Here is an 83,332-nt window from a genome sequence, read left to right on the forward strand (position 1 = left end):
AATATTTTTCATTAAAAACTAAAAAGTATTGATTTTCAAACACTTATACCTGAAATTAAATTTCAAATCATAAGCAATAGTTAAATCCGTTTTTAACTGTTTATTTTCCTTAAATTTACAGCTATCAAAATTAAACCCAAAATTATGCCAACCGACTGTATCAGCTACCAAAACTCAGGATATTTCTCGACTTTGATACACGATTATTTAGACCAAAAACCGGAATTAAAACCGCTATATAACCATTTTCCAACACTGGAAAACTTTGAAAAACAAATCATTGAAAAACAACAGAATTTTGATAATAAAAACCGGATTCCGTTAGTTTCTGTCTTAAAACAACAATATGCTTCAATTGATATTTCTGATTTTACCAGACAAAATATTGAACTTTTAGCTCACGAAAATACGTTTACAGTTACTACCGGGCATCAGTTAAATCTTTTCAGCGGGCCTTTGTATTTTTTATATAAAATCATCTCCACAATAAACCTTACCAAAGAATTAAAATCAAAATATCCTGCTTATAATTTTGTTCCAATTTACTGGATGGCGACGGAAGATCATGATTTTGAAGAAATTAATTATTTTAATTTTAAAGGAAAAAAATTCCGCTGGAACAAAGAAAGTTATGGTCCTGTTGGAAGATTATCTACCGAAGGTTTAGCTGAATTTTTAGAAATTTATGCTTTAGAACTAGGATCAAGTACTAATGCAAATTTCTTAAAAAAAACATTTGAAGATTCCTATCTCAAGCACGACAATCTTGCCGATGCCACCCGTTTTCTGGCCAATAGTTTATTTGCCTCTCAGGGATTAGTAATTATAGATGCAGACAATGCCGATTTAAAACGTGCTTTTATTCCGTATGCAAAAGAAGAATTGTTAAAGCAGACTTCATTTAAAGCAGTTCAGGAAACTATAACTAAACTAAAAGATTATACGGTTCAGGTAAATCCAAGAGAAATCAATTTATTTTATATCGAAGATAACCTGCGTGAGCGTATTGTTTTTGAGAATGATAAATTTATAGTAAATAACACCAAAACTTCTTTTACAAGAGATGAAATTCTAAAATTATTAGAAAACAATCCGGAGAAATTCAGTCCAAATGTAATTATGCGTCCGTTATATCAGGAAATCATACTTCCTAACCTATGTTACATTGGCGGAGGCGGGGAAATTGCCTACTGGCTCGAATTAAAATCTTTTTTTGATGCTGTAAACATAACTTTTCCAATGGTTTTGGTTCGAAATTCTGCTCTTTTAGCCACAGAAAAGCAGGCAAAAAAAGCAGATCATTTAGGTTTAACCTGGAAAGATTTATTTACAGAGCCAACCCGTTTAGTAAATACCATAACACATAAGATTTCAGAATTTCCAATTGACTTAACACCTCAGAAAGAAATTCTTGAGAAACAATTTCAATACTTATCCGAATTAGCCCAAAAAACGGACAAATCTTTTAGCGGTGCAGTAAAAGCACAGGAAGTTAAACAGAAAAAAGGATTGGAGAATCTTGAAAAACGTTTATTAAAAGCACAAAAAAGAAAACTGCATGATCAGTTAGAACGAATTACAGATCTGCAATGTCAGCTATTTCCAAATAACAGCCTGCAGGAACGTCAGGCCAATTTCTCTGAATTTTATTTAGAAAAAGGCGAACAATTAATTCCATTATTAACTCAAAAATTAAGACCTTTAGAAACTAATTTTTCGATCATAACAATATAATTAGCATATAATACCACAATAATTCAGGATAAAATAACCACTCCGTTCTGAATTATTGTTTCTTAAACCAAATAGCGAACTTTTAAAATTTATTAACTAACCAATTTACCCAAACCAATGGTAAAAGAACGCTTAATTTCGCTAGATGTCTTTCGCGGACTCACTATTTTATTAATGACAATTGTCAACAATCCCGGAGATTGGGGACATGTTTTTCCGCCACTTTTACATGCCGAATGGCATGGTTGTACACCAACCGATTTAGTCTTTCCGTTTTTTATTTTCATTATGGGAGTTGCAGTGCCTCTCGCAATGCCGGATAAAAAATATGATGACACCACTTTCAGCAAAATTCTTATTCGTTCATTACGAATGTTATGTTTGGGGATTTTCTTTAATTATTTTGGTAAAATTCAGTTTTTTGGTCTGGAAGGCATTCCACTTCTAATTATCAGATTATTAATTACAATAGCAGTTGGCTATGCACTGATGGGTAATTTTAGTTCCAAGCTAAAAAACATCTTCGCTTTCTCAATATTATTTATTTACCTCTTTTTGGCTTACAGCGGTATAGAAGCGTATCATGATGTACGTCTTCCGGGGGTTTTACAGCGAATTGCAGTTGTATATTTTGTTGTTTCTCTTTTGTATCTAAAAACATCTCAAAAAACACAAATCATTACAGGAGTTGTGTTATTACTAGGATATTGGGCAGTTATGACTTTGATTCCCGTTCCCGGAATTGGTGAGGCTAACTTAGAAAAAGGAACCAATCTGGCTTCATGGCTCGATAGCATTATCTTAAAAGATCATATGTATAGCGGTACCGTGACATGGGATCCGGAAGGAATTTTAAGCACAATTCCATCCATTGTAAACGGAATTATCGGTTTGCTAATTGGTCAGCTATTACAACAAAAAATAGCAAAAACTACTATTGCAAAAAAAATGGCATTGGCAGGAATTGCTCTGATTATTGGTGGTTTAGTTTGGAATATTGTTTTTCCGATAAACAAATCAATATGGACCAGCAGTTATGTTTTATACACAACCGGCCTGGCGACAGCAGCACTTGCAATCTTGTATTACATCATTGATATTGCAGAATACAAAAAAGGATTTAAATTATTTTTAATCTGGGGAGTCAATCCAATGATTGTATTTTTTGCCTCACAGATTATTCCGCAGTCTTTGGTAATGATTCAGTTCGAAAATCCACACAAAACCGGAAAACAAATTAATCTTCTGAGCTATTTGTACGAATATGGAATTGCTCCGTTTTTCAGCAATCCGATGATGGCATCGTTTGCCGGAGCATTGGTTTATGTGGCAATCTGGACCTTTATATTGTGGATATTTTATAAAAATAAACTAATATTCAAAGTTTAAATATTTTAACCGAATAAGTAATCTGGTTTAATAAAACTTTTTCTTAGCTAAAACACTATTCTTACATGTTTTAATTATGAATTTATTAAAATCAATTGATAAAAAAAGTCTACTTTTGCACAAAATTAAAAATAAGTAATAAAATGGCAACAAATAGAACTTTTACAATGATTAAACCAGATGCTGTTGCAAACGGACACATCGGGAATATCTTAGCAATGATTACAAATGGAGGATTTAAAATCGTTTCATTAAAATTAACTCAATTAACTGTAGCTGATGCTCAGGCATTTTATGCGGTTCACGCTGCAAGACCTTTCTACGGAGAATTGGTAGAATTTATGTCACGCGGACCAATTGTTGCTGCTATTTTAGAAAAAGAAAACGCAGTAGAAGATTTCAGAACTTTAATTGGAGCTACAAATCCTGCTGAAGCTGCTGAAGGAACTATTCGTAAAGCATACGCAACTTCTATTGGAGAAAATGCAGTTCACGGTTCAGACAGCGACGAAAATGCTGCAATCGAAGGTGCATTTCACTTTGCCGGAAGAGAGCAATTCTAATCTAAATTTGAGATTTGAGAGTTCCTATTTTAGCTGAACTTTAAAATAAAAATGCCGTTTCAAAATTTTGAAACGGCATTTTTATTTTTATTTAAACGTGAACCTTAAAATTATCTCAAAACGACTTCTTTAACCACATCACGTCTTAGTTCTTCATTGATCATCTTAATGATTTTCGACTTTCCATGACTTAATTCATCTCTTAAAACAGAAGATCCAAGTTCTACATAAAGTGTACTTCCCTTTAAAACAACATTCCTTGTATAGGTATTTACACCACTTCCCATTAATTGCTTCCAGGCATCACGTACGTCGATCTGATCCATTCCGGGCTGCAGCTTATTCGTCTGAATAATTTGCTGTAGCACTGCTCCAATTGTACTTTCGTTATTTAGTCTCTTTGCCATCTTTCAAAATGTTTATTGGTCCAGCTTTTTTATAATGATATTCTTTATTCTCAGTATTTTTAACCACCAATTCATCATCAGACAAGGTAATCAATTCTTCACTCCATTTTGCATAATCTGTCTTATAATCTAAATAAACTTTCTCACCCGCAAAACGTACCGAAACATCCTCATAAGTATCTGTAGTCAAAAAAGTACCATCAAGCTGCGCCATTACTTTTGTTCTGGTTCCTTTATTTCCTTTTATCTTAAAGAAATCAAAGTTTTCATTCATTCCGTACACCTTCTCTTCACCTTTATCAAAAACAACTTTTGTAATTTCCCAGTATCCATTTAGTTTTTCAATATCTGTCGGTTTAATTTCCTGTTTGCATCCCACAAACAAAAGAGACAAAACCAAAATCATAAAAGTATTTTTCATAAATAGAATTATTTTAAGGAGCTGGTACCTACTGTCCGCTGTATTCCCGATAAACAAAAACTACGGCTAAAAAGCCTTGTTTTTTTTTATCGGGAGATGCCGCTTCCATCAGGGCTAGGGCTCCGTTTTCAAAAGAAGTTTTTATTTCAATCACAAAGTTACTCTTATAAAATTTTCAAAAGAAATAAAATTTCATAAAACCCATTAAACTATTTCGATGTTTCAGAAAAGCAGTAATTGGATAATTCTCAATTCACGCGTACAAGAATCTAAAAATGATTCTTTCGTAAATTCAAAAATATTTTTCGTTAAGGGATATTGCAACCGCTATCAACTTTATTACTAAAGCCAAAACAAATTTCTCCAAAAATATGGGAAGATTTCTACAGATGCAATCAAAATTGTTTCCTCAAATACGTGTTTAGTAGTGTGTACAGACGATACGGTTTGGGAATTAAAAAAACAAAATCAGGGTTTTAAAGAAAATATGATTATCTGTTTTTTATTCTTTTAAGCATTCCCATAAAAAAGAACACCAAACCCAACACTAACAAAATGTAATAGAAAGACAAGCTTTTGTCTTTTAGAACATTTGCTAAAACAAAACTTATTACACTTGCAAAATAAAAAGTAACAGGTGTTATATTTTTTAAACTCATTCTGATTATTATTTTCTTATTTAAAGAAACTATCTACAAATTCATATTTATTAAAAACCTGTAAATCTTCAATACCTTCACCAACTCCAATATACTTTACCGGAATCTGGAATTGATCTGAAATACCAATTACGACACCACCCTTAGCAGTTCCGTCTAATTTTGTAACAGCCAGAGAAGTCACCTCTGTAGCAGCAGTAAACTGTTTTGCCTGTTCAAAAGCATTTTGACCAGTTGAACCATCCAAAACCAAAAGTACATCATGAGGTGCATCTGCTACTACTTTCTGCATAACACGCTTTACTTTGGTAAGTTCGTTCATCAAATTGATTTTATTATGCAGACGTCCGGCAGTATCAATAATTACAATATCAGCATTTTGAGCCACGGCTGACTGCAAAGTGTCAAATGCAACAGAAGCAGGATCACTTCCCATTTGCTGTCTGACAATCGGCACATCCACCCTGTCTGCCCATACTTGTAGTTGATCGATAGCAGCAGCACGAAACGTGTCTGCAGCTCCTAAAACAACTTTATACCCTGCTTTCTTGAACTGATAAGCCAGTTTACCAATTGTTGTAGTTTTTCCGACTCCATTGACTCCAACCACCATCAAAACGTATGGTTTCTTGTCTTTTGGAATATCAAATTCAGTAGCTTCGCCTCTGTTTGTTTCAGATAACAAAGCACCTATTTCATCGCGAAGAATCTGATTTAGTTCGTCTGTTCCTAAGTACTTATCTTCTGCTACACGTTTTTCAATTCTTGAAATTACTTTTAATGTTGTATTTACCCCAACATCCGAAGCAACCAGAATTTCTTCCAGATTATCTAATACATCGTCATCAACTTTAGATTTTCCGGCTACGGCTTTACTTAACTTTGAGAAAAAAGTAGTTTTTGATTTTTCAAGACCTTTGTCTAAAGTCTCTTTTTTATCAGTAGAGAATAATTTTTTAAAAAAACTCATTTTTTTGTAGATTATTTGATTATCCGACTTCTGAATTATCAGAAATCCAAATCTTTAAAGAAAGCCAATTGTTACTCCTTCAAATTTATAGACAAATATAGGTAATAAAAAAGCTACTTCCGAATGAAAGTAGCTTTTCTATATAATGTAATTGTAATTATTTCTTTTTCAAGAATTCATCAACTTCTTCAGGAGCCATAATAGATTCTACGAATGTATATGCACCAGTTTTAGGAGATTTCACCATTTTGATGGCTTTTGATAATCTCTTAGAAGATGTTTGTAACGATGCTACGGTTTTCTTTGCCATGATTCAAATGTTATTTGAAGCTTTTATAAAACTCTCATGGCTAAACCATTCGAGATTTACAAAAATCTCTAATTATTACTTAATTTCTTTATGAACAGTTACTCTTTTTAAGATTGGATTAAATTTCTTAATCTCTAATCTGTCCGGAGTATTTTTTTTGTTCTTAGTTGTAATATATCTAGAAGTTCCTGGAACACCAGAAGTCTTGTGCTCAGTACATTCTAAAATTACTTGGATTCTATTACCTTTCTTTGCCATCTTGCTATATATTTATTTAGGAAAAGATTATTTGATAAATCCTTCTGACTGTGCTTTTTTCAAAACAGCAGTGATTCCATTTTTATTAATTGTTTTTATCGTAGATGCTGCTACTCTAAGAGTAATCCATCTATCTTCTTCTGGAAGATAAAAACGCTTTTTAACTAAGTTTACAGAAAACTTTCTCTTAGTTTTGTTCATAGCGTGAGAAACGTTATTTCCTACCATCGCTCTTTTACCTGTAAGGTCACAAACTCTTGACATTATACTTATCTTTTATCGTTATTCAAAATCAGGGTGCAAAGAAAAGAAAAATAAACCATTGTAGCAAAAAATTATTGCACAATTTTCAAAATTTCTTTCTGTAATATTTCCAAACTCTTAATGGTCGCTCTATCTATCACTTTTTCACGTGGTTGGCCAAAGTTAAACTCTTCGGTAATTACACCATTTGGTGTAGCCAAAGCAATAAAAACTGTCCCAATTTCAGCATCTGAGTCTCCTTTTGATGGTCCAGCGTTGCCAGTTGTAGCAATTGAATAGTCTGTTTTGAGTATCTCTTTCACATTCAAAGCCATAGCGGTTGCAACCTGCGCACTTACTACAGAATATTGATCTACCAATTCCTGCGACACCCCAAGAACATTAACCTTCACCTCTGTTGCATACGAAACAATACTTCCCTTGAAATAATTTGAAGCTCCCGGAACAGCCGATAAAATTGAGGCAATTTTTCCTCCTGTAAAACTTTCAGCCGTAGAAATAGTTTTGTTTTCTTTTGCCAAAAGTTTCCCTACAACAGATTCAATCGTTTCATTTTCTTCGTAACCTACTATTATATCATGAATTATAGCATCCAGTGATTTTATATTGGCTTCAAGTGCCTCTTCCAGCATCTCTTTATCAGTTCCCCTGGCAGAAAGTCTTAAACGCACTCTCCCCGGATTTGGCAGATAAGCCAGTTTAATAAAATCAGGAAGATTATTTTCCCAGTTCTCAATACGTTCCGCAACCAGACTCTCACCCTGACCGTAAGTCAAAATTGTTTTATGAATAATATAGGGACGTTTGTATTCGCGAACAATTTTAGGAATTATTTCTTCTTCGATGAGATACTTCATTTCATAAGGAACTCCGGGAAGGGAAATAAATACCGTATTTTCTTTTTTCATCCACATACCTGGCGCAGTACCAACTTTATTATGCAAAACGGTACAAGTTGAAGGCACTAATGCCTGATCTTTATTTAATTGTGAAATCGGGCGTTTATAAAAACCTTCTATCAGCTCTGTGACATGAGCCAGTACATCCGGATTTACCACTAATTCATCATCGAAATATTCGCAAAAAGTTTTTTTGGTTACATCATCTTTTGTCGGACCTAAGCCACCTGTTATAATAACCACATCTACTTTGTTTTGCAACTGGGCAAAAGTGTCTAAAATGTGTTTTTTGTCGTCACTTATCGAAATCATCTCGGTAACCTCAACTCCAATTTTGTCTAATGATTTTGCTATAAAGCCTGAATTGGTATCTACGATCTGACCAATTAAAATTTCATCACCGATAGTTATAATAGTTGCTTTCATACGATAATTTTGTTTTCTGCTGCAAATATGCAGGTCGTTATTAGAAAGTAGGCAGTTGTCGCGAAGATTGCATGAGAGGGGCAGAAACAGCATCCTTTGCGACAAAGAAGCGTTTCATTGATATAAAAGTTTTTCGTGGAAAAGATCCAGAGTTTCAGAAATCCGTTACAACCTTATTTTTAGCCTTTTTAAAATTAAGCCAAAAATAAGGTCACACTCGAATTTTATAAATCAAAATCTTTTTTGATTTCTTTGATTGCTTCTTTTACCTGTATTTTTATACTTTTAAAAGTTTCGACAATCTCTTTTTTCTTTCCTTCTGCTTTTGTCCAGGCTTCGACTTGAAGGATTTCTTCAAACGCAACATTTAAACCCATTAGATCTAAAGTTGGTTTTATTTTATGTGCATAAGAATAGGCATATTTATGATCCTTTTTCTTAATCCCTTCTTTGATTTGTTTTAAATCTTCAGGAACTTCTGTAACAAATAGTTTTAGAATTTCGTTTACAAATTCAGGGTCGTTATCTGAAAGTGCGTAAACTTTCGAAAGGTTGTACTTTAAGGCCATTATTTTACTTGTATTCTAAATAATTTTTTATCTTCTAAAAATCCTTCCAAAACGTCGTTTGGTTTTACAGACGCAACTCCTTCGGGAGTTCCTGTAAAAATAATATCGCCAATTTTTAATGTAAAATATTGCGATACAAACGATACTAATTCATCAATTTTCCAAAGCATAAAGCTTGTATTTCCTTTTTGAACCGTCTTGGAATTGTTTGTAAGTTCAAAATTAAGATTTTCCATAGAAACAAAATCTGTTTTTGGCAAAAATTCACCGATGACTGCAGAGCCGTCAAATGCTTTTGCTTTTTCCCAGGGAAGGCCTTTTGCTTTTAATTTATCCTGTAAATCCCTGGCAGTAAAATCAATACCTACACTAATTTCGTCATAATACTTATGCGCAAATTTCGGTTCAATATATTTTCCTACCTTATTAATTTTAACAATTATCTCAATTTCGTGATGAATTTCCTCAGAAAATTCGGGAATGACAAAAGGGTGCTGCTTTAATAAAACAGCAGAATCCGGTTTCATAAAAACAACAGGTTCCGTAGGCCTTTCGTTCTTTAATTCCTCAATATGATTGGTATAATTTCTACCGATACAGATTATTTTCATTCTTTTTAAGGTACTGAGATTCTAAGCCCCTAAGATCCTAAGAAATCAAGCTTAAAAAAACTCAGAACCTTAGAACCTTAGCAACTTAGAACCTTATTTCGTGTTTAATCTTCTTAATTTAATGGCTGTCAAAACCTTTTTGGTATATAAGGGAAAATCGGCATTTTGGATCCAGCTGTAGTATCCCGGTTCTGTTTCTAAAACCTTTTCAACTTTAGCACCTTTATGTTTTCCAAAAGTAAAAATCTCTTCATTATCTTTATCAAAAGCAATCATTCCGGCAAAATCAGCTATTTTTTTACGGGTTGTAAACTCCGACAATGATTTCATATCATTTTCTAATTCAGGGTAACGATCCAGTTGCGCTTTCAGGATTTCATAAGTCGCCATTGTGTCTGCCTCTGCCGAATGGGCATTTTCAAGGCTTTTTCCACAATAAAATTTCAATGCCGCACTTAAGGTACGCTCTTCCATTTTATGAAAAATAGTCTGTACATCGACAGAAACCTTATTTTTCATATCAAAGTCAACTCCGGCACGAAGTAATTCTTCTGCTAATAAAGGAATATCAAAACGATCTGAATTGAATCCTCCCAAATCACTGTCCTTAATCATATTATGAATTTGCGGTGCCAGCTCATTAAAAGTAGGCTCGTTTGCCACTTTTTCATCTGTAATACCGTGAACAGCTGTAGTCTGAGGGGGAATTGGAATTGTTGGATTAACTAACCAAGTTTTACTTTCTTTATTTCCGTTTGGAAAAACTTTAAATATTGAAATTTCTACTATTCTGTCTTTTCCAATATCAATTCCTGTAGTTTCAAGATCGAAAAAGCAAATTGGTTTATTGAGTTTGAGTTCCATTTTTGATTTTTATAAGTTTACAAATATAATTTTTAAAGCTGAATTTCTCCCGTTTTTTTTATAAAGTTGAAGATTTCTGTCATGATTTCTACAAAGTGACAAAAGAAAAACCCTTTCAACATTTAAAATGTTAAAAGGGCTAAATATCTATAAAACAAAACGTTTTAGAAATCTCTTTCTACATCAAAAGCTTCTAAATATTCTGCAACTCTTTTTACAAAACTTCCTCCCAGTGCACCGTCAACTACCCTGTGATCATAAGAGTGTGACAAGAACATTTTCTGACGGATTCCGATAAAATCGCCTTCAGGAGTTTCAATAACCGCCGGTACTTTACGAATAGCACCAAGAGCTAAGATTCCAACCTGAGGCTGGTTGATAATTGGCGTACCAAAAACACTTCCAAATGTTCCTACGTTTGTAACGGTATAAGTACCGCCTTGTGTATCGTCCGGTTTAAGTTTTCCTGTTTTTGCACGGTTACCTAAGTCATTTACTGCTTTTGCCATTCCGACAAGGTTTAACTGATCGGCATTTTTGATAACCGGTACAATTAAATTTCCGTTTGGCAGGGCCGCAGCCATTCCTAAGTTTATATTTTTCTTTTTGATGATATATTCGCCATCTACAGAAATATTCATTCCCGGAAAATCTTTCAGAGCTTTTGCAACAGCTTCCATCATAATCGGAGTAAAAGTAAGTTTCTCCCCTTCTCTCTTTTCGAAAGCCGTTTTAACTTTATCTCTCCATTTTACGATATTGGTCACATCAACTTCAATAAATGATTGTACGTGAGCTGAAGTTTGTACAGAAGCGACCATATATCCTGAAATCAGTTTACGCATTCTGTCCATTTCGATGATTTCATCACCTCCGTTTACAGATACCGGAACTGTTTGCTGGCTTTTCTGAGCAACTGGCTCAACTGCTTTTGCCACCGGAGTTTTTGATTCTGCTGCTTTTGGCTCTTCTGCTTTGGCGGCTACTGTTTCGTTAACCGTTTCCTGAACCGCTTTTGGCGCTGCAACAACACCTGATTTACGATCTTCAATATATTTTAAAATATCTTCTTTTGTAACACGTCCGTCTTTTCCTGAACCCTGAATATTTTCAAGTTCAGTAACCGAAACACCTTCTTCCTTTGCAATATTTTTTACTAGCGGAGAGAAGAATTTGTCTGATCCCGAAGTTTCCTGAGCGAAATCATTTGGCGTAGCTGTCGTTTCCTGAGCTGCTTCAATTGTTTTTTCGATTTCTGCTGCTTCAGCCGGAGCCGGTTCGTCCTCAATAACTTTATCAACCAAAAATGACGACGATATTTCAACACCACCTTCTGTTTCGATAATTGCAATTGTCTGTCCAACCTGAACTAAATCATCTTTGCCAAATAATTTTTCGACCAAAGTTCCTGATACTTCGCTTGGTACCTCACTGTCAACCTTATCGGTTGCAATTTCGAGTACAGCCTCATCAGCTTCAATTTTGTCTCCAACTTCTTTCAACCAGTTTGTAATAGTTGCTTCAGCTACACTTTCTCCCATTTTAGGAAGCTTTAATTCAAATCTTGCCATATTGTTAACCTCAAGGGTGATTTTGATTTTCAGATTGCGAAATTACTGAATATTTTATATATAAATTACACTTAATATAATTTTTACTCGATTTTTATAGTTTGCCCTCTGTCATTTCTTGAATTACTTCCAATAATAAAATTTGCGTTTTTGGGGAAAATTTTAAAAGTAATGTCCTTTTCTTTAAGCGTTTCTATGATTTTGATACAATTTCTAAATGAAATGTATTGATTATCCAAAATAATCTCTACGTGTTTTCCTTTAGAAATCAGGGACGAATTTACCATTTTTTCTTTTTTGAAATCGAAAATAACTACTTTATTTTTAAGAATTGAAGACAATTTTTCATACAATTTACTATCCGAAGAATAGAAAACATAACTTTCCGGCAGCGGTTTGTCTTTTGTTTTTCCCTGGAACATTTTAACAAATGAAAAAAACAGAATTCCGATTTTAATAAAAATAGAAAAAAACAATGATTCCCTGAAATGCTTTTGGTAAAAAAACGTCATCGCTTCCTGAAAACGTTTCATATATTTTTCATCTTTTATAGTACTTTCACCTTTATAGTGCAAAACTGTCGCTTCATGAAAATAATAATTTTTCTTCTGCTTCAGTAAGGCACGATACGAAAGATCAATATCGTCTGCATACATAAAACAATCTTCATCAAAACCTCCTAATTCAATATATAAATCACGCTGCATGAACATAAAAGCACCGACAAGAATAGCTACATTTCCTGTTTCGTTTTCTGAAATGTGCTGTGCGTAATACTGATTAAAAAGTTTCCATTTTGGGAAAATTTTATACAAGCCAAAAATCTTAGTAAAAGAAACCCAGGGTGTCGGAACCCCACGCTTGCTTTCGGGAAGAAATTTTCCTGTTCCGTCGATTAATTTACACCCGATAATCCCCAGGCTGGTTTGCCTTTCGGCGAAAGCCAAAATTTTAGAAAATGTATCTTCGGCAACAACTGTATCGGGATTCAGAATACAAATATACTTTCCGCGTGCCAGGGCAACTCCTGTATTATTTCCTTTTGGAAAACCAAAATTTTCATTATTCTGAATCAGTTTTATATTCGGAAAACGTTCTTTCATCATCAGGCAACTATTATCAGACGAATTATTGTCTATTACAATAATTTCGCTGTCAATGGCAGAAAGTGCTTCCTGAACACTTAAAACACACTGTTCCAGAAAATAGCGAACATTATAATTGAGAATAATAACTGATAATTGCATAGAAATCCTAACCTTTTGATTTTTTGGAAAGTTAGAAATTTTCGGCTAAACCCAATCGCAAAGACCAGTCGTTTTTACTGAGTCCGAAATCTAAAACTAAATTACTGTTGTTTTGTTTGTTCCATTTGATGCGTAAACCTGTACCCACAGCGGGATTAAATTTGGTAAATTTATAGGTGTCCAATTTTGAAACTGAGGAAATATTGGTAAAAAATACGGCTCCAATAAAACCGTTTTTAGTAATATCTGTTCTGTATTCGGTTTCAAAATACAAAAGGGCATTACTGCGGTATCTGTTTTTGGTAAAACCTCTTCCTGTTTTTCCTTCTCTATCCCACCCTATACTGGGCAAATCAAGATAATGGGGTTTGCCTGAAAATGTAGACCAGTAAAAAGCCCTTGAAGCCCAAACGCTATGTTTTTCTTTACTAAAAGAATAATATTTTCTGGCATCGAGATAAAGTGACTGCCATTTATCTCCATCAACCCCGCTTGTGTTTATTCGAAAATCGGCTTCGAGATAAAAACCCTGTTCCGGATTAATTGTATTTTCCCTGGAATCATATAACCCCTGAAGAGCAAATCCTAAGGAAGTTTCATCCGTAAAATCTCCATCCATATATTTTACATAATCCGTTTCTTGTTCTATATAAGATTCTTCAGAAATATTTTTATAATTATCTAACAAAAAACCCAAACCCAATCGGTAATTACCAAACACTTTTCTGTTGACAAACTGATAGAATCTCCATTGCTGGTAATCTAAAGTCGACATTTCTTTGTCGGTGTTATGTTCTCCCAGTCCATAAGTAAGTTGAGGATAAATCATATATCGATAATCGCCAATAAAATTCCATTTGTTATTTTTTGTATAAATATAAGTTTGAAGCGGAAAGACATATTGATTTGAAAAACTGAAATAAGGAGAAAAAGTTACCTGTGACATTTTTGTTTTTTATAATCGTCTCCCAAATAGAAACTCGTCAAAAAAGAAACTACCAATCCTGTATTTGAGCTTACACCAACCGGGACGGGCAATAAAGAGAAAGCAAGCTTTTTATTCTTATAGTTTATGGAATCATTTTTTTTAAAGATCTTGTACAAAACATCCCGTATATCTTTTTTATCCATAGGAATGCTGTCATTCTGAGCGTGACAAAATGAAATTAGAAAAAATAAAAACAAAAAGAATTTTACTTTTAACTCATTCATTAAAAACGATTTACAATTAATATTATAACAAATTTAGAAAAATATTGTGCGAAAAATAAGTCAGTAAAATGAATTTATTTTTAGAAGAGTATATTTGAAAAAGAATATAAATTTTTGATTATGATTCGGTTATCTATTCTGTTTTTGGTTATTCTATCTCTTTCGGGCTTTATTGACAAAGATTCTTCAGATCTTGTAAAATCCAATTATTGGTATATTGCCGGTCCGGCAAAAGAAACTCAGGAAACTATTAATGTAATCCGCGAGAAAGAACATCTTGTTCGGGTAACTGCCAAAGATTTTCCAGTTGGTGAAATTGAACTAAATGTCATGATTACACCCTCAGAATCAAATGACGGCGCAGCAACAAACCTATCAGATAAATCAAAATGTATAATTATAACTTATAAAACTAACCAACTTATAAAACTTCAGGCACGCGAAGGAAATGAAGAAGGAACCGGCTGTATGCACGGAGGTTCGCACCCAAGAGTTGATTTGCCGGCATCTCCTGAAAAATTTACAACCACAAAAATTCCCTGGACAAATTTTAGACAAGACGGTTTACCAGACGGAAAACTTTTGAACATTAAAAATCTCTGCAAATTCAATTTTGTCAACTATACTCCTGTCTCCGGCTTTTTTCTGGAAATAAAATCGGTTAAAGTTGAACTTTGAAGGTGAATTTGTTTCAGGTTTCAGGTTTCAGGTTATCACCTCAAACCTGATTTTTTATAATTGCATCTGAATCTTGTACTTATTACAGATTTTCATAACCAGTAGCATAATGGTAGAAAATACCAGTGACCAGATGATTCCCGGAACTCCTTCACGGAAATAATCCGGAATTATATGCAGGTTAAAAGCGGAATTAAAATAATAAATTACGCCCGGCAAAATATAAATCAACAAAGGGTTTGCGGCTGCCGGCATAAAGAAATTACTCCATTTCGTTTGTTTTTTAATTTCCATTAACCAATAAAGAAAGTAAAATAAAACGGTACAAATGGCAGCAGAAAACATAGTCCATGACGGAGTTCCTTTTATTTTTGAGATTCCGTAATAAGGTCTCAAAAAACAAGCCGTAGCAAAGAAAAGCAATGCAAAACCTATTACGGGCCAATTGATTTTCGGAGCAATTTTTCTATCAAAAAACAGTAACGAAATTATAACTCCGGCCGTAACCAAAGAAGCATGAGCCAAATGTCCGGCAATAAAACTAAACAAGAAATTTTGTTTAATAGCCAGTCCTTCTGTCAGGTTTACTGAATTGGCAATAACACAAATAATCAAAAACAAAATCATTGCCCATAATTTTCCGGAAACCAGCCAATAATATACTACTGTTATAAGATAAGCCCAGCCAATCAGACCTAGAATTCCCCACCATTTTGGTGTCATTCCGATTTCTCCCGTGTCCTGAACATAGAGAAAATAAAGTGCCATTAAAACCAGCATCCCGCCATATTGCAAAGTGTATTTTAACCAAACCGGAAAATCCTTTGGGTATTTATTCCAAATCGGAATGGGCATTGCATAAGCCAAAAGTCCCCAAAATACAGGAGTAATTATCATTTTTGATGCATCGTAACCATATTCGGCATTGACCATAAAAACGCCAATAATTATCAACGCCAAAGCTCTTTTTAAGGTGTGGGTCCAGATTATCCTGGTGCTGTCTCCTTTTAGTAATCTGGCATTAAATGCAAAGGGAACAGACATCCCGACAATAAATAAAAACGAAGGAAAAACTACATCAACAAAAGTCATCGCGTCTGCATCTGCGGGCATGTGCCTCATCCATTGCGGTACATTTTTTACGCTTGCGAGTTCATTTACAAAAATCATTACAAAAATCGTAATTCCACGTAAAGCGTCTATCGAAATAATCCTTTGATTGTATAAATTTTCTTTTATTTTCATAAATTATTACATTTTTAATAATGTCAAATATAATATAATTATAAAACGGGAAGTTACATTGTTACATTAATTTCAAAATCTGAAATCTGTATAAATATTTTTTCAAAACAAAATCTATTTCATTTACTTTTGCCGCATGTTATCATTTCTAAAATCCAAACCACGTTTAAGAGAGCTGCTGTCCGATAATTATATCGACATTCATTCGCATCTCTTACCGGGAATTGATGACGGGGCAAGAAACATTTCTGACACTATAAAGCTGGCAAAAGCCTTTCAGGAAATTGGATTTTCTCAATTTGTGACTACCCCTCATATCAAAAATCATTTTTGGGATAATTCTGCTGAAACAATCATTGCAAAACAAAAAGAAACTGCCATTGTATTAGAAGAAAATAACATAACAATCCCGTTTAAAACAGCATCAGAATATTTTATGGATGATTGGTTTGAAAATCATTTTAAGACTGAAAAACTCCTTACCATAAAAGATAATTATGTCCTGGTTGAAATATCGTATATAAGTCCGCCCGCACAGCTTCATAAAACCCTTTTTGATTTGCGCGTTGCAGGTTATACGCCCATTTTAGCACATCCTGAAAGATATTTGTATTATCATAAAAACTTCAATGAGTACGAAAAACTAAAAAAATCGGGTTGTTTGTTTCAATTAAACTTATTGGCGACAATGGGATATTATGGAAATGAAGTTACCAGGATTACAGAAGAACTTCTGAAAAAAGGAATGTACAATTTTGTTGGTTCTGATGTGCATCATCGCAGCCACATACAAGCGTTTGACCAGAAAATAAAAGTGAATAGTATTGCTGCTCTTAAAGAAGTAATTAAGAATAATGAGATTTTTAAATTCTGATTAATAGGCGTTCTCTTCACCTTTAAAAATGTTAATGATAGTTCGCACTATAATTTTTATATCCAATAATAAACTCCAGTTTTCGATATACCAGATATCATAATCTACTCTGTTTTCCATATCGCTAAGTTCTTTGGTTTCACCACGAAAACCGTTGACCTGTGCCCAGCCTGTTATTCCGGGTTTTGTATATTGGCGTACTAAATAATTATTTATCAGTTCACTATACTCCTTTGCAAGATTGACCATATGAGGCCGTGGCCCTACAACCGACATATCGCCCCAAAAGACATTAAAAAACTGCGGTAACTCATCAATACTGGTTTTGCGGATAAAAGCCCCAAATTTTGTAATTCTGCTGTCGCCTTTTCCTGCCTGTTTTTTATGCGCCAGATCATTCAGATACATACTTCTGAATTTAAAACACATAAAAGCCTGGTTGTCGCGGCCTGAGCGCTGCTGCCTGAAAAATACTGGCCCAGGGGATTCTAATTTAATAATTAGGGCAACGATTGGCAGAAGCCACGGAAAAATTAATAGTATAACCGCTGTCGAAAATAGAATATCAAAAACTTTTTTTACAAGCCGGTTTGAAGCAAATTCTAATGGTTCCGGACGAAACATCAATACAGGCGTATTTTCATAAAAAGTCACTTCTACTTTACTTGATTTTGTGTAGAGCTGAAAATCAGGTATAAACTTGATTCTCACCATATTTTGTTCACATATCTTGACCAGTTTATTAATTATTTCGACTTTGTCAATATGAAGGGCAACATAAATTTCGTCTATTTTTTCTTTTATGATAAAATCCTCAATACTATCAAATCCACCTAAAATTGCGCCTTCAAAATCAGGAGAAACTACTTCTTTATCATCAAAAAAGCCTAAAAAACGATATCCGTAAGTTAAATCTTTGGCCAATATTTTACGCATTCTTTCTCCTGTATCATTGGCTCCAACGATAATAATCTTTTTAAAATTATATCCTTTTGCCCTGATTTCTTTTAAAGCTTTCATCAATAAATAACGGGAAATCATAATCAGCAAAAAGAAAAACAGATAAAAATACAGCAATCGGAGTCTGGAAATATCTGCGTATTTAAGAAAAACTACAAAAATTGCCACCAGGGCGGCGTGAATGGTAATTTTATTAATTGTCCGTTTTAATATCGATTCTATACGCTCGATGCGGATCATCCGGTATGAATTTCTAAAAAGCAGCAATCCGATCCAGATTAGGTTCATCAATAAAATAACTGTTTTTTCTTCTCTTGACGAAAGTTGCTCTAAACTGCCAAACCTGGCCAAAGCCGAAAGATTGATTGAGGCATTTAACAATAACACATCAAAACACACAAACAGTAGTTTGAAATAACGGGAAAGACGGTAATGTGATATTTTTTGAGAAATTTTCATATTTAGGATCTGTGGTCATTCTAAGTAAATTCTGACCTAAGCATTATGAATGCAAAATAACATTTTAATTATATTTTTTAATGTTATTTTAAAATCAATTTATTTTAAAACTTTACTTTTAAGTAATTCGAATTTAAAACACAGGAAATGAAAACAGTCTTTTTATTCTTTTTCTTATTAACCGCAGTAAGTTACGGGCAAATTTTGGGCTGTACAGATCCTCTTTCTGTAAATTATAATCCGGAAGCGACAATAAATGACGGAAGTTGTTTGTACAAATCCGTCAAATTAAAACCTGAATACTCAGTCAGGTTAAGCGATTCTGTTAGAGAAACTTCCGGGCTTACTGTTTTTGACCATTTATTATGGACGCATAACGACGATCATGACACCACTTTATACGGGTTGGATTCTTTGGGAAAAATCAGAAAAAAAGTAATACTGCAAAACGTAATTAATCATGACTGGGAAGAAATTTCGCAGGACAGTACACATTTGTACATTGGTGACTTTGGAAATAATTACAAAGGAAACCGGACCGATTTACATATTTTTAAAATTGAGAAAAAAGATTTTTTAACCGGAAATCCCGTTATCGACACCATTTCATTTTCATATTCTGACCAAACCGACCTTAAACCTCAAAAAAGAAATACAACCAATTTTGACTGTGAAGCTTTTATTATCACAAAAGACAGTATTTATTTATTTTCGAAACAATGGATTTCTTCTAAAACGGCTGTTTATGCTTTACTAAATCAATCCGGAAGACAAATTGCGCAGTTTAAGGAAACTCTTAATACAGAAGGTCTGGTAACCGGAGCGGCTTATTTAGAAGCAAAAAAGCTTATTGTACTTTGTGGTTATTCCAAAACCGGAAAAACGTTTCTATATCTTTTGTATGATTTTAAAAATCATGATTTCTCAACCGGAAACAAACGAAAAACAGACCTTAGACTTCCTTTCCATCAAATTGAAGGAATTGCCACCAATGACGGATTACATTATTATATAACGAATGAAAAATTAGTCCGTCAGCCAATTTTGAATGTTCCGCAGCAGATTCATTATTTGGATTTGAGTTCTTTACTAAATTCGTATCTCCATAAATAATTCGCAAATCGCAATTTATTAGCTTACTTTTGCAAAAAAGTTGTGTTTTTAAAACATTCATGACTTATCATTTATAACTCATAATTTACAAAGTGAATTACTTATCTGTAGAAAATATATCAAAGTCATTTGGCGAAAGAACGTTATTTGACAACATTTCGTTCGGAATCAATAAAGACCAGAAAATTGCCTTTATTGCTAAAAACGGTTCCGGAAAAACAACTATCATGAGTATTATCAATGGTTTGGACGAACCGGATACAGGTCAGGTTGTTTTAAGAAAAGGAATCAGAATGGCTTTTCTTTCGCAGGACAATAACCTGCAGGAGGAATTGACTATTGAAGAAAGTATTTTTGCTTCAGACAATGAAACTCTGAAAATTATTGAAGCCTACGAAAAAGCATTAGAAAATCCGGATGACGAAGAAGCGTACCAAAAAGCTTTTGACGGAATGGATCAGCATAATGCGTGGGATTTTGAAACGCAGTACAAACAAATTCTGTTCAAACTAAAACTGGAAGATTTTAAACTAAAAGTAAAAAATCTATCCGGAGGACAAAAAAAACGTCTTTCATTGGCTATCATTTTGATCAATCGTCCTGATTTATTGATTTTGGATGAGCCAACCAACCATTTAGATCTTGAAATGATCGAATGGCTTGAAAGTTATTTTGCCAAAGAAAACATTACGTTGTTCATGGTAACGCACGACCGTTTCTTCTTAGAACGTGTTTGTAATGAAATCATCGAACTTGACAACGGAAAATTATATCAGTACAAAGGAAATTATTCTTATTATTTAGAGAAAAAAGAAGAGCGAATTACTTCTGAAAATGCCAGCGTTGACAAGGCTAAAAACTTATTTGTAAAAGAATTGGAATGGATGCGACGTCAGCCAAAAGCGAGAACAACAAAATCTAAATCGCGTCAGGATGATTTTTATGTAATTAAAGAAAAAGCACAAAGCCGTAGAAAAGAAAATAAAGTCGAGCTTGAAATCAATATGGAACGTATGGGAAGCAAAATTATTGAGCTTCACAAAATTTCCAAAAAGTTCAAAGATCACGTTATTCTGGACAATTTCAGTTTTGATTTTCAGCGTGGTGAAAGAATCGGAATTATTGGTAAAAACGGAACCGGAAAATCGACTTTTCTTAATCTTCTGACCGGAACACTACCGCTTGACAGCGGGCGTGTTGTAAAAGGTGACACCATAAAAATTGGTTACTACACACAATCCGGAATCAACCCGAAACCAAATCAACGTGTTATAGATATTATTAAAGAATACGGCGAATTTATTCCGCTTGCAAAAGGAAGAATGATTTCGGCTTCGCAATTATTAGAGCGTTTCCTTTTTGATGCCAAAAAACAGTATGATTTCGTAGAAAAATTAAGCGGAGGCGAATTAAAACGTTTGTATTTGTGTACCGTTTTGATTCAGAACCCAAACTTTTTGATTCTGGATGAGCCAACAAACGATCTGGATATTGTAACGCTAAACGTCCTTGAAAGCTTCCTTTTAGATTATCCGGGATGTTTATTGGTAGTTTCGCACGACCGTTATTTTATGGATAAAATTGTTGATCACTTATTTATCTTCAGAGGAAAAGGCGAAATCGAAAATTTCCCGGGAAACTATTCTGATTTCAGGGCGTATGAAGACAGCGCGGATGTTGCGCAGAAAGAAGAAAACAAAGCTGAAAAGAAAGACTGGAAACAAAATAATCCAACCGGAAACTTGTCTTTTAACGAGCAAAAAGAATATCAGAAAATCGAAAGAGAGATTAAAGATCTTGAAATTGAAAAAACCAAAATCGAGCAATTATTTTCTGATGGAAAAGTAGCCGATGCCGATATTGAGAAAAAAGCAAACGAATTACAAAATATCATCAAAAAAATAGATCAGAAAGAAGAACGCTGGTTTGAGCTTTCGGCTAAGATTGAAGGATAGATTATATTTAAACTTAAATAATTTAAATCCCAATAAACATTTTAAAGTGTTTATTGGGATTTTTTATTTTGCACAATTATCAAAAAACATCTCTTTTTTTATTTGAAATGTTAAAATTCATATGTAAGAATTTAGAATAATTATATAAACGAAAATAAAGTTGTTTGACGAGATTTGTAGAAGTGAAACAAATTCACAATCTAAATATATATAAAATGGAAAATCTAAATAACCCAGACGGAACAAGACGCCAGATATTAACAGGAATGTTTTCTGATCGCGAAAGTACAGAGAGAGCTTACAACACTTTAAATGACAGAGGATATTCAAAAGATGAAATCAATCTTATCATGTCAGATGAAACAAGAAAAAAACATTATTCAGACCATGATGATCACTCAGAACTTGGTACAAAAGCAGCTGAAACTGCGGGAACTGGATCTGCAATTGGAGGAACAATAGGAGCTATTGTTGGAGTTATCGCAGCTTTAGGAACAAGTCTTGTTATCCCGGGATTAGGATTAATCATTGCAGGACCACTAGCAGCTGGATTAGCAGGTGCAGGTGCAGGTGGTATTACGGGAGGTTTGATTGGTGCTTTGGTAGGATCTGGAATTCCTGAAGACAGAGCTAAGCTATATGAATCCGGAATCAATGATGGGCATGTAGTTCTGGGAGTTCACCCTCGTAATAATGAAGATGCTGAATATTTCGAACAAGAATGGAAATCAAATAAAGGAGAAAATATTTATCGCTAATTTGCTGATAATTCATTCAAAAGAGCCTGATCTAAAAAAATAGATCAGGCTCTTTTTTTGTTTGTTATTTTTAAAGTTCAGGAATAAAAGTCAAAAAAATTACCATTTGACTTTTGACAATTCTTAGTATCTTCGTAGCCACTTTGCTACTTTTTTATGCTATTTCAAATAAAATCCTATATCAAATTTCTTTGGAACTCCAAGAATGAACATGCAGTACATTCTCCGTTTGTATTTAATTTACTGACGAAATGTTTTTACGATAAAAAATCTAAACCGGAATATTTAGTTTTAAAAAATTATCGAAGATCCCTTTTAGAAAATAAAAATTTTATTGAAGTAACCGATTTTGGTGCGGGTTCGAGAGTTTTCAAATCCAACACCAGACAAATTTCTAAAATTGCAAAAACGGCGGGAATTTCTCCAAAACGCGCTGAATTATTATTCCGAGTTGTTCGTTATTTTCAGCCGGAATCCGTTTTAGAAATTGGAACTTCCTTGGGGTTGGCAACTTCTGCCCTGGCCTTAGGCAATCCGAAAGCAAAAGTAATTACCTTAGAAGGCTGTCCTAATACGAGCTCTGTTGCCAAAAATCAGTTAGAAGATTTCAATTATCAAAATGTAAATCCAATAATAACGGAATTTGAAAGCTATTTTAAAAATATTCAAAGAGAACTAAAAACTGAGACTGAGAACTTCGACCTTATTTACTTCGACGGCAATCATTCTAAAAAAGCAACTTTAGCTTATTTTGATCTTTTATTACCAACCATAACCAATGATTCGGTTTGGATTTTTGATGATATTCACTGGTCACCAGAAATGGAAGAAGCCTGGGATAGCATTAAAAACCATCCGAAAGTAAAAGTAACAATTGATACTTTTCAATGGGGATTTGTATTCTTTAGAAGAGAACAGCCGAAAGAGCATTTTGTGATTAGAACATAATATATCAAATTGCCAAAACCGAAACAATAACACAATTATTCCTATATTTGACAAAAATCAAATACAAAATCAATGCACTCTATTCTCAAAAAAACACAAAAAAAAATACTAATTCAAGTCTGTTTAACAGGACTACTATTTTCATTTAATACAGTTGTAAATGCTCAATTTTTAACACAGACATTATCTTCCGATTTAAATACATTCGCTAATGATCTCGCTATTTATATTCCTACTACGCTAAATACTCCTTCAAATTATGGTACTGTTTTAGCTCTTAGGCATTGGGCAGGGCCAGGAACATCTGATTGGAGAAGTCAATTAGCATTTAGTACTGAAAATGATTTTTACTATCGACAATCAACAAATACTACAGGATCTGTTTGGACTCCATGGAAAAAAGTTTACAATTCTGGCAATTTAAACAACAGTCAAACAGATTTTAACGCAAACCGTCTATTTGCAAAAGAATTAACAATTTCACAAACCCAGACAAACGTACTTTTATCTGCAACCGGAAATTCATATATAAATTCAGGAAATTTTGGAATAGGAACAACTAATCCAAAAAATAAACTTGATGTAAATGGAACTATTCATTCAAAGGAAGTAAAAGTTGATATGAATGACTGGTCAGATTTTGTTTTTAAAGAAAACTACAATCTGCCAACCCTTTTAGAAGTAGAAAAACACATTATCAATTATGGCCATTTAGAAAATATCCCAAGTGAAAAACAAGTCATCAAAAATGGTATAAATTTAGGAGAAATGGATGCTAAACTTCTACAAAAAATTGAAGAATTAACATTGTATATCATAGACTTAAATAAAAAACTTGAACTTCAAAATCAAGAATTGAATGCTATGAAAAGAAAAATAGGAAATCTATAATTCAGTCATAAAAAAATGGCAACCATTGCTGATTGCCATTTTTCCTAATTATTACAATTTTTTTATTTTTTAGCGTCTTTGTTTTCTTCAGATTTAGCTCCCATTCTGTTTACAGTATACATTGGAGCAAATTTCACTTTTAAACCTGCAATTTTTCTGTTATCCTCAGAAGTAAGACCTTCTTTTTCTACAGTATTTTTACGGCTGTCAAGTGCTTCATAAAGCAATTTGATTTCATCCCAGTCTTCACGTGAATAACTGTCTTTATTATCTTCAACTGTATGAACAAATTGTTGGTATACACTATGAATATTTTGGGCATTTACCCATGAAAAACTCATATCTTCTCCAATTTTTCCTTCTCCAAACAATGCATTACGCAATTGTTGTTTAGGACTTGGCGCTGGTGGGGCAAAAACGGTGGTCATTTCATTTTTGAACTCTTCGTATTTTACTTTGCTTTCGTTTATTTTTTCTGTTTCAGCAGTGTTATCTTTAAGATCTGCAAGTGCCAATTGAGCATTTTCTGCTCTTCTGTTGTATTCAGCATCAACATCTTTCCAGGTTGCTTTCAGATCCTCTGCTTTTACATTTTTAACTGAATCGACGTAGGTTACATAAGAGTCGATTGCTTTTTTTGCATTTTCCTGTTTCTCATCTTTACACGATGTAAAGCTTAAAGCAATTAATGCCAATCCAAATACAATTTTTATGTTTTTCATAATTTTGATTATTAAATGTTACAGAACAAATATAGTTAAAAAATTAAATAAACGTAAATTATTTATAAAAATTTAATATTTATTTTGAATTAAATTTAATAAAAAATACAAAATATGATAATTATATAAAAAGTATGTAAAATCATATAACACTAATTTTAATAAAATAAAATATACTTTTTATAAACATCTTTAATATGCCATAAATTAATATTCGGTGTAACATAAATCAATTCCCGGCTACTCATCAGAATATTAAAAAGTGTTTTGTACTTTTAAAACCAAAATTGTAAAACGAATGGCAAATCCATTAATTAAAATAACTGACATCAAACGAAATTTTGCTCTTGGGAACGAAATCGTGTATGTTTTAAAAGGAATTGATTTAGAAATAAAAAAAGGAGAGTATGTTGCCTTAATGGGCCCTTCAGGATCCGGAAAGTCAACTCTGATGAATTTGTTAGGATGTCTGGACACACCAACTTCTGGTCACTATGTTTTGAACGGAAAAGATGTCAGCCAGATGAAAGATGATGAATTGGCCGGAATTAGAAATACAGAGATTGGTTTTGTTTTTCAAACGTTCAATCTTTTACCAAGAACAACTGCTTTAGACAACGTGGCTTTACCTATGATATATGCAGGGTATTCAAAGTCTGAAAGAAACGCAAGAGCTACAGAGGTTTTAAAGCAGGTAAATCTTGCCGACCGAATGGACCACCAGCCGAATCAGCTTTCGGGAGGACAACGCCAGCGTGTCGCCATTGCCCGTGCTTTAGTAAACAAACCGTCTATTATCCTGGCCGATGAACCAACGGGAAACTTAGACAGTAAAACGTCTGTAGAAATCATGAAGCTTTTCGGAGATATCCACGCACAGGGAAACACCGTAATTCTGGTAACGCACGAAGAAGATATTGCGGCTTATGCACATCGTGTAATTCGTTTAAGAGACGGACTAATTGAAAGTGACACAACTAAATAATTTTAGATTTCTGATTTTAGATTATTTTCTAAATCTAAAATTTAGGTTGCAACATTTCAATCTAAAATCACAAATCTACAATCTAAAATCACCATGAAAGTATATACAAAAACAGGGGACAAAGGCACTACAGCACTTTTTGGTGGTACCCGTGTTCCTAAAGATGACATACGAATTGACAGTTACGGAACTGTCGATGAACTCAACTCCTATATAGGACTGATTCGCGATCAGGAAATGAATTCTCATTATAAAACTATTTTAATCGAAATTCAGGATCGTCTTTTTACTGTTGGCGCCATTTTGGCAACTCCTCAGGAAAAAGAAGTGATGAAAAACGGAGAACTGAGATTAAAAAATCTTGGGATTATAGAGTCAGATATCGAATTATTGGAAAATGAAATTGATACTATGGAAGATACACTTCCGCAAATGACTCATTTTGTTTTACCGGGCGGACATCCAACCGTGTCACATTGTCATATTGCGCGTTGTATTTGCCGTCGTGCTGAGCGTCTTGCTGTCCGTTTAAGCCATAATGAACATGTTCCTGAAATCGCAATTAAATACTTAAACAGACTTTCTGACTACCTTTTTGTCTTGGCACGGAAGTTGTCCTCAGACTTAAAAGCGGATGAAGTGAAATGGATTCCCAGAAAATAATTTTTCTGTAAATTCCAAAACTTTAAAATCCCAAATTTCAAGGAAACAATTAAAAAATTCTGCGAATCTAAATCATAAAAAACTTCCATATTTTAAGATTTCACGCTCCTTTTTTGGAATTTGGAATTTAAAAAATTGGATTTTAAAGGGGACGTTCTTAAATTTTCTTAAAATAAATCAAAAATTACTTGTCTTTTTCAGTAAAAAAATTATTTTTGCACAAACTAAACAGATAACAGATGTATTGGACATTAGAATTAGCATCTTATTTAAGTGATGCGCCATGGCCTGCTAACAAAGACGAACTTATAGACTACGCTATTAGAGCTGGTGCTCCATTAGAAGTAGTAGAAAACCTTCAGTCAATCGAAGATGAAGGCGAGATATATGAATCAATGGAAGAAATTTGGCCTGATTATCCAACAGACGAAGATTATCTTTGGAATGAGGATGAATATTAAAAAATAAACCAAAGAAAAAGTCTCTCGTTAAGGAGGCTTTTTTTTTGGTTCAAATACATATATTAAAATAATAAAGAAATATAATAAATCATGAGTTTCATAAACAGTATTATTAAAGTCTTTGTAGGTGATAAGTCACAGAAAGATGTCAAAGCTTTACAACCTTACTTAAATAAAATTAAAACATTCGAAACCAGCCTGATGAGTTTATCTAATGATGAACTGAGAGGAAGAACTGTTTATTTTAAAGATAGAATTAAAGAAGCCAGAGCTGAGAAAGATGCTAAAATTGCTTCGCTTAAAGCGGAAGTAGAAAACATCGAAGACATCGATAAAAGAGAAGATCTTTATGATGCTATTGATGCTCTTGAAAAAGAAGCTTACGAGATTTCAGAAAAAACTTTACTGGAAATTCTTCCGGAAGCGTTTTCTGTGGTTAAGGAAACGGCACGTCGTTTTAAAGACAATTCACATATAGAAGTTACTGCCACCCCGAGAGACCGTGAGTTTTCTGCAACAAAATCGTACATCACTATTGATGGTGAAAAAGCGATTTGGGCCAACAAATGGAACGCTGCCGGAAAAGATATTACCTGGGACATGATTCATTATGATGTTCAGTTAATTGGAGGTATGGTTCTTCATGAAGGTAAAGTTGCCGAAATGCAAACGGGTGAAGGAAAAACTTTGGTTGCTACACTTCCATTATACCTAAACGCTTTAACCGGAAACGGAGTTCACTTAGTAACAGTGAATGACTATTTGGCAAAACGTGATAGTACCTGGAAAGCGCCTTTATTCGAATTTCACGGTTTAACTGTTGATTGTATCGATAATCACCAGCCAAGTACAGAACAAAGAAAAAAAGCATACGACGCCGATATCACTTACGGAACTAACAATGAGTTTGGTTTTGACTACTTAAGAGATAACATGGCACACTCGCCAGCTGATTTAGTACAGAGAAAACACAACTTTGCTATTGTCGATGAGGTCGATTCTGTATTGATCGATGATGCTAGAACACCTCTTATCATTTCAGGACCGGTTCCTCAGGGAGATCGTCATGAATTTAATGAACTGAAACCAAAAATTGAAAACTTAGTTGCACAACAACGTCAGTTAGCAAATGGTTTCTTAGCTGAAGCTAAAAAACTAATCAAAGAAGGAAATACTAAAGAAGGCGGATTCTTATTATTAAGAGCTTACAGAAGTTTACCTAAAAATAAAGCATTGATTAAATTTTTGAGTGAAGAAGGAATTAAACAATTGCTTCAAAAAACCGAAAATCAATACATGCAGGATAACAATCGCGAAATGCACAAAGTAGATGAAGCTTTGTATTTTGTAATTGAAGAAAAAAACAATCAGGTTGAATTAACTGATAACGGTATCCAATACCTTTCAGGAGATACAGATCCGGACTTTTTCGTACTTCCGGATATTGGAACTGAAATCGCTGCTATCGAAAAACAAAAATTAGATAAAGACGCTGAAGCTGAAGCAAGAGAAAGATTATTTCAGGATTTTGGTGTAAAAAGCGAGCGTATCCATACCCTTACACAACTTTTAAAAGCGTATGCTTTATTTGAAAAAGATGTAGAATATGTGATCATGGACAACAAAATTATGATTGTCGATGAGCAAACAGGCCGTATCATGGATGGACGTCGTTATTCTGACGGATTACACCAGGCGATCGAAGCAAAAGAAAATGTAAAAATTGAAGCTGCTACACAAACTTTTGCAACCGTTACATTACAGAATTATTTCAGAATGTACAGCAAATTAGGTGGTATGACGGGTACAGCTGTTACAGAAGCCGGAGAGTTATGGCAGATTTACAAACTGGATGTTGTTGAAATTCCAACCAACCGTCCAATCTCAAGACAAGACAAAGAAGATTATATCTACAAAACGACACGTGAGAAATTCAACGCTGTTATTGAAGACGTTACCGAATTATCAAATGCAGGAAGACCTGTACTGATCGGAACAACTTCTGTAGAGATTTCAGAATTATTAAGCCGAATGTTGAAAATGAGAGGCGTTACACATAACGTTTTGAATGCTAAAATGCACAAACAAGAGGCGCAAATCGTAGAAGAAGCAGGTAAAGCCGGAGTTGTAACCATTGCAACAAACATGGCTGGTCGTGGTACCGATATTAAATTATCTCCGGAAGTAAAAGCTGCAGGAGGTTTAGCAATCGTGGGTACAGAACGTCATGATTCCCGTCGTGTTGACAGACAGTTACGTGGTCGTGCAGGACGTCAGGGAGACCCGGGAAGTTCACAATTCTACGTTTCTCTTGAAGATAACCTGATGCGTTTATTCGGTTCTGAAAGAGTTGCCAAAGTAATGGACAGAATGGGATTACAGGAAGGTGAAGTTATTCAGCATTCTATGATGACTAAATCTATCGAACGTGCTCAGAAAAAAGTAGAAGAAAACAACTTTGGTGTTCGTAAACGTTTATTAGAATATGATGACGTTATGAACTCACAACGTGAAGTAGTTTACAAACGTCGTCGCCACGCTTTATTTGGTGAGCGTTTGAAACTGGATATTGCAAACATGCTTTATGACACTTGCGAGCTGATCGTAAGCAACAATAAAGTGGCAAATGATTTCAAAACTTTCGAATTTGATTTGATCCGTTATTTCGGAATCACTTCTCCAATTTCAGAAGCAGATTTTACAAAATCAACTGATATTGAAGTTACAGGAAAAGTTTATAAAGAAGCTTTGGCTTTTTACACTGAAAAAACAGAAAGAAGTGCCAGAGAAGCTTTCCCAATTATCAAAGGAGTTTACGAAGAACCAAACAATCATTTTGAAAGAATTGTAGTTCCGTTTACAGACGGAATCAAAACTTTGAATGTGGTAACTGATTTGAAAAAAGCTTATGATAGCCAGGGAGACCAATTAATTGCTGATTTTGAGAAAAACATCACATTATCGATTGTTGATGAAGCATGGAAAAAACATTTACGTAAAATGGACGAATTGAAACAATCTGTTCAATTAGCTGTTCACGAACAAAAAGACCCATTGCTTATCTACAAATTAGAAGCTTTCAACTTGTTTAGAGGAATGCTGGATAACGTAAATAAAGAAGTTATTTCATTCTTATTCAAAGGTGATTTACCTGCTCAAAACGTTCCTGAAATTCACGAAGCAAGAGAAGTTCGTCAAAAAGAAAATTTTAAATTAAGTAAAGACGAAATTCCAAATAGCGAAGACAGTAATCGTGAAGCCGGAGAAACGCAGCAACGTCAGGTTACGGAAACAATTGTCAGAGATATGCCAAAAATCAACCGAAATGATACTGTAACAGTTCAGGAAGTTGCCACCGGTAAAACTGAAACAATGAAATACAAAAAAGCAGAAATTCTTCTAGCTGCCGGAACATGGGTTCTTGTTAAGGAATAATTTCTAACTTAAGATCATATTTAAACCTAACAGGTTAAAACCTGTCAGGTTTATCAAATTAAAATCCCCATTTACTAAAGTAATTGGGGATTTTTTTATTAAATGACAAAAATCATAATACGAAATAATAATAAAAATGTATTTTTGCTCCTGTAAACAATGAATCAGTCTTGAAACGATTTTTTATCATATTGCTATCCTGTGTGCTATTAGTTCCTTCTTTTGGCAACTTCTTTGTTTATACTTCTTTCAAATTAAATCAAAAAGAAATTTCGAAAACCATCTGTGTACAGCGAAAAATGATTAACAACACCTGTAACGGTCGTTGTGAACTTCAAAAAAGCTTAAAAAAATACGCCGATAACGAAAAGAAAATGCATGACAGTCTGAAAGAAAAATCAGAACTTGTCTATATTCAGAATGCAATTACATCTCAATTTGTTTTAGTAACTCCAATTGAGTCTAAAACTAAAATCTTTGACTTATCAGATACAAAACCTGTTTCATTTTCGGAAGCTTCTTTCCGACCTCCATCCTGTTTTATATAATTTTTTTTAATACCATTTCAATTTCATATTGAAATCATTTCGTTGTTTCATAACAATGAAATAGTGCTTGCGCACAACTACAATTAAATTCAATTATATAAAATTCTCAAAATGAAAAATATACTTTACAAAGCAGTATTAATTTTAGTAATCAGCATATTTACAACCGCATGTTCAAGTGATGATGAAAAAGAAAGTGCCGACACAACCGGAAAAATAGGTTTAAAATTTGACAATGCTTTTGGAGACAATGATCTTATTCTCGAAACTCAAAGCAATACAACATCGGGTAATGAAGTTTTAAAAATCAAACTGGTTCGTTACATTGTTAGCAATATTGTTTTAACCAAAGCAGATGGAACGACCTTTACCTACCCAAAATCCAAAAGCTATTTTATCGCGGATGAAAATTCTGAAGCAGGATACAAATTTGAACTTACAGATGTTCCGACGGGAGATTACGTTAAAGTAAAATTCGGAATTGGTGTTGATAAAGAACAATGGCAATTAGGTGCTTCAGGTCAGGGCGATTTTCTTGCTCAGGCACAAGCTGCTGATATGCTTTGGAACTGGACTGCAGGTTACAAATTTTTCGCTTTAGAGGGAACTTTCACTTCTGCAACTGTTACGTCTGCATCACCATTTATGATTCATACAGGCCAAACAGGAACAGATTACAATTATACAGAAGTTACCTTAGGTCTTCCTACCAAAGCACTTGTTAGAACTAACATAAGCCCTGATGTACATATAATTACAGATTTATCAAAAGTTTTTAATGGTCCGAACAAACTTAAACTTACGGATTATAATGCTGAAGGAATGGGTGCTATGATAATGGGCGGAACTGCACTTCCGTTAATTACTGCCAATATTGCTACAATGTTTAAAGTTGATCACGTACATAACGACTAATTTCTTTTTAAGTTATAAGGTGTTTTTAGCAATTAATCTTCATTTTCATGAGATTTCAAATTATGCTAAAACTTTTTACATCACAAAAACATTATATCATGCTGAAAATAAAATATTTTCTGTTGTTGATTCTTCCGTTATTACTGAGCTGTTCGAGTAATGATGACGATGAGTATGTCAATATTCCTTTGGATTTTAAAATACCTTCTAATTTTCCTGATTTAGCATACAATATTGCTCAAAACCCACCAACAGAAAAAGGTTTTGAATTAGGAAAAAAATTATTTTACGACGGACGTCTTGCTTCTGACGGAATAGTTTCGTGTGGATTTTGCCATATCCAGGCCAATGCTTTTACACATCATGGCCACACAGTGAGTCATGGTGTGGGTGATGCTTTGGGAACCAGAAATACGCCTCCAATACAGAACTTAGCATTTCAGACCACTTTTATGTATGACGGAGTTGCTAATCATTTGGATTTACAGCCTTTGATTCCCTTAACGAGTGCAATTGAAATGAACGGTGATCTGAACGCTATTCTAAAAATGATGAAGGCTGACAAAGATTATCCAAAACTATTTGGACAAGCTTTTGATGATGGTGCAATTACTACAGAAAACATGCTGAAAGCACTTTCGCAGTTTATGGTAATGATGGTTTCATCGAATTCCAAATTTGATAAATTCAGGCGTAATGAAGCCGGTGGCACTTTTACAATAGATGAACTTGCAGGATATGACCTATTCAAATCAAAATGCGCTTCCTGTCATGCTACTGATCTTATGACGGACAATTCGTTTAGGAATAATGGTTTAGCAGTAAATCCAAAAGTGAATGATGTCGGACGTTATAAAGTAACAGAACTGGCTTCTGATTATTATAAGTTTAAAGTGCAAAGCTTACGAAATGTAGAAATGTCTGCTCCTTATATGCATGACGGCCGATTTGGAACTCTGGAAGCTGTTCTAAATCATTATGCATCGGGCATTGAAGATTCACCGACTTTGGACCCGCTTTTGAAACAAAATGGAAAATTTGGAATTGCACTTTCTGAAAACGATAAAAAACAAATTATAGCATTTTTGAAAACGCTGACCGATAATCAATACTTGACCGATAAACGTTTTTCTGAATTCTAAAAATAATTAAAATGAAAAAAATAATAACAACAATAATGCTTTTGGCTGTTTTATCAGCTTTTAGCTTTACTGAAAAAGACAGTATTTCGACTTTTACTTTTCAACGTCTTGCCATGATGGAAGATTTTGACTGCGATGCCTGCGGTTGTTCTGCTAGTGGCGGTAGTATGGGATTTAGTTCTATGCTGAATAATAATTTTGTGGGACTTCGATATTTCAAGCAAAATTATACAAGCCGTGACGGGATTTTCGCCAATTCTCCATGGATTGATGAGAATTTCAATACCGTTCAGGCCTGGGCGAGAATACCCGTGACAGAAAAAATCCAGATTTCAGCTTTGGTTCCGTATCATTTTCATGAAAGAAAATTAACAGCCGGAACTCAAAATATTGAAGGCTTGGGAGATATTACAGTTATGGGGCTTTATACTGTTTATGAAACTCAAAAAGACAGCACCTTTTTTACTCATAAATTGAATATTGGTGGAGGTGTTAAAATGCCAACCGGAAAATTTAAAGAAATTAATAATCTGGGAAGCATCAACCAAAGCTTTCAGTTAGGAACAGGAAGCTGGGATTTTCCTCTGGTTTCTGAGTATGTAATCAAACATGATAATTTGGGTTTAAATACAACTCTGAATTACATTTTTAAAACCAAAAACAGTAAAAACTATCAATATGGTGATCAATTCAATTATGCCGGAACATTCTTTTATCTCTTTGATGTCAATTCTTTTCAGATTGTACCACAGGCAGGTTTAGCTGGCGAAGTGTATAAAACGAATGTACAGCACGGATTGGATGTACCGAATACTGAAGGTGATATTTTGTTTGGAAAATTTGGTATGGAAGCTGGAAAAGATCGCTTTTCTATTGGTGTAAATGCGATGTTACCGATTAATCAAAACCTGTCTAATGGAAATATGGAAGCCAATTACAGATGGAGCATTAATTTAAATTATACCCTTTAAAAAATTAAACCTTAACAAAGAAACCAGTTGAAAAGATTATTTATCATATTTCTTTCCTGCATGCTATTAGTGCCTTCATTTGGCAGTTTCTTTGCGTACACTTCATTTAAGCTGAATCAGGAAGAAATTTCGAAGACAATCTGTGTCCAGCGAAAAATGCTTTTTAATAGTTGCAACGGTCGTTGTGAACTTCAGAAAAGTTTAAAAAAATATGCTGATAATGAAAAAAGAATGCACGACAACCTAAAAGAAAAAGCAGAAGTTGTTTACATTCAAAACATTGGCGTTATTAATTATGAGTTGGTTGCAACAATCGAATATGAAGTAAAGCTTTTTGCTTCGTTCGACAAAAAACCAATTGCCGTTTCCAATTCAACCTTTCATCCTCCATCCCGTTTTATATAAATTTTAGTTTCATTTTTCAGTAGAAAACTGAAAAATATTTTTTGGCTTAATGTCAAAAACAGCGTTACATTTTAAAATTTACATAATTCAGAATGAAAAAAATATACTTCATCCTATTAATCATAGGACAATGTGTCTTTTCTCAGAATAAAATCGAAAAAGACACCACCAAATCCCAGGAACTGGAAAACGTATTTGTGACCGCTAACCGTACGGCAACTTTGCGTAAAGAAACTCCGGTTGCCATTAGCAAATTGACAGCAAAAACGATAAATGAAGCCAAAGCAACTGCGGTTTACGAAATTATCAATAAAACACCGGGTGTATTAATGGTCAATTTAGGAAACGAACAGCACATGATGTCGATTCGCCAGCCCATGACCACAAATGCTTATTATTTGTATTTGGAAGATGGCTTACCAATTCGCCCAATGGGAATTTTTAATCACAATGCTTTATTAGAAATAAATCAGTTCAATCTTCAGAGTATAGAGGTTGTAAAAGGCCCGGTTTCTTCTTTATACGGTCCTGAAGCGGTTGGAGGGACAATCAATCTGATTTCACTAAAACCACCTGTTGATCCGGAATTCAAGTTTGGAGTTCAGGCAGATAATTATGGTTACAGAAGATTTCAGGCAGCAGGCGGGGCAACTGTCGGAAAAGTTGGCTTTCATATTGCCGGAATTTCAAGTCTTCAGGAAAACGGCTGGATGACCTATTCAGATTATAACAAAGACAATCTGAATGCCAGAATCGATTACAACATCTCCCCTTCTACCCGACTGATTAGTAATACGATGTACGGAAAATATTATTCAGATATGAGCGGGAGCGTCAATGAAGAAGCGTTTAATCACAGAACATACAAAAGCACAACTGACTTTACTTATAGAAAATCAGATGCTTTAAGAACCCGATTAACCCTTGAACATGACTGGAATGATAAATCAAGCAGTTATCTTACCACTTATTTGCGTGATAATAAACTGGGGCAAAATCCATCATACGGAATAAAATGGAGCCCGACGGTAAACCCGACAACTGCCAAAGGAGAAATAAATTCGAATAACTTTAAAAGTTATGGTGCCATTGGACAGCATACCCAAAAATTTGATTTTCTGAACGCTAAAATCGTTGCAGGCGCATTATATGACTATTCTCCGGTAACCTACTGGTCTTATGTAATTGATTTAAAGGCAAATTTAAATCCGGGAGAAGCAGGAAAACAAACGGTAGATTCTTATGAAATTATTGCTGAACATCCAGATTCTAAATTAGCCGATTATACAGCAGATATTTATAATTATGCAGAATATGCTCAATTTAGTTTTAATCCATTTGAAAAATTAGTTATCACAGTTGGCGGTCGTTATGACAATATGAAAATTAATTATAACAATGCTTTGGACAATTCTACAGGAAGCAAAGTCTACGATAAAACAACTTATAAAACAGGTTTAAATTACAATCCATTTGATTTTGCAGGGTTTTATGGAAATTATTCACAAGGTTTTGCTCCTCCGGGAATTACTTCAATTTTCAGGACAAAACCCGGAACCGGCGGAACAACAGGAGTTCCTGCTGATTTTTATTATAATCTGGAACCCGCAACTTTTGATAATTATGAAATTGGCGGATGGCTTTCCTTCTTCGAAAATAAATTAAATATTGACTACGCTTTCTATTATATGGAAGGAAAAAATGAATTGTTAAGTATCAAACTTCCGGATAATTCTACCGATTATCGTTCTGCCGGAGAAACACGTCACAAAGGAATTGAATTTGGTGCTTCATACAGACCATCAAAACAATTCAATATTCGCCTTGGCGGAACTTATGCGCAACATACCTATATTGATTTTAAACTTTCAGACAAACCGTCAGATCCGGTTCAGGATTTAAATGGAAAAGAAATGCCTGCGGCTCCGAAATGGTCCGGAAATTCTGAAGCAACGTACTATCCAAACTGGCTTCCCAATTTTAGGACTTCAATCGAATGGCAGTTGGTCGGAAGTTATTACCAGGATCAAATCAATACGGTAAAATATGACGGATACAATTTGTTTAACGCCAGAATTGGCTATCAGTGGAAGAAAATTGAGATTTACGGAAATGTACTGAACCTAACAGATAAATTATATGCTTATAATGTTTCCAGAGCCAATACAACGGGTGCACAGCCAACTTATACCGCAGCAGCACCGAGAACTTTTGTTTTTGGAATCCAGTATAATTTTTCATTAAAAAAATAGCAATGAGTAAAGAAAAAAACAAAAAGATTTCTAAAAAGAAGGATTCCAAATTCATTAAAAAAATCAAGCAGCACATGTATAAGTGGCATCGTGTTATTGGTTTGATTACTATAATTCCGGTTATTTTCTGGACATTATCAGGTTTGATGCATCCGTTTATGGCACATTTTTTTAAACCTGAAATCGCTCACGATAAAATAGAACAGCAGGTTATTGACAAAAATAAGCTGCAGTTTTCGATTCAGGAAGTTTTAAAGCAAAACAGCATCAATGATTTTAAAAACTTCAGAATCGTTTCTTTCAACAATGCAACATACTATCAGGTAAAACTGATTCCCGGTGATTTATTGTATTTTGATGCTTCAAATGGTAAAAAACTGGAAAACGGTGATCAGAAATATGCCGAATGGCTTTCGCGTTATTTTCTTGACGATCAAAAAAGTCCGGTAAAAAAGATTGAAGTTGTTACCGAATTTACTTCGCAATATAAATATGTGAATCGTTATTTACCGGTTTATAAATTAAGTTTTGACCGCCCCGATGCGATGCAGATTTATGTTGAAACCTTATCCGGTAAGCTGGCTACATATAATCCGGCATCAAGACAGTTTTTTATCTGGTTCTTTGATACTTTTCATAACTGGTCTTTTATGGATGCCATTACGAACAACAGTATCCGGATTATTACTATGATTTTCCTGTTGTCGGTTATTGGATTTTCTGCTTTGAGCGGGATTTTAATTTATGGTTTGCTGTGGAAACAATTCAAGAAAACCGATAGTGCACAACCCAAAAAAGGATTGAGAAAATACCATCGCCAAATCGGGATCTGGGTTTCGCTCTTTACGCTGACATTCGCATTTAGCGGTGCTTATCACGCTACCACAAAATGGTCGCCTTATACTTTGTCACAGATGGTTTATGAACCTACATTTTCGACCAAAGAAATTCCGGTTGCCAATAATAATCTGAATCTGGACTGGAACCGTTTTGAAAATATCGGCATCATAATGCTAAACGATACTATATATTATCGTTGTCAGCTGACTGAAAAAGAGACTCGAAAATTCAGAAAACCAACAGGCGATTCTAAATGGAATAAAAAAGATTCAAAATCAGAAGTAGTTTATATTAATGCAGCCACTAATCAAATTGTGCCAGATATTGATCTACAATACGCAGAATTTTTAGCGTACTATTTTACAGACGGTACGCCAAAAGGAGCTTGTTGCGAAATGGACGTAAGTTCTGGTGAAGAACCTCATCCAGCTCTGGAAAACGTAAAATTAGCAGAATCAAAAGTTCTGACTGATTTTGAAAGCAGGGAATATGGCTTTGTCAATAAAAGACTTCCGGTTATAAAACTGACTTATGACACTCCGGAGAAAACATCCTATTTTATTGAAACAGCAACGTCAAGACTGGCGGCAGTTGTTACAACTTCGGATAAAGTAGAAGGGTATTCTTTTGCCATCCTGCATAAATTTTTATTTATGGACTGGGCAGGAAAAAATATCCGTGACCTGGCAACAGTTTTAGCGGCGCTGTCTATTTTAATCGTCAGTGTTTTAGGCTTTATTCTTTTTCTGAAAAAATAGATTAAAGGTTCTGAGGTTCTAAGATGCTGAGATACTAAGTTTAATTCTCTTAGAATCTCAGAACCTTAGAATCTTAGTATCTTTAAAAAAACTTTATCTGGGATTTTCCTCAAAGTATCTGGCTTCTATTCGCTTAATATCTTTAATCGAGCTTTTTGCCCAGGCAAGACGTTTTTCAAGGATTTCCTGTTCTGATAATTGCCACTTTATATCTGAATTCCGTAAACGGTTGGTTAGGTTTTGAATGATGATTGCTGCAGAAACTGAAATATTTAAACTTTCTGTAAAACCTACCATCGGTATTTTTAGAAAACCATCGGCTTTGTCTAAGATTTCCTGAGAAAGTCCGTCACGTTCTGTACCGAAGAATAAGGCACTTGGTTTTGTAATATCAAAATCTTCGAGCAAACAGTCATTTTCGTGAGGTGTAGTAGCAATAATTTGATACCCCTGATTTTTTAAAGTCGAAACACAATTGGTAATCGAATCAAACTGATTGATATCTACCCATTTTTGAGCACCCATTGCAATTTCTTTATCGATTCTTTTACCATAACGCTGCTCGATAATATTAAGTTCCTGAATTCCGAAAACCTCACAGCTTCGCATTACTGCACTTGTATTGTGCATCTGAAAAACATCCTCAACAGCAATTGTAAAATGTTTGGTACGATTGGCTAAAACTTTCAGAAACTTTTCTTTACGGTTGTCAGTTAATATATTTTCAAGGAATGCGAGATAATCTAAATCAGTCATTTTTGGTGTTATTTGCCGCAAAAATACTAAAAAAGAATTGTTTATAAAGTAGTGTTTAACTCCTTCCGGCTAACTGTCCTGTTATTTTCTCATCCAGCCTTTTGTATAAATAATTTACCTTTTCGACATCAATCGGTAATTTTTCATTTATAAAAACATCTCCCGTAAAGGCACTTTTTTCATTTTTAGAGTGCTTTTTCAGACGCTCGTACATTTGATCTACTTCTTCGATATAATAATCCGCATTTATAATCGTAAGAAACCGGTCTAAAATGGTTTTCATTCCTTCATTATAATTGTATATTGAAACATTTGGGTCTTTTTCAGAAAAATCATTGTAGGCCTTAAAATATTCCTCAAGAACAACCGCACCATATTGATGAAAGTCAATTTCGTCAATTTCCTGATTACTAAGCCCAAAAACATCAGCCGGAAGCAGATTTGGAACCATATGCATTCCTCTTAATTTTGAATGGGATTTTAAAACCTCAACCGGATTTCGGTAAAGCAGCACAAAAGGCAACTCCGAAAAAATGGATCGTAATTCGGCCGTTTTAAATATATGCCAGGAATCCAGTTTTATAATTAAATTCTTTTCATCCGGGAATCGTTTTTGACCTAAGATCCTGATTACCGCTTTGATAAGATCTCTTTTTTTGGCAGAATCAAACGCCTTACTCCTCAAAATCAGATCAATAATCGGAGCTTCTGCTACCACTATATTTTGTGGGGAAACGGCCAAAGATTGCGCAAGCATTGTGGAGCCGCAACGCGAAACATGAAATACAAAAGCCTTTAAGTCGGCAGAAGTCAATTGAGCGGCCCAGTCAATAAGGTTTTCCGCAGTACTTACAACCTTAAATCTTTTGGAATTAACGGAATGGCTTTGGCATTTTGACAGTGTCTCTTCAAAAAATGGCTCCAAATATCTTTTCTCTCCCAAATAAATCCACTCAAAATATATTTTATCGTCTTTTTCAATTAATTTATTGGGAATCCAGTGCAAAAGTGGATGATTGATGTTTTCCGTATTTGAAAAGGCAGTTTCAAAAGCAGCTGTATCACCTAAACTGTTTAGAATAAAAGAATAAAGTTTTTCTGTTGAAACTGATTCTGATTCTGAATCGGTTCTTATTACTAAATCGGCTTTTAGGGGAATCTCGTAGACATCACTAATTCCGGTAAAATTTTTAATCTTATTGATATCCTCATCCGGTAAAAGTGCTTTTTTATACAAGCCTTTAGGGTCTCTTTTGATAAGACTCTCTATAGAACAATCCAGAAATACCGTTTTTACGAATTTGTGCTGACTCAATTTATTTCTCAAATCCTCGTAAGGATTAATCACTGACATTAAGACAATCACATTTGACTGAACAAATTCCTGACCGAGCTTAAAAAGCCGTTTGATGTTTTTCTGTCTGTCTTCTTTTGAAAATCCCAGGTCTTTGCAAAGTGTTTTTCTGTAACTATCTCCATCGACAACTTCTACTTTGTGCCCTCTTGCTGACAGTAAATGCGCTACATTTTTGGCTAAAGTAGTTTTACCGGAACCCGACAAACCTGTAAATTGAATTAAAATCATTTCAGAATTTCTTTTATTTAATATAATATTAAAACTAAATAAATTACAAAGTCTAAACAATAAGTATAACTACGCTTTATTTCTCTTAAAAAAACAAAAACCTGTCGCGTAAGTCTTATCTTTTCTGTAGGATTGAATACATAAATTGCTATTTTTATCTTTTAATAAATAAGCATGAAAAAGAAATTAGTCATTTTAACCGGAGCCGGAATCAGTGCCGAAAGCGGAATAAAAACTTTTCGCGACAGTGATGGTTTATGGGAAGGTCATGATGTAATGGAAGTTGCCACTCCGGAAGGCTGGCATAAAAACCAGAATTTGGTACTAGATTTTTATAACAAAAGACGTCAACAGCTCAAAGAAGTGCAGCCGAATTTGGGGCATCAGATTTTAGCCGAACTGGAAAATAATTTTGATGTACATATTATTACGCAAAACGTAGATGATTTGCACGAGCGTGCAGGAAGTACACAAGTTTTGCATCTGCATGGCGAATTACTGAAAGTAAGAAGTACACAAAACAAAAACCTCATTCTGGATTGGTCAGATGATTTATTTACAGGCGATTTTGATCAGAACGGACATCAGCTGCGACCGCATATTGTATGGTTTGGAGAGGAAGTTCCTGCTCTGGAAGAAGCAATTGACATTACAGAAACTGCTGATTATTTTGCAGTGATTGGAACCTCATTACAGGTTTATCCCGCTGCGGGACTTATTTCGTATACTCCGGCTACAACTCCGGTTTTTTATATTGACCCAAAACCTATTTCTATTCCGAATATTAGAAACAAAGTAGAAACAATTGCCAAATTTGCCTCGACAGGAGTTGCCGATTTAAGAGAAAGATTGTTTGAATTAGAACAGATAAAATGATTTTTGAAAGCTGGTTAACCTATTTATCTCAGTACAATTTATTTGTGTTGTTTGTTTTCTTTTTGATTGAAAACGCAGCATTGTTTTATCTTTCAATTTTAATTGGAAAAATTCTGGAACCTGAAAATACAATACTTCATCGCACTGATATTAAATGGCTTGTTTCAACAGTGATTTGCAATACCTTTATAACCTTATTGGGATATGAATTATATCTTTACGGAATTCTGAAAATAGATTTTTCACCTTCTGCTATTTTCCTGATTTTAGATACTCTGCTATTGATTTTATTAATGGACTTTTTTATGTTTTGTTTCCATTATCTGGTACATCATTTAAAATGGTTTTATCCTATCCACAAACTTCATCACACCCATGTAGAGACCAGCGTTTACAGTTTATTTGTACTTCATCCGGTAGAAACTTTTGGTTTTGGTTTTATATGGCTGTTTTTGATTTCTGTTTTAGAACTCAATTATATTAGTATTATTATTTATCTGATTTTAAATTTATCATACGGAATTTTCGGTCACTTAAAAACCGATATTTTTCCACATTTCTGGTACAACAACTACTTTACAAAATGGATTTCAACAACAAAATTTCATTCTAATCACCACAAAAACGAATCTCGCAATTATGGTTTTTATTTTACGATTTGGGATAAAATCTTCAAAACCACAATTTAAATCACAATATAGAGGCATAATAACTTCTAACTAGCTTTCAGAAGTTTTAACAATACCTTATATTTGCACCTTTCGAAAAAACAACAAAACAATGACTACTCTAAACGAATTGAATGCTATATCGCCAATCGACGGAAGATATAGAAATAAAACTCTTTCATTAGCACCTTTCTTCTCAGAAGAAGCCCTGATTAAATACCGTGTTTTGGTTGAAGTGGAATATTTTATTGCTTTATGCCAGATTCCGTTACCTCAACTAAAAGATGTGAATTCAAATTTATTTGACAGTTTGCGTAACATCTACAAAGACTTTTCTACTGAAGATGCCCTTTGGATCAAAGAAACAGAGAAAGTTACCAATCACGATGTAAAAGCCGTTGAGTATTTTATTAAAGATGCTTTTGAAAAACTGGGTTTATCTCAACACAAAGAGTTCATTCATTTCGGATTAACCTCTCAGGATATTAATAACACTGCAATTCCGCTTTCTACAAAAGAAGCTTTTGAGCAGGTTTATATGCCAACTTTAATTTCTTTGATTTCTAAATTAAAAGAATTAAGCACAGAATGGAAAGACATTCCAATGTTGGCGCGTACACACGGACAACCGGCGTCTCCTACCCGTTTAGGAAAAGAAATCCTGGTTTTTGTAGAGCGTTTGGAAGAACAGATGAGATTGTTGTTCAATATTCCGTTTGCTGCTAAATTTGGCGGAGCAACCGGAAACTTCAACGCGCATCATGTAGCGTATCCTCAGATTGACTGGAAACAATTTGGAAATAAATTTGTTGAAACTGATCTTGGTTTACAACACTCTTTTCCAACAACACAAATAGAGCATTATGATCATTTTGCAGCATTTTTTGATGCTTTAAAAAGAATCAACAATATCATTATCGATTTAGACCGTGATATCTGGACTTATGTTTCAATGGATTATTTCAAACAAAAAATCAAAGCGGGCGAAATCGGATCTTCTGCGATGCCGCATAAAGTAAACCCGATTGATTTTGAAAATTCTGAAGGAAATTTAGGAATGGCAAATGCTATTTTTGAACATTTGTCAGCTAAACTGCCAATTTCGAGATTACAGCGTGATTTAACAGACAGTACAGTTCTTCGTAATATTGGCGTACCTATTGGCCACACTATTATTGCTTTTGAAGCGACACTAAAAGGTTTAAATAAATTATTGCTTAACGAATCTAAATTTGCCGAAGATTTAGAAAGAAACTGGGCAGTGGTAGCAGAAGCAATTCAGACTATTTTGCGTCGTGAGGCATATCCAAATCCTTATGAAGCCCTAAAAGGTTTAACAAGAACAAACGAAGCTATAGATAAAAAAGCAATTCACAATTTTATTGCGACTTTAGATGTTTCTGATGCCATCAGAGCCGAATTAATGCAAATAACTCCTGCTAATTACACAGGAATTTAAATAAAACCTAAAATATTTTGTCAAAAAAAGCTATCTTTATCGGGATAGCTTTTTTTATTAATTATTTTGAGCAAAACTAGCCGGATTACTTCACAGATCTTTATTTTGATAAAAATCAGTTGAATTTTCATTTGAAATGAAAAGCTTTTTCTTAAAATTTGATTTTTAAGTAAAGCCTGATCAGAAAGCTGGTTAAGCTCCTGAACAAAAATACCACTTTATGATTGCCTTAAACGCCGCTGCAGAAACTACACACCATTTACAACCTTTGATCAGCGACCTTGGATTAATTCTGATGACCGCCGGAATTGCGGTACTCCTATTTAAAAAAATGAAGCAGCCTTTGGTTTTAGGCTACCTGATTGCCGGTTTTCTTGCCGGAAATCATTTTGATTTTTTCCCCTCGATATCAGATATGCACAGCGTTGAAGTCTGGGCAGAAATCGGTGTAATCTTTTTGCTTTTTAGTCTTGGTCTGGAATTTAGTTTTAAGAAATTAGTAAAAGTAGGCGGCACTTCTTCGATTACGGCAATTACGCAGATCCTCTTTATGACCTTTATTGGCTATTGTGTCGGGCAATGGATGGGATGGGGAAAAATGGACAGTATTTTCCTTGGGGCAACACTTTCTATTTCCTCTACAACCATCATTATTCGTGCATTTGATGAACTCGGCGTTAAAGGAAAAAAATTCGTCGGAATCGTTTTTGGCGCTTTGATTGTCGAAGATATTGTGGCTATTTTAATGCTAGTGTTATTATCGACAATTGCAGTTAGTGACCAGGTTTCAGGAATGGCTTTATTACAATCTGTTTTAAAATTAATCTTCTTTTTGATTATATGGTTTTTAGGAGGGATTTTTATTATTCCGACGATTTTAAAGAAAGCCAAACATCTTTTAACTGACGAAATGTTACTGATTATCTCGTTAGCACTTTGTCTGATGATGGTCATGTTTGCTGCCAATGTCGGGTTTTCTCCTGCCTTAGGAGCTTTTATAATGGGTTCTATCATTGCAGAAACTACTCAGGCAGAAAAAATAGAGCATTTAATTCAGCCTGTAAAAGATTTATTTGGTGCTGTTTTCTTCGTATCGGTTGGAATGTTAATCAACCCGGAAACTTTAGTTACCTATGCCCTTCCGGTATTAATTATTACGCTTTTAACTATTTTCGGAAAAGCATTCAGCTCTTCAATTGGGGCATTACTTTCAGGTCAGCCGTTAAAACAATCGGTACAAACCGGAATGAGTTTAGCACAGATTGGCGAGTTCTCTTTTATCATTGCCACTTTAGGAATGACACTAAAAGTAACCAGCGATTTTTTATACCCGATTATTGTTGCCGTATCTGCTATCACAACCTTTACAACTCCTTTCTTAATTAAATATTCAGAAGCATTTGCTTTGGTTTTAGAAAAAAAAATGCCCAAAAAATGGGTCAAAAATATCAATCGTTACAGCGTAAATGCACAAGCCATCAAATCGGTAAGTACGTGGCAACTGGTATTTCGTGCGTCTATAACCCAGATTATACTTCATACCATTATTATCACGGCGATTATTTTATTGTCTTCTAAATTTGTGGCTCCGCTTGTTGCCGATACACGATTTGGCAATACATTGGCCGCTTTGATCACACTTGCTGCTATTGCACCGTTTTTATGGGCATTATCATTACGTCGTGTAAAAGTCGAAGAAGTGGAATCTTTATGGGAAGAACGCAAATACAGGGGTGCCTTATTGATGCTGATCCTGATCAGAATGAGTCTTGGATTATTCTTTGTTGGATTTTTACTGAATATTTTCTTTTCGCCTTTGGTAGCCTTTATAGCCCTGATTATTGCCATTGGAGCTTATCAGCTATTTCCAAAAAGACTGAACGAACAATATCACCGAATTGAAAATCACTTTCTGAAAAACCTCAACGATCGCGAAAACAAAAAAATCGACCGACGATATGCAAATTTAATGCCCTGGGATGGTCACATGTCTTTTTTTGATATTGGAAAAGAATCTAATCTGGCAGGAAAAACATTAGAAGAGCTCCGTATACGTGAACAAATGGGAATCAATATTGCTTATATTAAACGAGGGGATGTTATGATTTCTATTCCAATTAAGACCGAACGTGTTTTTCCGGGAGACGAAATTTGTGTGATCGGTACCGACGCCCAGATTACGGAATTTAACAAATACCTTATTCAAAACGAAACCGAAACAGCAAAAGCGGTTCAGGACCCTGAAATAATATTACGTCAAATGGAGATTTCTGACGAAGAATTTATGCAAAAAAGTATTGGTGAGTTTAGGACCAAAAGCGGAGGAATGGTTGTTGGTATCGAAAGAAACGGAAACCGAATCCTAAATCCCGAATCACATTTGATTCTCGAAAAAAACGATATCCTTTGGGTTGTAGGTGATAAAAAGAAAATGAACTCCTCGCTTAAAACCTAGCTGGTTTTAAGTAATAAAAAAGCTTCTGAAATTCTAAAAAACTTAGAATCTCAGAAGCTTAATATTTTAGCAACTTAAAAGAAGATTATTTATTCGGCTGCGGTGTCATACGCAAATACGGTTTAATCGGAGTATGCCCTTTTGGAAATTTAGCCGGAATATCGCTATCCGGAATCGCCGGAGCAATCACTACATCTTCTCCGTCTTTCCAGTTTGCCGGAGTAGCAACGCTGTAATTTGCCGTCAATTGCAAACTATCGATAACACGAAGTAATTCGTCAAAATTTCTTCCTGTAGAAGCCGGGTAAGTCAGCGTTAATTTGATTTTTTTATCAGCACCGATAACAAAAACAGAACGAACCGTAAATTTATCACTTGCGTTTGGATGAAGCATATCATACAGATTTGCGACTTTTTTATCTTCATCTGCAATAATAGGGAAATTAACCTCTGTATTCTGAGTTTCATTAATATCCTTAATCCATTCCAGGTGAGAAGCTAAACCATCTACACTTAGTGCAATCACTTTTGTGTTTCTCTTTTTAAATTCCGGAACATAGTTCGCTACAGTTCCTAATTCAGTGGTACAAACAGGAGTAAAATCTGCCGGATGCGAAAATAAAACACCCCATGAATCTCCAAGCCATTCATGAAAATTAATTGGTCCCTGTGTGGTTTCTGCATGGAAGTCCGGAGCTATATCGCCTAATCTTAATGTTGACATAATTTATATTTTTTAGTTCCTCTAAAATTAACTAAAAAATGCATTAAGAAAACAATCAAAATTCAAAAAAAACGTTAAATTCTATTTTCTCTATCTAATTACTATTTTAGGCTAAATAAAACTGACAGCAAAGTACCAGATAGCAAGTGTTATAAAAGAAACCGGTATTCCGAAACCAATCATCATACTGCTTAATTTCGGCTTTAAACCATATGTCGATGCCAGAATTGCACCTGTAATCATTGGAGCCATCGCCATTTCCATAAGTGTAATTTTAATCGCTTCAGAATGTTGTTTCAGAATAAAAACATATAAAACTAAAATTATAAAGGGTGCGAGGATTAATTTGTAAAAAAGCCCAAGGCGAAGAAACTTCCAGTGTTTGCTTTTTCGGTCAAACGTAAGCTGTAAGCCAACAGAAAGCAAAGCCAATGGCGTTACAAAACTTCCTAATTTCAATAAAACAACTTGCAGGTTTTCATCAAAATCAAACTGAAAAATATTCATCAGACAGGCAAAAACAAAAGTAAGGAACGGCGGAAAAAGAAGCACTTTTTTTAAAATGCTAAAAGTATCAGGACTTCCTTTTGAATAAAAAGCGGCAACGAAAACGCCCAAAGTGGAAACAACTACAAAAGTTCCGGGCTGATCTACCAAAACAGCCGTTTCTAACCCTTTTTTTCCAAACAGAGCTTCAATTATGGGATATCCAAGAAACGAAGAATTGCTTAATCCTGCCGTCAGAATCAGACAGCCAATCAATTTATTAGACCAGCCCAGTCGTTTTCCTAAAAAATGAAAAAATATAAAAGCCAGTATAAAAGTGATCCAGCCCGATGCTATCGGAAACAGTAAATCATTATTCCATCTTATTTTTGGAATGTGAAATAAGGTGATCGCCGGTAAACAAATGTAAATGACAATTTTGTTTAAAACCTTATATATATGGATAGGAAATTGTTTTACTTTCTGCAGAAGCAAACCTAAAAACAGAAAGAAGAATATTAAAATAAAGTTGTTCATATCAATGGTTCATGACAAAAGTAGCTATTTATTTTTAGTACTTAGTGATTAGTTACTAGTGATTAGTGGTTAGTTACTAGTAATTAGTCACTAGTAATTAGTGGTTAGTTTTTTAGTACTTCGTTATCAGTAAATTTGTGTAAAAGAAGATTCATTAAGTTCTGTAAAATACTCTCAATTACTTCCAGAAACTACCCACTCTAAGACTAAGGACTAATCACTAAGGACTAAATATTAAAAACAAAAAAACGTTAAAATTATTTTTTGTGTCATAAAACCTAGTATATTTGTAACATATTTTATTACAGTATGATTTCAGGTAAATTTGCCATAACGATTCACATTCTTACTTTGCTGCATAAATTTCCAAACGATTATTTGTCGTCGGAGTTTATTGCGGGGAGCATTAATCTAAATCCGGTTTTGGTTCGAAAAGAAATTGCCAACTTAAAATCGCATCATATTGTAGAAAGTAAAGAAGGAAAAAATGGCGGAACAAAATTGGCCGTAAATGCTGCTGATCTGACTTTAAAGCAAATTTTTGAAATGACTTTTGAAACCATCGGTTTAGGTTTTGCTAAAAATCAACCCAATCCTGATTGTCCTGTTGGAAAAAAAATCAATCAGAATCTGGAAGCTTTATATAGTGAAATGAACCAAAAAGTCAGTGCCCAACTGGAATGTATTTCTTTGGAAGATTTTTCGAATCAATTTTGAAACTATTTTTTTAACCAAAACTGTAACATTTTTTATTACTAAATAAATTTATATATTATGAAAATCGCAATCATTGGAGCAACAGGATTTGTAGGCTCAGCTATTTTAAACGAATTATCTTCAAGAAATCAGGAAATTACTGCTATTGCCAGAAATCCAAAAGATTCATCAAATGTAAATTGGGTAAGTGCAGATATTTTTAACATAGATGCTTTGGCAGAAGCTATTAAAGGGAATGATGTTGTGATTTCTGCGTATAACTCAGGATGGACAAACCCGAACATTTATGATGATTTTATTGCAGGTTCCAAAGCAATTCAGGAAGCGGTAAAAAAATCCGGTGTAAAACGTTTTATCACCATCGGTGGTGCCGGAAGTTTATTTGTTGCTCCGGGGTTACAGGCTGTTGACACTCCGGATTTCCCAAAAGAATATCATGCAGGTGCCAGTGCTGCCAGAGATTATTTGAATATTCTAAAAGAAGAAAAAGATCTGGACTGGGCATTTTTTAGCCCTGCTTTTGAAATGCATCCGGGAATCACAACCGGAAGAACAGGAAACTACCGTTTAGGCTTAGAAAATCCGGTTTTTAATGATGAACAAAGAAGTATTCTGTCTGTAGAGGATTTAGCGGTTGTAATTGCTGATGAAGCAGAAAACCCAAAACACCATCAGGTAAGATTTACGGCAGCTTATTAATCAAGTTGCTAAGGTTCTAAGCTACTAAGTCGCTAAGTTTTTAGCTATTGGTAATTAGCCTTCTTAATCAATTTAAAAAATTATTTTGTCGCGAATTACATTAATTTTCGCAAACTTATATTTGTTTTGGGATAACAAATTAGTGTAATTCGTGGCTAACTTTACTTTTTGAAACTGTTTTTGTTTTCTGTACTTTTACGTAACCAAAAAATATGTTTTGTCGAGTTCAAAAAAACAAGTAAGCAGTCTGCATGAAAAAGCTGGAATTTCACCTCCTGAAATCACCAATATTTCTGCTATCAGTCAAATTCAGAAAAACAGGAAAAAACAACCTTCAGCAGAAGAATTGATAAACGGTATTCTTGAAGGAAACAGAACGGCATTAAGCCGCTCTATTACTTTAATAGAAAGCACAAACCCTGAACATGCTGAAAAAGCAAACGAAGTTATAAAAGGCTGTCTTCCCTACTCTACAAAATCGATCCGGATCGGAATTACAGGTGTTCCCGGCGTTGGAAAAAGTACTTTTATTGAAGCTTTCGGAAAGTTCCTTACCGGGCTGGACAAAAAAGTTGCTGTTTTGGCGGTTGATCCCAGCAGTTCCCTTTCGCACGGAAGCATTTTGGGAGATAAAACCCGAATGGAAGAACTGGTAAAAGATGAAAATGCCTTTATAAGACCGAGTGCTTCGGGAGATACTTTGGGCGGTGTTGCCAGAAAAACCCGTGAAACGATCATTTTATGCGAAGCTGCAGGATTTGATACAATTATTATTGAAACCGTAGGTGTCGGACAAAGCGAAACTGCGGTTCACAGTATGGTTGACTTTTTTCTATTGCTAAAAATTTCAGGTGCGGGAGATGAACTTCAGGGCATAAAACGCGGTATTATGGAAATGGCGGATGCGATTGTCATCAATAAAGCAGATGGCGATAATATCAAAAAAGCAAATCAGGCGAAACTGGAGTTTAACCGGGCATTGCATTTATTTCCTCCCAAAAAATCAAACTGGCAGCCAAAAGTCACGACTTGCAGTGCTATTACAAAAGAGGGAATTTCTGAAATATGGGAAACTATTTCTGATTATTTTGAAATGACCAATCAAACCGGATACTTTCAGGAAAAAAGAAAAGAACAAAATCATTTCTGGATGATGGAAACGATCAATGAACAATTAAAACACAACTTTTACAATCAGCCTGAAATAATTTCAGAACTGGAACAAAATAAAAAAGCAGTACAAAATGATGAAATTTCACCTTTTGCAGCTGCGCAGGAGTTATTAAAATTGTATTTTAATAGAGGGACAGAGTAGCAAAGGTTCAAAGTGACAAAGTTTTATCTCCAAAATATTTACACAGTATTGTCATTCTGAGGAACGAAGAATCTTAGCTGCAAAATCGACAAGGAAAAGCCTAACTTTGCGGAGTTTCTTACGAAGATTCTTCGTTCCTCAGAATAACAAGATTATGGTATTTCTTTACAGAATTTCTAACCTTATCTTTTTCTTTATACCATATAATTAATATATGTTTTTCATTTAAATGGCACCCATTAAAACTTAAATTCTCTTATATTACTTATATATGGCAAAATCTATTTTTTTCTAAGCTTATATTTATTCTCCTTATACAAATTTCCTGCTGTAATAACGTGCGCTAAAGCATCTTTAGCTAATTCTTCGTCTAATTTCACAGGAATAAGGGTTGTATCATTTTTGATTTCAAATTGCAATGGTTTTAAATTTGGCTGCATGATTACCACCTGATTTTCTACCCTGAATGCATTGATATCATTAAACTGCATAATTGATCTTCCCGGAACAGACGGATTTAATTTATTTAAATTTCTTCCTACCATTGGAGTTTCAAACGGAATTCCCAAATAACCTAATAATGTTGGCGGAATGTCAATCTGGCTTGCCAGTTTGCTGTAAACTGACCCTTTTTGAACACCCGGTCCCATGATTAAAGCGGGAATGTGAAATTTATTGATGGGTACTAAATTTTTTCCGTAAGTCCTTGTGTTGTGATCTGCAATTACAATGAAAATCGTGTTTTTGAAATACGCTTCTTTTTTCGCCAGTTCAAAGAACTTTCCAATCGAAAAATCAGCATATTTCATCGCATTATTTACTGTTGCCGCTTTTTTATCGTAAGGTTTGATTCTTCCTTCCGGATATTCAAAAGGCTCGTGATTTGAAGTCGAAAACATCAAAGAAAAGAAAGGTTTGTCTCCTTTGGTTTTAAAATAGTTATTTGCTTTTGTCACTAAATCTTCATCCGAGTAGCCCCATGTTCCTTTGAAAGCATATTTATTTCCATCTGATTCAAAATCGGACTGGTCTACGATATCCTGAAAACCATTTCCGTTGAAAAATGAACCCATATTATCAAAATTCGCCATTCCGCCATAAATAAAACTGGTTGAATATCCTTTTTGTTTTAAGGCATCGGCAAGCGTAAAAAATCCTTGTTGTGAATTTCCAAGTTTTACAACACTTTCTGAAGGTGAAGGTAAAAATCCTGTTACAACTGCTTCGATTCCACGTACACTTCTTGTTCCTGTACAATATAAATTGGTAAACAATAATCCTTCTTTTGATAATTTATCAAATTCCGGAGTTAATGGTTTTCCGCCTAAAATCCCAACGTATTCTGCGCCTAAACTTTCCTGCAAAAAGATCACCAGATTATACGGTTTGTTTACCACTGTATCTGGCTGTTGCACATGCAAAAACGGGATTTCAGCATCTGTAAAATCAGACGGTCTCCCCATCATGTATTTTTTTACACGTTGTATTGCTTCAGCTTCATCCATTTTACCGTACATTTTGGTGTTTCCTTCATTTTTAATCGAGTAAGCTGCAAAAGCAACTGTGTAAAATGAATTTAACCCCAACGTATTGGTCAGCTGATCGGTAGAAAAAACAGCATTACTGGCGTTAATCGGCCGTTTGGAAGTAAGACTTGAGCGTGCTCCGAAAAACAATAAAAACGCAATGAATGGAAAAACAATTAACCTGAATTTATATTCTGTACTGGTAGTATAGAAAAGTTTTTTCCCTTTTTTGAACGCAAAATAAATCACAACTCCCAAAATCACGAATGTTGCGATTATAGAAGTCATATAACTTTTCAGGAGCATTCCTACTACTTCTTTCGGATAGATAAGATAATCCAGAAAAATCTTATTCGGACGCGTGTCGTATTGTTTTACGAAATCCGGAGAAGCCAATTCTACAAAAAGAATCAGAAACAGGAATAGAAAACTATAAATTACCAAAAATTTATTGGTCGCCTTAATCCATTTGTTCGGTAGAAAAGTGATCAGCAGAAAAGGAAGGAAAGACAAATAACATAGTAATATTAAATCCATTCGAAGACCGATTGGAAAAATATACCAGAAATTGGGTGTCTCTACTACTCTGTCCTTAAAAAGAAAGAATAAAAATATTCTGCTCAGGGTAGTAATTAGCAATCCGATTGCTATGAAATTAAATACAGGTTTTAAAAAACTAAATTTTTTCATTTAAAGGTATTAAAGTGTAAAAACAGTTTTAAAATAAAAAATTACTCTTCGTAACGATTTATTTCGCGGTCATAAAATTCATTAGCTTTTTCAATTAAACCTTCCATTTCTGCATTTAATTCAGCTTCATCAAGATCTTCAGCTTCTTCCAGAAACTCCACTTCATCATCTTTTAAATTGATTATAAAACGTGGATAATCAAGGTGAATGATAAAGATATCGTCTGGAAAATCAGTATTATCTCCAAGTAAAAATTTAGGTAATTCCATATTAATTTATTTTTTTAAGTTCCAAATTTAATTATTTGGAAATGAATTATTGATTAATTTTTTTGTTAAGTAATGAAAACGGATATACAGGAATATTGCTGCGGAAGTTAATCCCGCCAAAAGCCCGATCCATACGCCCTGCGCTTTTAGCTGTGTATATTCTGCCAAATAATAGGAAATCGGAAAACCAATTACCCAATAGGCAACAAACGTAATGTACATCGGTATTTTTACATCCTGCAGGCCTCGCAGCGCACCTAAAACCACTACCTGAATTCCGTCTGAAATCTGAAAAACAGCAGCAATCAAAAGTAATTTTGTTGCGATACTTATTACCTCAGTATTATCCACAAGCTGTCCGCCATTTTCCATATTCAAAAACAGGTAAGGCAAATAATTATGAAAAACTATAAATGTAAGGGCAAAAAAAGCTTCTACTATAATGGCAAGTAAAAAAATGGAACGTGCCACAACTACAAGGTTTTTATAATCTGCAAGGCCTCTTTGATTACTCACTCTGATCATGGAAGTTACGCTTAAACCCATTGCCACCATAAATGTTAGCGAAGAAAGGCTCAAAGCAATTTGATTGGCAGCCTGACTGGTTTTTCCGATATTACCGCAAAGCCATATGGAGGCTGTAAACAATACCACTTCAAAAAGCATTTGCATGGCAGAAGGAAATCCTATACTAATAATCTTTTTAATAGTTTCTTTTCTGATTTCGTTAAAACTGAATTTTTGAAAAAATCGTTTTAAATCATCTCTTCTTGAAAGCATAATATGCATGAACATTACCAAAAATATCCTTGAAATCACTGTCCCAAGTGCCGCACCTATAATACCCATTTTCGGAAAAAACCATATTCCGTAAATCAGCATATAGTTGATTCCCACGTGAAGAACGTTTGCCATAATCATGGCGTACATAGAATATTTTGTCAGCGAAAGACCGTCTGCAAATTGTTTGTATCCCTGGTACATGATTAAAGGAATCAATGAAAAAGCAACCCAGTCCAGATATGGTTTTGCCAGTACAATAACATCAGCAGGCTGTTCCAGCATTTCCATTATAGGCTTTGCCAGGACGACTATTCCAAAAAGCAGTAATCCTAATATTACACATAAAAATAAACCGTGATGAAATGCCGAACGTATTTTGGCATCATCTTTTTGAGCATCACCTTCGGCTACAATTGGGGTTATTGCGGTACAGAAACCAATTCCTAATGACATGGCAATAAAAATCATGCTGTTACCTAAAGAAACAGCTGCAAGTTCGGTACTTCCTAATTTCCCTACCATTATATTATCAACAATTCCGATCAGGGTATGGCCAACCATTCCTAATATAACCGGATATGCTAATCTTAAATTATATGAAAACTCTTTTGTGTATTGGGCTAAATTCAATTTGTATGCTTTTGAGCCGACAAAGATACTTAGAAGCTTTGAATTCTATTCTATTATTAAAAATATAAGCAAAAATTAAGAATTCGTCAAGAACCTGAGATTATATAACAATTCATAAAAATTATATAACGAAGCCCAAAGACTTAGATTCTACTTTTACATTATTAATAATTCAAAAAAAATTGTCATGAAGAAATCAGGAAAATTAAAACTTTTAAGCCTAGCATTTATTGCTTTTTTATACGCCAACACAACTTTCGCTCAGGACACAGAAGTTAAAAATTACGATCAGGGATTTAGATTAGGTTTCGGACTTAATGCGGGTGTACCAACAGACGGTGATTATGACTGGTCACTTGGGGGAGACGTTCGTTTACAATACGATTTGTCTAAAAGAACATCATTAACCCTGACTACAGGATTTACAAATTTATTTAATGGAGACGATCCAAACGGAAATGACATAAAAGATCTTGGATTTATTCCGGCAAAAGCAGGTTTTAAAGCTTTTATCTGGGAAGATCAGTTTTATGTGTTAGGTGAGGTTGGTGCAGGATTCGCTGTTACAAACGGATACGATCAAACTACTTTCTTATGGGCTCCAGGAATTGGATATGCTAACAAATACATTGATGTTAGTGTACGTTACGAAGGTTATCACGATTTCAAAACTGATCAGGTAGCATTACGTCTTGCCTATGGTTTTGACTTGTAAAAATACATTCATTTTTATTCTTTTGTTTTTGGTAAAACCCGGCAGTTGCTCATAGGCTGTCGGGTTTGGTTTTTTTATTACTTTTTCAATTCTTCTTTATAAATCTATTTTTTAAAAAGAGAAAAAACATAAATAGCAAACCCGACAGGTTTTAAAAACCTGTCGGGTTTATTTGGTATATAATTATCTAATTTATTACTTTCTCAATTCTTTCTTGTACATTTCAAAATTGTCTTTTATTTCTTTGTCAAGTTCAGGTTGTTGTATATCTGTATATTTTTGTAACTCTTCCCAGATAATTTTGGCTACAATATATCGCGCCATTTCTTTATCATCTGCAGGAACAACATACCAAGGGGCCTTTTCTGTCGAAGTTTTGTTTATGGCTTCTTCATAATATTTTTGATACTCATCCCAGTGCTCACGTTCTTTCAGATCTCCGGGAGAAAATTTCCAATTGTGTTTTCCTTCTTCCAGACGACGTAATAATCTTTCGCGCTGCTCTTCTTTGCTCAGATGCAGAAAAAACTTCATTATAATGGTTCCGTTTTCTGCAATATGTTTTTCAAAATTATTGATCTGGTCAATTCTTCGGTCCCAAAATTTTGGTTTTATATCGTCAACTGAATCTATTCCGGGTAAATTTTCGGCCAAAATAAATTCAGGATGCACACGTGTCACCAAAACATTCTCGTAATGTGTTCGGTTAAAAATGGCAAATTTTCCTTTTTCAGGAAGTGCAATATAATGTCTCCATAAATAATCATGTTCCAGTTCGGTAGAGTTTGGCGTTTTAAAACTATGCACCACTACTCCACGCGGATTGAATTCTTTAAAAACTTCGCGAATCAGACTGTCTTTTCCCGAAGTATCCATTCCCTGCAGGCAGATCAGAACACTGTATTTATTATAGGCATACATCACTTCCTGCAAATCGCTGAGTTTTGCCTGAACTTTATCTAATTTTGCTTCTTTTTCTTCATCATCGGCTTTTATATCTAATAAAGTTGAAATCTTTTTGAGATTCACTTTTTTGACAACTTTAAAATCATTCGGATCTATCGATTTCATATCTTTTTCATTTTTTATATTATAAATATAGTAATTTTACGAGTTCCGATAGCTATCGGAATTGCTATTGTTTGTAATACTTTTATTGCAATCAGCATTAGATTTAGTTCTCAAAACATCATTTCATGGAAAAATTCACATTAGAAATATTATTTCAAATCATCGGAATCGGTTCGGCATCAGGATTATTTTATAATAATGATGCACTTTATATTATTGGCGACAACAGCGGATTTCTGTACGAATACAATATGCAGAATCAGCAATTAAACCAACATCCTTTAATTGATAATCCGACTCAAAATATTCCAAAAAACTTAAAACCGGATTTTGAATCTTTGACACATCACAACGATACACTTTATGTTTTTGGTTCGGGTTCAACCGAAAACCGAAACAGAATGATTGAGTTTGATTTGAAAAACAAAACCGTTTTACAAAAAAATAATCTGACCGATATTTATGCTCTGATGCAAAGTTTCGGAGAAATAAAACCGGAAGATTTTAATTTGGAAGGTGCTATTTTTGATGGAGAAAACTGGTACCTGTTCAATCGTGGAAACGGAATTTCAAACAAAAACACCATTTTTACGATTCATGCCAAAAGTCTTGGCGAAGAATTTGCCCTGGTAGCAACCAATTACAAACTGCCAAAAATAAAAGGCGTTCGTTCCAGTTTTACCGATGCTGTTTTAGTCGAAGATAAAATCTATTTTCTTTCAACCGCCGAAGACACCAAATCTACTTATGATGACGGCGAAATCTTAGGAAGCTTCATCGGACGAATCGATCTGAAAACAATGAAAATTGATTTTACCCAAAAAATCACCTCATCCAATAAGTTTGAAGGTTTGACTTTCTATAAAAAAGAAAACAATAAAATAGAGTTTTTGCTTTGCGAAGATAATGACACAGATCTTTTGGAAACTAAGATTTTTAAATTGACTTTGCCGGTTAAATAAATCTTTGTTCCCGAAGCCTCGGGACTGCGTCTTTGCGAATCTTCGCGGTAAAACTATAATTGTAACACAGAGAATCTCAAAGTTATCACGGAGATTCACAAAATTTTTTAAATATATTCCTTTGATGAGGCAAATTTACAAAATCACCATAATCGCTTTATTCTTATTCAGTTTTTCAATTTATTCCCAAACGCAGGAAGCTATAATTTACTTTAAAGACGGAGATTCTATTGAAGGCTTTGCCGCATTAAAATTTAATAAAATAAAATTTAAAGTTGCTCCTGAAGACAAAGCCGATACATGGGATGCGGAATTTGTCAAAAAAATTACATTCATCGGATTTGACATGACAAGGACTTTTGAATACATTATCATAAGTTCCGGTAGTAAACCCACATTGGTAGAAACCATCGTTAAAGGTGAAGTTACTCTATATAAAAAACTAGGTTCAGATTACAATAATCTGTTTACAAATCCATTTGATGAACAACCTCTTACTTACTATAATCCAGGTTCCAATTTAAACAGGAATTCTCAAATGCAACCACAAGTATTTAATATGAAGGAACTTCCAGAGTTGTATTATGTTAAAAAAGAAAACGATAAATATCCAACTTGTTTAAATTGCGGCATTCTAAATGCATGGAGAAAAAACACTTCCAAATATTTTACTGACTGCGACTTTATCGTCAAAAAACTAAAAGGAGATAAATGGCTTTTTGAAAATCTTAAAGATATTGTAGAATTTTATAATGATATTTGTTTCGAAAAGTAATTTAAGCACTAATTTACAAGTACATACGCAAATTAAGCAAGCGCATTTACAGATAACCAAAAATAAAAAACAACTTTTTTTCATCTTCGTCCCAACCTTTTTATCTTTTTGCTTCTCTATATAAGAAAGACCATCATTGTGATAAACGAAACTCAAATAGCAAATTGTAAAAAAATGCACCGCGATGCCCAGCGTCAGGTGTACGAATACATGGCGCCAAAGTTGTACCGCCTTTGCAAAAGGTATTTAAAAAAGGAAGAAGAAATTGAAGAAGCGCTGGCCGATTCGTTTTTTACCATTTTTACCAAACTTGACCAGTTAAAAGAAGCCTATGCGTTTGAAGCATGGGCACGAAGAATAACGGTAAACCATTGTTTGGCATCAATTAAAAAAAACACCAACTTCAATATGTATCTCGACGACGTAAAACTGCTTTCGCAGCCCTCTGTTGACGAACTTAACACTTTAGAAGAAGAAGATTTACTTAATTTATTAAACCACATTCCTGATGGCTGTAAAACTGTTTTTAACCTTTTTGTTATAGAAGGTTTTGGACATAAAGAAATAGCCGAAATGCTGAAAATCTCCGAAGGCACCTCAAAATCACAATTGAATGCCGCAAAGACAAAACTGAAAGAACTGGTTAATAAATTGTATTATCAAAAAGCGAAATAGTCATGGACAATCAAGATAAATTATTCGATAAAATAAAACAAGCTTCGCAAAATGCGGAGTTCAAAGACTTTCCCGGAATGGAAAAAGTCTGGTCACGTGTTGAAGAAAAACTGGACAAAAAAGAAGATAAAAAAACAATTGCATTATGGAAAAAAATTGCAATTGCGGCTTCTCTTTTATTAATCATTTCTGTGGGTTCCCAATTTTTAAAAACAGAAAAAAAATCAAACATTGAAAATTCTAATGAAGTTGTGAATAGTGAAACTCCGAAAGAAGCAATTCAAAAAACGGATTCACAGAAAGATCAAATTGCAACTTCTGAAGATTCCGGAATAGTTTCAAAAACAGAAGCCGAAAAAATCCTGAATAATCAGATTAAGCAGCAGCCTCCGGTTGCAATTCATGTAACCCAGAGTCCAAATATCAATTCGTTACCTTATGAGCCATCTCCAGTAATTGTTTATAATGAGTCTGCTTCTGCTCCATCAGTATCTTACGGATATGAAGCCGAAAAAGATTCTATTACAAAGGACAAAGCTCTGACTTATGAATCTGCAAAATCTGCCAAAAAAGAATTTTATCGAATTGCAGATTCTGATAATGAATCTTTAAGAACTAAAAAAAGTGCCCCGTTGGTTATTCTTAACGGAAATGCGATGGCCCACACCGATGATGCCAAACGAGATAAAATGATGCAGGAAGAACTTCCTAATCTTAATCCGGAAAATGTCGAGTCCCTGGTAATCCTGGACGAACCCTTATATATCATCGACGGTATTTATTATTCTGAAAATGATTTGTTTGGCAAAAACCCAACGAGTCCGTACGCACCTCTGAATAAACAGGAAATAAAAACGATAACCATTTTACAGGATCTTGAAGCCACTTCAAAATATGGTGAAAAAGGGAAAAAAGGAGTTGTCATCATTACTACAAAAACAGGAAAACCGGCTTTGAAGAAATAGCCAAAACCCGAACATTAATTCTAAAACTTTATTATCATGAAAAGTCTAAAACTTATTTCATCAGCCATTGCTATGCTTATATGTTTCGTAAGCCTGGCACAAGAAAGAACTATTACAGGAATCATTTCAGATGAAACAAAACAGCCAGTTCCAGGCGTAAATATTCTCAATCAGAGATCTAAAGCTACAGCTTTTAGTAATTTTGATGGCCAATACAGTATTCAGGCTCAAAAAGGAGATCTTTTGGTTTTCAGCTATATTGGTTATGATACACAAAGACAAAAAGTACAGGATTCGAATACAATTAATATACAATTGCGTTCAGCACAGCAAACTTTAAATGAAGTCGTAGTGGTTGGTTATGGAACAAGCGATTCGGAATATGAAAATCGAAGTTATGATCGTGCTGAAAGAAGAAAAGAAAAAAGAGAAATTTCACAGGCACTTAAAGGAAAAGTGACAAGGGTTCAGGTTCAAAACAGTGTTGTTACAAACAATATGGCATATGCACCAAGTCAAAGTGTTGTAATACGTGGAACTGCCACTGTTTTGTCAAAAGATGAACCCATGTATGTTGTTGACGGAGTTCCTGTTAAAGCCAGTCAAATGGCAAAAATTAATCCGAATGATATCAAAGATTTAAAAGTGCTGAAAGATGATACCGCTACTTCGATTTACGGAAGCAAAGCTTCAAATGGCGTTGTTGTAATCTCTACCAAAAACGAGCTTTATAAAAATCTTTCGGAAAAAGAATTAGACAAAAAATTAAATATTACGCCAATTCCTGCCGAGCCGACTCAGGAAGATTATGATACTTTTGTTGAAAATGCTTTTGAAAGTCCAAAAACAGCTCCGCTTTCTACGTTTTCTATTGATGTTGATAATGCATCTTATACCAATATCAGACGATTTTTAAACAACGGTCAGCAAGTGCCAAAAGATGCGGTGCGTGTAGAAGAAATGGTTAATTTTTTCAAGTATACTTATCCACAGCCAAAAAACGAACATCCGTTTTCAATCAATACAGAAGTAAGCGATTCGCCCTGGAATGCAAATAATAAAATTTTGAAAATTGGCTTACAGGGAAAAAATATTCCAACTGAAAATTTACCTGCTTCCAACCTTGTTTTCTTAATTGATGTTTCGGGTTCAATGAGTGAGATGAATAAACTGCCTTTACTAAAACAATCTTTAAAAATACTGGTAAACGAATTACGTCCAAAAGACAAAGTAGCCATTGTGGTGTATGCGGGCGCTGCCGGAATGGTTTTGCCTCCAACTTCCGGAGACGAGAAAAAAACAATTATTGAGGCATTAGATAAATTACAATCTGGCGGAAGCACTGCAGGCGGCGCGGGAATCGAACTGGCTTATAAAACGGCAGCAGAAAACTTTATTAAAGGCGGAAATAACCGTGTAATCCTGGCAACAGACGGAGATTTTAACGTTGGAAGTTCCTCTAATTCTGATATGGAAACATTAATTGAAGAGAAAAGAAAAACAGGCGTTTTCCTGACTTGTTTAGGTTACGGAATGGGAAATTACAAAGACAGCAAAATGGAAATTTTAGCAGATAAAGGAAACGGAAATTATGCTTATATCGATAACATTCAGGAAGCAAACCGTTTTTTAGGAAAAGAATTCAAAGGTTCTATGTTTGCTATCGCGAAAGATGTAAAAATTCAAATTGAATTCAATCCAAAACAAGTACAGGCGTATCGTTTGATTGGTTATGAAAACAGAAAACTCCGCGCAGAGGATTTTAAAAATGATGCTATTGATGCGGGAGAATTAGGAAGTAATCATACTGTTACAGCTTTGTATGAAATTATTCCGGCAGGTACAAAAAGCAGCTATTTAGCCGAGCAGCCGGATGATTTGAAATATACTAAAACAGAAACAGGTTCTAATAATTACAGCAATGAACTGGCAACAATCAAATTCCGCTATAAAAAACCTGATGGAGAAAAAAGCATCGAAATGGTTCAGGTAATCGACAACAAATCGGTTGCTCTGGATAAGGCTAGTGATGATATGAAATTCAGTTCTGCAGTGGCCTGGTTTGGATTGAAACTAAGAGATTCAAAATTGATTGTCGAAAAATCTTCTGAAGAAATTGTAAGATTAGCAAGACAAGGAAATTCAAACGATGACGAAGGTTACAAAGCAGAATTTATTCGTCTTGTTGAAACTTCCAAGCAATATAATTAATAAATATTTTATTACATTTGGGTCTTATTCTAAAAAATTAATTTTACACACGTATGAATCCCATTTTAAGCCAAAATCTATTTTTAGTAAAAGAACATGTCGGAATGTTTAAAGCTGCAAACAATTACGATATTTACAACCCGGAAACCAATCAGATAATCATGAACTGCCGAGAAAACAATCTTGGTTTTTTTACTAAAATACTTCGATTTACAGATTACAAAAGAGCAACACCATTTAATGTTGAAATCACAACCGCTTCTGGCGAGAAATTAATAACCGTAAGAAGGGGCATTGCGATATTCAGGTCAACTGTTGAAGTACTGGATGAAAAAGATCGTCTGGTTGGAACTTTCAAACAAAAATTCTTTTCTATAGGCGGAAAGTTTGATATCCTTGACAAAAATGAAAAACCGGTTGCAACACTTCAGGGAAAATGGACCGGATGGGATTTTAAATTTTCGCATGAAAACAAAGAACTTGCCCAGGTAACCAAAAAATGGGCCGGAATGGGTAAAGAACTTTTTACAAGTGCTGATAACTATGTTCTGAATATTGAAGAAACTGTACCCGCTGACAGCTCGTTAAGACAATTAATTTTAGGAGCTGTAATGTGTATCGACATGGTTCTGAAAGAATAACCCAAAGTTGTTAAACTTAGATTAAGAATACATTTCAAAGCATCATTTTATCCTGCAAAAGCTTATTTTTGTATGACTTAAAATGATGCTTTCTGCATTTCTAAAAATACAATCATGACCGACTTAAAAAATAAAAACGCCTTTATTACGGGTGCAGGAAAAGGAATTGGAAAAGCTGTGGCAATTGCTTTGGCAAAAGAAGGTGTAAACCTGATTTTAGTTTCCAGAACTAAAAGCGATATTGATCAACTGGCAGAAGAAACGGCAAAACTGGGTGTGAAAACTTTGGCTTTGTCTGCTGACGTTTCGGATATTAATTCTATCAATACGGCTGTAGAAAAAGCTCTGGCCGAATTTAATACTATTGATATTTTAATTAACAGTGCCGGAATCGCTTCTTTTGGAAAATTCTTAGAACTGGAACCAGAAGCCTGGGAAAGAATTATTCAGGTAAATTTAATGGGAACGTATTATACGACACGCGCCATTATTCCGAACATGATCGAAAGACAAACCGGGGATATTATCAATATTTCGTCTACTGCGGGATTGAACGGAAATGCTTTGACGAGTGCTTACAGTGCTTCTAAATTTGCTGTTTTGGGCTTAACGGATTCACTGATGCAGGAAATGAGAAAACACAATATTCGTGTTACAGCCTTAACTCCAAGCACCGTTGCCACAGATATGGCAAAAGATTTAAACCTGACAGACGGTAATCCCGAAAAAGTAATGCAATCTGAAGACATGGCAGAATTAATTGTTGCCCAGTTAAAATTAAACCGCAGGGTTTTCATTAAAAACAGCAGCATCTGGTCTACTAATCCTTAAAAAATAAACTTCAAATTCCAAATTTTTAAATTCCAAATTCCAAACTGCTATAGATTGGAATTTGGAATTTAAAAATTGAGATTTAACATGTAAAACTATGGAACAATATTTAAGACAATTGGTCGAAATAGAATTTCAGGATAAAAAAGAAGTGTTCAGTGGATTCCTGATTGATTATTCAGACGACTGGATTTTACTTCGTAATAATCCGGTAGATTTTATTCTGGACGGTTTTGTAATCTTGAGAAATAAAAATATCCAGGCAGTAAACAGAGATCATGATTTGGCTTTTACCGAAAAAATCATTCGGTTAAAAGGTTTAAAAATCAACTCTGAGGACATTATTCCTATTAAAGATCTGGCAACAATTATAAATTACATTTCTGAAAAATATGGCATTTTTCAAATTGCTAAAAAATCATCAAAATCTGCTTATTTAGGAAAACTATTAGAATTGAATGACGAAGAACTGACAATCAACTTTATAGATATGCGCGGTCAGTTTGGAGGGGAATTAAGTTTTAATCCTGAAAAAATTCGTGTTATTGAGTTTGATACGGATTACATTAATTCTTTGAAATTGGTGGTGCAGGATAATGAGTAATTATTTTAAAACAGAAAAGCCTCTTTATAAAAAAGAGGCTTTTCTGTTTTTATATTCTGTTCGGAATTTCTTTTGTGATTTTCCTTCGTCAGAATGACAATACTCTGCGTATATTTTTTTAAGCTTCTGCAAGCTTATTCAAAAACTCTAAACGAACACTTCCGTCTTCGTCTATTTTTGTTAAGTTGATTTCCTGTAATGTATTTACTAATTCAGGATTCCATGGAGCTTTTACTTTTACGTAATTTTCCGTAAAACCGTGAATGTATCCTTCTTTGTTTTCACCTTCAAACAAAACCGTTCTGTTTGTTCCTAACTGGCTTTCATAAAAAGCACGACGTTTTTTCACAGACAAACCTCTAAGCATTTTGCTTCGTTTTGCACGAACATTTGCCGGGACAACTCCATCCATTTCGGCAGCTTCTGTATTATCTCTTTCTGAATACGTAAATACGTGTAAATATGAAATATCCATTTCGTTTAAGAAATGATACGTTTCTAAAAAGTGTTCGTCTGTTTCTCCCGGAAATCCAACGATTACATCAACACCAATACAGGCGTGTGGCATTACTTCACGAATTTTGTTTACACGTTCTGTATAAACTTCACGTAAGTAACGGCGCTTCATTAATTTTAAAATATCATTGCTTCCTGATTGCAACGGAATATGAAAATGCGGTACAAAAGTCCTGCTTTTTGAAACAAAATCTATAGTTTCGTTTTTCAATAAATTGGGTTCAATTGATGAAATTCGTAAACGCTCGATTCCTTCGACTTTATCCAAAGCCTGAACCAGATCAAGAAAAGTATGTTCGTGTTTTTTGTTTCCGAACTCCCCTTTTCCGTAGTCTCCGATATTTACTCCGGTTAAAACGATTTCACGGATATTCTGTGCCGAAATTTCTTTAGCATTTTGCAAAACATTCTCAAGGGCATCACTTCTTGAAATTCCTCTTGCTAACGGAATTGTACAATAAGTACATTTATAATCACAACCATCCTGTACTTTTAGAAATGCACGAGTACGGTCACCGATGGAATAACTTCCAACATAAAAATCAGCTTCGGCAATTTCACATGAGTGCACTTCACCCATGTCATTTTTGCTTAAATCATGTATGTAATCGGTAATTTTAAATTTTTCGGTAGCACCCAAAACAAGATCGACACCATCAACTGCCGCCAATTCTTCCGGTTTTAATTGTGCGTAACACCCAACAGCAGCGACAAAGGCTTTTTCATTGAGTTTCATTGCTTTTTTTACAACCTGCTTAAACTGTTTATCGGCATTCTCGGTAACCGAACAGGTATTTATTACGTAGATGTCTGCAACATCTTCAAAATCGACACGGTCAAAACCTTCGTCATTAAAGTTTCTGGCAATTGTAGAGGTTTCTGAAAAATTCAGTTTACAACCCAGAGTGTAAAAGGCAACTTTTTTTCTATTTTCCATACTGTATCTTAAATCAATGAAATCGTTGTCAAAAAATTTAAGGCTGCAAATTTACAAACAAATTTCTGTAAAAGAAAGGCAATAAGCGACTTCGTACTGATATTTTGAAGGCAAATAAATTTTTTAGATGCAAAAAAAATGTATTTTTAGCTGGAATTTCTGCAAAACAAACTTCGGGTTTCTAATCAGTTAGCATAATCAATAAGAATAAAATGACAAAATAATCGATTAAGTGCAAATTTTATCGATTAAATACGTTTTTTTACTTTTTAAATTAAAATATTCTTACATTTACTTTTGTCAAAATTCTTTAGTTGAAATGATTGTTATTTGAGAATTTTAAATAGCTTTGGTTAATTAATTAATAATTCAGACATAACAATTTTGAATTTTACTCGTTATGTTGTTGTTTTGTGTTACAAAATGAAATGGGAAAGCCGAAAACCAAAGAGAGTAGGCAAAAATTATAATACAATACCACTTTATGAAAGCATTTTTACCCACAATCTGCTTGATGTTTTTAACCTTATTTAGTTCGCAAGCGCAAACTAGTACTCCAGCCGCAAATCCATTTCCTTCTATTAGTACTTTAACGACTTGGGCAAGTTTAAACTCGCAGCAACAATTTGATGTTGCTATTCGTGCAGTTGGTTTCAAGTTTGAAGTAAAAGAACCAGGCGAAGGCTCAACTGCTTATACTTACATCCGTAAAGTAGTGGTTAATGAAGTAAATTATACAGACAGAATTGTATATAGAATTACAAATAATAATTCGGCAAGCATCATTTCATTAGTAACAGCTTCAACTGACTTAGTAAGTTTGTACACTCCACAATTGGCAACTTTCAAAAATAATAACTGTAAAACTGAAATGTCTAAAGACAAAAACACTACCTGCAGTTGTTATGAAAGCGTAAATTTCGCAATTGATCTTTGTGACGAACGCGTTAAACTGACTATGGGTGACGGAAATAAATATTTTGTTTCTGTAGCTAAAAAATAAATCCTGATTTTTTCAGAATTAGATACTATGGGCTGTTTTCCAAATCTTTTTAAATCTTAACGAAGTTTAAAAAGATTTGGGATACACTTCTTAGTAATTTTATAAGCCTGGATTTTTTAATTCATACCAGACTTCCATCTCGTTTTCGTATTCGAAAGAATTTATGTAACGAAAACCCAGTTTCTCCAAAACCTTTCGCGAAATTTCGTTTCCTTCATCCGCGTAAGCATAAAGAGCTTCAACCTTCATTTCCTTAAAAGCATATTGTACAAAAGCTTTTGCTGCTTCTGTAGAATAGCCTTTCCCCCAGTATCTTTCAATAAAACGATAACCGAGTTCATAAAAATTCTGATGGTTATTAATTTTGTAGTTGATAAACTTAATTCCTGACCAGCCTAAAAATTCGTTGGTTTCTTTGAGGATAACGGCCCAGCGGCCTGTTCCGAAATCTTTATATTGTTGCTGGATATTTTCAATATAAGCAATACTTTGTTCCATAGCCGTTACCGGCTTCTTTCCGACAAAAACATGCACGTTTGGATTAGACTCCAATTCAAACATTCCATCGGCATCTGAAGGAAGGATTTCCCTTAAGATCAGGCGCTCTGTTTCAATTGGCTTTTTCATTATTAATTTAAAATAAAACGTTGTACAACCTCAGCAACTCCGTCATCATTATTGGATGCTACAATTAAATTGGCTCTGTCACGCAATTCCGGGGTTACATTATCAACCCAAACTCCCAGTCCGGCATATTCTATCATTGTAAGATCATTTCCGGCGTTACCAACTGCGATAATTTCACTCTGATGAATATTTAGCTTTTCGGCCAAAAGCTTTAAACTATTCGCTTTATCAATTCCGTTTTGGGCTGCTTCCAGGAAAAAAGGTTTTGACATGGCCACACTCAAATGAGGCATTGCGGTTTTTAAATCTTTTTCTACTTCTTTCAAATAAGAAGGCTCTTCCAGTAAAATGCATTTTACGGCTGGCCTGTCAACGGCTTCTTTAAAACTGGCCACTTTACGATGATGCAATCCGGTTATATCTTTTTCGACATCAATATATTCAGAATCGGTTTCACTGATAATTTCACCATCCAGATAAGTGATTATATGTGTTTTCATTTTTACACTGTAATCGTATAAATCATGGATTTGTTCTACCGTTAATTTTTGCTCAAAAAAAACAAGATCATCTTTTACAGTGCTGATTACAGCGCCGTTAAACGAAATGATATAAGAATTATTTAAATCGAGTTCCAGTTCTTTAGCGTAAGCTGTCATGGCAGATGTTGGGCGGCCGGAAGCCAACACAACATAAACTCCTTTTGCCTGTGCTTCAAGAAGTACTTTTTTATTTAAATCTGAAATTTTATGATCGTCTGTCAACAAGGTATCATCCATGTCGAGCACCAGCATTTTGTATTGCATTCTTTTTAATTTTCAGTCGCAATCCGGGTTTAGTCATTTTGACTGAAAACACAGACTTCAGACTGTATTAGATACTCATTCTGAAATCTTCAATAACCGGATTTGCTTTTGCAAAATCTGTTTCCTGAATAAAAACCTCAACGGCTAAATCGGTCTGCCCAAAACCACCTAGTCTGGCCGATTGAATATTATCTTTTTTTACTGTTTCTACACCTGCTTTTTCTAATTTTCCCTGCAAAGCAATGGCTAAAATTTCGCTTCCTGAAAACACCTTCATTAATCCCATAACATTTTATTTTTTATAATTATTTTATTGCAATATTATTTTTAACTGATTTTGAAAATCCTGGTTTTCATTCATCCCGATATGTTCCTGATTTTTTAAGGGATAGAAATGGCCATCAGATTTCAATAATTTATTTAAGCGAACTGAATTTGAAAAAGGAATGAGTTGATCTTCCATTCCATGAAAAATATAAATTGGCGCTTTAATTTTTGGCAGATATTCAAAGGTTTCTAAACGGAACTTTTTCATGAAATTTGGAAAAAACGGGACTCTGCTACCTGATAATTCACTAAAACTATAATAAGGAGATTGCAAAATCAAGGCTTTTGGCTTATTTTGAGATGCTAAAACGGCAGCCAGCCCTGAACCGATTGAATAACCTGTGATAATGATTTTATTTTCAGGATATCTTTGGCATAAATTTTTGTAAACAATTGCTACATCTTTATTTAGCTGTTCTTCATTCTTAATTTCTCCTTCACTTTTTCCAAAGCTTCTGTAATCTAAAATAAAGATATCATACCCTGAATCAGTGTAAATTTTAGCAATACTTCCCCAAGTTTCCAAAGTGCCTGCATTTCCATGAAGATAAAAAACCAGGCCTTTTGATTTTTCTGCTTTGAATAATAAACCATTTAGATTTACATTATCAAAAGATTTGATGTTTAATTCCTCATATTGCTGTTTATAATCAAACTGATAATTCTTTGGAAGTGATGCGCTCTGAAAAACCATTCCAACCTGATTGAAATACACATAAGAAATAATCAAAATATAAATAGCGACAAAAAATGCTAAGAGTACAATCATTAAAAATTTAACCGTTTTTACTATTTCCATCCAAATTTTATAATCATTCCGATTTACTCTTCTTCAATCTGATCTTCCTCTTCGTCAAGTTCATCCTCTCCTTCTTCTTCCATATCAAAAAGAAAAGGTTCCAATAGCATTTTGTCTGCCAGAATTTCAATACGCTCTGTCAATTCTTCAGCAAAAATAATTCGTTGTACTTTGGCAATACTGTTAGAAATACGCATGATTTTGGTTTCGTGGCGTAATTTCAAAATAGGGTCTGCATCGTCAAGGATAAACATTTTCAAACGATTTACGTTGTAACCTGCAGTTGTAAACATATCGTTGAGTTTATTTGGAGTACCAATTAAAACATCAATTCCGGTTGAAATATAATTTTTATCATAATCCATATCTCCTTTATCGTGTACACCATAAACTTCAAGATTAGTATATTTTCCGTATTTGGCAAAAAGCTCAACCATTTCCAGAACTTTGTTTTTATCTTCTACAATAATCAAAGCCCTTGGAGATTCTTCTACTCTTCCTGCCAGTTGCTGAATTACATTGAGCACAATTGTAGTAGACTTTCCACTTCCTGCCGGAGAAAGAACAATACAGTCAGCACCGCTTTTTATGGTTGCAAAAGTTTCCTGTTGCAGCATATTTGCTTCAGTCAAACCATTTTCTATTAATGCGTCCTGTAGTTTCTCGTTTATTTTTTTTAGTTTCATTTTTTTTTATGCTTTAAGCTATAAGCCTTAGACTATAAGCTGAAATATTATAATTTTTAAAAGCCTAAAGCCTATTGCTTATAGCCTAGAGCGCGAAGCATTATTTGCTTGCAAACATTTTTACATCCGTTTCTGAGATTTCATTTCCTCCAAGGATAATTAATCTTTCCACTACATTTCGAAGTTCACGGATATTTCCTGTCCAGTCGTATTCCTGCAATAATTTTATGGCTTGTAAAGAAAATACTTTGACAACATTTCCCTGTTCAGAAGCAATTTTCTCTGCAAAATGTCGTATCAGTGCCGGAATATCATCACGCCTTTCGTTTAATGGCGGAACTTTAATCAAAATTACGGCCAGACGATGGTATAAATCTTCACGAAAACGACCTTCGGCAATTTCCGTTTTTAAGTCTTTGTTGGTTGCAGCCACAACACGAACATCAACTTTTATGTCTTTTTCTGCACCTACTCTTGTTATCATGCTCTCCTGCAAAGCACGTAATACTTTGGCTTGCGCCGAAAGACTCATGTCACCTATTTCATCTAAGAAAATAGTTCCTTTGTCAGCCGCTTCGAACTTTCCTGCACGATCCTTAACTGCCGATGTAAAAGCTCCTTTTACGTGACCAAACAATTCACTTTCGATTAATTCACTCGGAATGGCGGCGCAGTTTACTTCAATTAAAGGAAAGTTTGCACGTTCGCTTTTTTCATGCAACTGATGTGCTACCAATTCTTTTCCGGTTCCGTTTGGACCCGTAATCAAAACCCTGGCTTCAGTCTGAGCTACTTTATCGATCATTACTTTTATATGATTGATCGCTTCGCTTTCGCCAACCATTTCGTAATTTTTGCTGACTTTTTTCTTGAGGATTTTATTCTCAACTACTAATTGCTTTTTGTCTAAAGCATTACGGACAGTATTCAGCAATCGGTTTAAATCTGGCGGTTTTGAGATATAATCAAAAGCCCCCAAACGCATGGTATGAATGGCTGTCTCCATGTCACCATGCCCTGAAATCATTACCATAGGGATTTCAGGTTTTATTTTCTTTACTTCTTCTAAAACCTCAACACCGTCCATTTTTGGCATTTTGATATCGCACAAAACCAAATCGTAATCGTTGTTTTTTATTTTTTCAAGCCCCGCAACGCCATCTTCAGCTTCATCTACCTGATAAGTATCATTTTCTTCTGATAATATCTTTACCAAAACCCTTCTGATCGCTGCTTCGTCTTCTATAATTAGTATTTTACTCATTTTTTTTAAGGTTCTGAGATTCTAAGGTACTAAGGTTCTAAGGTTTTCCTGTAAGAAGCTAAAATCTTAGCATCTCAGAACCTTAGTACCTTAGCACCTTCAAAAAATTAATATTTAAGCCACTTATACAATTCCTTCCATGTTGGTTTTTTGCCGTACATTAAAATACCGACGCGGTAAATTTTTGCTGCAAACCAAACGACAAGGAAAAAGGTTGCAAACAATAATGATACCGAAATCACTATTTGCCACCACGGCACTCCAAACGGAAGCCTCATCAGCATTACTATTGGTGATGTTAACGGAATCATCGAAAACACCACAGCTATTGTTCCGTGCGGATCATTCACTACAGTGAAAAATCCAATATAAACGCTCAAAATAAGCGGCATAATGATTGGCAAAAGAAATTGTTGTGAATCTGTCTGGTTATCTACCGCTGCTCCAATTGCAGCATAAAACGAACTGTATAAAAAGTATCCTCCGATAAAATAAACCACAAAACCAATTAAGATACTGGCAATAGGCAGGTTCCATAATTCAGTAATATACATTTGTGCTGAACCAGATAGTTCCTGTTGAGCCGAATGCATCATTTCCGGTGAAATTCTAGCCGTCGGGCCAACATTTACACCAAAAAAGGATGAAGCCGCAAACATGAGTCCCAAACCTATAATCGCCCAAATTGTAAACTGTAATAATCCGGCAAGGGAAGTTCCGACAATTTTACCTATCATTAACTGAAATGGTTTTACAGACGAAATAATAATTTCGATAATCCTGTTTGTTTTTTCTTCTATGACGCTTCTCATTACCATGTTTCCGTAAATGATAATAAACATCATAATAAGATAACCAAATGCGCCCCCAATTCCTATTTTAATTTCGTTTAGGCCTTTTAGACTTTCTTCTCCTGAAGCTTTTGCCAGATGAATGTTTACATTGGCCTGTGCTTTCTGAATTGACAAAGTATCAAGCTTTGCTTTTTCTAAATTGATTTTGGTGATTTTTGCAGCTATTACATCCTGTGTGTTTTCAATAAATGAAATACTTGGACTGTTATTGGAGATAAAATCAATTTTTGATTCCAGATCCTTTTCGCTATTTGTTTTGGGAATCACCAATAATCCGCTGAAATTTTCTTTAGCGATACTGTCTTTTAATGCCGTCACATTAATTTCAGACAAATTCACATATTTATATTCTGCGTCTTTTTTGTTGAGCTTTACAAAATCTTCTGCAAACAAACCTGTTTCATCATGAATTGCAATTCGTTTGGTTTCAGCTTTCATTGAGCTCAAATACCCAATAAACCCTGCAATTGCCACAAACAATAACGGACTTAAAAAGGTCATGACCACAAAAGATTTATTGCGGACTTTGGCAATAAATTCTCTTTTTATAATTAGCGAGATGATGCTCATAAATATTTAATTTTCAAATTCCAAATCTCAATTTAATACGTTCTAAAATTGGAATTTGGAATTTAATTTTTGGAATTTAATTTTTATTTTCAGTAACAGTCTGAATAAAAATATCGTTTATACTCGGGATCTTTTCTACAAAATGGGTTACTTGTCCGCGTTGTGTCAAAATATGAAGTAATTCATTTGGAGCAGCATTTCCGATTTCGATATTTAATTTTAAATCATCATTCAGTGTTTTAAAATTAGCCTGTGAAACGGTAAATTTTTGCGTAATATCATACATCAGCCCTTCGACATTGTTTGTCAGGATTCCAACTTCAAAACTATTGGTTTTAAACTGTCGTTTTACATCACCTACTTTACCTTCAATCAGTTTATTTGATTTATGAATTAGCGCAATATGATCGCAAAGTTCTTCAACACTTTCCATTCTGTGTGTTGAGAAAATAATAGTTGCCCCTTGTTCTTTTAAGGCTAAAATTTCGTCTTTAATGATATTCGCATTTACCGGGTCAAAACCAGAGAAAGGTTCGTCAAAAATCAACAGCTTTGGTTTATGCAAAACACAAACCACGAACTGGATTTTTTGCGCCATTCCTTTAGAAAGTTCCTGGATTTTTTTGTTCCACCAGCCCTGAATCCCTAAGCGGTCGAACCAGTATTCCAGCTGTATTTTAGCTTCCGCTTTAGAAAGCCCTTTCATCTGCGCCAGATAAAGACATTGTTCTCCCACTTTCATTGTGCTGTACAAACCTCTTTCTTCCGGAAGATATCCGATGGTCTGTACATGTTTGGGCTGTAATTTTTCTCCATCCAGAATTACCTCACCGCTGTCTGGCAGAGTTATCTGGTTTATAATTCGGATAAGAGAAGTTTTTCCAGCTCCATTAGGACCTAATAGTCCATAAATGCTTCCTTTCGGAACATTTAATGAAACTTCGTTAAGCGCTACATAGTCACCGTATTGTTTTACGACTTTATGTACTTCGAGTAAGTTGCTCATGCTATTTTTAGAATTTTCTGCGTCAGTTTGGCCTTTTGTGGCCTGCGTGTGTAAAAGTAAATAATTAGAAGCAAAACTTTTTACTATTCAACAAAAAACCCATCCTATATTTAACTAAGGATGGGTTTTTTAAAATTATTTTAACATTTAGGAAAAAGTCCGGTTATGAAAACATATCTTTTACTTTTTCGAAAAATGATTTTTCTGATTTTTCAGGGCTCGGAACAAAATGTTCGTCGTTCAGGGCATTTTCAAAAAATTGCTTTTGCTCTTTATTTAATGTTTTTGGAGTCCAGACATTTACATGTACTAATAAATCTCCGCTTCCGTAGCCATTAATACTTGGGATACCTTTTCCTTTTAATCTTAAGATTTTTCCGGATTGAATACCCTCTTCCAGTTTAATACGAACTTTTCCGTTGATTGCTTCAATATCCTTAGAAACTCCTAATACAGCTTCAGGAAAACTGATATACAGGTCAAAATGAATATTTTCTCCTTCACGTTTCAGGAATTCGTGCTCTAATTCTTCAATAGCAACAATCAAATCTCCCGGAATACTGTTTCCGGGTGCATCGTTTCCTTTGTTAGAAACTTTAAGCTGCATTCCGTCAACAACTCCTGCAGGAATTTTTATGGATACTGTTTCGTCTTCTACCACCATTCCCTGAGCATCTGCTTCAGAAGGTTTTTTATCTAAAATTTGTCCGGATCCACCACAAGTTGGACAGGTAGATGCAGATTGCATTCTTCCTAAAATAGTGTTTGTAACACGCATCACCTGACCCTGACCATTACAAGTCGTACAGGTTTTGTATGTAGCTCCTTTTGCCTGGACTTTACGTTTTACTTTTACTTTTTTCTCTACTCCATTTGCAATCTCTTCTAAAGTCAGTTTAACTTTAATTCTAAGATTACTTCCTTTTGCACGACGAGGACCTCCGCCTCCGCCTCCGAAACCGCCAAATCCGCCTCCGAAAATGTCACCAAACTGGCTGAAAATATCATCCATGTTCATACCGCCGTGACCTCCGCCAAATCCTCCTGAACCATCAAATGCCTGATGTCCGTATTGATCGTATTTGGCTTTTTTGTTAGGATCACTTAAAACTTCATAAGCTTCTGCCGCAAGTTTAAAGTTTTCTTCTGCCTCTTTGTCGCCCGGATTTTTATCAGGGTGATATTTTAGCGCGCTTTTTCTGTACGCCTTTTTAATTTCGGCAGCATCGGCACTTTTTGAAATGCCAAGTATTTCGTAAAAATCTTTTTTCATAATTAGGTTTAAATTCCAAATTATAAATTCCAAACTCCAAAACTAAAGAATTGGCTTTCAGAATTTTATTTGCATTTTTAGTTTCCGATAACCACTTTAGGGAAACGAATAATTTTGTCTCCTAATTTGTATCCTTTTTCAATAACATCAACAATTTTACCTTTCAATTTATCAGAAGGCGCAGGGATTTGAGTAATTGCTTCAGCAAAATCGGCATTAAAAGCATCACCTGCTCTAACTTCAACCTGCTCTAAACCTTTAGCAACTAAAGTACTTTTTAGTTTCTCATGGATTAACTCTACTCCTTTTTTCAAATTCTCATCATCCGATTTATTGATTTCTACAGTAGCTCTGTCGAAATCATCCAAAACAGGAAGCATTGCTAACAAAACTTCTTGATTGGCAGTTTTAAATAAATCAATACGCTCTTTTGAAGTTCTTTTTTTGTAATTCTCAAATTCGGCAAATAATCTCAAGAATTTATCTTTTTCTTTTGCTAAGTCTTGAGCCAGTTGCTCTTCAACACTTAATTCTTCAACAATTAACTGCTCACCGTTGGCATTGTTCTCTAACGTTACATCGTCTAATTCCTGATCGAATTCTGTATTTTCCGTAGTCATATTACTTTTATTTTTAAAAATATTTTTAAACTTCATTTTTATTCTTTCTTTTAGATTGCAAAAGTACTGCCAAAACTTTTAAAATGTCAAATTGTCACTATATTTAAATTGAGCACTTTAAAAACAAAAATACACTTTAAAAATTTAGTATAATTTTAAGACTATTACGTTTGAGTTTGTAGTATATTTGGATTCCAAATTGGAAACTAAATTGTTACCTGTCAAAATTGAATTTAAGGGTTAGCCTCGGCTTTATAAATAATTATTAATTCAAGTTTACCTTATATTAAAAAAAGCTTCGTCTATTTCAGTCGAAGCTTTTTTTTATGCCTTTGACAAAAAAATTACCACAAAGAACGCTAAGATTTTTACTCCTGGCTTTAAAAAAGAAAAAGTTCGCAAAGCTTTATACTGATTTAGCTTTGCGAACTTTTTGTTTTTTTGAAAATATCTTAAATAAAATCCTTGTGCCTTTTGCGGTAAAAAAAAATTTTATTGCACGGGCGGAGGGATTCGAACCCCCATCAACGGTTTTGGAGACCGCTATTCTACCCTTGAACTACGCCCGTAAGTAAGCTCGGCAAATTAAAAGTTTTTTTTCTTCCCCACCAACTATTTCATGCAGAGATTTAAAAGAAAATCCTTTAAATCCGTACGATCTATGGTAAAAACTTTCGCTTCAAACAGTTAACCTAACAAAGCATTTTTCAATCCTTCAAAATCCAAAGAAACCTGCTCTCCGCTTACTAAATTTTTAAGAGAATAGGAATTCGATGCAATTTCCTGATCTCCCGCAATTACAGCAAACGGAATCAAACGTTTATCTGCATATTGAAATTGCTTTCCAACTTTTACATTATCAGGGTACAATTCTACTTTTATATTTTCCTGTCGCAATTTCTGAATCGCCTGTGATGCGTATAAAGCTTCCTTGTCACCATAATTGATAAATATTGCTTTTGAAGTCGCCGCTACAGTTTCAGGAAATAATTGCAATTCTTCTAAAACGAGATAAATACGATCTAAGCCAAATGAGATTCCGACACCGCTCATATTTTTCAGACCAAAAATACCCGTTAAATCGTCGTATCTTCCGCCACCGCCAATAGAACCTATTGAAACCGTTTTGGGTGCCGCAACTTCAAAAATAGCTCCGGTATAATAATTTAGTCCACGGGCCAAAGTCACATCAAGATCTAAAATCGCTGTTGATAATCCTAAAACGGCAACATTATCGCAAATAAATTTAAGTTCCTCAACCCCTTTCATTCCAACTTCTGATGAAGCCAATAATTCTGAAAGCTGATTTATTTTATCTGTAAAAGTTCCTGAGAAACTAAAAAGCGGCTGTACTTTTACCAAAGCTTCTTCAGAAATTCCTTTTTCAATCATTTCTTTTTTAACGCCGTCTTCTCCAATTTTATCCAGTTTGTCGAGAGCAACTGTAAAATCGATTAATTTATCCGAAGCACCAATAACCTCAGCTATGCCAGATAATATTTTTCTGTTGTTGATTTTGATGGTAACGCCTTCTAAACCTAAGGAGGTAAAAACAGTATCATACAATTGCACCAGTTCTACTTCCTGCCACAATGATTTTGAACCTACAACATCAGCATCACATTGAAAAAATTCTCTGTAACGTCCTTTTTGCGGGCGATCTGCTCTCCAGACAGGCTGAATCTGGTATCTTTTAAAAGGAAATTCAATTTCATTTTGATGTTGTACCACGTATCTTGCAAACGGAACAGTCAGGTCATAACGTAAAGCCTTTTCAGAAATTTTTCCTGTAAACTTATTCAGTTCTATTCTTTGATTAATATCAATTGTTTCCGCAGAATTTAATTGCAGTTGTTCCAAAGATTCCGGTAATTCAATTTTTGTTTTATTGAAGAAAAAATTACCCGAGTTTAATATTTTAAAAATCAGACGATCCCCTTCTTCTCCATATTTCCCCATTAAGGTATCTGAATTTTCAAACGAAGGTGTTTCGATTGGCTGAAAACCAAATTTCTCAAAATTACTTTTTATGGTTTGAATAATATATTGACGTTTTGATACCTCTGCAGGTGAAAAATCTCTTGTCCCTTGTGGAATGCTTGGTTTTGAAGCCATTTTTTTTATTTTAGATTGTTGATTTTAGATTTTAGATTTCTTTGAGAGCTAAAACTTAAAACATTTAAAATTAATTTATTTCTGATTCTTTTAGACTGTTGGATTTTCAGACTTTCGACTTTATGACTTTCCAACTTTCGACTTAATTTAAGTTTGCAAATATCTTACTTTTTAAAATAAATAATACGAGTTCAAAAACAAAGTTGTAACAAAAACCGTATTTTCGTGACAAATTGGTCATGATGCTAAAATTATTCAAAGAAAATATCCGGATTGCGTTTGGTTCCATCAAAACACAAATATTGCGAACGATTCTTACCGTTTTAATTATTGCTATCGGAATTACTGCCCTTGTCGGAATCCTGACTGTTGTAACGGCATTAGAAAACACGATTTCTACCAATTTTGCTTCAATGGGAGCAAATACCTTTAATATCAACCAATACGAAAACAACCTGAAAAATCGTGGCGGAAATGAACGCGAAATCATAAATCCGATTATATCGTATCCTGAAGCCGTTGCTTTTAAAAACAAATACAAGTATCCTTTTACAGAAACTTCCCTTTCTTTTACCGCTACTTCTACTGCCGAAGTTAAATATCTGGACAAAAAAACAGATCCTGAAATTTCAATTCTCGGCGTTGACGAACATTTTATAAGCAACTCCGGTTTAGAAATAAATTTAGGCCGAAGTTTTAATCAGTTTGATATTGACAACAACACTTATTCCTGCGTTGTCGGATCAGATTTTGAAAAAGGTTTATTAAAAGATGTTAATCCTATTGATAAAATAATTTCAATTCGCGGTGCCCGATTTAAAGTTATCGGAGTTTTAAAAGAAAAAGGCTCAACATTTGGAAACAGTCAGGATTTACGTGTTCTGATTCCAATTCAGGTGGCCAGGTCTTTATTTACAGCACCAAACATTAATTATACCATGAGTGTAATGGTTGCTAAAAAAGAACTTCTGGACGAAGCCATTGACAATGCCACCAGCGTAATGAGAAGAGTTCGTAAACTGAGTCCGGTGCGCGATAACAACTTTGGTGTGGGCCGAAGCGATGATTTAATAAACAGGATTCTCGGAATTACAAAATATTTGGGCTGGGCTTCATGGGTAATCAGTATTATTACAATTTTAGGATCATCAATTGCTTTAATGAATATCATGATTGTTTCGGTTACCGAACGTACCCGTGAGATTGGGGTTCGTAAAGCATTGGGCGCTAAAAGAACAACAGTAGCTTTTCAGTTTTTTATTGAAACTTTGCTGATTGGTCAGATCGGTGGACTGGTTGGGATTGTATTAGGAATCCTTCTTGGTTTTGCCATTGCTTCGGCAATGAGTTTTAGTTTTGTCATTCCCTGGGTAGCTATTTTTGCAGCTTTTGCAACCAGTTTTATGGTAGCAATTGTTTCAGGTTTATATCCTGCAATAAAAGCCTCAAAACTGGATCCTATTGAAGCTTTACGTTATGAATAATTTTTAGTTTTCAGCCGCCAGATTTGAAATCAAAACTATTGACTGAAAACCTAAATAACAGCTTTTATCATCCTGTCATTGTCGTAAATATCTTTTCTTAAATCTATATTTTTGAAATTCATTTCCTCCAGTAAATCGGCCATTTCCTTGCCCAGATACTGGTTAATTTCAAAATACAGCTGTCCTTTTTCTAACAGGTTTTTCTGTGCCAGTAAAGCAATTTTCCTGTAAAAAACCAGTGCATCGTTGTCATCTACGAAAAGTGCCAGATGTGGCTCATAATCAAGCACATTCTTTTTGATTTCTGCTTTTTCCAGATTACGCACATATGGCGGGTTTGACACTATAATGTCAAAATTGCACTTTAAGGCTTCTAGTTCTAAAATATCCTTATACATAAAAGTAACATTTACCTTGTTGTTTAAGGCATTCCACTTAGCCGTTTCCAATGCTTTTTTAGAAATATCAATTGCATATACATCAGCATTTGGGAGATTTTTAGCTAATGAAATTGCGATGCATCCGCTTCCTGTTCCAATATCCAGAATTTTAAGTTTCTGAGTTTTGTCAGTGTTTAAATTTTCATTAATAATCCATTCTACCAATTCTTCGGTTTCCGGCCTCGGAATCAAAACATTTTCGTTTACATCGAATTCCAAACCATAGAAATGGGTTTTCCCCAATAAATACTGAATAGGAACTTCTTTCTTTAATTTTTCCAAAATAGAATCCCATATCACAAAATCAGACTTGCTAAAAGTCAGCTCATGATTTAACGCAAGATCAATTTGTCTTAACCTGTGTTTATTTTCCAGAATCAGGTAAAAGAAACTTTCCGCTTCATAGGCATCATAAAAAGGTGACAATTCCTGTATAAACTGAGTGCGATATTGTTTGATTTTCATTTTGGGTATTTGAGCATTAATTTTAGGCTAAAGCCAATTGCAATCCACGAATAAGTATTACAGAAACAAGTTTTGTTACAATTCGTTTTGTAAATCTTTCAGCATCCATACAGGGCAAGAATTATGCCCGGTACATCCCATCGGTGCATCTAAATATTCAAAACCCGATTTTTTATAGAGTTTTTGAGCCGCATGCATAAACGGCATTGTTTCGATATAACATTTTTCAAAACCAAAATCTCTTGCCTCCTTAAGGCATTTTTCCATCATGACACTTCCTATTCCCAAGCCGCGGGTTTGAGGTAAAAAATACATTTTTTGCAATTCACAAATTTTCGGATCTCCATTTTCCAAAGGCGCAATTCCGGCAGAACCGATAATCTGACCTTCACTTTCTACAACAAAATAGACACATTGAGGCTTGTTGTATTCTTCATACATCAAATCCAGGTAAGGATCTGCATAAGCAGTTCCTACTTTAGGAATTTCCATTTCATCAAAAACTGATCGTATTAATTTAGCAACAGCCTGATTGTCTTCTCTTTTAATTCTTCTGATAATCCAGTTTTCCATTTCCTTCATTACATTATATCTATACAAAAATAAAAATACTTTTTTGATAGTTTCATAACAATTTGGATTGTTTCACAACTATCCGGGCAACTTTTGGCACAAAAACTCAAAAATGACTTATTTTTGCATTGTGAACATACATGAGAAATATATAAAACGCTGCATTGAACTGGCCCGAAATGGTTTTGGAACAACCTATCCGAATCCAATGGTCGGAAGTGTAATTGTTTATAAGGATAAAATCATTGGCGAAGGCTGGCACAAAAAAGCTGGAGAACCCCATGCAGAGGTCAATGCAATACGATCTGTAAAAGATAAGTCGTTATTAAAAAAAGCTACTATCTACGTCAGCTTAGAACCCTGCAGTCATTTTGGAAAAACACCTCCCTGCTGTGATCTTATCATTGAGCATAAAATTCCCAACGTTGTTGTAGGGACAGTCGATCCTAATGAAAAAGTAGCCGGAAGAGGAATTAAAAAAATAATAGAATCCGGCTCTAATGTTATTGTCGGGATCTTAGAAGAAGAGTGCAACGAACTGAACAATAGGTTTTTTACTTTTCATCAAAAAAAACGCCCTTACATCATATTGAAATGGGCAGAAAGTCTCGACGGATTTCTGGCACCCGAAAAAGAAAACGATCAGGACAGAAAACCGGTTTGGATTACCAATACTTATTCAAGACAATTGGTTCATAACTGGCGAAGCAAGGAACAGGCAATTTTAGTGGGGACACAAACCGTTATTGATGATAATCCGAAATTAAATGTCCGGGACTGGAGTGGCAATAATCCTGTCAGAGTTGTTTTGGATCAAAATAGCAGAATTCCTGAAAACAGCGCTGTTTTTGATGACAATGTTAAAACAATTGTATTTACAAAATCTGAAATTGTCAGCGAAAAAGAAAACACTATCTTTGAAGTAATAGATTTTAACCAGAATATAATTCCACAAATTTTAGAAGTTTTATATCAAAATGAGATTCAGTCAGTTATCATAGAGGGTGGATTGCAAACTTTACAAATTTTTATAAATCAGAAGATTTGGGATGAAGCCCGAATTTTTAAAGGAAATATTTCTTTTGAAAAAGGAACAAAAGCCCCAATACTTTCCGGGAAAATTTTATCTAAAATCAATATTGCAGGTGACGAATTAATACAGATTAGAAATCATGATTGATACTATAATTTTTGACTTTGGAGATATTTTTATCAATTTAGATAAACAGGCTACGATTTCGGGATTGCAGAAATTAGGCATGAAAGAGTGGAATTCTGAGCTGGACCGTTTGAATCTTTTGTTTGAAGTTGGAGAAATTTCGCATGATGATTTTTTGGCAGGATTTCAAAAACAACTTCCAAATGCTTCTAAAGAAGACATACTGGATGCATGGAATGCCGTTTTGGCCGATTTTCCTTTGTATCGTTTAGAGTTCCTGCAAATGCTTTCGGGCAAATATCGTTTGTTTTTACTAAGTAATACCGATTCTATTCATATCGAAACTTTTGAAAACAAGACCGGAATATCTTTTTACAGTGATTTTTACCGATGTTTTGAAAAGGTTTATTTTTCATTTGAAATCGGAAAAAGAAAACCAGATCCTGATTCCTTTAAATATTTAATCAATAAACACGAACTGTCTCCTAAACGCACTTTGTTTATTGACGACAAGAAAGAAAACACAGATTCTGCTGCTGCACTTGGGTTTCATGTATGGAATTTACAAGTTGGTAAAGAAGATGTTGTCGATTTATTTGAGAAAAAAATACTTTAAAATTTACTTTTGGAATATAACGATACGTACCAGACTATAGCTTCTGAATCTGAAGAAGTGCTGTTTAAAGAAAAAGGAAGCAAATTCTTTGGGTATGCTTTTCCCCTGGAAAGCGAAGAAGAAGTAAAACCGATTATCGAAACTTTAAAAAAGCAACACCCACACGCTGTACATTATTGCTATGCTTACCAGTTGGGAACTGCACCAAAAGTTTCTTACCGGGCAAATGATGATGGCGAACCCAGCAATACAGCAGGAGCGCCAATTTATGGCCAGATACAATCTTTTGGGCTAACCAACGTTTTGGTAGTAGTCGTTCGGATTTTTGGCGGAACCAAACTGGGTGTTGGCGGGTTAATTGCCGCTTATAAAACTACCGCACAAATGGCCCTTGAGATTTCTGAGATTGTTGAAAAAACAATTGATGTACATTTTTTAATCTCTTTTGATTACAAAAACATGAATAAAGTAATGCGTGTGATCAAAGAAAAGAAACTGGACATCATTTCTCAGGAAATGGAAATTGATGAAAATTCAGGATTGCCAATTGGTAAAATTGTGACAAAAACGCGAAAAAAAAATGCCGAAATGATATTCGACATTTTTGATTTAATGTTTGAAATTGACATAAAAATGATATAATTTACTATTAAATCACATCATTATTTAACAATTATTCTAACGTTTTAAACAACTCCAAAATATAATTTGGAGGTGCTGTCGGACGACCCGTTTTTAATGAAATAAATACCAAAATAAACACTGCAGTTGTTAATAACTCATTTGCTTCGTTATAGATTTCGCAGTCGAATTCAATCTTGACAGATGATTGACTTTTGAAAGTCGTGCAAATGGTTAAAAGCTCATCATAACGCGCCGATTTTTTGTAATTAATCTGCATCGAAACAATTGGCAGCCCAATACCGCTTTCTTCCATGCTTTTATACGAAATCCCTTTATCTCTAAGCCATTCCACGCGTCCTATCTCAAAATACGGAACATAATTTCCGTGATATACAATGCCCATTTGATCGGTTTCTGAGTAACGAACACGAATTTGAGTTTGATGTTTTTTCATTATTTATATATTAAAAAAAATTAGCTTTTAAAAGTTTCCTTACAACATTTTTTTATAAAATTAGACCCCAAATTATTTTTTTTTACAGAAATTTGTTCACATATTTGTTATCCCGAAATTCGGAATAAAATCGCTCC

Annotated in this window: 82 protein-coding genes and 1 tRNA gene; 42 read left to right on the forward strand and 41 right to left on the reverse strand. The window is 34.4% G+C overall.

The window, feature by feature from the left end; translation table 11 throughout:
- The first annotated feature begins 144 nt into the window (after positions 1 to 144).
- The 3 genes from bshC (at position 145) to DCO46_RS06670 (ending at position 3,686) form a co-directional block, all read left to right on the forward strand.
- Positions 145 to 1,734, forward strand: a complete 1,590-nt coding sequence (gene bshC, locus DCO46_RS06660; protein ID WP_116751789.1) for a bacillithiol biosynthesis cysteine-adding enzyme BshC — start codon at positions 145 to 147, stop codon at positions 1,732 to 1,734.
- Between the two features lie 117 nt (positions 1,735 to 1,851).
- Complete coding sequence (locus tag DCO46_RS06665) at positions 1,852 to 3,123, forward strand: acyltransferase family protein (protein WP_116751790.1); 1,272 nt, start codon at positions 1,852 to 1,854, stop codon at positions 3,121 to 3,123.
- A gap of 143 nt (positions 3,124 to 3,266) precedes the next feature.
- Entirely contained in the window at positions 3,267 to 3,686 is a 420-nt protein-coding gene (locus tag DCO46_RS06670; protein ID WP_073370275.1) for a nucleoside-diphosphate kinase, read from the forward strand.
- 110 nt (positions 3,687 to 3,796) lie between these two features.
- Here the strand turns inward: DCO46_RS06670 and DCO46_RS06675 are convergent, their stop codons facing one another.
- The 14 genes from DCO46_RS06675 to DCO46_RS23200 all read right to left on the reverse strand — a co-directional run bounded on the left by DCO46_RS06675 (position 3,797) and on the right by DCO46_RS23200 (position 14,374).
- Positions 3,797 to 4,093, reverse strand: a complete 297-nt coding sequence (locus DCO46_RS06675; RefSeq protein ID WP_116751791.1) for a DUF721 domain-containing protein — start codon at positions 4,091 to 4,093, stop codon at positions 3,797 to 3,799.
- Positions 4,074 to 4,514: a lipocalin family protein gene (locus DCO46_RS06680; protein ID WP_116751792.1), complete on the reverse strand. Its 441-nt coding sequence runs from the start codon at positions 4,512 to 4,514 to the stop codon at positions 4,074 to 4,076. Before DCO46_RS06680 ends, DCO46_RS06675 begins: the two co-directional genes overlap by 20 nt.
- A gap of 675 nt (positions 4,515 to 5,189) precedes the next feature.
- Positions 5,190 to 6,143: a signal recognition particle-docking protein FtsY gene (gene ftsY / locus DCO46_RS06685; protein WP_116751793.1), complete on the reverse strand. Its 954-nt coding sequence runs from the start codon at positions 6,141 to 6,143 to the stop codon at positions 5,190 to 5,192.
- A gap of 157 nt (positions 6,144 to 6,300) precedes the next feature.
- On the reverse strand, positions 6,301 to 6,453 hold the full coding sequence (locus tag DCO46_RS06690; RefSeq protein WP_008468081.1) for a DUF4295 domain-containing protein: 153 nt from the start codon (positions 6,451 to 6,453) through the stop codon (positions 6,301 to 6,303).
- A gap of 75 nt (positions 6,454 to 6,528) precedes the next feature.
- Positions 6,529 to 6,711 (reverse strand): 50S ribosomal protein L33, encoded by a 183-nt coding sequence (gene rpmG, locus DCO46_RS06695; protein ID WP_008253902.1) that lies wholly within the window; start codon positions 6,709 to 6,711, stop codon positions 6,529 to 6,531.
- Between the two features lie 27 nt (positions 6,712 to 6,738).
- Positions 6,739 to 6,975: a 50S ribosomal protein L28 gene (gene rpmB / locus DCO46_RS06700; RefSeq protein WP_008468080.1), complete on the reverse strand. Its 237-nt coding sequence runs from the start codon at positions 6,973 to 6,975 to the stop codon at positions 6,739 to 6,741.
- 71 nt (positions 6,976 to 7,046) lie between these two features.
- On the reverse strand, positions 7,047 to 8,300 hold the full coding sequence (locus DCO46_RS06705; RefSeq protein WP_116751794.1) for a CinA family nicotinamide mononucleotide deamidase-related protein: 1,254 nt from the start codon (positions 8,298 to 8,300) through the stop codon (positions 7,047 to 7,049).
- Between the two features lie 224 nt (positions 8,301 to 8,524).
- Positions 8,525 to 8,869, reverse strand: coding sequence for an Hpt domain-containing protein (locus DCO46_RS06710; protein ID WP_116751795.1), 345 nt, complete (start codon positions 8,867 to 8,869; stop codon positions 8,525 to 8,527).
- Entirely contained in the window at positions 8,869 to 9,480 is a 612-nt protein-coding gene (locus tag DCO46_RS06715; RefSeq protein WP_116751796.1) for a fumarylacetoacetate hydrolase family protein, read from the reverse strand. The genes DCO46_RS06710 and DCO46_RS06715 overlap by 1 nt, the downstream gene beginning before the upstream one ends.
- A gap of 93 nt (positions 9,481 to 9,573) precedes the next feature.
- On the reverse strand, positions 9,574 to 10,344 hold the full coding sequence (locus DCO46_RS06720; RefSeq protein WP_116751797.1) for a 3'-5' exonuclease: 771 nt from the start codon (positions 10,342 to 10,344) through the stop codon (positions 9,574 to 9,576).
- Positions 10,345 to 10,508: 164 nt separating this feature from the next.
- Positions 10,509 to 11,915, reverse strand: coding sequence for a dihydrolipoamide acetyltransferase family protein (locus DCO46_RS06725; protein ID WP_116751798.1), 1,407 nt, complete (start codon positions 11,913 to 11,915; stop codon positions 10,509 to 10,511).
- 83 nt (positions 11,916 to 11,998) lie between these two features.
- On the reverse strand, positions 11,999 to 13,162 hold the full coding sequence (locus DCO46_RS06730) for a glycosyltransferase family 2 protein (RefSeq protein ID WP_116751799.1): 1,164 nt from the start codon (positions 13,160 to 13,162) through the stop codon (positions 11,999 to 12,001).
- Positions 13,163 to 13,193: 31 nt separating this feature from the next.
- Complete coding sequence (locus tag DCO46_RS06735) at positions 13,194 to 14,108, reverse strand: BamA/TamA family outer membrane protein (protein WP_243416267.1); 915 nt, start codon at positions 14,106 to 14,108, stop codon at positions 13,194 to 13,196.
- A complete protein-coding gene (locus DCO46_RS23200; protein WP_243416268.1) occupies positions 14,096 to 14,374 on the reverse strand; it encodes a hypothetical protein in 279 nt (92 codons plus the stop codon). The genes DCO46_RS06735 and DCO46_RS23200 overlap by 13 nt, the downstream gene beginning before the upstream one ends.
- Positions 14,375 to 14,494: 120 nt before the next feature.
- Between DCO46_RS23200 and DCO46_RS06740 the strand changes: the two genes are divergently transcribed.
- Positions 14,495 to 15,052 (forward strand): hypothetical protein, encoded by a 558-nt coding sequence (locus DCO46_RS06740; RefSeq protein WP_116751800.1) that lies wholly within the window; start codon positions 14,495 to 14,497, stop codon positions 15,050 to 15,052.
- Between the two features lie 54 nt (positions 15,053 to 15,106).
- Here the strand turns inward: DCO46_RS06740 and DCO46_RS06745 are convergent, their stop codons facing one another.
- Complete coding sequence (locus DCO46_RS06745) at positions 15,107 to 16,297, reverse strand: DUF5009 domain-containing protein (RefSeq protein ID WP_116751801.1); 1,191 nt, start codon at positions 16,295 to 16,297, stop codon at positions 15,107 to 15,109.
- 136 nt (positions 16,298 to 16,433) lie between these two features.
- Here DCO46_RS06745 and DCO46_RS06750 point away from each other — a divergent pair, with 136 nt between their 5' ends.
- Positions 16,434 to 17,171, forward strand: a complete 738-nt coding sequence (locus DCO46_RS06750) for a tyrosine-protein phosphatase (RefSeq protein ID WP_116751802.1) — start codon at positions 16,434 to 16,436, stop codon at positions 17,169 to 17,171.
- Here the strand turns inward: DCO46_RS06750 and DCO46_RS06755 are convergent, their stop codons facing one another.
- Entirely contained in the window at positions 17,172 to 18,590 is a 1,419-nt protein-coding gene (locus tag DCO46_RS06755; protein ID WP_116751803.1) for an undecaprenyl-phosphate glucose phosphotransferase, read from the reverse strand. It abuts the gene before it with no gap.
- Between the two features lie 147 nt (positions 18,591 to 18,737).
- Between DCO46_RS06755 and DCO46_RS06760 the strand changes: the two genes are divergently transcribed.
- From DCO46_RS06760 to DCO46_RS06780, 5 genes are all read left to right on the forward strand, one after another.
- Entirely contained in the window at positions 18,738 to 19,703 is a 966-nt protein-coding gene (locus DCO46_RS06760) for a T9SS C-terminal target domain-containing protein (protein ID WP_116751804.1), read from the forward strand.
- Positions 19,704 to 19,795: 92 nt separating this feature from the next.
- Positions 19,796 to 21,658, forward strand: coding sequence for an ABC-F family ATP-binding cassette domain-containing protein (locus DCO46_RS06765; protein ID WP_116751805.1), 1,863 nt, complete (start codon positions 19,796 to 19,798; stop codon positions 21,656 to 21,658).
- 215 nt (positions 21,659 to 21,873) lie between these two features.
- Entirely contained in the window at positions 21,874 to 22,416 is a 543-nt protein-coding gene (locus tag DCO46_RS06770; RefSeq protein ID WP_116751806.1) for a hypothetical protein, read from the forward strand.
- A gap of 156 nt (positions 22,417 to 22,572) precedes the next feature.
- Positions 22,573 to 23,364, forward strand: coding sequence for an O-methyltransferase (locus tag DCO46_RS06775; protein ID WP_116751807.1), 792 nt, complete (start codon positions 22,573 to 22,575; stop codon positions 23,362 to 23,364).
- A 72-nt stretch (positions 23,365 to 23,436) separates the two neighbouring features.
- Positions 23,437 to 24,255, forward strand: a complete 819-nt coding sequence (locus tag DCO46_RS06780) for a pyocin knob domain-containing protein (RefSeq protein ID WP_116751808.1) — start codon at positions 23,437 to 23,439, stop codon at positions 24,253 to 24,255.
- A gap of 62 nt (positions 24,256 to 24,317) precedes the next feature.
- Here DCO46_RS06780 and DCO46_RS22635 read toward each other — a convergent pair whose 3' ends face one another.
- Positions 24,318 to 24,977: a DUF6565 domain-containing protein gene (locus DCO46_RS22635; RefSeq protein ID WP_165828860.1), complete on the reverse strand. Its 660-nt coding sequence runs from the start codon at positions 24,975 to 24,977 to the stop codon at positions 24,318 to 24,320.
- A gap of 298 nt (positions 24,978 to 25,275) precedes the next feature.
- Here DCO46_RS22635 and DCO46_RS06790 point away from each other — a divergent pair, with 298 nt between their 5' ends.
- The 11 genes from DCO46_RS06790 (at position 25,276) to DCO46_RS06840 (ending at position 38,352) form a co-directional block, all read left to right on the forward strand.
- Positions 25,276 to 25,962, forward strand: a complete 687-nt coding sequence (locus DCO46_RS06790; RefSeq protein ID WP_116751809.1) for an ABC transporter ATP-binding protein — start codon at positions 25,276 to 25,278, stop codon at positions 25,960 to 25,962.
- 93 nt (positions 25,963 to 26,055) lie between these two features.
- Positions 26,056 to 26,625, forward strand: a complete 570-nt coding sequence (locus DCO46_RS06795; RefSeq protein WP_116751810.1) for a cob(I)yrinic acid a,c-diamide adenosyltransferase — start codon at positions 26,056 to 26,058, stop codon at positions 26,623 to 26,625.
- A 239-nt stretch (positions 26,626 to 26,864) separates the two neighbouring features.
- Positions 26,865 to 27,086, forward strand: coding sequence for a DUF2795 domain-containing protein (locus DCO46_RS06800; protein WP_007138072.1), 222 nt, complete (start codon positions 26,865 to 26,867; stop codon positions 27,084 to 27,086).
- A gap of 90 nt (positions 27,087 to 27,176) precedes the next feature.
- The gene (gene secA, locus DCO46_RS06805) at positions 27,177 to 30,521 is read left to right on the forward strand and encodes a preprotein translocase subunit SecA (RefSeq protein WP_116751811.1); all 3,345 of its coding nucleotides are present in this window, start codon (positions 27,177 to 27,179) and stop codon (positions 30,519 to 30,521) included.
- Positions 30,522 to 30,820: 299 nt separating this feature from the next.
- Positions 30,821 to 31,069 (forward strand): hypothetical protein, encoded by a 249-nt coding sequence (locus DCO46_RS06810; RefSeq protein WP_243416269.1) that lies wholly within the window; start codon positions 30,821 to 30,823, stop codon positions 31,067 to 31,069.
- Between the two features lie 111 nt (positions 31,070 to 31,180).
- Positions 31,181 to 31,984, forward strand: coding sequence for an MbnP family protein (locus DCO46_RS06815; protein ID WP_116751813.1), 804 nt, complete (start codon positions 31,181 to 31,183; stop codon positions 31,982 to 31,984).
- A 98-nt stretch (positions 31,985 to 32,082) separates the two neighbouring features.
- Positions 32,083 to 33,126 carry a cytochrome-c peroxidase gene (locus DCO46_RS06820; RefSeq protein ID WP_116751814.1) on the forward strand — a complete coding sequence of 348 codons (1,044 nt, stop codon included), beginning with the start codon at positions 32,083 to 32,085 and terminating at the stop codon, positions 33,124 to 33,126.
- Between the two features lie 11 nt (positions 33,127 to 33,137).
- The gene (locus DCO46_RS06825; RefSeq protein ID WP_116751815.1) at positions 33,138 to 34,097 is read left to right on the forward strand and encodes a transporter; all 960 of its coding nucleotides are present in this window, start codon (positions 33,138 to 33,140) and stop codon (positions 34,095 to 34,097) included.
- Between the two features lie 27 nt (positions 34,098 to 34,124).
- Entirely contained in the window at positions 34,125 to 34,502 is a 378-nt protein-coding gene (locus tag DCO46_RS06830; RefSeq protein ID WP_243416270.1) for a hypothetical protein, read from the forward strand.
- A gap of 92 nt (positions 34,503 to 34,594) precedes the next feature.
- Positions 34,595 to 36,754, forward strand: coding sequence for a TonB-dependent receptor (locus DCO46_RS06835; RefSeq protein ID WP_116751817.1), 2,160 nt, complete (start codon positions 34,595 to 34,597; stop codon positions 36,752 to 36,754).
- Between the two features lie 2 nt (positions 36,755 to 36,756).
- Positions 36,757 to 38,352, forward strand: coding sequence for a PepSY-associated TM helix domain-containing protein (locus DCO46_RS06840; protein ID WP_116751818.1), 1,596 nt, complete (start codon positions 36,757 to 36,759; stop codon positions 38,350 to 38,352).
- Positions 38,353 to 38,445: 93 nt separating this feature from the next.
- On the opposite strand, the gene DCO46_RS06845 is transcribed toward DCO46_RS06840, so the two are convergent.
- Both DCO46_RS06845 and cysC read right to left on the reverse strand, forming a co-directional pair.
- Positions 38,446 to 39,108, reverse strand: a complete 663-nt coding sequence (locus tag DCO46_RS06845; protein ID WP_116751819.1) for a TrmH family RNA methyltransferase — start codon at positions 39,106 to 39,108, stop codon at positions 38,446 to 38,448.
- A gap of 55 nt (positions 39,109 to 39,163) precedes the next feature.
- The gene (gene cysC, locus DCO46_RS06850; RefSeq protein ID WP_243416271.1) at positions 39,164 to 40,693 is read right to left on the reverse strand and encodes an adenylyl-sulfate kinase; all 1,530 of its coding nucleotides are present in this window, start codon (positions 40,691 to 40,693) and stop codon (positions 39,164 to 39,166) included.
- Positions 40,694 to 40,867: 174 nt separating this feature from the next.
- Between cysC and DCO46_RS06855 the strand changes: the two genes are divergently transcribed.
- From DCO46_RS06855 to DCO46_RS06870, 4 genes are all read left to right on the forward strand, one after another.
- Complete coding sequence (locus DCO46_RS06855; RefSeq protein WP_116751820.1) at positions 40,868 to 41,569, forward strand: SIR2 family NAD-dependent protein deacylase; 702 nt, start codon at positions 40,868 to 40,870, stop codon at positions 41,567 to 41,569.
- Complete coding sequence (locus tag DCO46_RS06860) at positions 41,566 to 42,258, forward strand: sterol desaturase family protein (protein WP_116751821.1); 693 nt, start codon at positions 41,566 to 41,568, stop codon at positions 42,256 to 42,258. The genes DCO46_RS06855 and DCO46_RS06860 overlap by 4 nt, the downstream gene beginning before the upstream one ends.
- A gap of 91 nt (positions 42,259 to 42,349) precedes the next feature.
- Positions 42,350 to 43,696 (forward strand): adenylosuccinate lyase, encoded by a 1,347-nt coding sequence (purB, locus tag DCO46_RS06865; protein ID WP_116751822.1) that lies wholly within the window; start codon positions 42,350 to 42,352, stop codon positions 43,694 to 43,696.
- Positions 43,697 to 43,916: 220 nt separating this feature from the next.
- The gene (locus DCO46_RS06870; protein ID WP_116751823.1) at positions 43,917 to 46,151 is read left to right on the forward strand and encodes a cation:proton antiporter; all 2,235 of its coding nucleotides are present in this window, start codon (positions 43,917 to 43,919) and stop codon (positions 46,149 to 46,151) included.
- An 85-nt stretch (positions 46,152 to 46,236) separates the two neighbouring features.
- Here DCO46_RS06870 and DCO46_RS06875 read toward each other — a convergent pair whose 3' ends face one another.
- Both DCO46_RS06875 and DCO46_RS06880 read right to left on the reverse strand, forming a co-directional pair.
- Complete coding sequence (locus tag DCO46_RS06875; protein ID WP_116751824.1) at positions 46,237 to 46,875, reverse strand: peroxiredoxin; 639 nt, start codon at positions 46,873 to 46,875, stop codon at positions 46,237 to 46,239.
- Positions 46,876 to 46,986: 111 nt separating this feature from the next.
- Positions 46,987 to 47,898: an AEC family transporter gene (locus DCO46_RS06880; protein ID WP_116751825.1), complete on the reverse strand. Its 912-nt coding sequence runs from the start codon at positions 47,896 to 47,898 to the stop codon at positions 46,987 to 46,989.
- Between the two features lie 309 nt (positions 47,899 to 48,207).
- Here DCO46_RS06880 and DCO46_RS06885 point away from each other — a divergent pair, with 309 nt between their 5' ends.
- The 3 genes from DCO46_RS06885 (at position 48,208) to meaB (ending at position 50,629) form a co-directional block, all read left to right on the forward strand.
- A complete protein-coding gene (locus tag DCO46_RS06885) occupies positions 48,208 to 48,615 on the forward strand; it encodes an RrF2 family transcriptional regulator (RefSeq protein ID WP_116751826.1) in 408 nt (135 codons plus the stop codon).
- A 57-nt stretch (positions 48,616 to 48,672) separates the two neighbouring features.
- Positions 48,673 to 49,314 carry an NAD(P)-dependent oxidoreductase gene (locus DCO46_RS06890; RefSeq protein WP_116751827.1) on the forward strand — a complete coding sequence of 214 codons (642 nt, stop codon included), beginning with the start codon at positions 48,673 to 48,675 and terminating at the stop codon, positions 49,312 to 49,314.
- Positions 49,315 to 49,531: 217 nt separating this feature from the next.
- A complete protein-coding gene (gene meaB / locus DCO46_RS06895; RefSeq protein WP_116751828.1) occupies positions 49,532 to 50,629 on the forward strand; it encodes a methylmalonyl Co-A mutase-associated GTPase MeaB in 1,098 nt (365 codons plus the stop codon).
- Between the two features lie 281 nt (positions 50,630 to 50,910).
- Here meaB and DCO46_RS06900 read toward each other — a convergent pair whose 3' ends face one another.
- From DCO46_RS06900 to DCO46_RS06910, 3 genes are read right to left on the reverse strand one after another with little or no spacing between them, the layout of a single operon-like run.
- Entirely contained in the window at positions 50,911 to 52,845 is a 1,935-nt protein-coding gene (locus DCO46_RS06900) for an LTA synthase family protein (protein WP_116751829.1), read from the reverse strand.
- Between the two features lie 41 nt (positions 52,846 to 52,886).
- On the reverse strand, positions 52,887 to 53,114 hold the full coding sequence (locus DCO46_RS06905) for a hypothetical protein (RefSeq protein WP_072973177.1): 228 nt from the start codon (positions 53,112 to 53,114) through the stop codon (positions 52,887 to 52,889).
- A gap of 27 nt (positions 53,115 to 53,141) precedes the next feature.
- Positions 53,142 to 54,527: an MATE family efflux transporter gene (locus tag DCO46_RS06910; protein WP_116751830.1), complete on the reverse strand. Its 1,386-nt coding sequence runs from the start codon at positions 54,525 to 54,527 to the stop codon at positions 53,142 to 53,144.
- A 187-nt stretch (positions 54,528 to 54,714) separates the two neighbouring features.
- Here DCO46_RS06910 and DCO46_RS06915 point away from each other — a divergent pair, with 187 nt between their 5' ends.
- Positions 54,715 to 55,242, forward strand: coding sequence for a hypothetical protein (locus DCO46_RS06915; protein ID WP_116751831.1), 528 nt, complete (start codon positions 54,715 to 54,717; stop codon positions 55,240 to 55,242).
- Between the two features lie 195 nt (positions 55,243 to 55,437).
- On the opposite strand, the gene DCO46_RS06920 is transcribed toward DCO46_RS06915, so the two are convergent.
- Positions 55,438 to 56,313, reverse strand: coding sequence for a PPK2 family polyphosphate kinase (locus tag DCO46_RS06920; RefSeq protein ID WP_116751832.1), 876 nt, complete (start codon positions 56,311 to 56,313; stop codon positions 55,438 to 55,440).
- A 125-nt stretch (positions 56,314 to 56,438) separates the two neighbouring features.
- On the opposite strand from DCO46_RS06920, the gene DCO46_RS06925 reads away from it, so the two are divergent.
- The 8 genes from DCO46_RS06925 to DCO46_RS06960 all read left to right on the forward strand — a co-directional run bounded on the left by DCO46_RS06925 (position 56,439) and on the right by DCO46_RS06960 (position 63,977).
- Entirely contained in the window at positions 56,439 to 57,275 is an 837-nt protein-coding gene (locus DCO46_RS06925; RefSeq protein WP_116751833.1) for a DUF6929 family protein, read from the forward strand.
- 124 nt (positions 57,276 to 57,399) lie between these two features.
- A complete protein-coding gene (locus tag DCO46_RS06930) occupies positions 57,400 to 58,050 on the forward strand; it encodes a hypothetical protein (protein WP_116751834.1) in 651 nt (216 codons plus the stop codon).
- Positions 58,051 to 58,224: 174 nt separating this feature from the next.
- Positions 58,225 to 58,725, forward strand: a complete 501-nt coding sequence (locus DCO46_RS06935; RefSeq protein ID WP_116751859.1) for an RNA polymerase sigma factor — start codon at positions 58,225 to 58,227, stop codon at positions 58,723 to 58,725.
- 2 nt (positions 58,726 to 58,727) lie between these two features.
- On the forward strand, positions 58,728 to 59,690 hold the full coding sequence (locus tag DCO46_RS06940) for a hypothetical protein (protein WP_116751835.1): 963 nt from the start codon (positions 58,728 to 58,730) through the stop codon (positions 59,688 to 59,690).
- Positions 59,691 to 59,726: 36 nt separating this feature from the next.
- Positions 59,727 to 61,901, forward strand: a complete 2,175-nt coding sequence (locus tag DCO46_RS06945; protein WP_116751836.1) for a VWA domain-containing protein — start codon at positions 59,727 to 59,729, stop codon at positions 61,899 to 61,901.
- 53 nt (positions 61,902 to 61,954) lie between these two features.
- Positions 61,955 to 62,542, forward strand: coding sequence for a phospholipid scramblase-related protein (locus DCO46_RS06950; protein WP_116751837.1), 588 nt, complete (start codon positions 61,955 to 61,957; stop codon positions 62,540 to 62,542).
- Positions 62,543 to 62,656: 114 nt separating this feature from the next.
- Positions 62,657 to 63,373, forward strand: coding sequence for a 3-ketoacyl-ACP reductase (locus DCO46_RS06955; RefSeq protein ID WP_116751838.1), 717 nt, complete (start codon positions 62,657 to 62,659; stop codon positions 63,371 to 63,373).
- Between the two features lie 97 nt (positions 63,374 to 63,470).
- Positions 63,471 to 63,977 carry a hypothetical protein gene (locus DCO46_RS06960; protein ID WP_116751839.1) on the forward strand — a complete coding sequence of 169 codons (507 nt, stop codon included), beginning with the start codon at positions 63,471 to 63,473 and terminating at the stop codon, positions 63,975 to 63,977.
- A gap of 118 nt (positions 63,978 to 64,095) precedes the next feature.
- On the opposite strand, the gene mtaB is transcribed toward DCO46_RS06960, so the two are convergent.
- The gene (mtaB, locus tag DCO46_RS06965; RefSeq protein ID WP_116751840.1) at positions 64,096 to 65,430 is read right to left on the reverse strand and encodes a tRNA (N(6)-L-threonylcarbamoyladenosine(37)-C(2))-methylthiotransferase MtaB; all 1,335 of its coding nucleotides are present in this window, start codon (positions 65,428 to 65,430) and stop codon (positions 64,096 to 64,098) included.
- 484 nt (positions 65,431 to 65,914) lie between these two features.
- Between mtaB and DCO46_RS06970 the strand changes: the two genes are divergently transcribed.
- A complete protein-coding gene (locus DCO46_RS06970; RefSeq protein WP_116751841.1) occupies positions 65,915 to 66,433 on the forward strand; it encodes a hypothetical protein in 519 nt (172 codons plus the stop codon).
- Positions 66,434 to 66,532: 99 nt separating this feature from the next.
- Here DCO46_RS06970 and DCO46_RS06975 read toward each other — a convergent pair whose 3' ends face one another.
- The 12 genes from DCO46_RS06975 to hisS form a co-directional block, all read right to left on the reverse strand.
- The gene (locus tag DCO46_RS06975) at positions 66,533 to 67,060 is read right to left on the reverse strand and encodes a GNAT family N-acetyltransferase (RefSeq protein ID WP_116751842.1); all 528 of its coding nucleotides are present in this window, start codon (positions 67,058 to 67,060) and stop codon (positions 66,533 to 66,535) included.
- A gap of 2 nt (positions 67,061 to 67,062) precedes the next feature.
- Positions 67,063 to 67,866, reverse strand: coding sequence for a Cof-type HAD-IIB family hydrolase (locus DCO46_RS06980; protein WP_116751843.1), 804 nt, complete (start codon positions 67,864 to 67,866; stop codon positions 67,063 to 67,065).
- A gap of 67 nt (positions 67,867 to 67,933) precedes the next feature.
- Positions 67,934 to 68,152, reverse strand: a complete 219-nt coding sequence (locus tag DCO46_RS06985; protein ID WP_116751844.1) for a putative signal transducing protein — start codon at positions 68,150 to 68,152, stop codon at positions 67,934 to 67,936.
- Positions 68,153 to 68,176: 24 nt separating this feature from the next.
- On the reverse strand, positions 68,177 to 68,962 hold the full coding sequence (locus tag DCO46_RS06990; protein WP_243416272.1) for an alpha/beta hydrolase: 786 nt from the start codon (positions 68,960 to 68,962) through the stop codon (positions 68,177 to 68,179).
- A 53-nt stretch (positions 68,963 to 69,015) separates the two neighbouring features.
- Positions 69,016 to 69,678, reverse strand: coding sequence for a DEAD/DEAH box helicase (locus DCO46_RS06995; protein WP_116751846.1), 663 nt, complete (start codon positions 69,676 to 69,678; stop codon positions 69,016 to 69,018).
- A 100-nt stretch (positions 69,679 to 69,778) separates the two neighbouring features.
- Complete coding sequence (locus DCO46_RS07000; RefSeq protein ID WP_116751847.1) at positions 69,779 to 70,942, reverse strand: sigma-54-dependent transcriptional regulator; 1,164 nt, start codon at positions 70,940 to 70,942, stop codon at positions 69,779 to 69,781.
- Positions 70,943 to 71,049: 107 nt separating this feature from the next.
- Positions 71,050 to 72,366: an ABC transporter permease gene (locus DCO46_RS07005; RefSeq protein WP_116751848.1), complete on the reverse strand. Its 1,317-nt coding sequence runs from the start codon at positions 72,364 to 72,366 to the stop codon at positions 71,050 to 71,052.
- Between the two features lie 76 nt (positions 72,367 to 72,442).
- Positions 72,443 to 73,372 (reverse strand): ABC transporter ATP-binding protein, encoded by a 930-nt coding sequence (locus tag DCO46_RS07010; protein WP_116751849.1) that lies wholly within the window; start codon positions 73,370 to 73,372, stop codon positions 72,443 to 72,445.
- A 163-nt stretch (positions 73,373 to 73,535) separates the two neighbouring features.
- Positions 73,536 to 74,645: a molecular chaperone DnaJ gene (gene dnaJ, locus DCO46_RS07015; protein ID WP_116751850.1), complete on the reverse strand. Its 1,110-nt coding sequence runs from the start codon at positions 74,643 to 74,645 to the stop codon at positions 73,536 to 73,538.
- 77 nt (positions 74,646 to 74,722) lie between these two features.
- Positions 74,723 to 75,301, reverse strand: coding sequence for a nucleotide exchange factor GrpE (locus DCO46_RS07020; RefSeq protein WP_035632003.1), 579 nt, complete (start codon positions 75,299 to 75,301; stop codon positions 74,723 to 74,725).
- Positions 75,302 to 75,763: 462 nt separating this feature from the next.
- Positions 75,764 to 75,834, reverse strand: a tRNA-Trp gene (locus DCO46_RS07025).
- 118 nt (positions 75,835 to 75,952) lie between these two features.
- Positions 75,953 to 77,380, reverse strand: coding sequence for a histidine--tRNA ligase (gene hisS, locus DCO46_RS07030; RefSeq protein WP_116751851.1), 1,428 nt, complete (start codon positions 77,378 to 77,380; stop codon positions 75,953 to 75,955).
- A gap of 239 nt (positions 77,381 to 77,619) precedes the next feature.
- Between hisS and DCO46_RS07035 the strand changes: the two genes are divergently transcribed.
- Entirely contained in the window at positions 77,620 to 78,864 is a 1,245-nt protein-coding gene (locus DCO46_RS07035; RefSeq protein ID WP_165828862.1) for an ABC transporter permease, read from the forward strand.
- 50 nt (positions 78,865 to 78,914) lie between these two features.
- Here DCO46_RS07035 and prmC read toward each other — a convergent pair whose 3' ends face one another.
- Together prmC and DCO46_RS07045 are read right to left on the reverse strand one after the other, a co-directional pair.
- Positions 78,915 to 79,769 carry a peptide chain release factor N(5)-glutamine methyltransferase gene (gene prmC, locus DCO46_RS07040; RefSeq protein WP_116751853.1) on the reverse strand — a complete coding sequence of 285 codons (855 nt, stop codon included), beginning with the start codon at positions 79,767 to 79,769 and terminating at the stop codon, positions 78,915 to 78,917.
- 75 nt (positions 79,770 to 79,844) lie between these two features.
- The gene (locus DCO46_RS07045; RefSeq protein WP_116751860.1) at positions 79,845 to 80,342 is read right to left on the reverse strand and encodes a GNAT family N-acetyltransferase; all 498 of its coding nucleotides are present in this window, start codon (positions 80,340 to 80,342) and stop codon (positions 79,845 to 79,847) included.
- Positions 80,343 to 80,472: 130 nt separating this feature from the next.
- Here DCO46_RS07045 and ribD point away from each other — a divergent pair, with 130 nt between their 5' ends.
- From ribD to DCO46_RS07060, 3 genes are read left to right on the forward strand one after another with little or no spacing between them, the layout of a single operon-like run.
- Positions 80,473 to 81,522, forward strand: coding sequence for a bifunctional diaminohydroxyphosphoribosylaminopyrimidine deaminase/5-amino-6-(5-phosphoribosylamino)uracil reductase RibD (gene ribD, locus DCO46_RS07050; protein ID WP_116751861.1), 1,050 nt, complete (start codon positions 80,473 to 80,475; stop codon positions 81,520 to 81,522).
- On the forward strand, positions 81,515 to 82,117 hold the full coding sequence (locus tag DCO46_RS07055; RefSeq protein ID WP_116751854.1) for an HAD family hydrolase: 603 nt from the start codon (positions 81,515 to 81,517) through the stop codon (positions 82,115 to 82,117). Before ribD ends, DCO46_RS07055 begins: the two co-directional genes overlap by 8 nt.
- Before the next feature lie 9 nt (positions 82,118 to 82,126).
- The gene (locus DCO46_RS07060) at positions 82,127 to 82,759 is read left to right on the forward strand and encodes an IMPACT family protein (protein WP_116751855.1); all 633 of its coding nucleotides are present in this window, start codon (positions 82,127 to 82,129) and stop codon (positions 82,757 to 82,759) included.
- A 31-nt stretch (positions 82,760 to 82,790) separates the two neighbouring features.
- Here the strand turns inward: DCO46_RS07060 and DCO46_RS07065 are convergent, their stop codons facing one another.
- A complete protein-coding gene (locus DCO46_RS07065; RefSeq protein ID WP_116751856.1) occupies positions 82,791 to 83,195 on the reverse strand; it encodes an acyl-CoA thioesterase in 405 nt (134 codons plus the stop codon).
- Positions 83,196 to 83,332: the final 137 nt, after the last annotated feature.

The organism is Flavobacterium sp. HTF, assembly GCF_003105115.1.
Classification (GTDB): domain Bacteria; phylum Bacteroidota; class Bacteroidia; order Flavobacteriales; family Flavobacteriaceae; genus Flavobacterium.

Excerpts from the sequence above, each read along its gene's own strand:
- bshC (WP_116751789.1), top strand. The coding sequence starts at position 145 with ATGCCAACCGACTGTATCAGCTACCAAAACTCAGGATATTTCTCGACT.
- DCO46_RS06665 (WP_116751790.1), top strand. The coding sequence starts at position 1,852 with ATGGTAAAAGAACGCTTAATTTCGCTAGATGTCTTTCGCGGACTCACT.
- DCO46_RS06670 (WP_073370275.1), top strand. The coding sequence starts at position 3,267 with ATGGCAACAAATAGAACTTTTACAATGATTAAACCAGATGCTGTTGCA.
- DCO46_RS06675 (WP_116751791.1), bottom strand. The coding sequence starts at position 4,093 with ATGGCAAAGAGACTAAATAACGAAAGTACAATTGGAGCAGTGCTACAG.
- DCO46_RS06680 (WP_116751792.1), bottom strand. The coding sequence starts at position 4,514 with ATGAAAAATACTTTTATGATTTTGGTTTTGTCTCTTTTGTTTGTGGGA.
- ftsY (WP_116751793.1), bottom strand. The coding sequence starts at position 6,143 with ATGAGTTTTTTTAAAAAATTATTCTCTACTGATAAAAAAGAGACTTTA.
- DCO46_RS06690 (WP_008468081.1), bottom strand. The coding sequence starts at position 6,453 with ATGGCAAAGAAAACCGTAGCATCGTTACAAACATCTTCTAAGAGATTA.
- rpmG (WP_008253902.1), bottom strand. The coding sequence starts at position 6,711 with ATGGCAAAGAAAGGTAATAGAATCCAAGTAATTTTAGAATGTACTGAG.
- rpmB (WP_008468080.1), bottom strand. The coding sequence starts at position 6,975 with ATGTCAAGAGTTTGTGACCTTACAGGTAAAAGAGCGATGGTAGGAAAT.
- DCO46_RS06705 (WP_116751794.1), bottom strand. The coding sequence starts at position 8,300 with ATGAAAGCAACTATTATAACTATCGGTGATGAAATTTTAATTGGTCAG.
- DCO46_RS06710 (WP_116751795.1), bottom strand. The coding sequence starts at position 8,869 with ATGGCCTTAAAGTACAACCTTTCGAAAGTTTACGCACTTTCAGATAAC.
- DCO46_RS06715 (WP_116751796.1), bottom strand. The coding sequence starts at position 9,480 with ATGAAAATAATCTGTATCGGTAGAAATTATACCAATCATATTGAGGAA.
- DCO46_RS06720 (WP_116751797.1), bottom strand. The coding sequence starts at position 10,344 with ATGGAACTCAAACTCAATAAACCAATTTGCTTTTTCGATCTTGAAACT.
- DCO46_RS06725 (WP_116751798.1), bottom strand. The coding sequence starts at position 11,915 with ATGGCAAGATTTGAATTAAAGCTTCCTAAAATGGGAGAAAGTGTAGCT.
- DCO46_RS06730 (WP_116751799.1), bottom strand. The coding sequence starts at position 13,162 with ATGCAATTATCAGTTATTATTCTCAATTATAATGTTCGCTATTTTCTG.
- DCO46_RS06735 (WP_243416267.1), bottom strand. The coding sequence starts at position 14,108 with ATGTCACAGGTAACTTTTTCTCCTTATTTCAGTTTTTCAAATCAATAT.
- DCO46_RS23200 (WP_243416268.1), bottom strand. The coding sequence starts at position 14,374 with ATGAATGAGTTAAAAGTAAAATTCTTTTTGTTTTTATTTTTTCTAATT.
- DCO46_RS06740 (WP_116751800.1), top strand. The coding sequence starts at position 14,495 with ATGATTCGGTTATCTATTCTGTTTTTGGTTATTCTATCTCTTTCGGGC.
- DCO46_RS06745 (WP_116751801.1), bottom strand. The coding sequence starts at position 16,297 with ATGAAAATAAAAGAAAATTTATACAATCAAAGGATTATTTCGATAGAC.
- DCO46_RS06750 (WP_116751802.1), top strand. The coding sequence starts at position 16,434 with ATGTTATCATTTCTAAAATCCAAACCACGTTTAAGAGAGCTGCTGTCC.
- DCO46_RS06755 (WP_116751803.1), bottom strand. The coding sequence starts at position 18,590 with ATGAAAATTTCTCAAAAAATATCACATTACCGTCTTTCCCGTTATTTC.
- DCO46_RS06760 (WP_116751804.1), top strand. The coding sequence starts at position 18,738 with ATGAAAACAGTCTTTTTATTCTTTTTCTTATTAACCGCAGTAAGTTAC.
- DCO46_RS06770 (WP_116751806.1), top strand. The coding sequence starts at position 21,874 with ATGGAAAATCTAAATAACCCAGACGGAACAAGACGCCAGATATTAACA.
- DCO46_RS06775 (WP_116751807.1), top strand. The coding sequence starts at position 22,573 with ATGCTATTTCAAATAAAATCCTATATCAAATTTCTTTGGAACTCCAAG.
- DCO46_RS06780 (WP_116751808.1), top strand. The coding sequence starts at position 23,437 with ATGCACTCTATTCTCAAAAAAACACAAAAAAAAATACTAATTCAAGTC.
- DCO46_RS22635 (WP_165828860.1), bottom strand. The coding sequence starts at position 24,977 with ATGAAAAACATAAAAATTGTATTTGGATTGGCATTAATTGCTTTAAGC.
- DCO46_RS06790 (WP_116751809.1), top strand. The coding sequence starts at position 25,276 with ATGGCAAATCCATTAATTAAAATAACTGACATCAAACGAAATTTTGCT.
- DCO46_RS06795 (WP_116751810.1), top strand. The coding sequence starts at position 26,056 with ATGAAAGTATATACAAAAACAGGGGACAAAGGCACTACAGCACTTTTT.
- DCO46_RS06800 (WP_007138072.1), top strand. The coding sequence starts at position 26,865 with ATGTATTGGACATTAGAATTAGCATCTTATTTAAGTGATGCGCCATGG.
- secA (WP_116751811.1), top strand. The coding sequence starts at position 27,177 with ATGAGTTTCATAAACAGTATTATTAAAGTCTTTGTAGGTGATAAGTCA.
- DCO46_RS06810 (WP_243416269.1), top strand. The coding sequence starts at position 30,821 with ATGATTAACAACACCTGTAACGGTCGTTGTGAACTTCAAAAAAGCTTA.
- DCO46_RS06815 (WP_116751813.1), top strand. The coding sequence starts at position 31,181 with ATGAAAAATATACTTTACAAAGCAGTATTAATTTTAGTAATCAGCATA.
- DCO46_RS06820 (WP_116751814.1), top strand. The coding sequence starts at position 32,083 with ATGCTGAAAATAAAATATTTTCTGTTGTTGATTCTTCCGTTATTACTG.
- DCO46_RS06825 (WP_116751815.1), top strand. The coding sequence starts at position 33,138 with ATGAAAAAAATAATAACAACAATAATGCTTTTGGCTGTTTTATCAGCT.
- DCO46_RS06835 (WP_116751817.1), top strand. The coding sequence starts at position 34,595 with ATGAAAAAAATATACTTCATCCTATTAATCATAGGACAATGTGTCTTT.
- DCO46_RS06840 (WP_116751818.1), top strand. The coding sequence starts at position 36,757 with ATGAGTAAAGAAAAAAACAAAAAGATTTCTAAAAAGAAGGATTCCAAA.
- DCO46_RS06845 (WP_116751819.1), bottom strand. The coding sequence starts at position 39,108 with ATGACTGATTTAGATTATCTCGCATTCCTTGAAAATATATTAACTGAC.
- cysC (WP_243416271.1), bottom strand. The coding sequence starts at position 40,693 with ATGATTTTAATTCAATTTACAGGTTTGTCGGGTTCCGGTAAAACTACT.
- DCO46_RS06855 (WP_116751820.1), top strand. The coding sequence starts at position 40,868 with ATGAAAAAGAAATTAGTCATTTTAACCGGAGCCGGAATCAGTGCCGAA.
- DCO46_RS06860 (WP_116751821.1), top strand. The coding sequence starts at position 41,566 with ATGATTTTTGAAAGCTGGTTAACCTATTTATCTCAGTACAATTTATTT.
- purB (WP_116751822.1), top strand. The coding sequence starts at position 42,350 with ATGACTACTCTAAACGAATTGAATGCTATATCGCCAATCGACGGAAGA.
- DCO46_RS06870 (WP_116751823.1), top strand. The coding sequence starts at position 43,917 with ATGATTGCCTTAAACGCCGCTGCAGAAACTACACACCATTTACAACCT.
- DCO46_RS06875 (WP_116751824.1), bottom strand. The coding sequence starts at position 46,875 with ATGTCAACATTAAGATTAGGCGATATAGCTCCGGACTTCCATGCAGAA.
- DCO46_RS06880 (WP_116751825.1), bottom strand. The coding sequence starts at position 47,898 with ATGAACAACTTTATTTTAATATTCTTCTTTCTGTTTTTAGGTTTGCTT.
- DCO46_RS06885 (WP_116751826.1), top strand. The coding sequence starts at position 48,208 with ATGATTTCAGGTAAATTTGCCATAACGATTCACATTCTTACTTTGCTG.
- DCO46_RS06890 (WP_116751827.1), top strand. The coding sequence starts at position 48,673 with ATGAAAATCGCAATCATTGGAGCAACAGGATTTGTAGGCTCAGCTATT.
- DCO46_RS06900 (WP_116751829.1), bottom strand. The coding sequence starts at position 52,845 with ATGAAAAAATTTAGTTTTTTAAAACCTGTATTTAATTTCATAGCAATC.
- DCO46_RS06905 (WP_072973177.1), bottom strand. The coding sequence starts at position 53,114 with ATGGAATTACCTAAATTTTTACTTGGAGATAATACTGATTTTCCAGAC.
- DCO46_RS06915 (WP_116751831.1), top strand. The coding sequence starts at position 54,715 with ATGAAGAAATCAGGAAAATTAAAACTTTTAAGCCTAGCATTTATTGCT.
- DCO46_RS06920 (WP_116751832.1), bottom strand. The coding sequence starts at position 56,313 with ATGAAATCGATAGATCCGAATGATTTTAAAGTTGTCAAAAAAGTGAAT.
- DCO46_RS06925 (WP_116751833.1), top strand. The coding sequence starts at position 56,439 with ATGGAAAAATTCACATTAGAAATATTATTTCAAATCATCGGAATCGGT.
- DCO46_RS06930 (WP_116751834.1), top strand. The coding sequence starts at position 57,400 with ATGAGGCAAATTTACAAAATCACCATAATCGCTTTATTCTTATTCAGT.
- DCO46_RS06935 (WP_116751859.1), top strand. The coding sequence starts at position 58,225 with ATGCACCGCGATGCCCAGCGTCAGGTGTACGAATACATGGCGCCAAAG.
- DCO46_RS06940 (WP_116751835.1), top strand. The coding sequence starts at position 58,728 with ATGGACAATCAAGATAAATTATTCGATAAAATAAAACAAGCTTCGCAA.
- DCO46_RS06945 (WP_116751836.1), top strand. The coding sequence starts at position 59,727 with ATGAAAAGTCTAAAACTTATTTCATCAGCCATTGCTATGCTTATATGT.
- DCO46_RS06950 (WP_116751837.1), top strand. The coding sequence starts at position 61,955 with ATGAATCCCATTTTAAGCCAAAATCTATTTTTAGTAAAAGAACATGTC.
- DCO46_RS06955 (WP_116751838.1), top strand. The coding sequence starts at position 62,657 with ATGACCGACTTAAAAAATAAAAACGCCTTTATTACGGGTGCAGGAAAA.
- DCO46_RS06960 (WP_116751839.1), top strand. The coding sequence starts at position 63,471 with ATGGAACAATATTTAAGACAATTGGTCGAAATAGAATTTCAGGATAAA.
- mtaB (WP_116751840.1), bottom strand. The coding sequence starts at position 65,430 with ATGGAAAATAGAAAAAAAGTTGCCTTTTACACTCTGGGTTGTAAACTG.
- DCO46_RS06970 (WP_116751841.1), top strand. The coding sequence starts at position 65,915 with ATGAAAGCATTTTTACCCACAATCTGCTTGATGTTTTTAACCTTATTT.
- DCO46_RS06975 (WP_116751842.1), bottom strand. The coding sequence starts at position 67,060 with ATGAAAAAGCCAATTGAAACAGAGCGCCTGATCTTAAGGGAAATCCTT.
- DCO46_RS06980 (WP_116751843.1), bottom strand. The coding sequence starts at position 67,866 with ATGCAATACAAAATGCTGGTGCTCGACATGGATGATACCTTGTTGACA.
- DCO46_RS06985 (WP_116751844.1), bottom strand. The coding sequence starts at position 68,152 with ATGGGATTAATGAAGGTGTTTTCAGGAAGCGAAATTTTAGCCATTGCT.
- DCO46_RS06990 (WP_243416272.1), bottom strand. The coding sequence starts at position 68,962 with ATGATTGTACTCTTAGCATTTTTTGTCGCTATTTATATTTTGATTATT.
- DCO46_RS06995 (WP_116751846.1), bottom strand. The coding sequence starts at position 69,678 with ATGAAACTAAAAAAAATAAACGAGAAACTACAGGACGCATTAATAGAA.
- DCO46_RS07000 (WP_116751847.1), bottom strand. The coding sequence starts at position 70,942 with ATGAGTAAAATACTAATTATAGAAGACGAAGCAGCGATCAGAAGGGTT.
- DCO46_RS07005 (WP_116751848.1), bottom strand. The coding sequence starts at position 72,366 with ATGAGCATCATCTCGCTAATTATAAAAAGAGAATTTATTGCCAAAGTC.
- DCO46_RS07010 (WP_116751849.1), bottom strand. The coding sequence starts at position 73,372 with ATGAGCAACTTACTCGAAGTACATAAAGTCGTAAAACAATACGGTGAC.
- dnaJ (WP_116751850.1), bottom strand. The coding sequence starts at position 74,645 with ATGAAAAAAGATTTTTACGAAATACTTGGCATTTCAAAAAGTGCCGAT.
- DCO46_RS07020 (WP_035632003.1), bottom strand. The coding sequence starts at position 75,301 with ATGAAGTTTAAAAATATTTTTAAAAATAAAAGTAATATGACTACGGAA.
- hisS (WP_116751851.1), bottom strand. The coding sequence starts at position 77,380 with ATGGCTTCAAAACCAAGCATTCCACAAGGGACAAGAGATTTTTCACCT.
- DCO46_RS07035 (WP_165828862.1), top strand. The coding sequence starts at position 77,620 with ATGATGCTAAAATTATTCAAAGAAAATATCCGGATTGCGTTTGGTTCC.
- prmC (WP_116751853.1), bottom strand. The coding sequence starts at position 79,769 with ATGAAAATCAAACAATATCGCACTCAGTTTATACAGGAATTGTCACCT.
- DCO46_RS07045 (WP_116751860.1), bottom strand. The coding sequence starts at position 80,342 with ATGGAAAACTGGATTATCAGAAGAATTAAAAGAGAAGACAATCAGGCT.
- DCO46_RS07055 (WP_116751854.1), top strand. The coding sequence starts at position 81,515 with ATGATTGATACTATAATTTTTGACTTTGGAGATATTTTTATCAATTTA.
- DCO46_RS07065 (WP_116751856.1), bottom strand. The coding sequence starts at position 83,195 with ATGAAAAAACATCAAACTCAAATTCGTGTTCGTTACTCAGAAACCGAT.